The 115343-nt window shown below is 71.0% G+C and carries 98 protein-coding genes (1 of these 98 running past the window's edge); 54 read left to right on the top strand and 44 right to left on the bottom strand.

Features of this window, described 5'->3' with window-relative positions; genetic code table 11:
• The 3 genes from EV279_RS13950 to EV279_RS13960 form a co-directional block, all read left to right on the top strand.
• The coding region (locus EV279_RS13950) for a rhamnan synthesis F family protein (RefSeq protein WP_133545015.1) at window positions 1-1557 on the top strand (1557 nt) is incomplete at its 5' end.
• Window positions 1558-1697: 140 nt separating this feature from the next.
• A complete protein-coding gene (locus tag EV279_RS13955) occupies window positions 1698-3491 on the top strand; it encodes a rhamnan synthesis F family protein (protein ID WP_166644534.1) in 1794 nt (597 codons plus the stop codon).
• A 123-nt stretch (window positions 3492-3614) separates the two neighbouring features.
• The gene (locus tag EV279_RS13960; protein WP_133545019.1) at window positions 3615-5873 is read left to right on the top strand and encodes a hypothetical protein; all 2259 of its coding nucleotides are present in this window, start codon (window positions 3615-3617) and stop codon (window positions 5871-5873) included.
• A 1-nt stretch (window position 5874) separates the two neighbouring features.
• Here the strand turns inward: EV279_RS13960 and EV279_RS13965 are convergent, their stop codons facing one another.
• The 8 genes from EV279_RS13965 to EV279_RS14000 form a co-directional block, all read right to left on the bottom strand.
• Window positions 5875-8034 carry a glycosyltransferase gene (locus EV279_RS13965; protein ID WP_133545021.1) on the bottom strand — a complete coding sequence of 720 codons (2160 nt, stop codon included), beginning with the start codon at window positions 8032-8034 and terminating at the stop codon, window positions 5875-5877.
• Window positions 8031-8963, bottom strand: a complete 933-nt coding sequence (locus tag EV279_RS13970; protein WP_166644535.1) for an NAD-dependent epimerase/dehydratase family protein — start codon at window positions 8961-8963, stop codon at window positions 8031-8033. The genes EV279_RS13965 and EV279_RS13970 overlap by 4 nt, the downstream gene beginning before the upstream one ends.
• Window positions 8960-9970: a GDP-mannose 4,6-dehydratase gene (locus EV279_RS13975; protein WP_133545563.1), complete on the bottom strand. Its 1011-nt coding sequence runs from the start codon at window positions 9968-9970 to the stop codon at window positions 8960-8962. The genes EV279_RS13970 and EV279_RS13975 overlap by 4 nt, the downstream gene beginning before the upstream one ends.
• Window positions 9971-10037: 67 nt before the next feature.
• Entirely contained in the window at window positions 10038-11282 is a 1245-nt protein-coding gene (locus EV279_RS13980) for a hypothetical protein (protein WP_133545025.1), read from the bottom strand.
• Window positions 11279-12403, bottom strand: a complete 1125-nt coding sequence (locus EV279_RS13985) for a glycosyltransferase family 1 protein (protein WP_133545027.1) — start codon at window positions 12401-12403, stop codon at window positions 11279-11281. Before EV279_RS13985 ends, EV279_RS13980 begins: the two co-directional genes overlap by 4 nt.
• Window positions 12404-12407: 4 nt before the next feature.
• Window positions 12408-13607, bottom strand: coding sequence for a glycosyltransferase family 2 protein (locus EV279_RS13990; protein WP_243728628.1), 1200 nt, complete (start codon window positions 13605-13607; stop codon window positions 12408-12410).
• The gene (locus EV279_RS13995) at window positions 13604-14818 is read right to left on the bottom strand and encodes a glycosyltransferase (protein ID WP_133545029.1); all 1215 of its coding nucleotides are present in this window, start codon (window positions 14816-14818) and stop codon (window positions 13604-13606) included. The genes EV279_RS13990 and EV279_RS13995 overlap by 4 nt, the downstream gene beginning before the upstream one ends.
• A 3-nt stretch (window positions 14819-14821) precedes the next feature.
• Window positions 14822-16744, bottom strand: coding sequence for a DUF6541 family protein (locus EV279_RS14000; RefSeq protein ID WP_133545031.1), 1923 nt, complete (start codon window positions 16742-16744; stop codon window positions 14822-14824).
• Between the two features lie 122 nt (window positions 16745-16866).
• On the opposite strand from EV279_RS14000, the gene EV279_RS14005 reads away from it, so the two are divergent.
• The 7 genes from EV279_RS14005 (at window position 16867) to EV279_RS14035 (ending at window position 24342) form a co-directional block, all read left to right on the top strand.
• Entirely contained in the window at window positions 16867-17928 is a 1062-nt protein-coding gene (locus tag EV279_RS14005) for a glycosyltransferase family 1 protein (protein ID WP_133545033.1), read from the top strand.
• Between the two features lie 122 nt (window positions 17929-18050).
• Window positions 18051-18932 (top strand): glycosyltransferase family A protein, encoded by an 882-nt coding sequence (locus tag EV279_RS14010; protein ID WP_166644536.1) that lies wholly within the window; start codon window positions 18051-18053, stop codon window positions 18930-18932.
• Window positions 18933-18996: 64 nt separating this feature from the next.
• Window positions 18997-19938 carry a UDP-glucuronic acid decarboxylase family protein gene (locus tag EV279_RS14015; protein WP_133545037.1) on the top strand — a complete coding sequence of 314 codons (942 nt, stop codon included), beginning with the start codon at window positions 18997-18999 and terminating at the stop codon, window positions 19936-19938.
• A gap of 17 nt (window positions 19939-19955) precedes the next feature.
• A complete protein-coding gene (gene glf, locus EV279_RS14020) occupies window positions 19956-21092 on the top strand; it encodes a UDP-galactopyranose mutase (protein ID WP_133545039.1) in 1137 nt (378 codons plus the stop codon).
• Window positions 21093-21178: 86 nt separating this feature from the next.
• The gene (locus EV279_RS14025; protein WP_243728629.1) at window positions 21179-22093 is read left to right on the top strand and encodes an ABC transporter permease; all 915 of its coding nucleotides are present in this window, start codon (window positions 21179-21181) and stop codon (window positions 22091-22093) included.
• A gap of 1 nt (window position 22094) precedes the next feature.
• Entirely contained in the window at window positions 22095-23330 is a 1236-nt protein-coding gene (locus EV279_RS14030) for an ABC transporter ATP-binding protein (protein ID WP_133545041.1), read from the top strand.
• Window positions 23331-23343: 13 nt separating this feature from the next.
• The gene (locus EV279_RS14035; RefSeq protein WP_133545043.1) at window positions 23344-24342 is read left to right on the top strand and encodes a glycosyltransferase domain-containing protein; all 999 of its coding nucleotides are present in this window, start codon (window positions 23344-23346) and stop codon (window positions 24340-24342) included.
• A gap of 84 nt (window positions 24343-24426) precedes the next feature.
• Here EV279_RS14035 and EV279_RS14040 read toward each other — a convergent pair whose 3' ends face one another.
• Window positions 24427-25398, bottom strand: a complete 972-nt coding sequence (locus EV279_RS14040; protein ID WP_133545045.1) for a hypothetical protein — start codon at window positions 25396-25398, stop codon at window positions 24427-24429.
• Between the two features lie 65 nt (window positions 25399-25463).
• On the opposite strand from EV279_RS14040, the gene EV279_RS14045 reads away from it, so the two are divergent.
• On the top strand, window positions 25464-26939 hold the full coding sequence (locus EV279_RS14045) for a hypothetical protein (RefSeq protein ID WP_133545047.1): 1476 nt from the start codon (window positions 25464-25466) through the stop codon (window positions 26937-26939).
• Window positions 26940-26969: 30 nt separating this feature from the next.
• Here the strand turns inward: EV279_RS14045 and EV279_RS14050 are convergent, their stop codons facing one another.
• From EV279_RS14050 to EV279_RS14065, 4 genes are all read right to left on the bottom strand, one after another.
• On the bottom strand, window positions 26970-27500 hold the full coding sequence (locus EV279_RS14050) for a GtrA family protein (RefSeq protein ID WP_166644538.1): 531 nt from the start codon (window positions 27498-27500) through the stop codon (window positions 26970-26972).
• A 65-nt stretch (window positions 27501-27565) separates the two neighbouring features.
• Window positions 27566-28594 carry an NAD(P)-dependent oxidoreductase gene (locus tag EV279_RS14055; protein ID WP_133545051.1) on the bottom strand — a complete coding sequence of 343 codons (1029 nt, stop codon included), beginning with the start codon at window positions 28592-28594 and terminating at the stop codon, window positions 27566-27568.
• Entirely contained in the window at window positions 28591-29352 is a 762-nt protein-coding gene (locus EV279_RS14060) for a glycosyltransferase family 2 protein (protein ID WP_133545054.1), read from the bottom strand. The genes EV279_RS14055 and EV279_RS14060 overlap by 4 nt, the downstream gene beginning before the upstream one ends.
• Window positions 29349-30548 (bottom strand): nucleotide sugar dehydrogenase, encoded by a 1200-nt coding sequence (locus EV279_RS14065; RefSeq protein ID WP_133545056.1) that lies wholly within the window; start codon window positions 30546-30548, stop codon window positions 29349-29351. Before EV279_RS14065 ends, EV279_RS14060 begins: the two co-directional genes overlap by 4 nt.
• 114 nt (window positions 30549-30662) lie before the next feature.
• Between EV279_RS14065 and EV279_RS14070 the strand changes: the two genes are divergently transcribed.
• The gene (locus EV279_RS14070) at window positions 30663-31469 is read left to right on the top strand and encodes an ABC transporter permease (RefSeq protein WP_133545058.1); all 807 of its coding nucleotides are present in this window, start codon (window positions 30663-30665) and stop codon (window positions 31467-31469) included.
• Window positions 31469-32245 (top strand): ABC transporter ATP-binding protein, encoded by a 777-nt coding sequence (locus EV279_RS14075; RefSeq protein WP_133545060.1) that lies wholly within the window; start codon window positions 31469-31471, stop codon window positions 32243-32245. Before EV279_RS14070 ends, EV279_RS14075 begins: the two co-directional genes overlap by 1 nt.
• Here the strand turns inward: EV279_RS14075 and EV279_RS14080 are convergent.
• The 4 genes from EV279_RS14080 to EV279_RS14095 all read right to left on the bottom strand — a co-directional run bounded on the left by EV279_RS14080 (window position 32230) and on the right by EV279_RS14095 (window position 37936).
• Window positions 32230-33219 (bottom strand): glycosyltransferase, encoded by a 990-nt coding sequence (locus tag EV279_RS14080; protein WP_133545062.1) that lies wholly within the window; start codon window positions 33217-33219, stop codon window positions 32230-32232. The genes EV279_RS14075 and EV279_RS14080 overlap by 16 nt on opposite strands.
• On the bottom strand, window positions 33216-35129 hold the full coding sequence (locus tag EV279_RS14085) for a glycosyltransferase (RefSeq protein WP_133545064.1): 1914 nt from the start codon (window positions 35127-35129) through the stop codon (window positions 33216-33218). Before EV279_RS14085 ends, EV279_RS14080 begins: the two co-directional genes overlap by 4 nt.
• 96 nt (window positions 35130-35225) lie before the next feature.
• Window positions 35226-36536 carry an O-antigen ligase family protein gene (locus EV279_RS14090; RefSeq protein ID WP_133545066.1) on the bottom strand — a complete coding sequence of 437 codons (1311 nt, stop codon included), beginning with the start codon at window positions 36534-36536 and terminating at the stop codon, window positions 35226-35228.
• The gene (locus tag EV279_RS14095) at window positions 36533-37936 is read right to left on the bottom strand and encodes an O-antigen ligase family protein (RefSeq protein WP_133545068.1); all 1404 of its coding nucleotides are present in this window, start codon (window positions 37934-37936) and stop codon (window positions 36533-36535) included. The genes EV279_RS14090 and EV279_RS14095 overlap by 4 nt, the downstream gene beginning before the upstream one ends.
• A gap of 42 nt (window positions 37937-37978) precedes the next feature.
• Between EV279_RS14095 and manA the strand changes: the two genes are divergently transcribed.
• The 4 genes from manA to EV279_RS14115 all read left to right on the top strand — a co-directional run bounded on the left by manA (window position 37979) and on the right by EV279_RS14115 (window position 43986).
• A complete protein-coding gene (gene manA / locus EV279_RS14100; protein ID WP_133545070.1) occupies window positions 37979-39133 on the top strand; it encodes a mannose-6-phosphate isomerase, class I in 1155 nt (384 codons plus the stop codon).
• Window positions 39134-39335: 202 nt separating this feature from the next.
• The gene (locus EV279_RS14105) at window positions 39336-39662 is read left to right on the top strand and encodes a WhiB family transcriptional regulator (RefSeq protein WP_133545079.1); all 327 of its coding nucleotides are present in this window, start codon (window positions 39336-39338) and stop codon (window positions 39660-39662) included.
• Between the two features lie 80 nt (window positions 39663-39742).
• Complete coding sequence (locus tag EV279_RS14110; RefSeq protein ID WP_133545081.1) at window positions 39743-42586, top strand: glycosyltransferase; 2844 nt, start codon at window positions 39743-39745, stop codon at window positions 42584-42586.
• Window positions 42583-43986, top strand: a complete 1404-nt coding sequence (locus tag EV279_RS14115) for a DUF5719 family protein (RefSeq protein WP_133545083.1) — start codon at window positions 42583-42585, stop codon at window positions 43984-43986. The genes EV279_RS14110 and EV279_RS14115 overlap by 4 nt, the downstream gene beginning before the upstream one ends.
• Before the next feature lie 120 nt (window positions 43987-44106).
• On the opposite strand, the gene EV279_RS14120 is transcribed toward EV279_RS14115, so the two are convergent.
• Window positions 44107-44547, bottom strand: a complete 441-nt coding sequence (locus tag EV279_RS14120; protein ID WP_208109570.1) for a metallopeptidase family protein — start codon at window positions 44545-44547, stop codon at window positions 44107-44109.
• Between the two features lie 104 nt (window positions 44548-44651).
• Here EV279_RS14120 and EV279_RS14125 point away from each other — a divergent pair, with 104 nt between their 5' ends.
• Window positions 44652-44858 carry a DUF3499 family protein gene (locus tag EV279_RS14125; RefSeq protein ID WP_133545087.1) on the top strand — a complete coding sequence of 69 codons (207 nt, stop codon included), beginning with the start codon at window positions 44652-44654 and terminating at the stop codon, window positions 44856-44858.
• 41 nt (window positions 44859-44899) lie between these two features.
• Window positions 44900-46417, top strand: coding sequence for an adenosylhomocysteinase (gene ahcY, locus EV279_RS14130; RefSeq protein WP_133545089.1), 1518 nt, complete (start codon window positions 44900-44902; stop codon window positions 46415-46417).
• A 111-nt stretch (window positions 46418-46528) separates the two neighbouring features.
• On the opposite strand, the gene EV279_RS14135 is transcribed toward ahcY, so the two are convergent.
• A complete protein-coding gene (locus EV279_RS14135; RefSeq protein ID WP_133545091.1) occupies window positions 46529-47377 on the bottom strand; it encodes an RDD family protein in 849 nt (282 codons plus the stop codon).
• Between the two features lie 16 nt (window positions 47378-47393).
• On the opposite strand from EV279_RS14135, the gene EV279_RS14140 reads away from it, so the two are divergent.
• Window positions 47394-48389 (top strand): stage II sporulation protein M, encoded by a 996-nt coding sequence (locus EV279_RS14140; protein WP_133545093.1) that lies wholly within the window; start codon window positions 47394-47396, stop codon window positions 48387-48389.
• A gap of 116 nt (window positions 48390-48505) precedes the next feature.
• On the opposite strand, the gene aqpZ is transcribed toward EV279_RS14140, so the two are convergent.
• The 6 genes from aqpZ to EV279_RS14170 all read right to left on the bottom strand — a co-directional run bounded on the left by aqpZ (window position 48506) and on the right by EV279_RS14170 (window position 55108).
• Entirely contained in the window at window positions 48506-49366 is an 861-nt protein-coding gene (gene aqpZ / locus EV279_RS14145; RefSeq protein WP_133545095.1) for an aquaporin Z, read from the bottom strand.
• Window positions 49367-49492: 126 nt separating this feature from the next.
• Window positions 49493-50794, bottom strand: coding sequence for a DUF58 domain-containing protein (locus EV279_RS14150; RefSeq protein WP_133545097.1), 1302 nt, complete (start codon window positions 50792-50794; stop codon window positions 49493-49495).
• Window positions 50795-50806: 12 nt separating this feature from the next.
• Window positions 50807-51796: a MoxR family ATPase gene (locus EV279_RS14155; protein ID WP_243728630.1), complete on the bottom strand. Its 990-nt coding sequence runs from the start codon at window positions 51794-51796 to the stop codon at window positions 50807-50809.
• Window positions 51793-52992 carry a DUF4350 domain-containing protein gene (locus tag EV279_RS14160; RefSeq protein ID WP_133545099.1) on the bottom strand — a complete coding sequence of 400 codons (1200 nt, stop codon included), beginning with the start codon at window positions 52990-52992 and terminating at the stop codon, window positions 51793-51795. The genes EV279_RS14155 and EV279_RS14160 overlap by 4 nt, the downstream gene beginning before the upstream one ends.
• Window positions 52989-53669, bottom strand: coding sequence for a DUF4129 domain-containing protein (locus EV279_RS14165; RefSeq protein WP_133545100.1), 681 nt, complete (start codon window positions 53667-53669; stop codon window positions 52989-52991). Before EV279_RS14165 ends, EV279_RS14160 begins: the two co-directional genes overlap by 4 nt.
• Entirely contained in the window at window positions 53660-55108 is a 1449-nt protein-coding gene (locus tag EV279_RS14170; protein WP_133545102.1) for a glycerophosphoryl diester phosphodiesterase membrane domain-containing protein, read from the bottom strand. The genes EV279_RS14165 and EV279_RS14170 overlap by 10 nt, the downstream gene beginning before the upstream one ends.
• Window positions 55109-55332: 224 nt before the next feature.
• On the opposite strand from EV279_RS14170, the gene mtrA reads away from it, so the two are divergent.
• The 5 genes from mtrA (at window position 55333) to raiA (ending at window position 60968) form a co-directional block, all read left to right on the top strand.
• Window positions 55333-56013, top strand: coding sequence for an MtrAB system response regulator MtrA (gene mtrA, locus EV279_RS14175; RefSeq protein WP_133545104.1), 681 nt, complete (start codon window positions 55333-55335; stop codon window positions 56011-56013).
• Window positions 56014-56104: 91 nt separating this feature from the next.
• Window positions 56105-57772: an MtrAB system histidine kinase MtrB gene (gene mtrB / locus EV279_RS14180; protein ID WP_133545571.1), complete on the top strand. Its 1668-nt coding sequence runs from the start codon at window positions 56105-56107 to the stop codon at window positions 57770-57772.
• Window positions 57769-59445 carry a GerMN domain-containing protein gene (locus tag EV279_RS14185; RefSeq protein WP_133545106.1) on the top strand — a complete coding sequence of 559 codons (1677 nt, stop codon included), beginning with the start codon at window positions 57769-57771 and terminating at the stop codon, window positions 59443-59445. The genes mtrB and EV279_RS14185 overlap by 4 nt, the downstream gene beginning before the upstream one ends.
• Window positions 59446-59545: 100 nt before the next feature.
• Window positions 59546-60199: a phosphoribosyltransferase family protein gene (locus EV279_RS14190; protein WP_133545108.1), complete on the top strand. Its 654-nt coding sequence runs from the start codon at window positions 59546-59548 to the stop codon at window positions 60197-60199.
• Window positions 60200-60308: 109 nt separating this feature from the next.
• Window positions 60309-60968 carry a ribosome-associated translation inhibitor RaiA gene (raiA, locus tag EV279_RS14195; RefSeq protein ID WP_133545110.1) on the top strand — a complete coding sequence of 220 codons (660 nt, stop codon included), beginning with the start codon at window positions 60309-60311 and terminating at the stop codon, window positions 60966-60968.
• Window positions 60969-61041: 73 nt separating this feature from the next.
• On the opposite strand, the gene EV279_RS14200 is transcribed toward raiA, so the two are convergent.
• The 3 genes from EV279_RS14200 to EV279_RS14210 all read right to left on the bottom strand — a co-directional run bounded on the left by EV279_RS14200 (window position 61042) and on the right by EV279_RS14210 (window position 63610).
• A complete protein-coding gene (locus tag EV279_RS14200; protein WP_133545112.1) occupies window positions 61042-62409 on the bottom strand; it encodes a hypothetical protein in 1368 nt (455 codons plus the stop codon).
• A gap of 93 nt (window positions 62410-62502) precedes the next feature.
• Window positions 62503-62931 (bottom strand): hypothetical protein, encoded by a 429-nt coding sequence (locus EV279_RS14205; protein ID WP_133545114.1) that lies wholly within the window; start codon window positions 62929-62931, stop codon window positions 62503-62505.
• Between the two features lie 70 nt (window positions 62932-63001).
• Window positions 63002-63610, bottom strand: coding sequence for a PadR family transcriptional regulator (locus EV279_RS14210; protein ID WP_133545116.1), 609 nt, complete (start codon window positions 63608-63610; stop codon window positions 63002-63004).
• A 234-nt stretch (window positions 63611-63844) separates the two neighbouring features.
• On the opposite strand from EV279_RS14210, the gene secA reads away from it, so the two are divergent.
• The 3 genes from secA (at window position 63845) to EV279_RS14225 (ending at window position 68596) form a co-directional block, all read left to right on the top strand.
• Complete coding sequence (gene secA, locus EV279_RS14215; protein WP_133545117.1) at window positions 63845-66670, top strand: preprotein translocase subunit SecA; 2826 nt, start codon at window positions 63845-63847, stop codon at window positions 66668-66670.
• Window positions 66671-66896: 226 nt separating this feature from the next.
• On the top strand, window positions 66897-68120 hold the full coding sequence (locus EV279_RS14220; RefSeq protein WP_133545573.1) for a pyridoxal phosphate-dependent aminotransferase: 1224 nt from the start codon (window positions 66897-66899) through the stop codon (window positions 68118-68120).
• Between the two features lie 119 nt (window positions 68121-68239).
• Window positions 68240-68596, top strand: a complete 357-nt coding sequence (locus tag EV279_RS14225; protein ID WP_133545119.1) for a hypothetical protein — start codon at window positions 68240-68242, stop codon at window positions 68594-68596.
• Between the two features lie 60 nt (window positions 68597-68656).
• On the opposite strand, the gene EV279_RS14230 is transcribed toward EV279_RS14225, so the two are convergent.
• Window positions 68657-69085, bottom strand: a complete 429-nt coding sequence (locus tag EV279_RS14230) for an Rv3235 family protein (RefSeq protein WP_243728631.1) — start codon at window positions 69083-69085, stop codon at window positions 68657-68659.
• A 213-nt stretch (window positions 69086-69298) separates the two neighbouring features.
• Between EV279_RS14230 and EV279_RS14235 the strand changes: the two genes are divergently transcribed.
• Window positions 69299-69904 (top strand): hypothetical protein, encoded by a 606-nt coding sequence (locus tag EV279_RS14235; protein ID WP_133545123.1) that lies wholly within the window; start codon window positions 69299-69301, stop codon window positions 69902-69904.
• 5 nt (window positions 69905-69909) lie between these two features.
• Here the strand turns inward: EV279_RS14235 and EV279_RS14240 are convergent, their stop codons facing one another.
• Window positions 69910-70191, bottom strand: coding sequence for a helix-turn-helix domain-containing protein (locus EV279_RS14240; protein ID WP_208109571.1), 282 nt, complete (start codon window positions 70189-70191; stop codon window positions 69910-69912).
• A gap of 99 nt (window positions 70192-70290) precedes the next feature.
• Here EV279_RS14240 and EV279_RS14245 point away from each other — a divergent pair, with 99 nt between their 5' ends.
• The 3 genes from EV279_RS14245 (at window position 70291) to EV279_RS14255 (ending at window position 73803) form a co-directional block, all read left to right on the top strand.
• The gene (locus tag EV279_RS14245) at window positions 70291-70920 is read left to right on the top strand and encodes an SAF domain-containing protein (RefSeq protein ID WP_133545125.1); all 630 of its coding nucleotides are present in this window, start codon (window positions 70291-70293) and stop codon (window positions 70918-70920) included.
• Complete coding sequence (locus EV279_RS14250) at window positions 70917-72200, top strand: P-loop NTPase (RefSeq protein WP_133545126.1); 1284 nt, start codon at window positions 70917-70919, stop codon at window positions 72198-72200. Before EV279_RS14245 ends, EV279_RS14250 begins: the two co-directional genes overlap by 4 nt.
• A gap of 112 nt (window positions 72201-72312) precedes the next feature.
• The gene (locus tag EV279_RS14255; protein ID WP_133545128.1) at window positions 72313-73803 is read left to right on the top strand and encodes a PAS domain-containing sensor histidine kinase; all 1491 of its coding nucleotides are present in this window, start codon (window positions 72313-72315) and stop codon (window positions 73801-73803) included.
• A 62-nt stretch (window positions 73804-73865) separates the two neighbouring features.
• Here EV279_RS14255 and EV279_RS14260 read toward each other — a convergent pair whose 3' ends face one another.
• Window positions 73866-74114 (bottom strand): WhiB family transcriptional regulator, encoded by a 249-nt coding sequence (locus EV279_RS14260; RefSeq protein WP_039397845.1) that lies wholly within the window; start codon window positions 74112-74114, stop codon window positions 73866-73868.
• A 252-nt stretch (window positions 74115-74366) separates the two neighbouring features.
• Here EV279_RS14260 and EV279_RS14265 point away from each other — a divergent pair, with 252 nt between their 5' ends.
• Together EV279_RS14265 and EV279_RS14270 are read left to right on the top strand one after the other, a co-directional pair.
• Window positions 74367-74765, top strand: coding sequence for a histidine kinase (locus tag EV279_RS14265; RefSeq protein ID WP_133545130.1), 399 nt, complete (start codon window positions 74367-74369; stop codon window positions 74763-74765).
• Between the two features lie 130 nt (window positions 74766-74895).
• On the top strand, window positions 74896-77433 hold the full coding sequence (locus EV279_RS14270) for an HYR domain-containing protein (RefSeq protein WP_133545132.1): 2538 nt from the start codon (window positions 74896-74898) through the stop codon (window positions 77431-77433).
• On the opposite strand, the gene bcp is transcribed toward EV279_RS14270, so the two are convergent.
• The 3 genes from bcp to aroA form a co-directional block, all read right to left on the bottom strand.
• Window positions 77426-77914: a thioredoxin-dependent thiol peroxidase gene (gene bcp / locus EV279_RS14275; RefSeq protein ID WP_133545134.1), complete on the bottom strand. Its 489-nt coding sequence runs from the start codon at window positions 77912-77914 to the stop codon at window positions 77426-77428. The two genes, EV279_RS14270 and bcp, sit on opposite strands and share 8 nt — an antisense overlap.
• A gap of 119 nt (window positions 77915-78033) precedes the next feature.
• The gene (gene rsgA / locus EV279_RS14280; RefSeq protein WP_133545136.1) at window positions 78034-79089 is read right to left on the bottom strand and encodes a ribosome small subunit-dependent GTPase A; all 1056 of its coding nucleotides are present in this window, start codon (window positions 79087-79089) and stop codon (window positions 78034-78036) included.
• Complete coding sequence (gene aroA, locus EV279_RS14285; RefSeq protein WP_133545138.1) at window positions 79086-80459, bottom strand: 3-phosphoshikimate 1-carboxyvinyltransferase; 1374 nt, start codon at window positions 80457-80459, stop codon at window positions 79086-79088. Before aroA ends, rsgA begins: the two co-directional genes overlap by 4 nt.
• A 44-nt stretch (window positions 80460-80503) precedes the next feature.
• Between aroA and EV279_RS14290 the strand changes: the two genes are divergently transcribed.
• Together EV279_RS14290 and EV279_RS14295 are read left to right on the top strand one after the other, a co-directional pair.
• A complete protein-coding gene (locus EV279_RS14290) occupies window positions 80504-81208 on the top strand; it encodes a sigma-70 family RNA polymerase sigma factor (RefSeq protein WP_133545140.1) in 705 nt (234 codons plus the stop codon).
• Window positions 81205-81447, top strand: a complete 243-nt coding sequence (locus EV279_RS14295) for an alpha-ketoglutarate decarboxylase (protein ID WP_133545142.1) — start codon at window positions 81205-81207, stop codon at window positions 81445-81447. Before EV279_RS14290 ends, EV279_RS14295 begins: the two co-directional genes overlap by 4 nt.
• A 34-nt stretch (window positions 81448-81481) precedes the next feature.
• Here EV279_RS14295 and EV279_RS14300 read toward each other — a convergent pair whose 3' ends face one another.
• Window positions 81482-82387 carry a diacylglycerol kinase gene (locus EV279_RS14300; RefSeq protein ID WP_133545145.1) on the bottom strand — a complete coding sequence of 302 codons (906 nt, stop codon included), beginning with the start codon at window positions 82385-82387 and terminating at the stop codon, window positions 81482-81484.
• Window positions 82384-84012 carry an FAD-binding oxidoreductase gene (locus EV279_RS14305; protein ID WP_133545147.1) on the bottom strand — a complete coding sequence of 543 codons (1629 nt, stop codon included), beginning with the start codon at window positions 84010-84012 and terminating at the stop codon, window positions 82384-82386. The genes EV279_RS14300 and EV279_RS14305 overlap by 4 nt, the downstream gene beginning before the upstream one ends.
• A 35-nt stretch (window positions 84013-84047) precedes the next feature.
• On the opposite strand from EV279_RS14305, the gene EV279_RS14310 reads away from it, so the two are divergent.
• Together EV279_RS14310 and EV279_RS14315 are read left to right on the top strand one after the other, a co-directional pair.
• Window positions 84048-84641 carry a TetR/AcrR family transcriptional regulator gene (locus tag EV279_RS14310; RefSeq protein ID WP_133545149.1) on the top strand — a complete coding sequence of 198 codons (594 nt, stop codon included), beginning with the start codon at window positions 84048-84050 and terminating at the stop codon, window positions 84639-84641.
• Window positions 84638-86194 carry a glycerol-3-phosphate dehydrogenase/oxidase gene (locus EV279_RS14315; protein ID WP_133545151.1) on the top strand — a complete coding sequence of 519 codons (1557 nt, stop codon included), beginning with the start codon at window positions 84638-84640 and terminating at the stop codon, window positions 86192-86194. The genes EV279_RS14310 and EV279_RS14315 overlap by 4 nt, the downstream gene beginning before the upstream one ends.
• 57 nt (window positions 86195-86251) lie before the next feature.
• On the opposite strand, the gene EV279_RS14320 is transcribed toward EV279_RS14315, so the two are convergent.
• Entirely contained in the window at window positions 86252-86836 is a 585-nt protein-coding gene (locus EV279_RS14320; RefSeq protein WP_133545153.1) for a helix-turn-helix domain-containing protein, read from the bottom strand.
• A 93-nt stretch (window positions 86837-86929) separates the two neighbouring features.
• On the opposite strand from EV279_RS14320, the gene speB reads away from it, so the two are divergent.
• Genes speB through EV279_RS14340 form a run of 4 tightly spaced genes read left to right on the top strand, consistent with a single transcriptional unit; the run spans window position 86930 to window position 90411 of the window.
• A complete protein-coding gene (gene speB / locus EV279_RS14325; protein WP_133545155.1) occupies window positions 86930-87880 on the top strand; it encodes an agmatinase in 951 nt (316 codons plus the stop codon).
• 33 nt (window positions 87881-87913) lie between these two features.
• Window positions 87914-88303 (top strand): nuclear transport factor 2 family protein, encoded by a 390-nt coding sequence (locus tag EV279_RS14330; protein ID WP_133545157.1) that lies wholly within the window; start codon window positions 87914-87916, stop codon window positions 88301-88303.
• A 58-nt stretch (window positions 88304-88361) separates the two neighbouring features.
• Window positions 88362-89756, top strand: coding sequence for a cytosine permease (locus EV279_RS14335; protein WP_133545159.1), 1395 nt, complete (start codon window positions 88362-88364; stop codon window positions 89754-89756).
• A gap of 4 nt (window positions 89757-89760) precedes the next feature.
• Window positions 89761-90411 (top strand): cyclase family protein, encoded by a 651-nt coding sequence (locus tag EV279_RS14340; RefSeq protein ID WP_133545161.1) that lies wholly within the window; start codon window positions 89761-89763, stop codon window positions 90409-90411.
• Between the two features lie 51 nt (window positions 90412-90462).
• Here EV279_RS14340 and EV279_RS14345 read toward each other — a convergent pair whose 3' ends face one another.
• Window positions 90463-94188 (bottom strand): multifunctional oxoglutarate decarboxylase/oxoglutarate dehydrogenase thiamine pyrophosphate-binding subunit/dihydrolipoyllysine-residue succinyltransferase subunit, encoded by a 3726-nt coding sequence (locus EV279_RS14345; RefSeq protein WP_133545163.1) that lies wholly within the window; start codon window positions 94186-94188, stop codon window positions 90463-90465.
• Window positions 94189-94363: 175 nt separating this feature from the next.
• Here EV279_RS14345 and EV279_RS14350 point away from each other — a divergent pair, with 175 nt between their 5' ends.
• Window positions 94364-95827: a GuaB1 family IMP dehydrogenase-related protein gene (locus EV279_RS14350; protein ID WP_133545165.1), complete on the top strand. Its 1464-nt coding sequence runs from the start codon at window positions 94364-94366 to the stop codon at window positions 95825-95827.
• Between the two features lie 7 nt (window positions 95828-95834).
• On the opposite strand, the gene EV279_RS14355 is transcribed toward EV279_RS14350, so the two are convergent.
• On the bottom strand, window positions 95835-96926 hold the full coding sequence (locus tag EV279_RS14355) for a YihY/virulence factor BrkB family protein (RefSeq protein WP_133545167.1): 1092 nt from the start codon (window positions 96924-96926) through the stop codon (window positions 95835-95837).
• A gap of 231 nt (window positions 96927-97157) precedes the next feature.
• Here EV279_RS14355 and EV279_RS14360 point away from each other — a divergent pair, with 231 nt between their 5' ends.
• Both EV279_RS14360 and EV279_RS14365 read left to right on the top strand, forming a co-directional pair.
• Entirely contained in the window at window positions 97158-98486 is a 1329-nt protein-coding gene (locus tag EV279_RS14360; RefSeq protein WP_133545169.1) for a hemolysin family protein, read from the top strand.
• On the top strand, window positions 98479-99537 hold the full coding sequence (locus EV279_RS14365; RefSeq protein WP_133545171.1) for a hemolysin family protein: 1059 nt from the start codon (window positions 98479-98481) through the stop codon (window positions 99535-99537). The genes EV279_RS14360 and EV279_RS14365 overlap by 8 nt, the downstream gene beginning before the upstream one ends.
• Before the next feature lie 187 nt (window positions 99538-99724).
• Here EV279_RS14365 and EV279_RS14370 read toward each other — a convergent pair whose 3' ends face one another.
• The gene (locus EV279_RS14370) at window positions 99725-100798 is read right to left on the bottom strand and encodes an NADH:flavin oxidoreductase/NADH oxidase (RefSeq protein WP_133545173.1); all 1074 of its coding nucleotides are present in this window, start codon (window positions 100796-100798) and stop codon (window positions 99725-99727) included.
• Between the two features lie 30 nt (window positions 100799-100828).
• Here EV279_RS14370 and EV279_RS14375 point away from each other — a divergent pair, with 30 nt between their 5' ends.
• The 5 genes from EV279_RS14375 (at window position 100829) to EV279_RS14395 (ending at window position 105438) form a co-directional block, all read left to right on the top strand.
• On the top strand, window positions 100829-101671 hold the full coding sequence (locus EV279_RS14375) for an ADP/ATP-dependent (S)-NAD(P)H-hydrate dehydratase (RefSeq protein ID WP_133545175.1): 843 nt from the start codon (window positions 100829-100831) through the stop codon (window positions 101669-101671).
• A 43-nt stretch (window positions 101672-101714) separates the two neighbouring features.
• Window positions 101715-102980, top strand: a complete 1266-nt coding sequence (locus EV279_RS14380) for a glycosyltransferase 87 family protein (protein WP_133545177.1) — start codon at window positions 101715-101717, stop codon at window positions 102978-102980.
• Window positions 102981-102994: 14 nt separating this feature from the next.
• Entirely contained in the window at window positions 102995-103321 is a 327-nt protein-coding gene (locus EV279_RS14385) for a thiamine-binding protein (protein ID WP_133545179.1), read from the top strand.
• 105 nt (window positions 103322-103426) lie between these two features.
• Window positions 103427-104644, top strand: a complete 1218-nt coding sequence (locus tag EV279_RS14390; RefSeq protein ID WP_279526930.1) for an MFS transporter — start codon at window positions 103427-103429, stop codon at window positions 104642-104644.
• A gap of 29 nt (window positions 104645-104673) precedes the next feature.
• Window positions 104674-105438, top strand: coding sequence for an NUDIX domain-containing protein (locus tag EV279_RS14395; protein WP_133545181.1), 765 nt, complete (start codon window positions 104674-104676; stop codon window positions 105436-105438).
• A gap of 1 nt (window position 105439) precedes the next feature.
• Here EV279_RS14395 and EV279_RS14400 read toward each other — a convergent pair whose 3' ends face one another.
• Complete coding sequence (locus EV279_RS14400) at window positions 105440-106645, bottom strand: homoserine O-acetyltransferase (RefSeq protein ID WP_133545183.1); 1206 nt, start codon at window positions 106643-106645, stop codon at window positions 105440-105442.
• 108 nt (window positions 106646-106753) lie between these two features.
• The gene (locus EV279_RS14405; RefSeq protein WP_133545185.1) at window positions 106754-109030 is read right to left on the bottom strand and encodes a hypothetical protein; all 2277 of its coding nucleotides are present in this window, start codon (window positions 109028-109030) and stop codon (window positions 106754-106756) included.
• A 114-nt stretch (window positions 109031-109144) separates the two neighbouring features.
• On the opposite strand from EV279_RS14405, the gene EV279_RS14410 reads away from it, so the two are divergent.
• Together EV279_RS14410 and EV279_RS14415 are read left to right on the top strand one after the other, a co-directional pair.
• Window positions 109145-110086, top strand: a complete 942-nt coding sequence (locus tag EV279_RS14410) for a hypothetical protein (RefSeq protein ID WP_133545187.1) — start codon at window positions 109145-109147, stop codon at window positions 110084-110086.
• A gap of 52 nt (window positions 110087-110138) precedes the next feature.
• Window positions 110139-110837 carry an SDR family oxidoreductase gene (locus tag EV279_RS14415; protein ID WP_133545189.1) on the top strand — a complete coding sequence of 233 codons (699 nt, stop codon included), beginning with the start codon at window positions 110139-110141 and terminating at the stop codon, window positions 110835-110837.
• A gap of 87 nt (window positions 110838-110924) precedes the next feature.
• On the opposite strand, the gene EV279_RS14420 is transcribed toward EV279_RS14415, so the two are convergent.
• Window positions 110925-112247, bottom strand: coding sequence for a bifunctional o-acetylhomoserine/o-acetylserine sulfhydrylase (locus tag EV279_RS14420; protein ID WP_133545191.1), 1323 nt, complete (start codon window positions 112245-112247; stop codon window positions 110925-110927).
• A 135-nt stretch (window positions 112248-112382) separates the two neighbouring features.
• Between EV279_RS14420 and EV279_RS14425 the strand changes: the two genes are divergently transcribed.
• Window positions 112383-113171 (top strand): SDR family oxidoreductase, encoded by a 789-nt coding sequence (locus tag EV279_RS14425; protein ID WP_208109572.1) that lies wholly within the window; start codon window positions 112383-112385, stop codon window positions 113169-113171.
• Window positions 113168-114034: a metal-dependent hydrolase gene (locus EV279_RS14430; RefSeq protein WP_133545193.1), complete on the top strand. Its 867-nt coding sequence runs from the start codon at window positions 113168-113170 to the stop codon at window positions 114032-114034. Before EV279_RS14425 ends, EV279_RS14430 begins: the two co-directional genes overlap by 4 nt.
• A 262-nt stretch (window positions 114035-114296) precedes the next feature.
• Here the strand turns inward: EV279_RS14430 and EV279_RS14435 are convergent, their stop codons facing one another.
• On the bottom strand, window positions 114297-115343 hold the 3' portion of the coding sequence (locus tag EV279_RS14435) for an MFS transporter (protein ID WP_243728632.1). Its footprint extends 468 nt past the window's final position; 1047 of the gene's 1515 nt are visible here — the last part of the coding sequence; its start codon lies off the right edge, out of view — the gene reads right to left on this strand; its stop codon occupies window positions 114297-114299.

A 115343-nucleotide genomic window follows, 5' to 3' on the forward strand; every position in this document is an offset into this window, starting at 1 on the left:
CTGACCAATGACACGTGGTTCGGCCCGGTGGGGTCGTTCGAGGGTGTGTTCGCGCGGATGGATGCGCGGGAGGTGCATTTCTGGGGGTTGACCGAACATGCCCGGACGGTGCCGAACCCGTTGACGGGGGAGGGTGTGCTGCCGTATCACCTGCAGTCGTATTGGCTGGCGGTGCGGCGGGAGATGTTCTTGTCGGAGGCGTGGGCGGCGTATTGGCGTGATCTGCCGGAGATGCCGGGGTATCGGGATGCGGTGCTGCGTCATGAGGTGGTGTTCACGGAGCATTTCACCGGGTTGGGGTTCGTGGCGGGGGTGGCGTTCCCGGCGGAGGAGTATCCGACGGAGAATCCGTCGCTGCTGAACGCGGATCTGCTGGTGCGGGACGGGTGTCCGGTGGTGAAGAGGCGGGTGTTCTTCCAGTGGCCGCCGTTCCTGCATCGGCATGCGGTGGTGGGGCGGTGGGTGCTGGATGCGATGACGCGTGCGGGGTATCCGGCGGGCCTGGCGCTGACGGATCTGGCGCGCAACGTGCCGCCACGGGTGCTCAACGCCAACCTCGGCCTGCTCGAGGTGCTCCCCGACACCCCCACCGGCTACGACCCCACCCACCCCCTCCGCATCGCCGCCATCCTCCACGCGGGCTCCGACGGGATCGGACCGGTGCTCGACCGGCTCGCCCTCCTGCCGGCGTCTTACGATCTGCGCGTCACGACGGACGACCCCCGTCGCGTCGCCGCGCTGGAGGCCGAGCTCGCAGACCGGAAGGACGACCGGATCGCGCGTCACGCCGTGCGGGTCGTCCCCGGCGCCGACGACACCGTCGCCTTCTTCGATGCGCTGACCGACGTGCTCGAGGGCGACGCGGACATCGTCGTGAAGGCGCACTCCGGCCGCGGCGGTCCCGAGTGGGCCGAGGGTGGGTACCTGCCGCGGCACGAGCTCGGCGACCTCCTCGACAGCGCGGGGTACGCCGCGAACCTGGTCGGCCTGTTCCAGCGCGAGCCGGGACTCGGCATCGTGTTCGCGCCGACCGGCCACTTCGGCACGACGACGATCGGCGCGGGATGGGGCGATCACCGCCCGCGAGCCGAGGCGGTGCGGCGCGAGCGCGGCATCGCCGTCCCCCTCGACGACGTGTCGCCGCTGGCCCCGTTCGGCGGCATGTGGGTGGCCCGCCCGGAGGCGCTGCGCCTCCTCAGCGCCGGAGGCGGTCGCAGTGCGGCGCCCGGGGACGGGCCCGTCCTGGACCGGCTCGTCGCGCCTTCCGCGGGGGAGCGGGGCTTCCATGCGCGAACGGTTGCGACAGCGCGGGACTTCGGCATCAGCCATGCCGGCATGGAGTTCGTCCTGGACCGCATCGCCGCGACGGTCGACGGCTTCTACCCGGACGACAAGATCGCGGACGTCGAGCGGGCAGGTTGGGCCGGCCGCGCCCGTACGACCGACCTCGCACGCATGTACGTGCGACTCCATCACCCCGGCGTCGCGCGGTGGGCTCGTGCCCTCGCGCGTCGCCTGCGTCGCCTGGCCGCCGGGCCCCGACGGAGAGCTGCGTGATGTCGGGGGTGGGGGTGTCGGCTGCTCGGGGTGTGGTGGGTGGTCGGCGGCTTGTGGTGTGTGCGGTGTGGGATCGGCGTGGGGGTGTCGAGGAGTATCTGCTGGAGGCGCTGCGGGGGTTGCGGGTTCATGCGGCGCGGGTGGTTGTGGTGGTGAACGGGTCGCTGGGGGAGGTGGGGCGTGCCCGGCTGGCCGAGGTCGCGGATGACGTGGTGGTGCGGGAGAACCGTGGTTTCGACGTGTGGGCGTTGAAGGCGGGGTTGGATCGTGTGGGTGCGGGGATCGGGGCGTTCGATGAGGTGCTGCTGACCAATGACACGTGGTTCGGCCCGGTGGGGTCGTTCGAGGGTGTGTTCGCGCGGATGGATGCGCGGGAGGTGCATTTCTGGGGGTTGACCGATCATGCCCGGACGGTGCCGAACCCGTTGACGGGGGAGGGTGTGCTGCCGTATCACCTGCAGTCGTATTGGCTGGCGGTGCGGCGGGAGATGTTCTTGTCGGAGGCGTGGGCGGCGTATTGGCGTGATCTGCCGCAGATGCCGGGGTATCGGGATGCGGTGCTGCGTCATGAGGTGGTGTTCACGGAGCATTTCACCGGGTTGGGGTTCGTGGCGGGGGTGGCGTTCCCGGCGGAGGAGTATCCGACGGAGAATCCGTCGCTGCTGAACGCGGATCTGCTGGTGCGGGACGGGTGTCCGGTGGTGAAGAGGCGGGTGTTCTTCCAGTGGCCGCCGTTCCTGCATCGGCATGCGGTGGTGGGGCGGTGGGTGCTGGATGCGATGACGCGTGCGGGGTATCCGGCGGGCCTGGCGCTGACGGATCTGGCGCGCAACGTGCCGCCGCGGGTGCTCAACGCCAACCTCGGTCTGCTCGAGGTGCTCCCCGACACCGCCACCGGCTACGACCCCACCCACCCCCTCCGCATCGCCGCCATCCTCCACGTGTTCTACGTCGAGATGACGGAGGAGATGCTCGACCGCGTCGACCTGCTTCCCGGCGCCGTCGACGTCATGATCACGACGTCCCACCGGGCTCGAGCCGATGCCATCGAGGAGATCGTCGCCGCGCGTCCGCGGAGGGGGCGGCCCGTCTCGGTGCGAGTGGTGGACTCCAACGCCGGTCGGGACCAGAGCGCGTTCTACATCGGATGCCGCGACCTCCTGCTCGGCGGAGGCTACGACCTGGTGGTGAAGCTGCACTCGAAGAAGACCCCGCAGGACGGGTACAACGTGGGCCGGCATTTCAAGGACCAGCAGTTCGCGAACCTTCTGGCGAACGAGGGCTTCGCGGCCAGCCTCGTCGGCCTGTTCCAGCGCGAGCCCGAACTCGGCATCGTCTATCCGCCCATGATCCACGTCGGCTATCCGACCTTCGGCCACGCGTGGTGGGCGAACCGCCCCGGGGTGGAGGCGCTCGCGGCGCGGCTCGGCATCCGCGTCCCCCTCGACGAGGCGTCGCCGCTCGCGCCGTACGGCTCGATGTTCGTCGCCCGCCCGGAGGCGCTGCATCTTCTCACGGCGGCTCCCTGGACGTACGACGACTTCGGTGGGCCCGACTCCTACCGCGACGGCGGGCCGGCCCACGTCCTCGAGCGGATGCCGTCGTACGCCGCCGGGGAGCAGGGTTTCCACACCCGCACCGTCACGACCGCCGAGTACGGCGCGATCAGCCACACCTCCATCGAGTTCCTCCTCGACCGGATCTCGAGCACGACGCCCGGCGATGCGCTGGCGCGGATCGAGCTGCGCGAGCGACTGCGTCCCGACGGGCTCGATGACCTGCGGGCCCTCATCCGAACCGACCTGCGCCTCAACCGTCCGCGAACGGCGCGTCTGGTCCGCCGAGCGGGCGAGCTCGTCTCCCGCATCCGGCGGCTCGCGCGTCGTCTGACACCCGGAACGGACGAGGCGGTCGCTCGGGATCGCCGCGCATAGGTGCGAGGAATCTGAGCGATCGGCGCGTCGCTCGACCGTCGCGCCGATCCTGAGGTATACGCGACATCCCATCGTCTGTACACTCCAGAATCATCTGACTCATCAGTCACAGGAGTAAGTGCGATGCGCAAGCCATGGACGATCCTGCTGATCGGTGTGCTCGCCGTGGCCTCCCTCGCCGCCGCTGCGCCGCTCACTCCCGCAGCCGCTTCCCCGGCGCGCGCGGCGGTCGACGCCGCCGTTCAGCCGGCGGCAGCGGTCGTCGGCTTCGAGGCCGGGAACATCATCGACGACAGCGTCTTCTTCGCCCGTGGCACGATGTCGGCGGCGCAGATCCAGTCGTTCCTCAACGGCAAGGTCCCCACCTGCCAGGCCGGGTACACCTGCCTGAAGGACTTCGCGCAGGCCACGACGTCGCGCTCCGCCGACCCCATGTGCGCGGGCTACACGGGGCAGGGCCGGGAATCGGCGGCGCAGATCATCTACAACGTCGCCCAGTCGTGCGGGATCAATCCGCAAGTGCTTCTGGTCACTCTGCAGAAGGAACAGGGGCTGGTGACCCACACGTGGCCGAGCGACTGGCGGTACACGATCGCCATGGGCCAGGGGTGTCCCGACACCGCGGCGTGCGACACCAGGTACTACGGCTTCTTCAACCAGGTGTATGGCGCGGCGTGGCAGTTCAAGCGCTATGCCAATCCGCCGGGGACCAGCCAGTTCTTCACGTGGTATGCGCCGGGCCGGACGTGGAACATCCAATGGCACCCGAACGCCGGCTGCGGGAGCAGTCCGGTCGGTGTGCGCAATCAGGCGACCGCCAACCTCTACTACTACACGCCGTACCAGCCGAATGCGGCCGCGCTGCGTGCCGGCTTCGGTGAGGGCGACGGATGCTCCAGCTACGGGAACCGCAACTTCTACAACTACTTCACGGCGTGGTTCGGCTCGACCCGCTCACTGGTCGGCTCGGCGATCACCGACAAGTACGCGCAGCTCGGCGGGTCGGCAGGCTATCTCGGAGCTCCGGTCGGCGCCACGACGTGCGGGTTGAAGGACGGGGGATGCTTCCAGAGCTACCGCAACGGCGCGATCCACTGGTCACCGGCGAGCGGCGCCCACGCCACGACCGGCGCCATCAGCGCGTCCTGGGCCTCCACGGGCTGGGAGAACGGACCGCTGGGATACCCGGTGAACGAGCAGAACTGCAGCCTCGCCGGCGGCACGGGCTGCTGGCAGGGCTTCCAGAAGGGCGAGGTGCATTGGTCAGCCGCCTCGGGTGCGTACGGGTCCTGGGGGCCCACGCTGGTCAGATACCAGAGCATGGGCTCGGAGCGGAGCCCGCTCGGCTTCCCCACGGGATCGCCGGCCTGCAATCTGAAGGACGGCGGCTGCTGGCAGTCATACCAGGGCGGCATGATCCACTGGACTCAGGCCACCGGCGCGCACTCGACGTACGGCGCTTTCCTGACCAAGTGGAAGGCGCTGGACTCTGAGCGCGGGCTCGGCTACCCCATGAGCGAGCAGATCTGCGGTCTTAAGGACGGCGGCTGCTGGCAGCGGTTCCAGAGCGGTCTGATCCACTCCACGCCTGCGGGCATGTTCGCGACCCGCGGTGCGATTCTCGCCCGGTGGGCGAACCTGGACTACGAGCGAGGCTTCGGGTACCCCTTGGGCGATCAGGCGTGCGGCCTGAAGGACGGCGGCTGCTGGCAGCGCTTCCAGGGGGGACTGATCCACTGGACCGCGGCCACGGGCGCCTTCTCGACGCGCGGACCGATCCTCGCCAAGTGGGCGTCGCTGGACTACGAGAGGGGTCTGGGCTACCCCACGAGCGAGCAGATGTGCGGTCTGAAGGACGGCGGCTGCTGGCAGCGCTTCCAGGGCGGCCTGATCCACTGGACACAGGGGACGGGGGCGGTCGCGACCCGCGATGCCATCCTCGCGGAGTGGGCGTCCCTGGACTACGAACGAGGGCTGGGCTATCCGACGGCTGACCAGCGGTGCGGGCTGAAGGACGGCGGCTGCATCCAGACGTTCCAGTCCGGTCCGATCGTCTGGTCGCCCACAGGCGGCGCACATGCCGTGACCGGGTCGATCGGAGAGGTCTGGAAGGCGCGGGGCGCCGAGACGGGCGCCCTCGGATATCCACGGACCGATCTCGTCTGCGGTCTCAAGGACGGTGCGTGCTACCAGGGGTTCGCCGGAGGGCTCGTCCACTCGGTCCCGGCTCTCGGGACGTTCATCACGACGGGCCGCATCCTCGAGAAGTGGGCGATCTCCGACTACGAGCGCGGTCCGTACGGGTATCCGACGAGCGACCAGTCGTGCACGGGCGAGACCTGCTCTCAGCAGTTCCAGGGAGGCACGCTGACCGCCCCGTAGCTCAGGCGGACAGAGCGGCGTCGAGCAGCGTACGGGCGCGCGCGTCGAACGAGTGGTCGCGCCGTACGCGAGCGGAGATGTCGGCGAGACGCTCGGCGTCCGGGAAGAGCCGGTCTCGATCCCCGCGGAGCAGACCGAGCAGAGCGGGCACGTCGTCATACGTGCGCACCGCCCCTTCGAAGATCTCGTCGATGCCCGCGACCGCGTCGCTGACCGCGCGACCGCCCGCCGCGACGACATCGAAGAGGCGGTTGGAGACGAAGCCGGCGGCCTTCATGGCCGGCCAGTGATCGTTCAGCACGAGATCCGCTCGCTCATAGACCAGCGGCAGGTCTCGATTCGGGACGCCGCGACCCGCGATCGCCGAAGCGGGGATCCAGCCCCGCCAGTCCGGGCCGTAGACCCGGACTGGGATTCCGGCGCGGATCGGCTCGATGATGGAGGGGCGCGGGATTCCGCGGGCCGTGCCGACGAACACGATGTCGTCGGTGCGGCCGGCCCCCGTCGGACGGAACCGGCGGGCGTCCGTGCACTGCAGCAGCGTCTGGATCGGTCTTCCGAATCTGACGGATGCCTCGGCGGCCCAGGGCCGCGAGCCGGCGAAGACCACGTCGAAGCCGGAGAGCTCCGCCGCGGTGATCTCGTCGGGGTGACTGATGATCCAGATGAGCGATCGGGCGCCGGGCTGGGCATGGATCGGTTCCGGGCCGCGCAGGGCCAGCACGACATCGTCGAGGTAGCCCGACGGACGGAGGCGTGCCGAGTAGGCGTCGATCACCACCTCCTGACCGAGCCGCCGCAGCGCGTCGGCGATCCCGCGAGCGAAATGCGTGTCTCCCCACGCCTCGCCCGGTCTTCCCGGCGGAGCGGCGATCTTGATCGCCCACCGCAGCGAGGGCACCACCGATCCGTCGTCGAGCGTCACGTCGTACCGGCGTCGACGCAGCACCGGCCCTTCGCGGCCCCAGGATGCGACCTCCAGACCGACGGGCCGGAGGAGCGCGTCGAGATCGGTGTCCTCCTCCTGGACCCCAGCGCTTCGCGGAAGGCCGCGTCGCGGCGCGCGGACGGTGAGGTCGAGCGCGGTCCGCGCCGCTGCCTCTGCGTTCGCGCCGAGGGGGCGGGCGAAGGTGTCGCCGGCGATGCCCGCGGTTTCGATCGTCGTGCCGAGGGCACGGGCGTCCTCGGACGGATGTCCTTCCAGCAGCGCGAAGGCGCGGCCCTCGTGGCGGCAGACACCCGCCGCCACGACCGTGCCGTCCGTCGAGAGCCACAGCGGCATGACCGGGCCGGTGACGCCGCGTGCGGCGAGCTCGCGCAGGTCGTCGGCCTCGATGTCGGCATCCGGTCCGCGCACGACCAGGGTCCCGGCTCCGCCGGAGCGCTCGGCCACCGTCTCGAGGAGGCCGGGGGCATCCGCGACGACGCGCGTTCCCGGCAGCCACAGCTCCAGCAGCGCCGCGTTCGTCCACAGATCCGCGGAGGAGCCCGCCACGGCGACCAGGATGTCGGGGGCGCCGAGGTCTGCTGCGACGCTCACCGTGGCATCGATCGCGGCGGCGGCATCCTCCTCACGCGATGAGAGGCGGCAGACCACGACGTCGCCGGCGAAGCGGCTCGGAACGGTGGATCCCCGGGCCACGTGCCCGGCAGCGCGCGCGGCGCGCTCCCGCACGACGTCCCACGCGACCCGGCGCGTGGGACCTGATCCCAGCACGATGGATCCGTCGCGCCGGGCGGCCCGCCACGCGTGACCGAGCGGACCACCGGGCGCGTCGACCGAGTCCGGGTGCAGAGCCGCATACGCGGGCGCATCCCAGTTGGCCCCGGCCCGGATCGTTCGAGCGTCATTGACGAGGTAGGCGTAGAGCGCGGGAACGCGTCCGGCATCCGACAGCTGTGACGAGACGAGACGCTCCATGAAGAGCGGGTTGAGGGTCATGCCCGAGCGAAACCCGCCGCGGACGTAGGCTCGCACGGCCGCGCGGGGTGTGGCCGGTCCGCCCTGGGCGGCGACGATGTCGAGGTCGACGACATCCGCCCGCAGGATGACGCGCGCCCACCAGATGCGATCGACCGCCTCCACCACTGCGCGGAGTCCCGGCAGGGATCGCGCGTACCGCCATGCGGCCCGCGCTCGCGCGACGAGCGGGGCGGTCACGGAACGGCGGAGCCGGACTGCTGCGCGACCAGCTCGCGGATCGACGCGCGCCAGTCGATGCGCGGCGCCCACCCGAACTCGTCGGCCAGACGGCGCGGCGAGCCGATGATGAGCGCGGGATCGTTCGGCCGCAGCCGGCTCGGGTCCGTCTCGAGGGCGGGCACCTCCCGGCCGAGCGCCTCGGCGATCGTCTCGAGCACGTCGCGTCCGGAGTGGGCGGCGCCCGAGGCGACGTTGTAGACACGATGCCGGTGCGACGGCGCGAAGGCGACGGCCAGGTACGCGCGTGCGACATCGCGCACATCGGTGTAATCGCGCGCCGCCTGCAGGTTGCCGACGCGCAGGACGCCGTCGGGCGGTGTCTGCAGCAGGGCTGCGGTCAGGTCCGGCACGAGGAAGCCGGCCCCCTGCCCGGGGCCGATGTGATTGAACGGGCGCACGACGACGGTGTCGAGTCCCCGGCGCGCGTAGTAGTCGGCCTGCGTCTCCACGGCGATCTTGGCGACGGCGTAGGGAGACGTGGGTGCGAGCGGAGAGCTCTCCGAGACGACCTCGTCGTCCGCGGGCGGCGCATAGACCGCGCCGGTGCTCACGACCACGACGCGAGGGCGATCGTCCCGCGCCAGGAGCGCTTCGCTCATGGTCGTCATGATGCCGGTGTTGACGGAGAGATAGCGCTGCGGCTGCGCGAACGACGGGCCGACGGCGGCCAGTCCGGCCAGGTGGATGATCGCGTCGGCGCCCGGCGGCGCTGTCCACTCGTGCTCGAGGTCTGCACGGTAGTAGCGGTCGCAGTGCGGGACGAGTGCGGCCGACGGCTCGTCCTCGCGGCCGATCGCCCACACGCCGATGCCCTCGGCCGCGGCCAGCGCGGCCACGTGGGCTCCGACGAATCCGTTGGCGCCGGTGATGACGAGGTGGCGGGTCACGCGGAGGGCACAGCGAGCTCGCGGGACTGCAGCTTGAGGTCGTGAGCGACCATGATCTTCACCAGCCCCGGGAAATCGACCTCGCGTCGCCATCCCAGCTCGCGCTCCGCCTTCGTCGGGTCGCCGAGGAGGATGTCGACCTCGGCGGGGCGCATGTAGGCGGGGTTCTGGCGGACGTAGGGCTTCCAGTCGTCCACGCCGATCTCGGCGAATGCGAGGGTCAGGAACTCCTCGATGGAATGCGTCTCACCCGTCGCCAGGACGAAGTCGTCGGCCACGTCGTGCTGCAGCATCCGCCACATCCCCTCGACGAAGTCGCCCGCGTAGCCCCAGTCGCGCTTGGGCCACAGGTCGCCGAGCTCGATGTGGTCCTGCAGACCGAGCTTGATGCGTGCGACGGCGTGCGTGATCTTGCGCGTCACGAACTCGACGCCGCGCCGTTCGCCCTCGTGGTTGAAGAGGATGCCGCACGAGACGAACATGCCGTAGCTCTCGCGGTAGTTCTTCGCGATCCAGTGGCCGTACAGCTTCGCGACGCCGTAGGGGCTGCGCGGGTGGAAGAGGGAGTTCTCGTTGTAGCCGGCGCCGGGACGGTTGTAGTCGAGACCCCCGAACATCTCCGACGTCGACGCCTGGTAGACGCGCGTCTGGTTCTCGCGGCCCGTCACGCGGACGGCCTCCAGGACGTTGAGCACGCCCTTGGCGGTCACGTCGGCGGTGAGCGTCGGGTTCTTGAAGGAGTAGCCGACGTGGCTGACCGCGGCGAGGTTGTAGAGCTCGTGCGGGTCGGAGGTCTCGACCGCGCGCACGAGAGACGTCGGGTCGGTCAGGTCGCCTTCGATCAGGTGCACGTAGGGCATGTCGGCTTCGACCTCGACTCGACGCGGATTGTTCTGTCCGCGGATGAGTCCGAAGACCTCGTAACCCTTCTCGTGCAGAAGTTCAGCGAGGTGTCCGCCGTCCTGGCCCGTGATACCGGTGATGAGTGCGCGTCGCGCGTCTGCCATGGTTCCTCCAGTTGACAACTATGAAAGCTTAGTCGGCCTCGTCGATCCGACGTGATCGGGCCGGTCCTCAGCCGGCGACCGGCTCGGCGCGATCCAGCGCATGCAGGGATCGCGCGCATTTACGCCACAGCAGCAGCGTGGCTGCGCCTTCCGTGGCGGCGTAGCCGACCGCCGCCCCGATGGGCCCGATGACCAGGGCGAGGCCGATCATCACGGGCACCCCGATCGCCGTGGCGACGAGCGTCGCCCGCAGCACGGCTGCGGCTTCGCCCGCCGGATAGAGAATGTGGCGGGTCATCGACGTGCGCACCGAGAAGAAGGCGAAGGTGAGCCCCATCGCGACGAGCACCGGGGTGGTCGACGAGGCGGCCTCCCCGAACAGGATCGTGCTGGCCCAGGCGCCCAGGATCCCCAGCGCCGCCCACCCGACGACGCCGATCGTGCCGTGCGCCAGGAGCGCGAGGCGCATCCGCCGCGCACGCGCCTTTCCGTGCGCTTCGGCGATCCAGGTCTGCAGCGCGTTCGCGAGCGTCGCCGGGATGAACTGGCCGAGCTTGAGCATCTTGTCCGCCGAGGCGAATCCGGCCGCCTCGGTCGGGGCGGCGGTGACCGTCACGAGGGGTGTCGGGACGCTCGAGTAGACCGTCAGTCCGACATCGTTCAGCGCGACCGGCGCGCCGGAGCGGAACGCGGCGAGCAGATCGACGCGCCGCGGCCACGACGAGGGGTAGCGGCGCAGCGTGCTCCGGGTGAACAGCGACGTTCCCACGAGGGTGACGGCGATGCCCGCCAGAGGATAGAGCTCGACGGGAGCGCCGCCGACGATCGCGATCGCGCACACGACGGCGATCACCAGCCGTGGCACGGAGTCGTAGAAGATGATGGCGTGCGGTCGTCCGACGCCCGCGGAGAACCACGTGAACGACAGGGCGATCAGCGCCCCCTGCAGGCCCATCAGCACCGCGAGCCACGCGCTCCCCGGATCGGCCACGAGCCAGCAGACCACGGCCATGACCGGAAGCGCGACGATCGCGACCAGCAGGCGGACGACGATCGACTCCCGGTACAGCGCACCGCGCTGGGCGTCGTCGCCGGCGATGGACACGAGGGCGGGGCCCATGGCCATCCATCCGTAGCCGATCGCGATCGATGCCACCGTTCCGATGGACTCGCCGGCGATGGCGCTCGCCCAGCCGGCCGGCCCCGCGGCCCGGGCGACGATGGGCAGCACGAGCAGCGGCGAGACCGCCGCGATCGCGGGAACGAGGAAGAACAGGGCGAGCCGGCGCCAGAGCGGTGTGTTCGGCGTCATCGGCGGCCCCGAGCGCGCGCCGTCGCCTCGATGACGCGGGCGGTGCGGGCGGCGGAGTCCTCCCACGTGAACCCCGCGGCGCGCCGCAGCCCCGCCTCTCGGCGCGCACTCTGATCGTCGTCGAGGGCGGTGCGGATCGCGGCGGCGAGCTTCGGCGGCGAGGCGGCGTCCGCATAGAGGGCGACGTCGCCGCCGACCTCGCGCAGCACCGGCACGTCGTTGGCGAGCACGACGCAGCCGCGGCGCATCGCATCGATGACGGGAAGGCCGAACCCCTCCGTGAGCGACGGGCAGACGTACAGCGCCGCAGAAGCGTAGAGGGCCTCGAGCTGCGCCCCGGTGACCCAGCCCGGAAGCACGACGTCGTCCTGCAGCCCGAGCTGCTCGACGAGGGGAAGCAGCGGATCGCGGCCGTGACTGCCGGGAATGACGACGAGCGGCCGGTTCGCGCTCATCGTCGCGAGCGCGCGGAGGAGCCCCTCGAAGTTCTTGTGGGGGAGACGGTTCCCCGTGCTCAGGACGAGGGCGCGACCGGGGCGGATGCCGAGGCCCTCGAGCTCCCGCGCCGGGTCGTCGGGCACGCGCGGGGCGTTCGTGCCGTGCCCGATCACGGTGATCGCGTCGGGCCTGACGCCCGTCTCGGCGACGACGGCCTTCTCCGCGGCCCGCGAGACGGTGATGACGGCGTCCGATGTGCGCGCCGCGCGGCCCATCAGCCACGCGGTGACGCGCGGCACGAGCCCCCGTACGCCGCGGCTGCCAGCCGAGTGGTAGATCACGTCGTGCGTCGTCGTCACGCGCGGCACCGGCGAGGTCCGCACCGGCCCGAAGTTGGAGGGGCACCACATGACGTCCGCACGCAGCCTGCGCGCGTAGGCGCTCGCCCTGAGCACCTCGCCCGCGGCCCACGTCACGCGATCGGCGCCGACCCATCGCGCAGTCCGCACCTCGCCCGGGAAGAAGCCGCGCACCCGTTCGGCCCCCGCACGGCCGGTCACCGCCACGAACTCGGCGTCGGGGAACGCCTCCGGCATCCGCTTCAGGATCTCGCGGGCGTACGTCTCGGTGCCGCCCCGGTGGCCGGTGTAGAAGAGAAGGTCGACGAAGACTCGGACCGTCATCCGCTCAGCTCTCGATCACGGCATCCGGCCGCACCTGCCGGCGTGGAGTCGTCAGCACCCCGGAGAAGAAGCTCATCATGATCGTCTGGAACCCGAGCATGATCCCCAGCGCGCTGGGGATCGCGATGCGGATGACCTGCGTGGCATCCTGCGGCCCGAAGTCGAGGCTTCCCCAGCGCGCGACCTGGACGATTCCGATCACCACTCCGAGGAGGAACAGGGCGAGCCCGATCAGCAGTCCGCGCTCGGCGCTCCATTTCGCGACGATCGCCCGATAGCGGGGACTGGCCGGCAGGAAGCCCTCCTGGGTGGCGAAGAGCTTCGTGAGCCAGAAGAACAGCAGCGACTGGTAGCCGATGACGCACAGGGCGCTGGCATAGACCATCGTCGTGACGTCGAACCCGACGCCCGCGATGGTCACACCGCCGAACGAGAGGATGCCGACCGCGAGCGCCCCCAGGAAGAAGGCCACCAAGCCCGGGTAGACGAACAGCCATCGGGGCGCGAACAGGAGCAGGAAGCGAAGGTGGCGCCAGCCGTCGTGCCAGCTCCGCAGGTGCGGCGGGCGCGACCGACCGTCCTTCTTGAGGGTGGTCGGCACCTCCTCGATCCGGTAGCGCGCGAGGGAGGACTTGACCACCATCTCGGAGGCGAACTCCATCCCCGTCGTCTGGAGGTCGAGGTCGCGGATGCGGTCCTTGTTGAACCCGCGGAGGCCGCAGTGGAAGTCGCCGATGTTGGGGCGGAAGAACAGCTGCCCGATCCCGGACAGCACGGGATTCCCGAGGTACTTGTGGAGGGGCGGCATCGCGCCCGGAGCGATCCCGCCCTTGAAGCGGTTGCCCATCACCAGGTCGGCGCCGCCGCGAAGCCGTTCGACGAATCCGTCGAGATTGACGAAGTCGTAGCTGTCGTCGGCGTCGCCCATGATGATGTACCGGCCGCGCGCGTTCTCGATGCCGTTGATGAGGGCGGCTCCGTAGCCGCGGCGCGGGGCCTCGGAGACCCGCGCGCCGAGGTCCGTCGCGATCTGCTGCGACCCGTCGGTCGAGCCGTTGTCGGAGATGAGCACCTCTCCCGCGATGCCCGAGCGGGCGAGGAACCCCTGCGCCTTCTCGATGCACACGGCGAGGGTCTCGGCCTCGTTGAGGCACGGCATCAGGATCGTGAGCTCGATCGGGCCGCCGGGAGTGGAGGGGTTCACTTCGGTCCTTCGTGGATGGGGGCGCGGCGGTCGTCCGCCTCACCGGAGTCTGAGGGGGCCGCATCGAGCGCGGCGAGGATGCCGTCGACGGTTCGCTCCACGGTACGGGTGCGCACCGCTTCTTCGTACCAGGCTCGGGTGCTCCGGCGCAGGGCCGTCCCGGCCGACACGGCCGCGACGATCGCCGCTGCGAGATCTTCGGGGGAGTCGGATGCGGCGACGAAGCCGTTCACGCCTTCTTCGACGAGTTCGGTCGCGGCGTTGCCGGAGTCGTCCACGAGGACGACGGGGGTGCCGTGGGCGGATGCCTCGACGACCACGAGCCCGTAGCCTTCGCGCCGCGACGGATTGACGAGGGCGGATGCGCCGGCCATCAGCTCGAGGAGTCGCTCGTCCGTGACGAACCCCGGCCGGTCGATCCAGCCGGCGCCGTCGACGTCGCCGATCGCCGCGTCTACGGCGCTGGAGCTCGGACCGCTGCCCAGGACGACCAGCCGCAGACCCGGCAGCGTCGCCCGCGCACGCGCGACGGCAGCGGGGAGCGTCTCCACCCGTTTGTCGGGGATGTGTCGGCCCGCATAGAGCACGTAGGCAGGCTCGGCCGCGCCGGCGCTGGCGGCAACACCCGAGTCGCCGTCGAGGAGCCCCGGGCTGACGAGCAGGCGGCCGCGCAGACCCTCCGCCGACAGCTGGCGCGCCGTGAGCTGCGAGTGGCACGTGGCGATGGGCGTGAGCGCGACCGCGGCGCGCTGGAGGAGCCACGCGACGGTTCCGGTGATGCGCCCGGCGTATTCGCGCCACTGCGCGCGTCCCCACACCTCGAGGTAGTCCACGACGACCTCGGTGCCCGTTCCGACCAGAGCGGCGCGCGCCGCGAAGACGTTCAGCACGGGAAGACCGCTCACCAGGACCGCGTCGTAGGCGCGGCGACGTGCCCGGAGACCGCGGAAGAGCCCCCAGGCGAACGCGAGCGCCGCCGCGGATCGTCGCACCCCGTGCGCGTCGTAGAGCCGGAGGCGCCCGGTGACCGGCACGATCCGGAAGTCGTCCTCGTGCGGAACGCCCGGCTGATCCCACTGCACGGACGTCAAATAATCGACGGAGCACCCGCGCTCGGCCATCCAGGCGGCGTAGGAGCGGTAGAGACGCTCGCCTCCACCCGTGGTGTAGGGGAAGAGGCAGTCGTAGGCGATGGCGAGGTGCCGGGGCATCCGTCAGCACCCCTCGATCCGGAACAGCCGCGCGCGCTCGCCCTCGGAGTCGACGAGCACGAGCGAGCCCGACGGGGAGAGGTCGTTGAGGCCGGCGCGATCGGTCCCCGAGCCGGGGTTGTTGAACACGTTCTGCGATCCGAAGTCGAGGACGTAGTCAGCGCCGACCGAGCGCACCGCGTCGCAGACGGCGGGGTCGTCGCCGATGTCGCGCAGGTGCTCGTCGAGGTAGAGCTCGTCCGGGGTGCGGGCGCTGAAGATGTGGCGTTCGACGACGTCGCGGCCCGCGATGGCGAGCGCGAGCGAGGTCCCCGTCCACGGGTTGCCGAGGATGAGGGCGTCGTCCGGGGTGGACTGGTCCAGCCGCTCCAGGAGGCGCATCTCGTCCGCCGTGAGGAGAGCGGATCCGCCGTCGAGGACGTATGACGAGCGGGCCCACGCGACGGTCGTCATGGCGTTGGGTCCGAACCCGACCGAGAAGAGGGCGACGGTCGCGACGGCGGCCAGCCCTCCGACGACCGCGCGCGGCACGCGGTACCGCACGGTCACGGCGCGCGCTGCGTCGACGACCGCGATCGCCCCGAGCGTGGCGACCGGGATGCCCGCGATCGGAAGCAGCGCAGCAAGGCGGAAGGAGTCGTTGTACCAGGGGTTCGTAACGGCGTCCCGGATGAAGCTGTACCCCGTTCCCGACACGAGGACGAACATGAACAGCGCGACGGCGAAGGGCACGACGAAGACGAGGCGCTTCGGACGCATCGCGGCGGCGACGAGACCGGCGAGGACGAGGACGGAGGCGACGATCGTCGGGGTGAACGAGCGGGGCGAGACGAGGAGCCCTTCGCCGATCGCCTGCCAGGTTCCGGTCCACGGCCCCCACTGCGCCATGAGCGGGTCGGTGCGCGCGAATTTCCAGAGGGCCGCACCCACGGCGAGCAGGACGAGCGCGATGGAGCCGTTGACGATCCAGACGCGGCGCGATCTCTCCGTGAGCGCCACGACGATCAGCTGAGCGAGCGTCATGCAGGTGCCGAGGGCGAAGAGCGCCAGGAACGCGTTCGGGTGTCCGAGGCCGATGGCGGCGCACACCACGAGCAGGAGGACGGCCGCGCGCGTCCGCTGAGCCGCTCCTCGAGCGGCCAGCAGCAGCCAGATCGCGGCGAGACCGGCGGGGACGACCGCATACCCTGTCGCGTTCGGGTACAGGACGCCGAACGACATCAGCAGCACGGGGAAGGCGCCGAACGCCGTCGAGAGGGCGGCGGAGGCGAGCAGGGCGGTCCTGCGAGGACCGAAGAAGGCCACGGCGAGGGCCATGCACGAGGCGGGCCACAGGATGCCGCCGATCGCCAGGTTCGCGGCGTTGACGGCGACGGGGACGGCGGCGCCGGACAGCTGCGCGGTCAGCGTCACCACGCTGTGCCAGGCGTTCGGGTAGAAGCCGATGTCGGACGTCGCGCCGATCTGGAAGGCGGACGAGTTCGCGGTGTCGAGCGCGAGGCGGATCGAATTGAGGTGGACGATGTTGTCGAACGTCTGCGACACGTTGCCCGGAGCGACGAAGGCCGTGGTCAGCTGCCAGCACAGGATGACCGCCGCGAGCAGGAGCCCGCCGGCTGCGGCGACCACGGTCGTCACTCCGGGACGCGGCACCGTCTCGGCTCCCACCCATCGCCGCAGCGCCCACGCCCCGACGACCGCCAGGAGCGTGACCAGACCGACCGGGAGCAGCGACCACGGCATCCGCAGCACGGGGGCGAGGTTCGACGCTACCGCGACGATCGCGACGGACACGGCCGGCACGAAGAGATACGGACCGACCGCCCGCACGTTCCATCCGACGAGGCGCACGGCCAGCCCGGGGACGATCAGCAGGCCGGCGGCGAGGAGGAACGGCGGCACGGCAGGCAGCCATTCCGCGCTCATTCAGACCCTGTTTCTTCCAAACAACAGTCAGCAATCGTATCGGAGGGGCGCCTGGGCAACCCCTCGACGCCGCCCGGGGGCCGCCGGAAGGGCTCCTCGCCCGGTCGAACTACGATTGCCGGGTGACTGTCGCCATCAACGGGAGGTACCTGGTCAGCTCCTTCGGAGGCGCCCGGCGCTTCGCGATCGAGCTCACCGAGCGACTCGCCCGGCTGCGGGACGACGTCGTCCTCCTCGTACCGCACCTGCCCGGCGACGTCGAGCTGCCGGACGTCCGCGTGCAGCGGGTCGGCCGATCCGGGGGTCCGGTCTGGGAGCAGATCGAGCTGCCGCTGTGGCTTCGCAGGCACGGCAGCCCGCTGTTGCTGAACCCCGCCACGATCGCGCCGTTCTCGTACCGGCACCAGATCTCGGTCGTGCACGACATCGCGCCCGCGATGCGCCCTCAGGACTTCACGCGGCTCTTCCGCCTCCAGTGGCGGCTGGCCGTGCGGCTCGGGATGCTGCGCCGCGGCCAGCGGCTCGTCACGATCAGCGACGCCTCCCGGCGCGAGATCGCCGAGTGCTTCGGCGTCGACCCCGGCCGCATCGACCTCGTCTACGCCGGCGCCGACAGCTTCGTCGCGTCCGGATCGGCCGTGGACACCGCCTCTTCCACGGCCTCGTTCCTCGTGTTCGGCCGGCAGGGCGCCGCGAAGAACATCACGGCCGTCATCGACGCCGCGCGCTCGCTGCCGCCGTCCTCGGCGATCGAGGTGCACTTCGTCGGGAAGCTCGACCCTGCGCTGCAGCCGTACGCTCGGGAGACGGGATGCCCCCCCGAGCGTCTCGCCTGGCTCGGCCCCGTGAGCGACGACGAGCTCGCGCGTGAGTACCGCACCGCGATGGGCTTCCTCTGGCCGTCTCTCCACGAGGGCTTCGGCCTGCCGCCCGTCGAGGCGCAGAGCCTCGGCGTGCCCGTCATCGCCTCCGACATCCCGATCAACCGGGAGGTGCTCGGGGACTCGGCGCTCTACTTCCCGGCAACGGATCCGGGCGCGCTGGCTGCCCGGATGACCGAGCTCGAGGAGGATGCCGCGCTCCGCGCGTCGCTCAGCGCCCGCGGACGAGAGAACGCCGCGCGCTTCACGTGGGACGCCACGGCGGCCGGCTGGAACGAACTGATCCGCCGCGACGGCGCGTGATCGGCCGGAACGGCGTCTCGCGGCCGATCGGCACGACGGCGCCCGACCGCCGACCGGCGTGATCGAGGCCGACCGGGGCGATCGGTCCGGGCGTCTCTACGGGAGAGGGCAGAATCGACAGCGTGAACGTGGGATTCGTCGTGACGACGCTGGGCCGGCTGGAGGCGCTTGAAGCACTGCTGGCATCGCTGGACGGCCAGCTGCGGGAAGGCGACCACGTGGTGCTCGTCGCCCAGGGCCGTCCGGACGAGGTCGCGGCGCTCGCCGCGGATTTCCGCGACCGCGGCCTCCCGGTCACCGCGACCAGGTCGGAGCGCGGCGCTTCCAAGGGGCGGAACACCGGGGTCGCGGCACTCCCGCCCGGTGACTTCGTCGTCAACTTCCCCAACGACAACACCGTCTTCCCGGCCGGGGTGGTCTCCAAGCTGCACGACGCGGTTGATCACGCCGACTTCCTCGCGGGCGGCTTCACGTCGTGGGACGAGCGCGGCCCCAAGACGGAGCTGCCCCCCGCCGGGACGGAGCTCGACATCTGGAACGTGTGGGCCGTCATCGAGATGGGCATCCTTCTGCGGCGCTCGCTCTTCGACGAGATCGGCGGCTTCGACGAGGCCATCGGTCCGGGCGCGCCGAGCCCGTGGCAGGTCGCGGAGGGCACCGACCTCCTGCTGAGAGCCCTGGAGAAGCGTCCCGAGCTCGCGCGACGCTTCGCGTGGCTCCCGCACGACGTCTACGTGGAGGGGATCTCGACCGCGTTCGGGCTCACGCGCCAGGAGCGCCGACGCAAGATGCGCGCGTACGGCCGCGGCACCGGGCACGCGATGTCGGTGCACCGCTATCCCTGGTGGTGGCGCGCCGCCTTCACGCTGGCGGGCCTCCTCTACGGTGTCCGCAACCCCCGGCCCATCACGCTCGGCGACGGCTGGCCGATGTTCGTCGGGCGGCTCGAAGGGGCGCTCGGACGCACGTTCGGGCAGCGGTCCATGGTCTCGGCGACCCGCTGAGAACCGGTTCGCCGCCCGCCGGCGTCCCCGGGCGGCGTGAGCAGGCTCCGGTAGGCTTACGCGAGTGTCAAAACGCATCCTCATCACCGGCGGAGCCGGGTTCATCGGCTCGCATCTGTCGGAGAGGCTCCTCGCCGAGGGCAACGAGGTCATCTGCGTCGACAACTTCTTCACGGGCGCGAAGGCGAACATCGAGCACCTCTTCTCGCATCCGCGGTTCGAGGTGCTCCGCCACGACGTGACGTTCCCGCTCTACGTCGAGGTGGATGAGATCTACAACCTCGCCTGCCCGGCATCGCCGGTCCACTACCAGCACGACCCCGTCCAGACCACGAAGACGAGCGTCGTCGGTGCGATCAACATGCTCGGGCTCGCCAAGCGCCTGCGCATCCCGATCCTGCAGGCGTCGACATCCGAGGTGTACGGCGACCCGGCGATCCACCCGCAGACCGAGGACTACTGGGGCAACGTCAACCCGATCGGCCCGCGATCCTGCTACGACGAGGGCAAACGGGCCGCCGAGACGCTGTTCTTCGACTACCGGCGCCAGCACGACCTCGCCATCAAGGTCATCCGCATCTTCAACACCTACGGCCCGCGCATGCACCCGAACGACGGGCGCGTGGTCTCGAACTTCATCGTGCAGGCCCTTCGCGGCGAGCCGATCACGATCTACGGCGACGGCTCCCAGACCCGCTCCTTCTGCTACGTCGACGACCTCGTGGACGGCATGGTTCGCCTGATGGCGACGGAGCACGATGTGACCGGGCCGATCAATGTGGGCAATCCGGGCGAGTTCACCATGCTCGAGCTGGCTCAGGCGGTCCTGGAGATCACCGGGAGCTCGTCGACGGTCGAGCACCGGCCGCTCCCGCAGGACGACCCGAAGCAGCGTCAGCCCAACATCGACCGCGCCCGCAGCGAGCTCGGCTGGGAGCCCACCGTGGCACTGGCGGCCGGGCTCGAGCGGACCGTCGACTACTTCCGCCACGTGCTGGCCGCGTGAGAGTGCAGGAGCAGAACATGGACCTCCTCGTCGTCGGTTCCGGCTTCTTCGGCCTCACCATCGCGGAGCGCGCGGCAGCATCCGGTCGCCGCGTCACCGTCATCGACCGCCGCCCGCACATCGGCGGCAACGCCTACAGCGAGGACGAGCCCGAGACGGGCATCGAGGTCCACAAGTACGGAGCGCACCTCTTCCACACGTCGAACCCGACGGTCTGGGAGTACGTCAACCGCTTCACGACCTTCACGAACTACGTCCACCGGGTCTTCACGAATCACAAGGGAGTGGTGTTCCCGCTCCCGATCAACCTCGGGACGATCAACCAGTTCTTCGCAGCCGCCTACTCGCCGGACGAGGCCCGCGCGCTCGTGCACGAGCAGGCCGGCGAGTTCGATGCGAAGGATGCCGCGAATCTCGAGGAGAAGGGGATCGCCCTCATCGGCCGTCCCCTCTACGAGGCGTTCATCCGCGACTACACCGGCAAGCAGTGGCAGACAGACCCGAAGGAGCTGCCGGCCGAGGTGATCAGCCGCCTGCCCGTCCGCTACAACTACGACAACCGCTACTTCAACGACACGTGGGAGGGCCTGCCGACGGACGGCTACACCGCGTGGCTCGAGCGGATGGCCGATCACCCGAACATCGAGGTGCGGCTGGACACCGACTTCTTCGACGAGTCGCAGCCCCTGAACAAGAAGGCGACCGTCGGCCGGCTCCCGATCGTCTACACCGGGCCCGTCGACCGCTACTTCGACTACACCGAGGGCGCACTGTCGTGGCGCACGATCGATCTCGAGCAGGAGGTGCTCCCGGTGGGCGACTTCCAGGGGACCTCCGTCATGAACTATGCGGACGCCGATGTGCCCTACACGCGCATCCACGAGTTCCGCCACTTCCACCCCGAGCGCGCCGACCGCTATCCGACGGACAAGACCGTGATCATGCGGGAGTTCTCCCGCTTCGCCGAGCGCGGCGACGAGCCGTACTACCCGGTCAACACGCCGCAGGATCGCGAGGGGCTCCTCGCGTACCGCGAGCTGGCCAAGGGCGAGAAGGACGTGTTCTTCGGCGGACGGCTCGGCACCTACCAGTACCTCGACATGCACATGGCGATCGGGTCGGCGCTGTCGATGTGGAACAACCAGCTCGCCTGATCAGCCCGCGCCGGGACCGGACGATTCCCAGGAGGCCCGCGATATAGTGGGCGCCGTTTTGACGACAGAAGGATGCCGAGGCCACTGTGAGTGATAGCGCACAGGCGCGATTCGAGCGTCTCTCGCTCGAGCCGTTGACAGCCACGAACGGCGAGAAGGGGCTGCGCGGAACGTGGGGATCGCTGCGCGCGGTCTTCTCCCATCGCGAGCTGCTCGACCTGCTCATCCGGCGCGACATCAAGGCGCGCTACAAGGACAGCGCCCTCGGGCTCCTGTGGACCCTCATCAACCCGATCGTCCAGCTGTGCGTCTACTACCTCGTGATGGGCCAGATCCTCGGGGCGGCCCGGGGAATCGACGACTTCGCGATCTACGTCTTCTCGGGACTGACCATCTTCGGCCTCTTCTCGGACACCCTCTCCTCGTCCACGGCGTCGATCGTCGCCAACTCCGGCCTCGTGAAGAAGGTCTACGTGCCGCGCGAGGTGTTCCCGCTCTCGAGCGTCGGCTCGGCGCTGTTCACATCGAGCGTGCAGATCGTCGTCCTGATCGTCGCGTGCTTCATCATCGGGGCGCCTCCGCTCCACCTCGACATCCTGTACGCGATCCCCTCGATCCTCCTCGTCCTGCTCTACGCCGGAGCGTTCGGGATCCTGCTCTCCGCGCTCAACGTGTACCTGCGCGACGTGCAGTACCTCACGCAGATCGTGATCATGCTCTCACTGTGGGCAGCGCCGATCGTCTACGGCTGGACGATGGTCAGCGACGTCATCGCCCAGTTCAACCTGCCGTCCTGGCTCCTCGAGCTGTACACCAACAATCCGCTCACGCTCGCCGTTCTCGGGTTCCACCGCGCGTTCTGGACCGCCGGCACGCCGGCGGACTATCCGCCGATGCTGGGAGTGCGGATGCTCATCATGTTCGCGATCGGACTGGTCGTGGCCTGGATCTGCCAGCGCATCTTCTCGCGCCTGCAGGGCAACTTCGCGCAGGAGCTGTGACATGAGCCTTCTCGACGACGACAGGACCAAGCAGGACACCCCCGAGGTGATCGCGGTCAACGGGGTCTCCAAGTACTTCATCATCCGCAAGGACAACTCCCTCAAGGAGCGCGTCGTCACCCTGGGGCGTCGCGGCCGCGCGCACCAGGAGGAGTTCCAGGCACTGCACGACGTCACGCTGTCGATCAAGGCGGGAACGACCATCGGCCTGCTCGGCACGAACGGCTCGGGCAAGAGCACCCTCCTGAAGATCATCGGCGGCATCATCGACCCGACGGCGGGGTCCGTGCAGCGTCGGGGCCGCCTCGCGGCGCTGCTCGAGCTCGGCGCGGGTTTCCACCCGGACCTCTCCGGCCGCGACAACGTCTATCTGAACGCCGCGATCCTCGGGCTGTCGAAGGAGGAGACGGACGCGCAGTTCGACAGCATCGTCGCCTTCGCCGAGATCGGCGACTTCATCGACACGCAGGTGAAGTTCTACTCCTCCGGCATGTACGTGCGACTCGCCTTCGCCGTCGCCGTGCACACCGACCCCGATGTGCTCCTCGTGGATGAGGTCCTGGCGGTCGGAGACGAGGCGTTCCAGCGCAAGTGCATGGACAAGATCCGTCAGTTCCAGAGCGAAGGCAGGACGATCGTCCTCGTCTCCCACTCCGCCGCGCAGGTGATGGAGGTGTGCGACGAGGGCGTCGTGCTCCGCAACGGCGAAGTCGCCTTCATCGGATCGGCCGCCGAGGCGACGCGGGTGCACCGCGAGATCCTGGAAGGCAAGCGCAAGCAGGCCGTGGCGGTCCAGGAGGAGCTGGAGAATCAGAAGGAGGAGGTCCGCCGACCCTCCTCCGAGATCGTCGCCGTCACCCTCGAGGATCTGCGCGGTCACATCCTCGAGGAGGCGCTGCCCGGACAGGACGTCCGGATCTGCGTCCGTGTGCGCCACGATCGCGCGCTCCCGGACTGGAACACCGGCATAAGCATCGACACCCCCACGGGGCAGCAGGTGCTCGGCACGGGCACGCGCCGCCTGGGCACCTCGCACGGGCCGGTCGGTGCCGGTGAGACCGAGATCTCCTACGTGCTGCGCGACCTGCACTTCGCGGGCGGTCAGTACTTCGTGAACGCTCGGATCGAGGACGAGGAGGGGCAGATGGTCGACGTCGAGTGGCAGGCTCTGTCGTTCTTCGTGCCGATGGAGCACCGCCAGACGGGGACCGTCTACGCGGACATCTCGGTGAACTGAGGCAGGAGGCAGCGTGACGACCTGTGTGTACACGGCCGTGTTCGGTGGCTACGACGGTCTGCTCGATCAGCCGGTCGCGTCCGAGAGCGCGTCCGACTTCGTCTGCTTCACCGACGACCCCGGGTTGACGAGCGACTCCTGGGAAGTGCGGATCGTGGATGCCGCGTTCCCGGCGGACTCCGTCCGCAGCGCGAGACTGGTCAAGATCCTCGGGCACGACTCGCTCGCCGGCTGCGACACGACGCTGTGGATCGACGCCTCGGTGGTGCTGCGGCAGACCCCCGAAGCGATCGTGTCGGACTGGCTCACGGGCGGAGCCGAGATGGCACTCGCCGCGCACAGCTATCGCGCTCAGCTCGTGGACGAGTTCGACGAGGTCATCCGGCTCAACTACGACGATCGGGCGCGGGTCTACGAGCAGCTCACCGATTACGCCCTCAGCCACCCCGATGTGCTCTCCGAGAAGCCGCTGTGGACGGGCATGCTCGCGCGCCGGAACACTCCCGCGGTACGAGCCGCGATGCGCGACTGGGCCAACCACGTGCTGCGCTACTCCCGGCGCGATCAGCTCTCCGTGCTGACAGCGCTCACATCCGGCGAACTCGCGTACCGAGTGCTCGACCTCGACAACTTCGACGCCCCTACGCACCGCTGGCCCGTGATCCCGGAGCGACGGGTCGCGATGGGGAAGGCGGCGCCGCTGCCGGCCGGTCCGTTCGTCGCCGATCTCCGACGGTCGCACGTGCGGATCGCGGAGCTGGAGCGGGAACTCGCCGAGACGTCATCACGCGCAGGGCGGATCGACGAGCTCCTCGCGGAGCGCGATCGTCTCGTCGGCGAAGTGGAGGATGCCATCCGCCAGCGCGACGCCGCCATCGGGGAGCGGGACGCCGCCATCGGCGAGCGGGACGCCGTCGACGCGACTCTCCGGGCGCAGAGCGGCGTGAGAGGCGCCGCACGTCACCTCGGAGGAAGCGTCCGCGCCGCGCTCCTGCGGGGGGTGAAGCGCTGACGGGGAGGGCAGGATCGCACCCGGCGGCCGGCGTGCCGTGACATGCGCCCGGCGCGGTGCGATGCTGCTCGGCGCCTGATCAGCTCATGACCGGGCATCTTCTTCCGGTGCCTCCTCGATGCTCCGCCAGATGCGACCCCTGGTCAGCTCGTCGTGTGCGGCCGCCATCTGCCGGTCGTTCGCGCCACCGAAGACGTTGACGGCGTTCAATCCCTGCGTCTGCGAAAGGGGGATGAAGTACCAGTGCTGCTGATGCTCGGTGACCTGGACGACGGGGATTCCGGCTCTCACAGCGCACGCGTGAAGCCAGAGGTCGTCGTTCGTGGGCGAGGTGCTCAGGAACGCCGTCCCGGCTTCGTACACGAAGCGCAGCAGCGCGGGAGGAAGGAGCAGGCCCGAGACCGCGGTGGGGAAGTGGCGGTAACTCGGTGCGGAAGAGGAACAGGGCGGCCACTGCATGTACGGCGCGAACGCCGCCGGTGAGATCATGGCGATCTCGTGAGCCCGATACGCCACGAGGTAGCGGTGCCCGGTGTCGGCGTCTCGCGTGTGAAGAAGCTCGAGCCACGTCGGGGGGTACACGATGTCGTCATCGGCGAGGACGAGGGGGACGTCGAGCGGCTGGGTCGTCACGTAAGGCCAGTACTTCGTGTGGACGCCGAGCCCGGACTCGGCTCGCAGGATTTCGAGCCCCCGCCTCTGCAGTCGTCGAAGACGCCACGGGAGGCGCCTCTGCGGGCCGTCGAGCCACAGGATGAGCCGTCGGGGACGGGCGGTCCCCCGTGCGATGGATTCGATGGCGAGCCACACGTCCGCGACGCGACGGCCGTGCGTGGTCATGCTCACGTCCACCGTGCCGGCCACGTCCACGACAGACGCTCGGGACCGCATGTTCCGCAGCCACAGGCCGGTGATGTCGTGCGCGACTTCGGGCGGCGGGCTGTCGACGGTCCCCTCGCTGTGCGGAAGGCCGCCGAACCGCACGGCGCCGGAGCGAAGGACCCGTCGCGTCCGCACCACGGCGTTCCGGACCGTCGCTCGCATACGATGCTGCATCCTTCCAGGCTAGGCGAGCGGTGGCAGGATGATTGGATGCGTATCGGCGCGATGGAGCAGACTTCATGACGAGCAATCGGCCCGTACAGGCTCCTGGGCAGGCGGCGGCCGATGCCGAGCCGCCCGCGTCGCGCGCCGCGGGTCCTCGCCCGCACGGCGACGACCTCGGCGAACGGCACCGAGCATCCGCGAGGGTGGCCGATGTCCTCTTCGGGACGACTCAGCCGCGCACCGGGTCGGGCTGGAAGCGGGCCGCGCTGATCGCGGCGCTGATCGTCGCAGGCACCCTCATCTCCCTCTACCGCACTCCGATGCACTCTTGGAACGTCCTGTGGGCCGAGGACGCCGCGATCTTCCTGGACGGTGCGCTCAACGGCGGGCCGGCTGCGGTCTTCGAGCCGTGGGCAGGGTACTGGCACGTCGTGCCGCGGCTGGCGATCCTCGTCGCAGCTGCCGTTCCGTTCGGCGTCATCCCCCTCGCGGTGACGATCACGGCCGCCTTCCTCACGTCGCTCATCGCGTGCGCGTGCTTCGTCCTGCTCGAGACCCGTCTGCGCTCGGTGCCCCTTCGCTTCGCCGCCTGGCTGGTCGTGATCGCCTTGCCGATCGCCGGTGGCGAGGTCATCAACAACCTCGCGAACCTCCATTGGTTCCTGATCGTCGCGGCGTTCTGCGCTGTACTGGTGCGCTCGCGGTCTGTCGCGTTCGCGGTCCTGCAGGCGGTGGTGCTGTTCTGCGCGGTCGGAAGCGACCCCCTCGCCCTGGTGCTGCTTCCGGTCGTCCTCCTGCGGTGGTGGCTTCTGCCCGCGTGGCGCGACCGCTCGATCATCATCGCCTTCCTCGCCGCAGCGATCGTGCAGGTCGCAGTCACCTATACGGGAACCCTCGTCACGTCCGGCCGCACATTCTCGAGTGACTTCCCGACCCCGCCCGAGTTCCTCGAGTTCTACGCCTATCGTGTCGTGCTGACCAGTCTGTTCGGCACCGAGGGCAGTATGTGGATCGCCGCTCGCGCCGGTGCGACGTTCTCGGGCCTGATGCTCGCCGGCGCACTGGTGCTCCTGGTAGTGGGCGCGGTGCGCAACGCGGACCGCCGGTGGGCCATCATCGGCTTCGGTCTCGGGTCGGTCCTGTTCGCCGCGGTCGTCTACTCGCTGCAGTGGTATCAGCTGGCCGCGGCCGGAGCGATGACGATCGCCGATGGATCCCGCTATGCGGTGGTCCCGAGCGCGCTGCTGCTCATCGCGGTCCTGCTGAGCGTGGACGCGCTGGTGTCGGAGCTGCGCACACCCTGGATCCGGATCGTCTCAGGTGCTGTGGTCCTCTGCCTCATCGCCCTTCCCGCCCTCTTCGGGCTCCGCTGGTACAACGGGCGGGATGGAGCGGTCGTCTGGCCCGACGCGCTGCGGACTGCGTCGGAGGAATGCTCCACCGCCACCGGGGAACGGCACGTCGAGGTGAAGGGGGCTCCCTTCGGATTCCCGGGCGTCAACGTGTCGTGCGACCTGCTGGCGCCGTTCGGGAGGAATGGGCGGGGCTGATCCCTTCAGGGGGTCGGTCGGGGGAGCGGCTCACCCGCGCGTCGCGTCCGGATGGGGCGCGGCGCCGGGCTCGCGATGCTCCTCGATGTAGGTGATCGGGTCCTCTCCCGGGGAGTGCGGGAAGACCCAGAGCGTGTAGAGCACGTACCGCAGGCCGGTCGCGAGCGCCTGACCCAGGAAGGTGCCCGCGATGTTGTCCGCGACGACCGAATCCAGCCCGAGCACGTAGCGCGAGAAGCCGAGGCACGCGAGCTGCACGAGGATCGCCGCGACGTTCACGACGGCGTACCGCGCGACCTGCCCCCAGCTGACCGGGGCCTTCCTGTCGCGGTAGGTGAGGAGCTTGTTGCCCGCGTATGTGACGACGAGCCCGGCGATCACTGCGATGGTCTTGGCGATGAGCGGCACGGAATGCAGGGGTCCGACGCCGCCGCCGAAGACGAGAGCGTTGTAGACGATGGCGTCGACGACGAAACCGAGGCCGCCGATCGCCAGGAAGATGCCCCCGCGGCGAAGGTTCCGGATGAGGAACTCGCGGATGTGCTCAGCCGATCTCGCCATGTGCGCTGCTTCCCTCCGAGCCGGCACCGGCGCCTCGTCACGGAGTCGCCGGTGCATCGGTCTCGTCAGATGGTGCCCTCGGCGACGGCGTTCTCGATCCACGGGATGACCTCGTCGAGCATGTCTTCGAGGGTCGTGGTCGCCTCGAAGCCGAGGATCTCCTTCGCCTTCCGGGTGTCGGGCACGCGCTTCTGCACGTCGTACTCGAAGGCGGGGTCGTTCACGAGGCGCAGCGGCACGTCGGGGCCCTTGATCTTCCGCCAGATCACGTCGGCGAGCTCAGTGACGCTGTGCCCGACGGGCGTCGACAGGTTGAAGTCGGTGTTCAGCGCACCGGGGTGATCGAGGGTCATCACTATGCCGCGGGCCAGGTCGCCGCCGTAGGTGTAATGACGCACCTGGCTGCCTTCGCCCAGGATGTGCAGCGGGTCCTGGCCCTTGAGGACCTTCTGGACGAGATCCGGCACGACGTGGCTCATGGCGAGCTTCACGTTGCCGGAGTCGATCTCGACGTCGCCGAGCGCCCGGGACTCCCCGATACCGACGCAGTTGAACGGGCGCAGGATCGTGTAGTCGACGTCGTACTGTCCCTTCGCCGCGCGGGCGAAGTACTCCACGGCGAGCTTCTGGAAGCCGTACGAGGACAGCGGCGGCGGCACGAGCAGCTCGTCCCCCTCCTTCGACGGCCACCGGTCGGTCGACTCGAAGACCATCGAGGACGACATGTACGTGACCTTCTCGAGCTTGCCGCCGGCCTTCTTGACAGCGATGGCCGCATCGCACGACGAGGCGATGATGCGCTCGTTCTGGGCGATGAGGTCGTACTGGTAGGTGTGGAAGTAGGAGATGCCGCCGATGAGCGCCGCGCCGGCGATGAAGTGGTCGCAGTCCATGAGGAGCTCGGTCATGCGCTCGGTGTCGGTCACGTCCGCCACCACGAGCTCGTAATCCGGGTGATCGTCGTAGGACTTCTTGACGGGGCCGTACTTCGAGTAGTTGTCGACGCCGACCACGGAGTATCCCTGGCGCAGCAGCTCCTCGACGACGTAGCCGCCGATGAATCCTGCGGATCCGGTGACCAGGACCTTCTTCATTGCTTGCTTCCCTTCACGCCCGCCGCGGCGGGTTCGATCTCGTCGATTGCCAGAGGTCGCCCGAAGGCGAAGAGGTACCAGCGCAGGTACTTGGGTATCCACTTGCGCAGCTGGAAGTTCGACACACCCTCCGTGCGGTCGAGCCAGATGGTGGGGAGCTCGGCGACGGGCTGGCGGGCGCGGCGCGCCTTCGCGGTGAGCTCGAGTCCGATCTCGAAGCCGTCCCGGGACTGGATCGTGACCTGCCGGACGAAATCCGCGTTGTAGGCCTTGAACGAGTTCGTGGCGTCGCGGGTCCCGATGTTCGCGAAGAGATGGAGCGAGCGGCCGGCGACACGGGACAGGAGGCGCTTGAACCGCGGGCCGCCGATCTGCTGCCCGCCGGCCATGTAGCGGCTTCCGGCCGCCACGACGACGCCTCGTTCGACCAGTTCGGTGAGGGCGTCGATCTGGCGCGGGTCGTCGCTGCCGTCGGCCATCGTCACGACCACCGTCGGCGCCGCGGCGACATCGAACCCGAAGCGGATCGCGTGAGCGGGACCTCGCCCGTAGGTGTTGACGACGCAGCGGATCCGGGCGTCGTCCGCGCTGACCGCCGCCACCACCGGGATCGTCGTGTCCTCGGGGGTGTCGACCACGACGAGGAGTTCGAACGGGAGCGTCACCGTCTCGCCGACGCGCTGAAGGAACGGGCGGATCGCCTCGCCCTCGTTGTACGCCGGGACGACGATCGAGACGCGAGGTGTCTCCGTGCTCAAATCAGCACTCCGTTGCCGAGGAGGTTCCACACGTCGGCGACCGGCTTGTCGGTGACGAGGTCGCGGTACTCCTTGTGCGGTGTGGCGACGATGAGGATGTCCGCGCGCTCGAGGACTTCATCGAGCGGCAGCAGCGAGGAGTCGGTGCGAACCGAGACGTACGGATCCGTGCCGAGCACCTCCTTCGCCTTGAACCGCAGGACGCGCTGGAGCTTGTAGGACAGGCTCGACCGGATGTCATCCGATCCCGCTTTGAAGGCCATGCCGAGAATCCCGACGGTCTTGTCGGACAGGTCGTGGGCATCGTCGAGCTGGCTCGCGATGTACAGCGGAAGGCCCTCGTTGACCAGCATCGCCGCGTGGCCGAGCTGGAAGGTGTTGTCGCTGAACGCGGCGAGCTGCATCGTGTCCTTGAACAGGCACGGACCCGCCGCGAAGCCGGGGCCGGGCATGTCCTGCGCGCGCGGGTAATCCTGCGTGAGCCCCGCCCGCACACGTTCGAAGTCGACGCCCTTCGAGTTGGCCATCATGTAGAACTGGTTGACCGCCGCGAACTTGATGTAGCGCCATGTGTTCGTGAAGAGCTTCGCGAGCTCCGCCTCCTCGGGAGACAGCTCGACGATGCTCTCGGTGAGCGCGCCGAAGAGGGCGCCGGCACGGGCGATCGCGTCCGGCGTGTAGCCCGAGACGATCTGCGGCAGCTCGAACAGCTCGGTCATCGCCTTGTGCTCCGCGATGCGCTCGGGGCAGAACGCGAGGTCGATCGACAGCCCGGTCTGATCGAGCATCTCGCGCACGAGCGCGGTGACACCGGGGTAGATCGTGCTGCGCAGCACCATCAGCTGGCCGTCGCGGAAGTACGGCGCGCAGGTCTCGAGGGCGCGAGGGATGGCGTTGGGGTCGGGGTTCAGATGCTCGTCGACAGGTGTGCCGATGACCACGACGACGTTCTCGCAGGTCGCCACGACTGCCGGGTCCGTCGAGGCCGACAGCATCCCGTCGGCGACGACCCGTGCGAGGACCTCGTCGGCGCCGGGCTCGACGAAGGGCATCTGCGCGCGCCGCACGTGCTCCACCGCCCGTTCCGACACGTCGTACACGACGGTGCGCTTGCCCCTGCTGGCGAGGGCGATCGCCAGGGGCAGACCGACGTGGCCGCCACCGCCGACGACGACGACATCGTTCTCGAAAGCCATAGACCTCTCCGGTGTTCGGGGCAACCGCGCAAGTCTACCCCGAAGGTCCTCGCATGCCCGGGTCCACGCGGGAGCCGCGAAGGGGAGGCGTCCGATCGACCCTAGAATCTCAAGGTGACCACAGCCGCCGTCGGCGCGCCCGGATCGCCCCGGCGCTATCTGCATTCGCTGTGGCTGCTGTCGGCGCGCGATCTCCGAGTCCGCTACGCCACGAGTGCGCTCGGCTACCTCTGGTCCGTCCTCGATCCGCTCGTCATGAGCGCGATCTACTGGTTCGTCTTCACGCAGGTCTTCCAGCGGACGGTCGGGCACGAGCCGTACATCGTGTTCCTCATCACCGCGCTCCTGCCCTGGGTCTGGTTCAACTCCGCCGTCTCGGACTTCACCCGGGCCTTCAGCAAGGACGCGCGGCTGGTCCGTTCGACGGCGATCCCGCGATCGATCTGGGTCAACCGCATCGTGCTGTCCAAGGGCGTCGAGTTCGTCTGCTCCATGCCCGTGCTCGCGCTGTTCGTCATCCTCTCGCAGTGGACGAGCACGCCGGCCGAGCTGAACTGGGGGATCCTGTGGTTCCCCGTCGCGATGGTGCTGCAGGTGGTGCTGCTCGTGGGACTCGGTCTGCTGGTCGCGCCCCTGTGCGTCATCTGGAGCGACCTCGAACGCACGACCAAGCTGATCCTCCGCGCCCTGTTCTACGCCTCGCCGGTCATCTACGGCGTGGAGGACCTGCCCGGTGTCTTCGAGACGCTCGCCGCCTTCAACCCCCTGGCGGGCATCTTCGCCCTCTACCGCGTCGGATTCTTCCCGGAGGAGTGGGACCCGTGGGTGATCGGCATGGGCGCCGTCATGTCCTTCCTCTTCCTCGCGCTGGGCGTCATGGCGTTCCGGCGGCTCGAGCGACCGGTGCTGAAGGAGCTGTGATGGTCCAGGCATCCACCCCGTCCGACACCTCGACCGGCGCTCGCCATGCGATCGAGGTGAAGGATCTGGGGGTGCGCTTCCGCCGCAACCGCCGCGGCAGGCGGAGCCTCAAGGATCTGTTCGCGGGGTCGAACCGCCGCTCCCGGCCCGGGGAGTTCTGGGCGCTGCGGAACGTCTCGTTCACCGTGGCCCCCGGCGAGTCGATCGGCGTCGTCGGCCGCAACGGACAGGGGAAGTCCACGCTCCTCAAGCTCGTGGCCGGCGTCCTGCTCGCGGACGAGGGGACGGTGAGCGTCAACGGCGGAGTCGCCCCGCTCATCGAGATCACGGGCGGATTCGTCGGCGACCTCACCGTCCGCGAGAACGTCCGCCTGACGGCGGGCCTGCACGGGATGTCGCGCGGCGAGGTCAATCGGCGCTTCGAGGAGATCATCGACTTCGCGGAGATCGCCGACTTCGTCGACACCCCGTACAAGCACCTCTCCAACGGCATGAAGGTGCGCCTGGCGTTCTCGGTCGTCTCGCAGCTGGACGAGCCGGTGCTCCTCGTGGACGAGGTCCTCGCGGTGGGCGACAAGGCGTTCCGGGAGAAGTGCTACAGACGCATCGACGAACTGCTCGCCGACGGCCGCACGCTGTTCTTCGTCAGTCACAACGAACGCGATCTGCGGCGATTCTGCACGCGCGGCCTCTACCTCGACAAGGGTCGGCTGGCGATGGATGCCTCGCTCCAGGAAGTGCTCGACCGGTACAACGCCGACTATCCCGTCGGCTGATCGGCCCTTCCCGCGACCAGCGGGGGCATCGGCTGCCAGGATCTGTCCCGCGAGATCCTCCCGCCGTCGCGGAGCCCGCGGAAGAGGTTCGAGGTGCCGCGCACCGTGCGCTCGACGAAGACGAGCCGGATGAGCTCCTTGCCGAAGGTCAGCGCCGTGCCGAGAGCGAACAGCACCGGGTGGTAGACCCCTTGCCAGCGGTAGTACTGCTTGATGATGGCGCGGTTGCGCATGATGTAGTAGCGATACCGGTCGCTGGACGCGTTCATGTGCCGGATGCCCATGTCCCACTGCTTGATCTCACGTGTGCGGCGCAGCACGAACTCGTCGACGATGACCGACGTCGTCCGCCGCGACGCGAGCCAGCCGTACAGCTGATCGTCCCAGTAGATGAAGAACCGCGGGTCGGGCAGGCCGATCTGGGCGACGATGTCGCGGTGGATGAACATGCCCTCGAAGCATCCCGAGTTCATCTCCTTGTAGCCGGACGCGTCGAAGCGGGAGGGAGCGAAGGGGATCGGGATGGCGAGGGGCTCGGCCACGCGATACTGCCAGTAGAACTCGCTGCCGTCGTAGTCGTAGCGACGCCCCTGGATGCTCTTGAACCGCGGCGCCCACGCCCCCATGCGGGCCAGCCCGTCCGGGAGCACTTCGACGTCGTCGTCCATGAGCCAGATCCACGTCGAGCCCAGGTCGTAGGCGGTGCGCATGCCCTCGCTGAAGCCGCCCGATCCGCCGGTGTTCGTCTCGAGGCGGCGATACACGAGCTCGCTCGGGGCGAGCCGGCTCCGGAACGACTCGACCACGTCGCCCGTGTCGTCCGATGAGGCGTTGTCGATGATCACGACGTGGCCGGGCTTCGGGTCCATCTCGGCGATCGAGGTGAGCAGCCGCGTGAGCAGGCCGGAGCGATTGAACGTGACGATCGCGATCGTCGCGGTCGCGGGGTCGAAAGCCGTCGAGACGTCGCTCATCGGTCGCCCCCTTCGAAAGTGCGCCGCCACGCCTCGAGCGACGTCAGCTCGGGCATCGCCATGCGATAGTCCCGCGCCAGGGTCGGCCATTGACGGCGGAGCCTGCGGTGCAGCCGCACGCTCTCCACGAGCATCCGGCGGTAGCGGCCTCGATCGCGCATGTAGATGTTCTTGCCCGAGCCGTCGGCAGCGTTCACGAGGGCGCTGTCGTACAGCGGCAGACGCCACCAGTGCGCGTCGTCCTTCCCGAACTCGACCTCGGGCTGGGCGAGGTTCTCGGGGCGCGCCGCGTGGACCCAGTGGGAGACGAGCGCGACCGCGGTGAACCACCGGAGCCGGAGTCCGCTCGGGCTGTCGTAGTCGTGGCGGCGGCGGCGCGTGAACACCTGACGGCCCCGCCGCGACCGCAGCGGCACGCCCGTGTCCTTGTGGACGACGGTCTCGGGATACTCCTGGGCCAGGGCGCGGGCCTGCGGCATCGCCGTCGCCAGGTTCGCGCGCATGTGCTCGGGACCGCTCAGGATGTCGCGCAGCGCGCGGTGCCGGAGGGCCACGGGGTAGTACTGCATCATCATCAGGTGCTTGAGGTCCATCCGGCGGCTGTGCCGCAGGAGGGTGCCGCCCTGCGGCGCCCGGGAGTGCAGGAGCGCCGCCACGATGCGGTTGCGCGCGTGGAAGTACGCCTGCCAGTCGATCGAGTCGTCCTTGCCGACCCACGAGACGTGCCACAGTGCGATGCCGGGCATCGAGACGGTGGGGGTGCCGGCCTCGCGCGCGCGCAGGCAGTACTCCGCGTCATCCCACTTGATGAAGGCGGGAAGCGCGAGGCCCACCTCGCGGATCGTCGAGACGGGGATCAGGCACATCCACCACCCGTTGTAGTCCGCGTCCAGACGCGTGTGCAGCATCGACGTCTGGCGGAGGTTCGACGCGCTGAAGTCGTGCGGCATCCTGTCCTGGTAGAGCGTCCGCCACATGAACGGCTGCTCGTCGACGACCTCGGCCCAGGCATGGAGCCTGGGGCGATCGAGCAGGTCGAACATGTGCGCGCCGACGATGGTCGGCACCGATGCGTACCGGCCGAACACGACCGACCGGCGCACGGACTCGGTCTCGAGTCGCACGTCGTCGTCGAGGAGCTGCACGAACTCGCTCGTGCCGGCCTGGAGCGTCTCCGCCATGGCGCGGGCGAATCCCCCCGACCCGCCGAGGTTCGGCTGCGCGATGACTTCGAGCTTCTCGCCGAGCGAGGCCGCGATCTCGGCGAACTCCGGCTGTCCGTCCACGCGCCGGTCGCCCTGGTCGACGATGTAGATGCGATCGAGCACCTCGAGCACGTCGGGCTCGGACGCGAGGTTCATGAGCGTCCAGATGCAGTAGTCCGGCTTGTTGTAGGTCGTGATGCCGATGGACGCATTCCCCGATCGGGAGGGCTCGGTCTCGGTGGTCCACTCCGCGCCCTCGAACACGGCGTTCTGCTCATCCGCGACGATGTCGAACCAGATCCACCCGCCGTCGCTGTACTGGTTCAGGACGAGGTCGAAGTCGGACGTCGTCTCGCCGTCGACCTCGCGGGTCTCGATGCGCTGGTGCACCCCCGACCCGGTGGAGCGGTAGACGAGGACGGTCGCGGGCCCGGAGGTGCGGACGGTGAGGCGCACGTCGCGGACCGGCGTCCAGTGCTGCCAGTACGAGGCCGGGAACGCGTTGAAATAGGTGCCGAACGACACGCGGCGACCGGCCACGATGCGCGCGCGGCGCCGGTCGAGGATGTTGCCCAGGTGAGCACGGTTCGACACGCGCACCGGCTCCTCGTCGATGACCGACCAGATCTCGGGGTCGACGTAGAGCGGCAGAAGATCGGGGTCCCGGTCGGTGGGGAAGACGACGTTCTGGAGCACGTGGGGCACGGTGGTTCTCCGAGATGGGGGCTGCGGGCGCCGAGGCGTCGGGGCCGAGAGAGGATCCTACCGTGCGCGCCTCAGACGACCCTGGCAGCGGGGTGCTCACCCGCCCGGGACGTGGGGGAGGGCGGAACCGCCGTTCTCGGCGTCGTCGAACCGGTCCCGCCACGACCTGGACTGCGCGGCGCGGACCGCGCACACCACCAGCAGCAGCCAGCCGAACCCCCACAGGGTGAAGCTCTCGAACATCGAGTCGACCAGCAGGGCGACGAGGATGAGCGGCGTCCAGGCGTAGACGATCGACCGGCGCTCGCTGGCCACGAGCCACGCGCGCAGGAACGCGAATCCCGCGAACGCGAGGAAGAGCACCAGCCCCACCCAGCCGAGCTGCAGCAGCACGTCGAAGTAGGCGTTGAGGCCTGACGCGTGGGACTGCCCGGCCGAGAAGTTGACCGCCCAGAACGGCAGCTCGCTCTGGGCCCACGGACCGAACCACCCCCAGCCCTGGACGGGTTTCATGCGCTGGTAGATCAGGATGCTGGCCCAGAGGTTCGCCCGGGTCGAGAAGTCGCTGCCCGCTCCGAGCCACGCGATGATGGGATGCCGCGCGATATAGCCGGCGACGAGCCCGATGGCCACGATCGCCCCGAAGATCCACTGGAGGGTCGTGCGGCGATGCGGAGTCGCGTGCCGGACCACCGCGAGGACGCCCGCGGCGACGCCGACGGCGGCGGCGAGCACGACGACGGTGGGGGAGTCCGAGAGCACGGCGATGACGCCGCCGAGCACGACCGAGAAGAGGGAGACGCCCGGTCGCACCGACTGCGTGCGGTACTCCACGAGGAAGGTGATCAGCGCGAGGACCGCTGCGAAGCCGAGCAGATTCCTCGTTCCGAACACGCCCTGGATCGGGCCGAACGCCGCGATGTCGCCCTGGATGCCGAGGAAGGTGAGCGGCGTGTCGAGGAGGATGCCCGAGAGGATCTCCAGGCCCAGCGAGACCCCGAGCATGACGCGCATGACGTCGCCGAGCGCGCGCACCGTCTGCAGGGTGTCGCGCACGTGTCCGATCGTGACGGCCAGGAGCGCGACGCCGACCAGCGACACCCAGCCCCAGAAGCTGCGTGTGGCGTCCGAGCTCCAGAAGATGCTCGCGAAGGCCCAGCCGACGAACAGGACGAGCGTCGTCGGCACGAGGCGGACGAACGAGATCTCGCGACGACGCGCCGCCAGCATCCCGGCGGCGATGACGCACAGGCCTGTGACGATCGTGACGTAGGTGACCCGCCCCGCCATGCGTTCGATCGCGACCGAGCCGAACACCGTGCCGAACACCGTGAGGGTGAAGGCTCGGGCCAGCGCCGCGGACGCGAGGAGACCGCCGAGGCCGCGTCCGGCGCCGGGCTCGCTCACGAAGCCTGCTTCGTCAGCTCGCCCCGCTCGATGGCCAGCGTCTGCTCCGCGGGACCGACCCCGATGTGCGGCGACTGCTTGATCTTGAAGCTGAACATGACGACGAACATCCAGCCCCACAGCAGCAGCGGACTGGACTCGGAGATCCCCTGCACGAGGAGGATGGCACCGACCAGCGTGGGCAGGAGCGACAGCGCCGAGTAGGGCCGGTCGTCGCGGAGGTCCCAGCGCGGCCGGTCGACCGCGAAGAACCAGGCGCGCCACACGAAGGCGAGATAGGTGAGGCCGACGATGACGACGCCGATGACGCCGAGCTGCAGGAACACGTCGACCCACATGTTGTGCGCCTGCATGACGCTCTGGCCGTGGTCGATGATCCAGCCGTCGAAGGCCGGATCGGCCGGGTTCCACGGGGTGGCGAAGCCCCACCCGACCCACGGGTTCTCCCACGCCTTGGCCAGCACGACGTCCCAGATGCCCTCGCGTCCGGTGAGGTCCGACTCTCGTCCGACGAAGGTGAGCAGCTGACCGCGCAGGAACCACAGCGCCACCAGGCCGCCGACGCCGACGACCGCGTACGCGACGTAGTACGGCGTGCGCTCGCCGGGCCTGCGGGCGCGGCGCATCAGCAGGACCGTGACCAGAGCCACGGCGACGGCCGCGGCCGCGACGTATGCCGTGGCGGAGCCGGCGCGGAACATGAGGAACCCCGACAGTGCGATCCAGAGCCACAGCAGCACCCTGCGCGGGGCGCCCGCGGCGAGACGGATGGCGAACACGATGATCGCGAGGAGGCACAGCGGTCCGAGCAGGTTGGCATTGCCGACGATCCCCTGGATGCGACCGCCGTCGAGCAGGTTGTCGCGCGACCAGTAGACGATCGGGTCCACCTCGCCCTCGGGTCGAGGCTGGAATCCCGGCATGACCGCATGCCCGATGACGACAGACACGAAGAGCTCGAACAGGAAGGACAGCGCGACGACCCACTTGAGGGCCGAGGCGATGGCGCGCACGAGTTCGCGCCACGTCAGGACGCTCCCGACGAAGAGCGCCTGCAGGGTCGTGATGAGAAGGAGCAGCCACGTCAGGGCGCTCGTCTGGGCCCACGCGGACCACGCGATCGACAGGGCCGCCCAGAGCACGTAGGCGAGCGCGAACATCGGGAGCCGCCGCCACTGCACGGGCGGCCGGATGACGAGCCACAGCAGCAGGGACAGCACGCCGCTGCCGATCGCGACCACGGCGGCCGTCGGCTGCCCGAAGGCGTGCACCCATGCGGTGCCCGACAGCGCCGTGAAGAGCACGAAGATGCACCAGGCGCGCAGCATGAGGTGCCCCGTCTTCTCGCGGACCGGGGCCTCCGGCGGCGCCGACGCCGGGTGCTTCGTGTGGACCGCCATCGTTCACAAAGGGTACCGCGGCGGCGTGGCTAGGCTGAGGACATGCTGGTCTCCCTCGTGAATGAGCCGCGCGACTACGCCTGGGGGTCCACGACCCGCATCGCGGAGCTGGAGGGGCGTGCACCGAGCGGGCGCCCCGAGGCGGAGGTCTGGTACGGGGACCACCCGGCCGACCCGGCCGTCGTCCCCGACGGCCGCAGCCTCGGGGACTGGCTCGCCGCCGAGGGTGCCGGTACGGGCGCGCCGCTGAAGCTGCCCTACCTCCTGAAGGTGCTGGCCGCGGCATCCCCTCTCTCCATCCAGGCGCACCCGTCGAAGGAGCAGGCGGCGGCCGGCTTCGCGCGGGAGGAGGCGGCGGGCGTGGATCGCGCGTCCGCCGAGCGCACCTACCGCGACGACAACCACAAGCCCGAGCTCCTCGTCGCCGTGAGCGAGACCTTCACGGCGCTGGCGGGGCTGCGCGACCTCGTTGCCACCCGCCGGCTGCTGGGTGCCCTCGGAGACGCCGGGCGGCCGCTCGCTGAGCGATTGGCGGGACCGGATGCCGCGGCATCCCTCCGCGAGACGATCGCCTGGCTGCTCTCGGGCGCCGCGCAGGCGGAGGTGAACGCGATCGTGGCTGCGGCCGCCCAGGCCGACGACGAGGAGTTCGCCGCCGAGCTCGCGCTCGCGCGGCACCTGGACGACGCCTACCCCGGCGATCCGGGCGTCGTCGTCGCGCTGCTGCTGAACCTCGTCGTGCTGCGGCGGGGCGAGGCCGTCTTCGTGCCCGCCGGCGTGCTTCACGCGTACGTCGAGGGTCTCGGCGTCGAGCTGATGGCTGCAAGCGACAACGTGCTGCGCGGCGGGCTCACGCCGAAGCACATCGACGTGCCGGAGCTCGTCGACATCCTCGACCCGACGCCCGCGCCGCCGCCCGTCCTGAAGCCGGAGGTGCACGACGGCATCGAGCGATTCAGCGTGCCGGGGATCGCCGACTTCGCTCTGCAGCACGTGGCCGTGCACCCCGGCGGACCGGCCGCCGTGAACGTCGACGGCGTCGGCATCGCGCTCGTGACAGCCGGCGAAGTCGAGGTCGAGGGGACGCGGGAGCGCGTGACGCTGATCCCGGGGTGCGCCGTCCTGATCACCCCGGATGAGGGAGCCGTGCGCGTGAAGGGCTCGGGCGACCTCTTCGTCGCCACCCCGGGGCGCTGAGCCCGGAGGCGGCGATCGGGCGGAGGCGGCGATCGGGCGGAGCGCGAGGCGTTATCCGCGCGTGACACGCCGACGGCGCGTCGTGAACCCTCAAGCGCGGGGTGAGGCTTTATGGTTCGCGACTTGACCATGGCGAATTACACGGGTGTAATTGCTCTCACACGCGGACCAGCGTGGGGGGTTCAGCAGGTGGGAGAACGAGATGACGGTTTCGCATTACCGTTCCGGCGTTCCCGACAATTGGTTCGTCGATCCGGTCAGCCTGGGAGTCCCAGGGGTTCGTCGGCCCGTCGAGGGCGAAGACGACAATCCACTCGCGTGGCAGACCGATGCGCTGTGCGCGCAGACCGACCCCGAGGCCTTCTTCCCGGAGAAGGGCGGCTCGACGCGTGACGCCAAGCGCATCTGCACTTCGTGCGATGTCCGTGGCGAGTGCCTCGAGTACGCGCTCCAGAACGACGAGCGCTTCGGGATCTGGGGCGGGCTGAGCGAGCGGGAACGCCGCAGGCTCAAGCGCCGCGCCGGCTGATCCGGCCGTCGTCCGCGATCCGGGGCGCGCCGAGAGTGCGCCCGGGAACGCGGTTGACGCCCGCCTAGGCTGACGGAGTCATGCCCGGCCGAGTCCACGCGATCCTCGTCGTGCGCCCCGATGGGCGCACGCCCGCAGCGTTCCATCTTCGTCGCACGCTCGCGGCTCTCGCCGCTCAGTCCCGCCCCGTCGACGTCCTGACGATCGTGGTCTGCGGCGATGAGCCTCTGGTAGCGGAGGCCGCAGCATCCGCCCCGGCCGAATCCGTCATCACGGCGCCGGCGCGCACGGGATTCGCGGAGGCGACGGCGATCGCATCGCGGCGCATCGCCGATGCCGACGCCGTCTGGCTGCTGGCACAGGACACGACCCCCGAGCCGGAGGCGCTGAGCCGCCTGGCGGGCGCTCTCGAGCTCGCGCCGTCGGTCGCCTTCGTCGCTCCCAAGCTGGTCCGGGCCGACGACCGGTCGATCATCGTCTCACTCGGGTCGAGCACGACCCGGCTCGGACGCGCCGTCACTCTCGCCGAGGGCGAGCTCGACCAGGGCCAGCACGACGTCCGCGAGGATGTCCTCGGAGCGGATGTGCGCGGCATCCTCGTCCGCGCCGAGCTGTGGAACGCCCTCGAGGGCCTCGACCGGGCGCTCGCCGGCGCGGAGGAGGGGCTCGATCTCGGCATCCGCGCCCGCCTCGCGGGCTCTCGGGTCACGCTCGTGCCCGGCGCGCTCGTCGCCGTCTCCGGCGACGGGGTCGCGGGACCGCCCGCTCCCACCTCTCGCGGACGCCGGTGGCAGGCGGCGATGGCCGCCCGCATCTCGCAGCTGCACCGGCGACTCGCGTACGCGCGCCCGGTCGCCGTCCCGTTCCTCTGGATCTCCATCCTGCCTCTGGCGCTCTGGCGCACGGCGGTCCTGCTCGTCGCGAAGCAGCCCGGGCTGATCGCCCCCGAGTGGGCGGCCTCGGCCGTCGTGCTCGTGCGCATCCCATCGATCGCGCGGTCGCGGTCCCGCATCCGCCACGCGCGGAGCACGCCCTGGGCGCAGCTGGCGTCCTTGAGGGTGAGTCGTTCGCAGCTGCGTGAGCGACTCGACGACGGCGGCGACGTGCTCGGAGAGGTGCAGCGCGGAGAGCTGCACTTCTTCTCGGGCGGAGGCGCCTGGCTGGTGCTGGCGGCCCTTGTCGTGTCGGTCGCGGCGTTCACCGCGCTGCTGGCGTGGCCCGTGCTGGGTGGTGGCGGTCTCCAGCCCCTCCGGTCGGTCGTCGCACAGCTGTGGACGGATGCCGCGTACGGCGTTCGGGCGCTGGGGCTGGACACCGTCGGCCCGGCGGACCCCTTCGCGGCGGTCATCGCGGTGCTCGGCTCGCTCTGGCCGCTCGAACCCTCGCGCACCGTCGTCCTCCTCTGGGTGCTCGCCCTTCCGCTCGCTGCCCTCGGCGGATGGTTCGCCGCGACGAGGGTCACCGACCGGTCGGTGCTGCGCATCACGGGCGGAGCGGTATGGGCTCTCGCCCCGACCTTCCTCGCGGCGCTCGTGGAAGGCCGTCCGACGGCGGTCCTCGTGCATCTGCTGCTTCCGTGGCTCTTCTACGCGGGCTCCGTCGCACATCGCTCGTGGGTCGCGGCGGGCGCGGCATCCATCCTCTTCGCGGGGGTCGTCGCGTGCGCGCCGTCCCTCGCACCCGCCCTGGTCGTCGTCTGGGTCGTCGCGCTCGGGCTGACGATCGCGCGCCGGGCCGGACGCGGCGTCGGTCAGCTCGTCTGGGTCGTCATCCCGGCCGCAGCCCTCTCGGCCCCGCTCGTGTGGTACCAGCTGCGCACCGGCGATGCATGGGGGCTTCTCGCCGATCCCGGCGTCCCGTGGCCAGGACCGCAGGTGCCCCCCGACCCTTCGGGGCGGGCGCTCCTCGCAGCCGGCTTCCCCACGTCCGACCCCGGCGGCTGGGGCGCGTTCCTGGGGGGCGGTCCGACGTGGTGGGTGCCGCTGCTGGCCGCTCCGGTAGCCGTGCTGGCACTGATCGCGCCCGTGACCCAGCGCTGGCTGTCGGGTGTCGTGCTGCTCGTCGTGGCGGTCTTCGGGATCGGCACGGCGTTCGCGGCGGCGGCGATCGCCGTCGCTTTCGCCGAGTCGCTTCCCGTGCCGATCTGGCCCGGCGCGGGGGTCAGCCTCGCATGGCTCGGAGCAGTGGGAGGTGCCCTCGTCTCGCTCGACTCGGGGCTCGCGCCGCGCGCGGCGGCCGCGAGGAACCTCGTCGCCGTCCTCGTCGTGGTCGCCATCGCCGTGCTGTCGATTCCCGCTCTCACCGCCTCGGTGCGTGGGGCCACGTTCCTCACCAACGGGCCCGACAGCACACTGCCGGCCTACGTCGCGGCCGAGGGGCGCGACGACCCGGACGTCGGGACGCTCGTCCTCACGCCTCAGAACGCCGGGGGCCTGGCCGCCGAGCTCGTGTGGGGAGGCAGCGAGACGCTCGGAGGCCAGGCCACGATCGTCTCGACGCGCACCGAGCCCACCGCAGGCGACCGGACGCTCGCCGAGCTGTCGGCCGACCTCATCGCCGCCTCCGCCGCGGATGCCGTGGCCGGCGTCGCCGCCGAAGGGATCGGGTTCGTGCTCCTCGCGCCGGCCGCCCAGCCGGAGTCCGACGCGGCGCGCTCACTCCGGCTGTCTTCCCGCACCGCGCTCGACCAGCGCGACGGACTGGACGCGGTGGGCGACACGCCCAAAGGCTCGCTCTGGCGGGTCACCGTGCCCCTCGGCGACCGAGGCGGGGCATCCAGCGGCGATCTCGCCGGCTGGATCGCGTTCGGCCAGCTCGTCGTCTTCGGCGTCGCGCTGCTCCTGGCGATCCCTACGACGGGCGCGCGTCGAGCGGCACAGCGCACGCCGCGCGTCGTCGGACACTACTGGCGGGAGGGACGATGAGCGATCGGCGGGTCTTCCGCTGGGCGACGACGGGCGCCCGTGTGCTGGCGGGCACGCTCGTGGCCGCCGCCTTCGTCGTCGCCGTCACGACCGCGGTCGCCGTGCCGTGGCCGACCCTCACGCGCGATCCTGTCGCCGTCACCACCCGGCCGGCGCCCGAGGCGAGCGTGCTGGCGTGCGCGGGCTCGCTGCTGGCCCTCGGCCGAGACGCGGGGACGGCCGGTGCGATCTCGGCCGCGGCGCCGCAGAACCTCATCGCGGGGGTCCGGGAGGGGGCGGCGCCACCGGTCGAGACCCCGCTCGCGACGTCCGTCGCGGGCTCGGCGGCGTCGGTCTTCACCGCCGAGCCTGAGAACCGCACGCGCACCGACCTCGCGGCCACCGGCTCCTCGACCGTCGCGGACGACGACCTGGCGGGGTACGCCGCGTCGGCCTGCCGCCCGCCGCTGACCGAGTCGTGGCTGGTGGGCGGCGCGACGACGACGGGCTCGGGAGACATCGTCGTCCTCTCCAACCCGGGCCAGGTGGCCGCCACGGTGCAGCTCACGGTGTTCGGCACGTCGGGCCCCGTCGTCCCACCGGGGGGCGACCTCGTGGTCGCGGCCGGGACGCAGCAGGCGCTGTCGCTCGCGGGGCTCGCGCTCGGCCAGGACAGCCCCGTCATCCGCGTGTCGGCCATCGGCGCGCCTGTCACCGCCGTCCTGCAGACGAGCCTCACCCGCACGCTGCTCCCGGGGGGCGTGGATCAGGTCGGCGCGATCGAGACGCCGGAGCAGATCCTCGTCATCCCGGGCGTCTCGGTCGCACCGACCGACGGGCCCACCGTCGACACGCAGACGATCCTGCGCGTCCTCTCGCCGTCGGCGGACGCGACCGCTCGCGTCACCGTCATCCCGACGGGCGTCGCCCAGCCGGTCTCGGAGCCGATCTCGATCTCGCTCACCGGCGGCCTGCCGCTCGATCTCGATCTCGGCGGACTGGAGGCGCGCGAGTACACGGTCAGCGTCGAGGCGGACGCCGCCGTCGTGGGCGCCGTGTGGCAGACGACGGGCTTCGGGGAGGGTTCGGACTTCGCGTGGTACACCCCGGCGCCGGAGCTGGCGGTGCCGAGTCTGTTCGCCACGCCGACCGGTCCGTCGCCCGCCCTGACCGTCGCCAACCCGACCGGCGAGCAGGCGCAGGTCACGGTCGACGCCGTCGACGGCTCGAGCTCGACGACGGTCGTCGTCCAGCCCGGGCAGTCCGCGCGCTTCAGCCTGCGGGGCCGCACGGTGTACTCGATCGACCCGGGAGGGGTGCGCGTGCGAGCGGGTGTCTCGCTCACCGCCGACAACGCCCTCGCGGGATACCCCGTGTGGTCGGGCGACACGGCGGCCGAGCCCATCGTCGTCTACCCGTAGCGCGGGGTCGGCGCCACCGAGCGCCTGCCGGCATCTCGGCTCGTCTGGGCGATGTCGGGCATCCTCGGCGGCCGAGATCGTCCGGATGAGCCGACGAACGGCGGCGGCCGGGGATCGGGATCAGAAGAAGCGGAAGCGCTCCGGGCCGAGGTCCCAGGGATCACGGTCGAGGTACTCGGCGGCGGCCCGGAAGACGCAGCTCTCGATCATCATGCGGCGGTGGAGCTCGTCGTTGCGGTGCAGATGGCTGAGCCGTTCGATGGGGAGGCGGTACAGGATGATCCGCTTCGCATCCGTCAGCACCTGCCAGCGGGGGATCCCGTCGTCGTCGGTCGCCGGCGGCATGTCGGCGATCTCGAAGCTGACCTCGCGCAGCTCCTCCCACGCCGAGCGCAGGAACTCGGCGGCCGTGCCGACGGCGAGGTCGAAGCGCTCCACGCGGGTGTCGAGCGGCGGAAGCGGCGGCCGCACGACGGGGCTCCTGCCCTCGCGTCCATGACGGCCGTGTCGCGCGGGGCGCCGCGCGCGCCGAGCGGCGTCCCGAGTCCTCCGCCACGCCATGCCCCCATCCTAGGGTGGCCGGTCGCGCCGGGCGCCAAGCCCTCGGAGGGCGTCGCGGCGCGGCATCCGTCGCCCGCCGGCGGCCCTGGATAGGGTCGACAGCGATGCGCGAGAGACTCTGCTCCAAGGTGGGATGCGCCCGCGAGGCGGTCTCGACCCTCACGTACGACTACGGCGACCAGATGGCCGCCCTCGGGCCGCTCGGGCGGGGCGGGGATCCGCATGCCCACGACCTCTGCGCGATCCACACCGACCGACTCTCGGTGCCCAAGGGGTGGGTCGTCGTGCGGCACCAGACGCTGCGCGTCTGACACCCGGCTTGCGCCCCGATTCGTCGTGGGACAATGGATGGATGCCCACCACCACCGCCGCTCCCACGGTCCCCGAGCCCGTTGAAGGACCCTCGACCCCTGAGCTGGTCGAAGGGCACGCTCTCGACTTCGATGTCGCCGACCTCTCGCTCGCCGAGGCGGGGCGGCACCAGATCCGCCTCGCCGAGAACGAGATGCCGGGTCTCATGGCGCTGCGCGAGGAGTTCGGACCGACGCAGCCGCTGAAGGGCGCGCGGATCGCCGGCTCGCTCCACATGACCGTCCAGACGGCCGTGCTCATCGAGACGCTCGTCGCCCTGGGCGCGCAGGTGCGCTGGGCGAGCTGCAATATCTTCTCGACGCAGGACGAGGCTGCCGCGGCGATCGCCGTCGGTCCGACCGGCACGGTCGAGGCACCCGCGGGCGTCCCCGTCTTCGCGTGGAAGGGCGAGACGCTCGAGGAGTACTGGCGCTGCACCGATCGCATCTTCGACTGGTCGGCCGAGGGCTTCGACGGTCCCAACCTGATCCTCGACGACGGCGGCGACGCGACGCTGCTCGTCCACAAGGGCGTCGAGTTCGAGAAGACCGGCGCTGTTCCGGATGCCGAGGCCGGCGCCTCGGAGGAGTACCGCATCATCCTCGACACGCTGCGCGCGAGCCTCGCCCGCGATCCCCAGCGCTTCACGCGCATGGCCCGAGAGCTGATCGGCGTGACGGAGGAGACGACGACCGGCGTCCACCGCCTGTACGACCTCGCGGCATCCGGAGATCTGCTCTTCCCCGCCATCAACGTCAACGACTCCGTGACGAAGTCGAAGTTCGACAACACCTACGGCATCCGCCATTCGCTGCCCGACGGCATCAACCGCGCCACCGACGTGCTCATCGGCGGCAAGGTCGCCTTCGTCGCGGGGTACGGCGATGTGGGGAAGGGCTCGGCCGAGGCGCTGCGCGGCCAGGGCGCGCGCGTGATCGTCGGCGAGGTCGACCCCATCTGCGCGCTGCAGGCCGCGATGGACGGCTTCCAGGTCGCCCGGCTCGAGTCGGTTCTCGACCAGGTCGACATCGTCATCACAGGTACGGGCAACACGCGGGTGGTCACGGCGGAGCACCTCCTCGGGCTCAAGCACCTGGCGATCGTCGGCAACGTCGGCCACTTCGACGACGAGATCGACATGGCCGGACTCGCAGCGATCCCGGGGGTCGAGAAGGTCGAGATCAAGCCACAGGTGCACGAGTGGCGCCTGCCGAACGGCCGGAGCGTGCTCGTGCTGAGCGAGGGACGCCTGATGAACCTCGGCAACGCGACGGGGCATCCGTCGTTCGTCATGAGCGCCTCGTTCTCGAACCAGGTGCTCGCCCAGCTCGAGCTCTACACCCGGCGCGAGGACTACCCGCTCGGCGTCTACACGCTGCCGAAGACGCTCGATGAGAAGGTCGCGCGCCTGCACCTCGCGGCGCTCGGGGTCGAGCTCACCGAGCTCTCGGCAGAGCAGTCGGCCTACCTCGGCGTGCCGGTGGACGGCCCCTACAAGCTCGACCACTACCGGTACTGACGGGCGCTTCCCTCCGCTGAGCCTCCGGCGGGTCGAGGTCTCGTCGCCGGATCGAGCCCCGCCGGCACTCGACTCGCACCCGGGGCGCGACCCATCGGCGCGCGACCGTGGTCAGCGCACGGGGAAGCCGCGGATCGCGCCGCTCCGACCCTGCGTGAGGGCGGCGACCCGCTGAGCCTCCAGGCCGAGTGCGCGCAGCTCCCGGTCGCGGCGGACCGCCACGACGCCCCGCACGAACAGCTCGGGATCGACCGGCGGCACGGGTGACACGTGCTGCGCGGCCTCCTGGGCGAGGGATGCCGCGACCCGCGCGCGAGCGGCGGGCTCCATGGCGTCCGCGTGCGAGACGAACTGCGCCGTGCGCCGCGCGAGCCGGTCGGGAAGGCGCGCGACGTCCGCCACCTGCGCCCAGCCGACGAGCGGGTACGGGATGCCGGGGGCCGGCGCCGGAAGGGGAGGCGTCCGGGTCCGCTCGGAGTAGGTCCCGGCCAGAAGGTCGCCGAGGCGCTCTGCCCGGGGCGTGAAGGCGCCGACGATCGCGGCGACGGCGCCGGCTGTCAGCCAGATCTCGAAGACGCCGACCAGCGCGCGGATGAACGCCTGGCGGAACCCCGAGGCCCCCCCGTCGGCCCGGACGATGCGTCCTCCGGCGGCCAGCTTGCCGAGGCTGCGCCCCCGCGTCGCCGTCTCGACGACGGTCGGCAGGACGACCGTGACGAGGACGACGGCGACCACCGCGAGGATGGGCGACACGCTCGCGTCGAGGAGGCTCTGCCCGAGGAGCCAGGTGCTGACGAGCGAGAAGAGGAGGAGGACCGCAAGCGCCAGCAGCACGTCGATCACGAGCCCGAGCGCCCGCAGGAAGTAGCCGATCGGCTGGACATCGAGGGCGACCGCCTCGCCCGTGAGGATCTCGTCCTGTCGGATGTCGACCACGGTGGGGGGCGGCAGGGCGCTCATGCGTAAAGTAAACCAAATGGACCTCGATGCGCTCACGGCCGCGCGGCGCGCGGAGTGGTCGAGGCTCGACGAGCTGAGCCGATCCCGGTCGCTCACGGGCGCCGAGGTCGACGAGCTCGTCGCCCGGTATCGCGCCGCCTCGGCGGACCTGGCCGAGATCAAGACGTCCGCCGGACGCACGTCGCAGGGCGATCATGTCTCGACGATGCTCGCCCGGGCGCGGCTGCGGCTGACCGGCGGGCCGGAGAACGTGCTCCGGCAGATCCCGCGCTTCTTCGCCCTGCAGCTGCCGGCGGCGCTCTATCGCGTGCGCTGGACGACGCTCGTCGTCGCGATCGCCTTCCTCGTCGTGGGCGTCGTCGTGGCGTTGTGGATCTCCGGCGACGCGGCGCTCGTCGCGACGCTCGGCAGCGACGCGCAGCTGTCGTACTACGCGGAGGAAGCGTTCACCGGGTACTACAGCGAGAATCCGGCCGCGGTCTTCGCGGGCACCGTCTGGACGAACAACGCCTGGATCGCGGCGCAGTGCGTCCTGTTCGGCATCACCGGGATCTGGCCGGTGTACATGCTGATGCAGAACGCGATCGGCGTCGGGACGGCCGCGGCCGTCATGATCGCCTACGGACGCGGCGACGTCTTCCTGCTGTTCATCCTCCCTCACGGCCTGCTGGAGCTGACGAGCATCTTCGTCGCGGGGGCGGCGGGCCTGCACATCTTCTGGGCGTGGGTCGCACCGGGCCGCCGCACGCGCCGCGAGGCGCTCGCCTCGGCGGGCCGATCGCTCGCCACGATCGCGATCGGCCTGATCCTCGCGCTCGCCGTCTCGGGCGCGATCGAAGGCTTCGTCACGGCCCAGCCGTGGCCGTGGCCGGTGAAGATCGGCATCGGCGCCGCGGCTCTCGGGGCCTTCCTCTTCTACATGATCTTCGTCGGGGGCCGAGCGCACCGGCTCGGCGAGACGGGCGACCTCACGGAGTACGAGACGGGCACGCCGACCCTCGTGGCCGGCTGAGGCCGAGCCGGCTGAGGCCGAGGCGGCCGAGGGAAGAGGCGGCCGAGGGAAGAAGCGGCCGGCGGATGAGAAGGGCCCGGCCGCCGCAGCGACCGAGCCCCTTCCAGGCCGCGCCGTCAGGTTCGCTTGGTGCCGTCGAACAGCGCGCGGTAAGCGAACCCGGCGATGAGCCCGCCGAGGATCGGGAACACGATGAACACCCACAGCTGCGCAAGCGCAGTCGGGCCGCCGTACACCGCGGTCGCGATCGAGCGCGCGGGGTTCACCGACGTGTTGTCGATCGGGATGGTCGCGAGGTGGATGAGCGTCAGCGTGAGGCCGATCACGAGGCCCGCGAAGACGGGGTTGCCGCGCGTGGAGTGCGTCACGCCGAGGATCACGATGACGAAGAGGGCCGTGAACAGGACCTCCACCACGATCGCGCCGAGGATCCCGAAGCCTCCGGGCGAGGCATCCCCGAAGCCGTTGCTGGCGAAGCCGCTGTCCTGGGCGTTCGTCAGCCAGTTGTCGGGGTTGGACAGGCCGATCAGCACGATGACGGTCGTCGCGACGAGACCGCCGATGACCTGGGCGATGATGTAGCCGAGCACGTCGCGCCACGGGAAGCGGCCCGCGGCGGCGAGGCCGAGCGTCACGGCGGGGTTGAAGTGGCCGCCCGAGATGGGGCCGAAGGCATAGGCGCCGGCCACGACGGTGAGCCCGACGGCGAGCGAGACGCCGAGGAATCCCACGCCGAGCGAGGTGCCGTTGTCGCTCGCGCCGAAGTTCGCGGCGAACAGGGCCGTGCCGATGACGCCGAGCACGAGGAGGAAGGTGCCGAACCCCTCGGCCGTGAGGGTCGCGGCGGTCGACGGCGCGACCGGCGTGTGCGTCAGCGGTGTCGGCGGGACGGGCTCGTCCGGCCGCGGGTCGGCGGCACCGGGAGTGTGGTCGATGGGGGTCGGATCGACCGGCTTTTCCGGGCGCGGATCGCTCATGAGGTCTCCTTAGCATTGCGGCGGCGGAACGGCCGCCCGCTGGGAGCATAGGGCATGTTCAGCGGACTCCCAGGGAAGCGGTGCGGGGTGCCGTCACACGGCGGAACGCACGGCCCGCCGCGGTTCTCAGAGCCGGCCCGCCGCCTTCAGCGCGAGGTACCGGTCGGCGATCCGGGGCGGCAGGCCGTCGGGGTCGTCGGCGATCGCCTCCGCACCCGCGCGGGCGATCGCGCCGGCGACGGATGCCGCGTCCCGCTCGGTGCGCGCCGCTGCCGCCTCCCGGTAGACGTCTGCGGCGTCCGGCCGCGGTTCGCCGGGAAGCGGCTCGGTCGTGACCGTCCCGACGAGCACGTGCGTGCGCTGGGCGAGGGCGGGAAGGGAGCCCAGGAAGCCGCGGGCGGCATCGGGCGCGTCCTGCGCCGTGAGGAGCACGACGAGAGCGGGGCGCGAGGTGAGCGCGCGAATCTGAGCGAAGGCGGCGTCCCAGTCCGTGTCGATGAGCTGCGGCTCGACGCCCGCCATGGCGTCGACGAGCGCGGGCAGCAGCGCGGGGCCGTCCACGCGTGTCACGCGCGCTCGGATCACGCGGTCGAACATGAGGAGGTGGACGTGATCGCCCGCGCGCGCCGCGAGTGCGGCGAGGAGCAGTGCGGCCTCCATCGCGGCGTCCAGGCGCGCGCCGTCCCCCACCCGGGCCGCCGCCGTCCTTCCCGTGTCGATGACGATCACGACGTGACGGTCGCGCTCCGGCCGCCATGTGCGGAGCATCGTGGTGCTCGAGCGCGCCGTCGCGCGCCAGTCGATCGAGCGGACGTCGTCGCCGCGGACGTACTCGCGCAGGCTGTCGAACTCCGTGCCCTGGCCGCGCACCTGCACGCTCGTCGACCCGTCGAGTTCACGCAGGCGCGCGAGCCGCGACGGCAGATGCCGACGCGCGGTGAAGGGCGGGAGCACCCGCAGGGCGCCCCGATCGTCGATGCGGCGCTGCCGACCCGCGAGGCCGAGCGGGCCGACGGAGCGGACCACGACGAACTCGCTGCGCAGCTCGCCGCGACGGCGGGGGAGAAGCGGGACGACGAGCCGACGCCGCTCGCCCGCGGGGACGTCGAGCGGCAGACGTGCGAGCGGGGCGCCCGCCGTCGGCTGCCACGCGTCCCGGACGAGCCCGCGGACCCGCCGCTCGCCGGCGTTCGCGATCACGAGCTCCGTCTCGACGCGCTGCCCGAGGAGGGCCCGAGCCGGGACCCGCCGCTCGAGGCGGAGGGCCCGCGGCGAGGGTGCGGCCGCGGCATCCGCCACCGCCGCGACGAGGCACAGCAGCACCCATCCCGCCGCCGTCGCCCACGCGTCGAATCCGGCGGCCGCGAGCAGCACGACGGGCACCGCGCCGAGGGCGACGAGGAGAGGGGAGCGGCCGGTCAGGTACATCGCCGGAGCGCGTCAGATCGGGACGCGGGTCTGCTGGACCACGGAGGCCAGGACCGCATCCACCGACACGCCCTCGAGCTCGGCATCGGGCCGCAGCCTGATGCGGTGCCGCCACGTCGGCACGATCATCGTCTGCACGTGGTCCGGCGTGATGGCGGGGTAGCCGCCCAGCCACGCCCACGCCTTGGACGCGGCGAGCAGCGCCGTCGCTGCGCGGGGACTCACTCCGAGCTGCACCGACGGGCTTCGGCGCGTGGCCTGCGCGAGGTCGACGACATAGCCGAGCACGTCGTCGGCGACGGTGACGGATGCCGCGGCCCGCTGCGCCGCGCGGATCTCCGAGGGCGACACGACCTGTCCGAGACCGGCGGCGCCGAGGTCGCGGGGGTCGAAGCCGCTCGCGTGGCGCCGCAGCACCGCGAGCTCGGCGTCGCGCGCCGGCACCTCGACGAGGAGCTTGAGGAGGAACCGGTCGAGCTGAGCCTCGGGCAGCGTGTACGTGCCCTCGTGCTCGATGGGGTTCTGCGTCGCGGCGACGAGGAACGGGTCGGGAAGCGGCCGCGTGACGCCGTCGGTCGAGACCTGCCGCTCCTCCATCGCCTCCAGGAGCGCGGCCTGCGTCTTCGGCGGTGTCCGGTTGATCTCGTCGGCGAGCAGGATGTTCGTGAAGACCGGGCCCTCGCGGAAGTCGAACTCGCCGGTCTTCGCGTCGTAGACGAGCGAGCCCGAGACGTCGCCGGGCATGAGGTCGGGCGTGAACTGGATCCGCTTCGTGTCCAGGCCCAGCGCCGTCGCGAATGCGCGGACGAGGAGCGTCTTCGCCACGCCCGGCACGCCCTCCAGCAGCACGTGGCCGCGGGAGAGGAGCGCGATGAGCAGGCCCGTGATCGTGCCGTCCTGTCCGACGACGGCCTTGCCGACTTCGAGCCGCAGCCGGTTCATCGCGTCGCGGAGCTGATCGGGCGCGAGCGTGTGCTCCTGCATCCGGGTGGCGTCGGTCATGGAGCGTTCCTTTCCGGGCGGACGGTCTGCGCGACCGCCTCCTCGAGATGGCGGAGCCGGTCGCGGAGCGCGACGAGCTGTGCGTCGTTCCGGGGCAGATCATCGATCAGGATGCCTCGCACCGCGCCGCGGTCCCAGCCGAGGCGGCCGGCCGCGGCATCCGCGATCTCGTCCGCGCCGGCCGCGGGGCCGAGTCCCAGGATCCGGGCGAGCCGCACGAGAGCCGACAGCCGCAGCTGATCGGCCGCGTGGACGGCGTCGCGGGAGCGCGCGTACAGGCGCGCCCGGCCCTCGGTCGTCTCGGAGACCCGCACCGTCACGGGCAGGCGCTCGGGCACGAGCGGCCCGAACCGGCGGCCGCGCCAGACCCCCGCGGCGACGGCGGAGACGAGCAGGAGGACGATCATGGGGCTCACCCACGGCGGTGTGAGCTCGCCGAGCGAGGGGTCGCCGCTGGTGAGGTCGGTGTCTCCGGGGGCGGGCGCGTACCAGACGACGATCGGGTGACGCCCGAGAAGGTTGATCCCGAGCGCCGCGTTGCCGTTCTCGGCGAGGGACTCGTTCACGAAGAGCGTCCGCCCGTCGACCGCGCTGACGCGGCGCGTGCCGTCATCGGAGACGACGAGGCCCCAGCCGTCGCCGGACGGGTAGCAGGTGACGTCGTCGGAGGTCGTGGCGAACACCGCTCCCGGGAGCACGGCGCCGGCGCGCTCGGCGTCGCCGAGGTCGCAGCGCGGCTGGACGCGCTCGCCGGCGCCGAAGCCCGCGGCTCGGGCGCCGGGCAGGAGGAGCCGCAGCGTCCGCGACCGCGGATCGATGAGGACGACGTCGGCGGCGGCGGCGGCGAGGTCTCGGACAGCGCCGTCCGACAGGGCGGGGGTGTCGGGAAGGACGAGGGTCGCGTCCCGCGCGAGGGCCGCGTCTCGAGCGGAGGAGCGGTCCCGGGCGACGACGACCTCGACGCCGTGCTCCCGCAGGACCTCGACGAGGGCGCGCGCGCCGTCCGGCCCCGCCGACTCCGGGTCGAGGACCCCGCGCGCCGCCCACTGCGACAGGCCCGCGAGGGCCGCGCCCACCCCGCCGACGAGGAGGATCACGACGGCGATGACGATCCAGCCGAGGGCCCCGCGCCGGCGGCTCCGAGTCTCGGGCGCCGGCCCGTCGGCTGTGCCGACGGACGCTGCGGCCACGGTCATCGCCCGGCTCCCAGCTGCTCGAGGTCCCGCGGCCGGCTGCGCGCGACGACCTCGTCGACAGCCGCGACGCGGCGGTAGAGCTCCTCGTTCCCCGGCCGGCGGAGGTACCGGACGTCGTCGAAGCCGGCGGCGGCATCCTCGAGCGCTTCGGCCGATGCGGGGAAGACGCGCCCCGCGCTGCGCGCGAACGCGTGGACCGTGGCGCCGGGCGGATTCTCGACGGCTCCGCGCTCGACGAGTCCGCGCGCGAGGGCCCGGAAGCGCAGGACGACAGCGGCGTCCCACTCCTTCCGGGCGGCGCGGCTCTCCGCATCGGCTCGCAGCTCGGCCGCGGAACGGCTCTCCGGCTCGCCGAAGAGCTCGGCGACGGCGGCGCGCGAGCGCGACGTTGCGCGCGGACGTCCCCACACGAGGAAGGCCGCGACGAGGAGGACGACTACGACGAGGACGGCGATGATCGCGGCCGCCGATCCCCACGGGCCGTCCAGCTGCGTGGCGAAGAGGCGCTCGACGAAGTCGGCGATCGCGCGCGCGATGCGGTCGAAGAGGGTCGGCTGCGCCTCCGCGTACACCGGCTTCGAGAGCTCCTCCTCCGCCCAGCGCCGAGCCTCGTCTCCGTCCGGGGTCAGTGGCGGGACGGAGTCCGCCAGGCGGACGATCGAACCGGTCAGGCCCACGGCGACTCGCGGTCGGTGCCGTCGGTCGGCTGCGCGGGCGCGCTCGGCGGCGCGGACCGCGCCTCGTCGGGCGCCGTAGCCGCGCGCTGCTGCGGGTCCGGCTGCGGGTGACGCGCGGGGGGCGGAGGGGGGAACGCGCCGGCGGGCGGCGGCGGATACGCGGCAGAGACGGGCGGCGGCGGGTACGGGGCGGAGGCGGGCGGCGGCGGATAGGCGGCGTAGGCGGGCGGCGGGGCCGGGTACGCGGGGTAGGCGGGCGCCGGGGCCGGGTGCCGGGCACCGCTCCGGTACGGGTCGGGGTCCGCCGTCCCCGGGGCGGGAGCCGCCGCGAACGGCATGGTGCCGGGACCGGCCGGGAAGGGCGCGTATGCCGGCGCGTATCCGGCGGGGCGGGGCGCCAGGACGCGCCCGATGTGTTCGAGATAGGGGTCGGGGAGGCCCACGGCCCCGGCATCCCGGCGCTCGACATACGCGAGCAGATCGAGGTCGAGACCCTCGTGACGCATACGGCAGTCGATGTAGATGAGGCCGGTCGCGGTGGCCTGCACGACGGTCGCGACGGCCTGGATCAGGACGACGACGGCCTGGGACAGCAGGCCGCCCGCGATGAGCGCGATGATCTCGCCCACCCGCGGATCACCGGTCGGCGTGATGACGGTCGACATCGCGACGGACAGGAAGGAGAACGGGATGCTGACGACCTGGGCTATGCCGCCGAAGATGAGGCTCAGCAGCAGCAGGATCCCGAGCGTCGACCAGAAGCGCCCGCGGGTGAGCCGCCACGACCGGCCGACGGCGTCGCCGATCGTCGCCCGCTCGAGGATGATCGCCGACGGAACGAGCACGAGCTTGACCATGAGCCACCACACCAGCGGGATGGCGGCCAGCACGAGAAGGATGCCGAGTCCCGCCGCGGCGGGCGGAGCGACGGAGCCGAGGCCGAAGATCGCGAACCCCGCGACGGCGACGGCCGCCACGATGACGAGCAGCACGAGGAACGCGTATGCCAGAAGCCGCCAGGCGACGGGCTTGACCCTGAGCCACAGCCGGCCCAGCGGCAGCTTCTCGGCCACCGCGGCGTGGGCGACCTCGGTGACGACGACGCCCTGCACGAGGACGCCGAGGGCTCCCGCCGCGAGTCCGAGCACGATGCCGACCACGACCGTGACGGCGACCGAGCCCGCGAGCACCGCCTCGTAGTCGTCCGTGCCGGGCTGGAGCGTGTCGAGGCGGGAGAACGACGCGACGGCGACCGCGCCGACGGCGAGGATCACGACGATGTACGCGACAGCCTGCACGCACAGTGCGAAGCCCAGCAGCACTCTGGGGTTCTGACGCAGCGCGGCGAACGAGCGACCGAGGATCGTGCCGAACGTCAGCGGGTGCAGCGGGATGATCCCCGGGCGCGACGCAGGCGTCCATGCCGGGTACGCGGTCACAGCTCCTCCTCGTGCCCTCGCCGCGGGGGCCGCGGGGTCGCCGGGCAGATCCCTATCGTGTCACATCGACTGCTCCGCGCCCCGCGCCTCTCGGCCGTTGTGCGGCGGGTGCCGACGCTCCGCTCAGGCGGGGTCGACTACTCTTTCTCCCAGTGCGCCATGGGGAGGAGCGGGCATCCACCGCAGCGCCCCCCGGCGCCGGACAGAAGGACGAAACGCGCGCGATGACTTCACGCATCCTGGTGGTCGACGACGACACCGCTCTCGCCGAGATGATCGGCATCGTGCTGCGCACGGAGGGCTTCGACACGGTCTTCTGCGCGGACGGCGCGAAGGCGGTCGACGCGTGGCGGTCGGAGCGCCCCGACCTCGTGCTGCTGGACCTCATGCTGCCGGGGATCGACGGCATCGAGGTGTGCACGCGGATCCGGCAGGAGAGCGGCATCCCGATCATCATGCTCACCGCGCGAACCGACACCGCCGACGTGGTGAAGGGTCTCGAGTCCGGGGCCGACGACTACATCGTCAAGCCCTTCAACCCGAAGGAGCTCGTCGCGCGCATCCGCACGCGACTGCGCCCCACGTCCCAGCCGTCGAACGACACGCTGCGGATCGGCGACCTGACCGTGGACGTCGCGGCCCACGAAGTGCGCCGCGGCGAGTCGCCGATCGCCCTGACCCCGCTGGAGTTCGAGCTGCTCGTCGCCCTCGCCTCGAAGCCGCAGCAGGTCTTCTCGAGGGAGATGCTGCTGGAGCAGGTGTGGGGCTATCACTACAAGGCCGACACGCGGCTGGTGAACGTCCACGTGCAGCGCCTGCGCGCGAAGGTCGAGCTCGACCCCGACAACCCGAAGATCGTCACGACGGTCCGCGGCGTGGGTTACCGGGCCGGCGCGGTGGTGTGAGGCGACGGTGACGGCGGCGCCGACCGGCCCGGTTCCGACGCCGCGCCGCGCCTCGGCGGGGTGGCGCGACTGGCGATCCTGGCCGGACACGATGGCCGCGCTGTGGCGTCGGTCGCTGCGGTTCCGGATCGTCGTCGTCACCCTGGGCCTCACGGCCGTCGCCGTGCTCATCGCGTGCGTGCTGATGGCCCTGTTCATCCAGAACGACCTCTTCGTGACACGGCGGGACCAGGCGCTGAGCGACGCCCGCCGGGCGACGACGGCCGCACAGGAGACGCTCGACACGGCGAATGTCCAGGGCGCCGACAGCGCGCAGCTGCAGAGCCTCATGAACAGCGTCTACACGACGCTCGTCCAGCAGTCCTCGACCGACATGATCTCGGCGTCCCGGATCGACCGCACGGCTCCGCAGGCGCCGCAGGACTTCACGGTCGGCGGCTTCGACGAGTCCCTCGTCACCGAGGGGATGAGGGCCGCGGTGCGCACCAACGCCGCACCCCAGTGGTGGCAGTCCGTCGCCCTGGCCTCGACCGACGGCGGGACGATGCCCGGGATCGTGGTGGGGCAGCAGCTGCTCGTCCCCGAGGTGGGGGCGTACGAGCTCTACTTCGCCTACGACCTCGGCAGCGCCGACCAGACGCTCGCCTTCGTGCAGGGCGTCCTCTGGGTCGTCGGCGTGGCCCTCATCGTCATCATCGGCGGCATCGCGTGGTTCGTCCTGCGCTCGGTCACGACCCCCATCGGCGAGGCGGCCGATACGAGCGCCCGTCTCGCGGCGGGCGAGCTCACCGTGCGGCTTCCCGTGAAGGGCGAGGACGAGCTGGCCACGCTCGGACGCTCGTTCAACGCGATGGCCGACAGCATCGAGTCGCAGATCAAGGAGCTCGCCGACCTCTCGCTCGTGCAGCAGCGCTTCGTCTCGGACGTCTCCCACGAGCTGCGCACGCCGCTCACGACGATCCGCCTGGCTGCCGACATGATCAACGACCAGCGCGACGAGTTCGACCCGGCGACGGCCCGCGCGGCCGAGCTGCTCAACGCCCAGGTGCAGCGCTTCGAGACGCTCTTGACCGATCTCCTCGAGATCAGCCGCTACGACGCGGGGTCGGTCCAGCTCGAGCTCGAGCCGACGAGCCTCGCCCACCTCGCCGAGGACGTCATCGCGTCGATGCACCAGCTCGCCGAGCAGCACGGCACGGACGTGCGCCTCGTCGCCCCGGGCGGGTACTCCCCGGTCGACATGGACCCCCGCCGCGTGCGCCGCATCGTGCGGAACCTGCTCGGCAACGCCATCGAGCACGGCGAGGGGCGACCCATCGTGGTGACGGTGGACAGCAACCAGCAGGCGGTGGCCCTCGGCGTCCGGGACTTCGGCCTCGGCATGCGTTCCGAAGAGGTCGAGCACGTCTTCGACCGGTTCTGGCGCGCCGATCCCTCCCGGACCCGCACGATCGGGGGAACCGGCCTGGGGCTGTCCATCGCGCTGGGCGATGCGCGCCTCCACGGGGGCGAGCTCGCGGTGTGGTCCGAGCTCGGCCGCGGCTCGCACTTCGTCCTCACTCTGCCGCGCACGTCGGCGCCCTTCACCGGCACGTCTCCCATCCGCCTGGAGCCGATCGACGAGACGGTCGAGGAGTTCGGTCGCACCGAGCCGATCGTCGTCCCCGCCGCTCCCGCGCCGCCCGACTCGCGCGCGGTGGCGCCCGAGGCGCCTCCCGGGGTCGTCGGCCCCGCTCCGACCCGTGGAGGGGTGTCGTGAGTCCCCGGCGCGGCCTCGCCGCGGCTCTGGGAGCGCTTCTGCTGGCGCTCGCGGGGTGCGCGGGCCTGCCCACCGCCGGCCCCGTCACGCCCGGTCTCGAGGCGGGTGCCGAGGCGGGCGAGCCGGACTTCGCCTTCCGCCCCGACAGCCCGCAGCCGGGTGCCACCCCCGAGGAGATCGTCGACGGGTTCATCCGGGCCGGGACGGGGCCGGGCAAGGACGGGCAGTGGTCGGTCGCGAAGGAGTACCTCGCGCCGGGCACGGACTGGGACCCGACGGCACGGGTCACGATCGATGAGCCGGGCGACCGCATCTACTCGTCCACCGCTGAGGACCAGGTATCTCTCACCCTCAGCCATGTCGCGGATGTCGACGAGCTCGGTGCCTACGAGCCGAGCGCGGGCGAGCCGACGAAGCTCGACTTCCGCCTCGCCGTGCAGTCGGACGGAGAATGGCGCATCACCGAGGCGCCCGACGGACTCGTCCTCGACATGTCGCAGTTCTCGAGCGTCTTCCAGCGGTACTCCCTCATGTACTTCGACCCGACGTGGAAGTACCTCGTGCCGGATGTGCGCTGGTTCCCGCGCACCAACGCGGCCACCTACGTCACCGACGCCCTCATCGACGGGCCGCCCGCGACGTGGCTCGCGGCATCCGTCGCCACCGCCTTCCCGGAGTCGGTGTCGGTGCGTCCCTCCGTGCCGGTCGACAGCGACGGCGTGGCCCAGGTGGAGCTGGACGCCGCCGCGGCGGACCTCAGTCCCGACATCCAGTCCCGCATGCAGGCGCAGCTCGAGGCGAGTCTCGGATCGGTGGCGGGCGTCTCCTCGGTGGCCATGACGGCCGGGGCCACGCCGCTGGACGTCCAGCCCGTCGCCACCCGGTCCACGCGGGTGAGCTCCCTCGCGGCGGTGCAGACGGAGAACGGGTTCGGGTTCCTCAACGGCGACGAGATCGACCCCATCGACGGCCTCACCAACGCGATGACGCAGGTCGACTCGGTCGCCATCCAGGTCGCGCCCGATCGCGATTTCGCGGCGGTGCAGGTGACGACCGGCTCGAACGTGCGGGTGCAGGCCAACGGCGATGTGCTCGAGTTCGACACCCGACCCGGCCTCGTCGAACCCACCGCCGATCCCTCCGGCTACAGCTGGAGCGTTCGGCGCGATGATCCGAGCAGCCTCGTCGCCTTCTCAGCGGGAAGCGAGCAGTCGCCGATCGCCAATGCGTGGCCCGAGGCGACCCGCGTGAGCTCGATGGCGATCTCCCGCGACGGCACCCGGCTGGCCGCGGTCGTGACCTCCGGCGGACGATCCGCCGTATGGATCTCGGGCGTCATCCGCAGTGCCGACGGCACCCCCTCCGGGCTCGGCGAGCCGGTCGCCCTCGGGTCGCTGTCCAGCGAGTCCGCGTCGGTGGCCTGGCTGGACGACATCACGGTCGGCGTGCTCTCGGGAGTCGGGGCCGAGCCCGAGGTCGTCGAGCTGACGGTCGGCGGCCCCGCCTCCGTCACCGCAGCGCCCTCGGGTGCCGCGCAGCTCGCCGGCGGCAACCAGGGCACCCTGCGGGTGCGAGCCGCCGACGGCGCGCTGTACTCCAAGCGCGGATCGACGTGGCCGCAGACGGGCGCCGGCATCCTGGTGCTCGCGACGCAGCAGGGCACGCCGCAGTAACCGGCGAATCGTCTCCTCCCCGGCCGCGGAGTGGCCGCCGTTCTCCACTTCCCTTCGTCCGGACGGGGGATGCCGGAACCCTGGTGGGATCCTCGGCGGCATGCCTCCTCTCCTTCTCACCGTCGCAAGAGCCCTCTCCGACGCGCTCGCACTCGTGCTCCCGGTCGACTGCTCGGGCTGCGACGCGCCCGAAACGCTCCTCTGCGAAGAGTGCCGCATCTCCCTGGCCCCGCGCGTGCGGCGTCGGCTCATCGACGGCGTGGCCGTGTGGAGCGGCGTCGGATTCGAGGGACCGCCGGCTCGTGTCATCCGTGCCCTCAAGCAGGACGGACGCATGGGCCTGGCCCGCGCCCTCGCGCCCGCCCTCGCCGCTGCGGTGCGGGCTGCCGCGGGCGCCGGTGATCCCGTCGTCGTCGTCCCCGTGCCGACGTCGCGCGCGGCGTTCCGTCGCCGGGGCTATCGCGTCCCCGACCTTGTCGCGAGGCGGGCGGGGCTGCGGGTGGAGCGGCTCCTGGTGTCCGCTCGCCGCACGGCGGATCAGCGCGGCCTCGGGCGGAGCGAGCGGGCACGCAACGTCGCCGGATCCTTCGCCGCGCGCTCGCGCGCGAGGGGCGCCAGGGTCGTCGTCGTCGACGACGTCGTGACGACGGGCGCGACCCTTCTCGAGGGCGTGCGGGTCCTCCGGGAGGCGGGCGCCGACGTGGTGGGATGTGCGACCGCGGCCAGCACGCCCCGCCTCGTCACTTCCAGGTGACGCACGGGAAATGACAGGTGACAGGCCGGGAGCGCGCGGCTACCGTGGGGGTGACAAGGCGACTGAAGGTCCGCCCTTGGCCGGGTGGACCGGAACAAGGAGGTCAAGGATGGAAACCAGCATCGTCGGCGTGGGAGTGGGGATCACGGATCGCTTCCGCTCGGTCGTCGAAGAGAAGGCCACCCGGATCGAGCACCTTGCTCCGCGCGCTCAGCGTGTCGAGGTCAAGGTCACACACCGCGCGTATCACAACGGTCGGATAGAGGACTCGACCGTTGAGCTGACTCTGACGGGCAAGGGCCCGATCGTCCGCGCTGAAGCCGTCGACGGCGACAAGTTCGCCGCTCTCGACCTCGCCGTCGACAAGCTGTGCGAACAGCTCCGGCGGGCCAAGGACAAGCGGGTCGACTCCCGCAACCACCCGCGTGGCGCAAAGTTCGAGAAGGAGAGCGGCGCCCTCCAGGGGATCGATCTGCAGCCGGCATCCGTCGACGTCATCCGAGCCGTCGCGACCGGCGAGATCCCCATCGTCACCGGGAACGAGGAGGAGGAGGGCTACACGCCCGTCGTCATCCGCACGAAGCACTTCGAGGCCGAGTGGATGACCGTCGAGGAGGCCGTCGACCGGATGGAGCTCGTCGGCCACGACTTCTTCCTCTTCATCGACGCCCGCAGCGACAACCCGAGCGTCGTCTACCGCCGCAAGGGCTGGGACTACGGCGTGATCTCGCTCAGCACGCAGGCCGCTCCCGCGGAGCTCGCGTCGTAGCGCACACGACGGAAGGAGAGGGGATGCCGCGGGTCGCGGCATCCCCTCTCCTTTCATCCGGTCGGATCCGGCGTCAGTCGAAGATGCCGTCGAGGATGCTGCCGATCACGAGCCCGCCCATGATGCCGCCCATGAGGTCGCCCGCGCCGCCGCCTCGGCGTCCGCCCCAGCCCTGCGGCTGACCTCCCCACGCGCCGTAGCCGGGTTCGCCCCACCCCTGCGGGCGGTACGCCTCGATGTCGCGCTGGGCGAGCTGGAGGCCCTCGCTCGCGAGGAACGCCGATCGCCGGGCGACGGCGAGCGCCTGCTCGCGCTGGTCCTCGGGGATGGCCGTGATGGTCGCAGCCGAGGCGCCGAGATATCGGTCGAGGTCCAGCCGCAGGCGCTCGGCCTCCGCGAGACGGGTGCGCGCATCGGCGCCGATCCATCCGCGATGCCCGGCGATGACGTCTCGCGCGACGGCGAGCTGCCGGTCGGCGTCGTCGATCGCGTTCCGGACGTGGGTGAAGTCGGGGACGGGGTGCGCCTCGCGCTCGCGGGCGGCGGCGATCGCGGCATCCAGTCCCGAGTTCGCCTCGCGAAGCCGCGTGAGCTGCGAGAACGGGTCGGTGTTCACCCCGGCGGCCGGGAGCGCGGCGAGCGCCGCTTCGAGCTCGCGGACCGCCTGGTGCACGGCCGGCACCTGCGGAGCGTCCCGCGCCGCGACGAGGTCGCCGCGCGAGTCCTCTACGACGGCGGCGAGGATCGACTCGGCGCGGAGTGCTTCGACCTCGAACGTCTCCACGGCCTCCAGAAGCGTCCCCGCGCGGCGCACGGCCTCGGTCGAGGCCTCGAGCGCCAGATTGGCCTGCTCGCGCTGGCCGGCTTCGCGGCGCCGCTCCGAGACCCCGGCGCTGTGCTCGGCGAAGCCGAGGAGCTGCTCGGCCTCGGCGGGGTTCGCCTCGATCCGGCGCAGGGCGTCGGCGGAGTAGCGGGCGGTCAGCCGGCCGAGGGTCTCGCGGGCCGGCGCAAGCTGCTGGCGGAGGGCCGCGGCATCCCGACGGACCCCCGCGATGATCTCGGGCGCGCGCCGCACACGCGCGATGCGCTCCGCGAGCGCTTCCGTGCGGTCGTCGAGGAGCTCTTCTGCCCAGTCGCAGAGCTGCACGATGCGCGCGTTGCGCGTGCGCAGCTCTTCGGGGGTGTCGGGGATCTCGTCGTGATTGAGCTGGTTGAGGTGGAACGCCTCGCCGAGATGCCGGCGGACGGCGTCGAGGGCGTCGCGCAGGTCCTTCGTGGCGTCGGGCCCCAGCTCCGCCTCCGCGAAGACGAGCTCGTCGGTGGTGAGCCGGATGCGCTCGTCCGCCTCGACGATCGCCGTTCGCGCGCGCCGTGCGAGGTCGGCGTCCTGCGCCTCGAGCTCCTCACGATCGCGCTTGCGCCTTCCCCAGAATCCGGACATGCATCGATCCTACGGTCGCGGCGCGGCGGCCCCGCCGGGAGGGGCTGAGCGTCCGCCGCAAGTACCCTCCGTGGTGCACGGGTGCCGCTCCGCTCAGACCGCGGAGCCACGACGGTGGAGGCAGGAGCGGATGAAGCTCAGCACCTCCGCATCTCCGGGCGCGGCGCCCGTCTCGGCATAGTGCGCCAGCAGCCCGATCTCCCCCTCTCCGAGCGCCGGGACCTCCATGCGGATCTCGGTGAGCGTCCGATCCAGCTCGCTGGAGAACAGAGTCGCCGTCTCGGCGATGAGCGGGGGGACGGCCCGCCACGGACGAAGCCGTCCCATGAGCCGCTTCGGTCCTCCCGCGCCGTCGATCCGCTCCCACCCGCTCCACAGGCCACTGGGGAGCGAGATCATGAGCCAGTCGCGGGTCTCGTCCCAGACGACCGGCAGAGACCGACGGCAGACGGAGACGTCGTCCGCTCCGGCGCCGAGCGCCTCGGCGAGAGCCGCGACGCGTGCGGTGGAATGTGCGTCCATGCCGCCGAGCGTAGGACCATCCCGGCGCAGAGCACAGGACGCCGGGCGTGGGAGCGGACGGGCGCGGTCATCAGTGCAGGGCGGCGGCGGATGCCTCGGCGCGCGCGGGCCGGCCGCGCCTGGGTCGCTCGGTGGACAGCGCCAGCGCCGTCGTCCGGGTCGGGTGCTTCGCCAGGCGCTCCTCGGCGCGATCGAGCCAGCGCAGCTCCGCCTCCGCCGCGGAGATCATCGCGTCGACCACGAGTGCGCCGGCGAGGGCCTCGGCATCCTCTCCCGTCGCACCCGCCTGCTTGTCGGCGAGCCGGCGCAGCTGCGCGACGGACGCGCGCCGTTGGGCGCGGATCACCTCGGCGACCTCGATCCCCGGGAGGGTCGCGGCGACGGCGAGCTTGATCGCGAGCTCGTCCCGGGTGGCGGCGGGGCGCTGGACAGGGGAGTCGAGCCAGCGCTTCACCTCGGCGCGGCCGGCATCGGTGATGCGCCAGTAGACATGTCCGTGCTCGTCGGCGCCGGCGTTCTCGGCGAGGCCGTCGCGCTCGAGGCGGTCGAGGGTGTTGTAGATCTGCCCGGCGTTGAGCGGCCAGGTCGAACCTGTGCGGCGGTCGAACTCGGCGCGCAGCTGGTAGCCGTAGCAGGGGCCCTGATCGAGGATCGCGAGCAGACTCTGACGCACCGACATGGCAACTCCTTCTGCATACCGGGTATGCAGTTGCCGAGCATAGGCAGACGACGCGGTCCGGTGACGGATGCCTCGCCGTGCGGTCCACGATGGGGATGCCGGCGGCCGGGCCGCGGCATCCACAGCACCCTTCAAGGTCACAGACGGATAACATGGGCAGATATGCCTGGGCGCTGGGGCGCCCGGCGGCACCGGTGCCGAACGGCACCGGACCCGACAGATGGAGACACTGAAGTGGCCAATCCTCTCGAGAAACTGCTTCGCGCCGGCGAGGGCCGCATCCTCCGGCGGCTTCAGCAGGTCGTGAAGGCTGTCAACGCCCTCGAGGAGGACTACGCCCAGCTGACCGACGAGGAGCTGCGCAACGAGACCGTCGAGCTGCGCGCCCGCTTCGAGGCGGGCGCCACGCTCGACCAGCTCATGCCCGAGGCCTTCGCGGCCGTCCGGGAGGCGGCCAAGCGCACGCTCGGCCAGCGTCCGTACGACGTGCAGATCATGGGCGGTGCGGCGCTGCACCTCGGCAACATCGCCGAGATGAAGACCGGTGAGGGCAAGACCCTCACGGGCGCCTTCCCGGTGTACCTGAACGCGATCGCGGGCAAGGGCGTCCACGTCGTCACAGTGAACGACTTCCTCGCGGGCTACCAGTCCGAGCTCATGGGCCGCATCTATCGCGCGCTCGGCATGACGACCGGCACGATCCTCGCCGGACAGACCCCCGCGGTCCGCCGCGAGCAGTACAGCGCCGACATCACGTACGGCACGAACAACGAGTTCGGCTTCGACTACCTGCGCGACAACATGGCGTGGCGCAAGGAGGACCTCGTGCAGCGCGGTCACTTCTACGCGATCGTCGACGAGGTCGACTCGATCCTCATCGACGAGGCGCGGACGCCCCTCATCATCTCAGGCCCGTCGTCGGGCGAGGCGAACCGCTGGTTCATGGAGTTCGCGAAGATCGCCAAGACGCTCGAGGTCGGCGTCGACTACGAGGTCGACGAGAAGAAGCGCACGATCGGCGTCCTCGAGCCCGGCATCGAGAAGGTCGAGGACTACCTCGGCATCGAGAACCTCTACGAGTCGGCGAACACCCCGCTCATCTCCTTCCTCAACAACTCGATCAAGGCGCTCGCGCTGTTCAAGCGCGACACCGACTACGTCGTGATGAACGACGAGGTGATGATCGTGGACGAGCACACCGGCCGCATCCTCGTGGGCCGCCGCTACAACGAGGGCATCCACCAGGCCATCGAGGCCAAGGAGAACGTTCCGGTCAAGGCCGAGAACCAGACCCTCGCGACGGTGACGCTGCAGAACTACTTCCGTCTCTACGACAAGCTCGCCGGTATGACCGGAACGGCCGAGACCGAGGCCGCCGAGTTCATGTCGACGTATCAGCTCGGCGTCGTGACCATCCCGACGAACCGGCCGATGATCCGCAAGGATCAGCCCGACCTGGTCTACAAGAACGAGCAGGCGAAGTTCGCGCAGGTCGTCGAGGACATCGCCCGTCGTCACGAGACGGGACAGCCCGTGCTCGTCGGCACCGTCAGCGTCGAGAAGAGCGAGTACCTCTCCCGCCTGCTGGCGAAGAAGGGGATCAAGCACGAGGTCCTCAATGCGAAGAACCACGCGCGCGAGGCCGAGATCGTGGCCCGCGCCGGCCGCCTCGGCGCGGTCACGGTCGCCACGAACATGGCCGGTCGCGGAACCGACATCATGCTCGGCGGGAACGCCGAGTTCCTCGCCGTGCAGGAGATGAAGGCGAAGGGGCTCGACCCCGTCGAGACGCCTGACGAGTACGAGGCCGAATGGGATGCCGTCTACGAGGGGACGCGCGACCGGGTCGCCGAAGAGGGCTCGAAGGTCGTCGAGGCCGGCGGTCTCTACGTGCTCGGGACGGAGCGCCACGAGTCGCGCCGCATCGACAACCAGCTGCGCGGACGCTCGGGACGACAGGGAGACCCGGGCGAGAGCCGCTTCTACCTCTCGCTGACCGACGACCTCATGCGCCTCTTCCAGTCCGGCGCCGCCGAAGCGATCCTCGCTCGCACGAACTTCCCCGACGACGTCGCGATCGAGTCGTCGATGGTGTCCCGCGCCATCAAGAGCGCGCAGTCGCAGGTCGAGTCGCGCAACGCCGAGATCCGCAAGAACGTGCTCAAGTACGACGACGTCCTGAACCGCCAGCGCGAGGCGATCTACAGCGACCGCCGTCATATCCTGCAGGGCGATGACATCGCCGACCGCGTGCAGCACTTCATCGAAGACGCCATCGAGGCCGTCATCGACGACCACACCTCGACCGGCCACACCGAGAGCTGGGACTTCGACGCCCTCTGGACCGAGCTCAAGACGCTCTACCCCGTGAGCGTCACCATCGACGAGGTCGTGGCCGAGGCAGGCACGAAGGGACGGATCACGCCCGACGGCCTCAAGCGCGAGCTGCTCTCGGACGCGCGGATCGCGTATCAGAACCGCGAGGAGAGCCTCGGCGAGGCCGCCATGCGCGAACTCGAGCGCCGGGTCGTGCTCCAGGTGCTCGACCGTCGCTGGCGCGACCACCTCTACGAGATGGACTACCTCAAGGACGGCATCGGCCTGCGCGCCATGGCCCAGCGCGACCCGCTCATCGAGTATCAGCGCGAGGGCTACCAGATGTTCCAGGCGATGATGGGGCAGATCAAGGAGGAGTCGGTCGGCTACCTCTACAACCTCGAGGTCGAGGTGCGCCGCGCCGAGGGCGAGACCGAGGTCGACGCGAAGGGCCTGGGCGCGACCCCGATCGAGGGGCAGCGGCTGGAGTACTCCGCAGCGAACGACGCCGGCGAGGTCGAGGTGCGCAACGATCGCGGGCAGGTGCAGCAGTCGGCGACCAACCGCCTGCGGCAGGCCGCTGCGGCCGCCGCGGCATCCGGATCCGGCCCGTCCGCCGCGGCCGCCCAGACGCAGACTGCGACGCGCGAGGCGCCGCGGGGTGCGTTCGGGCAGCGGACGGATGCCCCGTCCCCCGCGCCGCAGAACCGCTCGCAGCGCCGCGCCGCCGAGAAGAAGAAGTAGCTCGCACGACAGCGGCCCCGCGTGAACGCCCCGGCTCTCCTCGGAGGGCCGGGGCGTTTCGTCGCGCCGGACGTTCGGTTGGCGCGGTCTGTCGTCTGCCGTGCCGCCGAGCGACGGTATGGGCCATATGAAGGACGGATGCCGCGGCCTCGCGCTCGGCGCGGAGGCCAGCCGTGGTCCGTTGGCCCGGAGGAGCCCCGGATATCCTGAACCGATGAGCAAGACCCTGCCGCTGCGTACGCTCGACCAGTCGAGCAAGCTGAAGAACGTCCTGTACGAGATCCGCGGACAGGCGCTCGTGGAGGCGGACAGGCTGGAGTCGGAGGGTCACACGATCCTCAAGCTCAACACCGGCAATCCCGCGGCATTCGGATTCGAGGCGCCGTTCCAGATCGTGCGCGACATGATCGAGGCGATGCCGCACGCGCACGGCTACTCCGACAGCCGCGGTATCGCCTCGGCCCGCCGGGCCGTCGTGTACCGCTACGAGGAGGAGCCGGACTTTCCGCGTGTCGACCCCGACCACGTCTACCTCGGCAACGGCGTCTCCGAGCTCATCACCATGACGATGCAGGCGCTCCTCGACGAGGGCGACGAAGTCCTCATCCCCGCTCCGGACTATCCGCTGTGGACGGCCATGACGAGCCTCGGCGACGGTACGCCGGTGCACTACGTCTGCGACGAGGGGAACGGCTGGCAGCCGGATCTGGAGGACATCCGCTCGAAGGTGACGCCTCGGACGAAGGCGATCGTCGTCATCAATCCGAACAACCCCACCGGCGCCGTGTACACGCGGGAGGTGCTCGAGGGCATCGCGGAGATCGCTCGTGAGCACTCGCTCCTCGTGCTGGCGGACGAGATCTACGACCGCATCCTGTTCGACGACGCGCGGCACATCCCGATGGCTTCGGTGGCCCCCGACCTGCTCTGCCTCACCTTCAACGGGCTCTCGAAGACGTACCGAGTGGCGGGATACCGCTCCGGCTGGCTCGTCATCACGGGGCCGCGCGAGCACGCCTCCGGCTTCCTCGAGGGCATCACGCTCCTCGCCTCGACGCGTCTGTGTCCCAACGTGCCGGCCCAGCACGCCGTCCAGGCTGCGCTCTCGGGCGTCCAGTCGATCGATGCGCTCATCGCGCCCAGCGGACGCCTGCACGAGCAGCGCGACGCCGCATGGGAGGGGCTCGAAGCGATCCCCGGTGTGTCGTGCGTCAGGCCCCAGGGCGCCCTGTACGCCTTTCCGCGCCTGGATCCGGAGATCCACGACATCCACGACGACCAGAAGCTCGTGCTCGACTTCCTCCTCTCCGAGCACGTCCTCCTCGTTCCCGGCACGGGGTTCAACTGGGCGACGCCCGATCACCTCCGCATCGTCACGCTTCCCGAGGCGCGCGTCCTCTCCGAGGCCGTCGAGCGCCTCGGCAATTTCCTCGCGTCGTACAAGCAGTGACGTCGCACTGACGCGGGGGAGTGGCCCGGCCCGGACCGCCGAAGACTCCGCCGGCACGGGGAGGGGGCGGAGATCGTCAAGCCCTCGCGGGCCACGGGCACCGGTCCTACCGTGGCGGTATGTCCATCGAGCTGAACAGACCGGCACTGAAGCACGCACGCGCCCTGATCCGCGACGGCAAGGTCGTGCGCGACCAGCGCGACGACTGGTCGGAAGCCGCACCGACCGCGGACGAGGAGAACGGATTCATCGAGCGCGAGGGCTGGACCCGGTACTCGCACTGGCATCTCGGCATCGACAAGAGCGAGAACGCGGAGACCAAGGGTGCGTACTCCTTCCCCTTCGGCGACTTCCGCAAGGTGCACCGAGGAGGCGTCATCGCGGGCGAGAGCCGTGCGGGCCAGTACGACCACACCGAGATCCGCGACGCGCTCAAGAAGCTGCTCGAGCTGATCGACGAGGACGCTGGCGAATAGGACGAACGGACGAGCGGGCCGCCACGACGCTGGGGTCGGCCCGCCGCCGGCTCGTCCGGCCTACAGAAGGGCGAGCGACGTCGCGCGCCAGCGCCCGTCCATGCCCTCCAGCCGGACGGCGACGGCGCGGGTCCGTGCGGGCCCGGCGACGATCACGACCGCCTCGACGACGCCGTCGGCCGGAGCGGAGTGATGCACCGACAGGATCGAGTGCACGGGGCGCTTGGCGGGAACGCCTCGCGCGCTGCGCGCGCGAGCCGAGAGATTGGACCGCACGACCAGCTTCCGGAACGCGTCCTCGGTCACCCAGCGGGCCAGCTGCTCCACCTCGCGCGTGCCGGAGAAGACCTCCAGGACGCCCCGTGTGAGGTTGTGCAGAAACGGCTCCGGGTCGGGAAGCTCCGCGGCGGACGTGCGCTGCGGAGCGAAGAAGTCGGACAGCTCGTATGCGGCGTCGGCGGCGCTGCGCGGACGGACTGCAGGCATCATCGCCATCAGTGGCCTATCTCGGGAAACGAAATCTCGTCGGGGGGACGATCTGGCGGAAATTACAGCACATTCCGCTCTCTCATCAAAGTCTCATCGGAGTGCCTGTGGATAACCCTCGCGTCGCCGGTCGGTGCAGCGCGTCCAGGCTGCCGTCGCGCCCGCCGCTGTGGATGGCCGGGCGGCGGCGACGCGGCGATGCCCTAGTCTCACGAGGTGCGCTGGGACCGCTTCTTCGACGACCTCGAGGATCAGCTCGCGTCGGAGTGGGAGGCGGAGCGCGCCGCACTGGACAGCGAGGCCGAGCGCCTGCGGCTGTCGCGGGTGCCGCTGCGCGACCGGCTTGCGGCGCTGATCGACCGCGAGCGCGGCGCGGCCCCCGTCTCGGTCGAGCTGCGCGACGGCACGATCCTCGTCGCCGAGGTCACGGGCCTCGGCGCGGACTGGGCGGCACTCGAGCCCGCCTCGTCGCGCTCGGGGGCGGTGATCGCGCCCCTCGCCGGCATCATGTCGATCGGGATGCCGCATCCCGACCTCCTGCGCACCGCACGACCGCTTCCCTCGCGTTCGACCCTGTCGGAGCGCATGACGCTCGGCTTCGCCCTGCGCGACCTCGTCCGGCGCCGGGTCGCGGTGTCTCTGCATCTGGTGCACGGCCGGACGCTCACGGGGACGATCGACCGCGCCGGCGTCGACCATCTGGACCTCGCGCTGCACGAGCCCGGAACGCCGCGCCGTGCGGACGACGTGAGCGGACACCGCATCGTCCCCTTCGAGGCGATCGCGTGGGTGCGGCTGGGAGCGGGCGCGTCCTCCCGCTGAAGACGTCAGTCCGAATCGCGGATGACGCCCGTCCCCCACAGCTCGGGGAAGCTGGCCTCGTTGGACTGGCGCCACAGCGCCATGCGGCGGGCCTCCTCGACCCGGTCGTCGAGATAACGCTCGACGCTCCCGGCCTCGATGCGCCACCGCGCCGGCGAGCCGACTCGCACGCCCCGCAGCTGCGCGGCGTGCACGAGCTCGAGGACCTCCGCAACGGACACGCCGAGCAGCTCGGCCGCTTCGGCGGGAGCGAGCATCCGGCTGCGCGAGGTCGGGTTCTCGGGCATGCCCCCATTATGGCCGCGCCCCGAGGGGGCGGCTCCGGGCCGGTGCGCCTTGTGGATAACGACGGCGTGCCTCGGCCCGGCTGAGCGACCATGGTTCGCATGACCGCTATCGAGTCCCCGCGCCCACGCCCGCGCGCCTTCTGGGGCGATGCCCGGTTCTTCCTCGGCATCCTGCTCATCGCCGCGTCGGTCGCCGGGGTCTGGTTCGTCGTCTCCGCGGCCCGCCAGACGGTGCCGGTGTTCGCGGCGACGCGCACGATCGTCCCGGGGGAGGCGGTCGCGGAGGGCGACGTACGGGTCGTCGAGGTGGCACTCGGACAGCTGCGGGACTTTTACCTCACGCCCGGCGCGCTCGATGAGGGACTCGTCGCGACGCGCACCGTCGAAGCGGGGGAACTGGTCCCGGACAGCGCGGTGGGGGCGGCGACCGCCGCCGCGACGACGACCGTCGTGCTGCGAAGCGCCGTGGACGTCCCCGCCTCCGTGGGCGCCGGGTCGGTGGTCGAGGTCTGGGAGGCGCCGCTCGTGGACCGGGGAAGTTACGACGTCCCGCGCATCCTGGTGCCGGACGCCACCGTCGTGTCGGTGACGCGCGACGACTCGGTCATGGGCGGCGCGGCCGCCTCGCTGGAGGTCGTGATCCCGCGCGCCGACGTCGCCGCCGTCCTCGCCGCGATGGCCGCGGAATCGGCCCTGTCGATCGTGCCCGGCGGGGGAGCGGGGCGGTGACCGTCCTCGTCGCCGTCGACGAGCCGCGGGGGAGCGCGCTGGCGGCCGACCTCGAGCGGGAGGGCGTCGCGGTGGTCGACGTCATCCCGGCCTCGGCGCTCGCCGCGGTCGCCGCCGACGGCCTGCACGGTCTCGATGCCGACCGCGTCGCCGACGCCGTGCACGCCGCCGACACGGTGGTGCTGCAGGCCGACCGGTCCACGCTCACCGCCTCGGCGGTCGCCCTGTGCGACCGCTGCGGTGTGCGCATCCTTCCCCTGGCGAAGGATGCCGCCGACAGCCGCCTCGTCGAGACCTTCGGGCTGGCCGGACCGTGGCCCCTCGAGATCGAGCCGTGGCGGCTCGTCGACGCGATCGCCGGCGCCGCCGCCCCCGCCGAGGCTCTCGAAGAGCGGCGAGACGGCAGCCGGCCCGGGCCGCGGCATCCCCGCCTCATCGCCGTCTGGGGGCCGGCGGGAGGACCGGGCCGCACGACGATCGCGATCGAGCTCGCCGTCGAGCTCGCTCGCGGCGGGCGGCACGTCGGTCTCGTCGACGCCGACACGCACGCGCCCTCGATGGCTCTGCAGCTCGGGCTGGCGGACGAGGGGCCGGGCTTCGCCGCCGCCTGCCGCCAGGCCGAGCTCGGCGGGCTCGACTCTCGCGAGCTCACCCGCATCTCGAGCCCGCTCGGCCGGACGGGGGTCGACGTCCTGACGGGGATCAACCGGCCCTCGCGCTGGCCCGAGCTCAGCGACGGCCGGGTGGCGGCGGCGCTCGCGGTCTGCCGGGAGTGGGCCGACTACACAGTGGTCGACGTGGCGGCGCCGCTCGAGCGCGACGAGGAGATCGTCAGCGACCTGGACGGCCCCCGGCGCAATGCCGCGACCCTGGCCGCCCTGCGCTCGGCCGACCTCGTCGTGGCCGTCGCCGCGGCCGACCCGGTCGGGATCGCGCGATTCCTCCGTGCGCACGCGGAACTGCGCGCGACGATCGGGTCGACGCCCGTGGCGGTGCTCGCGAACCGCCTGCGGCCCGGCACCCTCGGCCTGGACGCCCGGGGGCAGGTGCGGCGGACTCTCGACCGCTTCGCCGGCATCCGCGACCTCTGGTTCGTGCCGACCGACGCGCGATCGACGGATGCCGCGATCCTCGCTGCGCGTCCGGTCGCCGAGATCGCACCGAAGTCACCGCTCACGCTGGCCGTGCGGCGGTTCGCGGGCGAGGCGGTGGCGCCCCCGCCGGACGTCGCGGAGGCGCCGAGGCGCGGCATCCGTAGCTCCGCTTCTCGCGCTGCGTGATGACGCCCCGGAGATGAGGCGGCGTGAAGGGCTCCTCGCGCGGGAGATCCCCGGACGCCGGGGGGCCGGACCCGGTCAGGCCGGCGCGGTGCGAACATTTAGGCTGAAGGACGTGTCGACCCTCAGCGATCTCGTGTACGCCCAAGGCCGCTCGAGCGAGGCCGACGTCGAGTGGCTGCACCGCCTGGCAGGCGACGGCCAGCTGCTCGCCGACCTCGCCTTCGCCGACATCGTGATCTGGGTGCCGACCTCCGACGACTCGTTCATCGCCGTCGCGCATACCCGCCCGAGCGGGGCGGCGACCCTGTTCTACCGGGACATCGTCGCGGACCGGGTTCGTCCGCAGTGGCGGACGCAGGTGCGCGACGCGTTCCACACCCGGCGCATCATCGACTCGGCCTCGCCCGACTGGTTCGAGGAGACGCCGACCCGCGTGCGCGCCGTCCCGATCGTCCGCGTGGCCCGGCCCGGCGGGGAGCCGCAGGCGATCGGCGTGCTGACGCGGCACACCAACCTGGGTGAGACGCGCACTCCGTCGCGCCAGCAGATCACCTTCAACGACTGCGCCGACGAGCTGTTCGGGATGATCGCCTCCGGTGACTTCCCCGACCTCACGGCACCGACCTCTCCCCGGCGGGGCGCCCCGCGTGCATCGGACGGACTCGTCCGCCTCGACGTCGACGGCATCACCACCTTCGCGAGCCCGAACGCCCTGTCGGCCTTCAACCGGCTCGGCTTCGACGACGAGCTCGAGGGGGAGTCCCTCGTCGAGGTCGTGACGCGCATCCTTCCGACCAAGCGCCAGTTCGACGAGTCCCTCCCCGTCGTGGTGACCGGACGCGCCCCGTGGCGCGCCGACATCGAGTCGCGGGGGGTCACGGTGAGCCTGCGGACCATTCCGCTGCGCGATCACGGCACGCGGATCGGCGCCATCGTGCTCTGCCGCGATGTCACGGAGATCCGCCACCAGGAGCAGGAGCTCATCACCAAGGACGCGACGATCCGGGAGATCCACCACCGCGTCAAGAACAATCTGCAGACCGTCGCCTCGCTGCTGCGGATCCAGGCGCGGCGATCGCATACCGACGAAGCCCGGGAGGCGCTCACGCAGGCGATGCGTCGCGTCTCGGCGATCGCCGTCGTCCACGACACGCTGTCGGAGGGTCTCGCCCAGAACGTGGACTTCGACGACGTCTTCGCGCGCGTGCTCAAGCTCGTCGCCGAGGTCGCCGCGGCGCCGAACACCCGCGCGAAGACGCGCACGACGGGCAGGTTCGGCACGCTCCCGAGCGAGTATGCGACGCCGCTCGCCCTCGCCCTCACCGAGCTGGTGACGAACGCCGTCGAGCACGGGCTCGCGGGGCAGGAGGGCGATGTCGAGATCGCCGCCGAGCGCAGCGACGACAGCCTCGAGGTGCGCGTGCGCGACACCGGATCGGGCCTGCCCGAGGGGCAGGTCGGCCGGGGCCTGGGCACTCAGATCGTGCGGACGCTCATCCAGGGCGAGCTGGGCGGCACGATCGACTGGCACACCATCATGGGCAGCGGGACGGAGGTCACTATCGAGATCCCGCTGCGCTACATCGACCGGCGGGACGGCTGAGCGTCAGGATTCGACGGATGCCGCGGCATCCTGTCCCCGCGCCGCGACGAGCGGCGGCTTCGTCAGGACGCGCGACGGGCGCGGGCGGCGCGGCGCTTGAGAGCGCGGCGCTCGTCTTCGGAGAGGCCGCCCCACACGCCCGAGTCCTGGCCGGTCTCGAGCGCGTACTGCAGGCAGATCTCGGTGACGGTGCAGCGCGCGCAGACGGCCTTGGCCTTCTCGATCTGGTCGACCGCGGGGCCGGTGTTGCCGACGGGGAAGAACAGCTCGGGGTCGACTGTCAGGCAGGCGGCTTTGTCGCGCCAATCCATGGTGGTGCTCCTTGAGACGGAAGAGGTCGGGTGTTCCAGAGCCCGGATTCGGGTCCGATACCCTGTGGGAGATGCGAGCGATTGCTCGCCCCACGTCGCTGTGGGAGCACACGGCTCCGTCTATGATCCCATGACGAAGCGGGCGGGATCAAGGCTTCCCGCACTTCATTTGGGTGAACAGCCTGTGCATTCCCTCAAGGGCATGGAGGGAGTGCACAACCCGGGAGCGCCGGAACAAGGGAAGAGTGAGGCATGCGGACAAGCGTGGCGACACGGGTCGCGGCCGTTCTGCTGGGGCTGGAGGCAGCGGGTCTCCTTGCCGTCGTCGCGTGGCAGATCGCGGCGCTGAGCGGTGGAGACACCGATTCCGTGTCGAGCGCGCTCGCGCTCCTCGTCCTCACGGCACTCGGCGCCGTCCTCCTCGGAGCCTTCTCGGCCGCAGTCTGGCGAGGACGTTCGTGGGGGCGGTCGGGCGGCATCGTCGCGCAGCTCCTGATCCTCGCGGTCGCCCTCGGCGCGGCGACCGGCGCCTACGCCGAGCCCATGACCGCGCTCGCGATCGCGGCCCCCGCAGTCCTCACGCTCATCCTGCTCGTGCTCGCAGCGCGAAGGCAGCATCCGTCCGGCGACGGTCGACAGCCGGATTCCTGAGGTCTTCCGAAGGTTTCCCACAATTCTCTTCTCGAGACGCGATCGCCCGACGTAGGGTGACGGGTAGCCGGATCGGTGGACTGGGGAGTCCGCGCGGCTTATTCGCACTGGGGAACTGGGGAGTCACAAAATGGGGAGAACACTACGTCCGTCGCGCCTGCTCGCAGGCCTGGCGGCCGCGTTGATCGTCGTGGCCGGCGGCGCCGCCGCCGCTCACGCCGATGATCTGGCGATCGATGGAGACGGCTTGACGCCCGTGTCTCAGAAGGCGCTCAGCGTGTCGATGTGCGCCGGGCAGCCGGCGACCGCGCAGGTGCTCATCGCCGCGCACCGCGTGGGCAACGGGTCCGTCAACATCTTCGCGAACGGCTCGAAGGTGACCGTCGGCGTCCCGTCGATCAGTCCCGGCATCTCCGTCGGGCTGAGCAAGACGACGATCGACGTGCCCAGCGGATGGAGCTCGCTGAGCCCGAACCTGCCCGAAAGCCAGCGCGTGAGCACCGACACGATCACGGCGACCGTGCAGATCTCGCCCAAGCAGTCGTCGGGGTCGGGCTCGATCGGCTTCAGCTATGCCGGTGTCAACGCCGCCGGCACCGCGGTCAGCGGGCCCGGCAGCCTCTCCGTGGGCTGGACCATCGTGAACTGCGACACCACCCCGCCGACGCTCGCCCTGCCCGCGAACATGACGGTCGAAGCCACGAGCGCAGCGGGAGCCCCGGTGCCGTTCGTCACCTCGGCGACCGACGTCGCTCCGCTGAGCCCCGCCGTCTCGTGTACTCCCTCGTCCGGATCCGTCTTCGGGTTCGGCACGACGACGGTGAACTGCCAGTCGACGGATGCCGCGGGCAACACCGCGAAGGGCAGCTTCACGGTCACCGTGGAAGACACGATCGCGCCCGCGATCGGACAGGTCTCCGACATCGCGCTCGAGGCGACGGGTCCCGTGACCACGGCCGCCTGGACCGCGCCGTCCGCGTGGGATGCCGTCGACGGCTCTCTCGCGACCACCTGCACGCCGCCGTCGGGCAGCGCTTTCAGCGTCGGGAGCACGCAGATCGTCTGCGTCGTCGCCGACGCGCACGGCAACACCGGGTCGGCGTCCTTCTCCGTGACGATCGACGACAGCATCGCGCCCGCGCTGCTCGTGCCGACGGAGGTCATCGCGGAGGCGACCTCGGGTGCAGGTGCGGCCGTCTCCTACACCGCGTCGGCATCCGACCTGGTCGACGGGTCGGTCACGCCCTCGTGCACCCCGGCCTCCGGCTCGACGTTCCCTCTCGGCACCACGACGGTCTCGTGCGAGGCGAAGGACGGCGCCGGCAACGCGTCGGCGAAGTCGTTCCCGATCCACGTGCGCGACACGACTGCTCCTGAGCTCACGGTGCCCGCGTCGCTGAGCGCCGAGGCGACAGGTCCCCTGGGCGCAGCGGTCGCCTTCCCCGCGACGGCGGACGACGCCGTGGACGCCGACGTGGACGTCGTGTGCTCTCCGGCATCCGGCTCCACCTTCGTCATCGGCGAGACCTCGGTCACGTGCGACGCGACCGACGACGCCGGCAACCGCACGAGCCGGGGCTTCGTCGTCACGGTCCAGGACACCACCGGGCCGAGCATCACGGTGCCCGCCGCACCCGTCATGCAGGAGGCGACCGGCCCCGAGGGGGCCGTCGTGGCGTACACCGCGACAGCATCCGACCTCGTCGACGGACCCGTCGAGGTCACGTGCGTGCCGGCATCCGGATCGACCTTCGCTCTCGGCACGCACGCCGTCGTGTGCGACGCGCAGGATTCCCGTGGCAACAAGGCGGAGCAGGCGGTCTTCTCGGTGACGGTGGAGGACACCACGGCGCCGGAGCTGTCCGTTGCGGTCGATCCGATCGTGGCCGAGGCCACCGGCCCGGACGGCGCAGTCGTCGCGGACTTCGGGGTCGGTGCGACCGACGTCGTGGACGGCCCGGTAGGCGTGTCGTGCGACCGGGCCCCGGGCTCCACGTTCGCCCTCGGCTCGACCACCGTGAACTGCATGGCGACCGACAAGGTGGGCAATCTCGGCCGGACCTCCCTCGATGTCACGGTCCAGGACACCACGGCCCCCGGCATCACGTGGAGCGGAGGACCGGCGGATGGAGCGAGCTACCCGTTCGACCACGTGCCCGCGGCGCCCTCCTGCGCGGCGACCGACGCCGTCGATCCCGCCGCGACGTGCGCCGTGACCGGCTACGGCACGGGCCTCGGGTCGCACACGCTCACGGCGACGGCGAAGGACAAGAGCGGCAACACGGCGACGGCGACGCGGAGCTTCCGCGTCGAGGCATGGAAGACCGGCGGGTTCTACGCCCCTGTCGACGGCAACGGCGTGTGGAACACCGTGAAGGGCGGCTCGACCGTCCCGCTCAAGTTCGAGCTCTTCGCCGGCAGCAGCGAGCTCACCTCCACGAGCGCGATCTCGAGCTTCAAGACGGGTGTCGTCAGCTGCGCGAGCTCCGGCGCCCTCGCGGACGAGATCGAGGTGACGACGACGGGCGGCACGACCCTCCGCTACGACGCGACGGCCGGCCAGTTCATCCAGAACTGGCAGACGCCGAAGTCGCCCGGCACCTGCTACAAGGTCACCATGACCGCGAAGGACGGCACGGCGGTGAGCGCGCTCTTCAAGCTCAAGTGAGCTGAGGAGCCGGACCGATCTCCAACAGTGCGCGCAGCCGGGCCACGTGCCCGGTTGCGCGCACGTTGTAGAGCGCGTGCTCGACGCGGCCCTGCTCGTCGATCACGAAGGTCGACCGGATGACGCCCTCCACGACCTTCCCGTAGTTCATCTTCTCGCCCCATGCGCCGTACGCCGAGTGCACGGCGTGATCGGGATCGCTGAGCAGGTCGTAGGGGAGGCCGTCGCGCTCGCGGAAGCGGCGGAGCTTCTCCGGCTCATCGCGCGAGACGCCGAGGACGGTGTACCCCGCCTCCTGAAGGGGAGCGAGGCTGTCGCGGAAGTCGCAGGCCTCTGTCGTGCATCCGGGGGTCATGGCCTCGGGATAGAAGAAGAGGATGACGCGCCGCCCGCGCAGCTCCCCGAGGGTCACGGGCGTGTCGTCCTGGTCGGTCAGCGCGAAGTCGGGAGCGGGGGATCCGGGTTCGAGGCGAGCGGTCATCCCCTCAGCCTAGACAGGCGACGACGCCGTGCGGTCCGCACGATCGCGCGTCGCCACGCCGAGGTCGCCCGTCGCCGGGCACGGCGAGTCGTCGCCGGATCGTGCAGAGCGCCGTCCGCCTACGGCGTCGTCCGAGCGCGCTCGGCGAAGGTCTCGAGGAGGCGCTGGAGGGAGTCCAGCCGGGCCGCGCCGCGCGGGCCCAGGCGGCCCTCGTGTACGGCCTCGACGATGGCGCAGTCCGGGGCATCCGGGAGGTGCGTGCACCCTCGCGGGCACTCCTCGGCGACCTCGGCGAGGTCGGTGAATGCCTTGAGGATGTTCGCCGGGTCGACGTGGCCGAGTCCGAACGAGCGGACGCCCGGTGTGTCGATCACCCACCCGCTCCCGCCCTCGCCCCGGTAGCGGAGGGAGACCGTCGAGCTCGACGTATGCCGTCCCCGGCCCGTCACGACATTGACGTGGCCCGTCGCGCGCTGCGCGGACGGAACGAGCGCGTTGACGAGGGTCGATTTGCCGACACCGGAGTGCCCGACGAACACGGTGGAGTGACCGACGAGGGCGGCGCCGATTCGCTCCACGGGCATCTCGCTGCGCGCGCTCGTGAAGACCTCGAGGTCGAGCCCGTCGAAGTGGGCGAGGAAGGCCGCAGGGTCGGCCAGATCGGTCTTGGTGACGACGAGGAGGGGACGGATGCCGGCATCCAGCGCCGCAACGAGGTAGCGGTCGACGAGGCGCGGCCGTGGCTCGGGGTCGGCGGCCGCGACGACGACGAGCATCTGGTCGGCGTTGGCGACGACGACCCGCTCGACCTGATCGGTGTCGTCGGCGCTGCGGCGGAGGAGGGAGGTGCGGTCTTCGATGCCGACGATGCGCCCGAGGGTCCCCTCGTCGCCGCTCGTGTCGCCCACGACGCGAGCGCGGTCGCCCGTGACGATGGGCTGCTTGCGCAGCTCGCGCGCCCGCATCGCGATCGACTCGTGCTCATCGTCGGTGTCCTCGCCGACCAGGACGGCGTAGCGCCCGCGATCGACTCCCAGCACGCGCGCGATCTGCGCGTCGGTGTGCGCGGGACGGCGCTTCGTGCGCGGGCGGTTGCCCTTCGGATTCGGCCGGACCCGGACGTCGGCTTCGTCGAACTCGTCGTCGTCGTCCTCGGTGTCGTCCAGCCAGCTCACGATGCCTGCAGCGCCTCCGGGCGTGGGGCGGGGTCGTCGGATCCGTCGCCGAGCATCCGCTGCCAGAGCTCGGGGAACTCCGGCATGGTCTTGGCCGTCGTGCCGATGTCGTCGATCTCGACGTCCGGGACGGCGAGACCGACGAGGGCCCCGGTGGTCGCGAGACGATGATCGTGGTGGGCGCGCCAGCGACCCCCGTGGAGCGGCCGCGGCACGATGCGGATGCCGTCCGACAGCTCCTCCGCCTCGCCGCCGAGGGCGCGCAGCTCGCCGACGAGCGCGGCGATGCGGTCGGTCTCGTGCCCGCGGATGTGCCCGATGCCGTAGAGGGTCGTGGGGCTGTCGGCGAAGGCGGCGAGGCCCACGATCGTAGGCGTCAGCTCGCCGGCGGCGGACAGGTCCAGGTCGATCCCCTGGATGCCGTGCGCGCTCGTCACCGTCAGGGATCCGCCGCGCCGTACGACCTTCGCACCCATGAGCGACAGGATCTCGGAGAGCATCGCCCCGGGCTGCGTCGAGTGCGCGGGCCATCCGGTGACCGACACGGAACCGCCGGCGATCATCGCGGCGGCCAGGAACGGGGCCGCGTTGGAGAGGTCGGGCTCGATGGCGATGTCCTTGCCGCGCACCGGGCCGGCGGGGACGACCCACTCGCCGACCGCGGGGCGCTCGACGTGCACGCCGCGGTGGGCGAGGGACTCCACCGTCATGTCGATGTGCGGCATGCTCGGCAGGCGCTCGCCGTGATGGATGAGGTGCAGCCCGACGTCGAAGCGGGGCGCGGCCAGCAGCAGGCCCGAGACGAACTGGCTCGAGGCGCTCGCGTCGATGACGATCTCACCGCCCCGGACGTGCCCGTGACCGCGCACGGTGAACGGCAGCGCCCAGTGGCCCCCGTCGTCGATGTCGACACCGACGTCGCGGAGGGCCTTGATCATGGCGCCCATCGGCCGGTGCAGCGCCGTCTCGTGCGCCGTCAGGGTCACCTCCCCCCGCGCGAAGCCCGCGAGCGCGGCGACGAAGCGCATGACGGTGCCGGCCTGGCCGGCGTCGATGACACCGCCCTCCTTGAGGGGCCATCGCGGGGTGACGAGGAGGTCGGGGCCGAAGGGGCCCGCACCCGGCTCCTCGACGATCGAGACGCCGAGCGACTGGAGCGCCTCGATCATCCGCCGGGAGTCGTCGGAGTGGAGGGGAGCGGACAGCCGGCTCGGCACATCGGCCAGCGACGCGAGGATGAGCTCCCGGTTGGTGAGGGACTTCGATCCCGGGACCGTCACGGTGGCGGACAGAGGACCGTGAGCGGCCGGCGCACGCCAAGCGCCTCGCGGGGTCCGCGGGGGGTGGGGGGAATACCCGTCGGCAGTCATCGGTTTCTACACTACTGAACCGCCCGATCGAACCCGAGGAGCTCATGATCGCCACGCTCGATCGCCCGCTGGTCGGCGCCCCCCGGGACGGGGAGGCCGCCGACGTAGACTGGCGCGTGATGAACGATCAGGCTCAGGCCGAGACCGATGTCCGCGCGCAGTTCGAGGAGCAGGCGCTGCCCTTCATGGACCAGCTCTATGCGGCGGCGATGCGCATGACGCGCAACCCCGCGGACGCCGCCGACCTGGTGCAGGAGACGTTCGTCAAGGCGTTCGCGTCGTGGCGGACGTTCACCCAGGGCACCAACCTCAAGGCGTGGCTGTACCGGATCCTCACCAACGCTTACATCAACACCTACCGCAAGAAGCAGCGCGAGCCGTATCAGGGCACGATCGACGACCTCGAGGACTGGCAGCTGGGCGGCGCCGAGTCCACGACGGCGACGAGCACCCGGTCGGCCGAAGCGGAGGCGATCGACAGGATGCCGGCATCCGTCGTGAAAGACGCGCTGCAGTCGATCCCGGAAGACTTCCGGCTCGCGGTGTACCTCGCGGACGTCGAGGGCTTCGCGTACCAGGAGATCGCCGACATCATGAAGACCCCCATCGGCACGGTCATGAGCCGTCTGCACCGTGGCAGACGGATGCTTCGTGAGCTGCTGGCCGATTACGCGAGCGAGCGCGGCATCGACACCGCGCCTGCGAAGGAGCGCGGCAGGACGACTGCCGCTTCAAGGAGCACGAAATGACCGACTGCGGCTGTGAGAAGGCGCGGCGCGATCTCGAGGAGTACCTGCGCCACGAGGTCTGCAAGACCCGGCACTCCGACATCGCCGAGCACCTCGAGAACTGCGTCGAGTGCCGCGATGAGGCCCTCGTCGCCCGAACGCTGACCGAGGTGGTCGCGCGGGCGTGCAAGGAGACCGCCCCCGAAGAGCTTCGCGACCAGGTGATCGCCCGTCTGCTCGAGGTGCAGGCGACCCACTGACCTGCGCCGACGGATGCCGTCGCATCCGGCGCGGTCACCTCGGCGGTGCGAACACCCGAAGGGCGCCGGGCACCACGTCGACCGTGAGCGGAAGCGCCCCGACCGGATCGCCGTCCGCGTACGCCGTCACGCCGCCCGCTGCGAGCGACACGGCGGTCACCCGCCGTGTCACGACCTCGGGAAGCGTCGTATGCGTCCCGTCGTACACACGGGGGATCAGCCGCGCGAGGCGCATCCTTCCCGCGGGCCGCACGAGGGTCACGTCGAGCAGGCCGTCGCACGGATCGGCATCGGGACAGACCGGGATGCCGCCGCCGTACATGCTCGTGTTGCCCACCGTCGCCATCGCGAGGTCGCCGTCGAGGCGCTCGACCGCACCGTCGGCGAGCCGCAGCTCGAGCTGGAACGGCATGCCCCGAAGCCGCAGGAACTCCAGCGCGATCGCGATCGTGTAGCGCGATCGGCCGCGCGGCCACGTCATGGCGTTCGCACGGTCGTTGACCTTCGAGTCGAAGCCGCTCGCGAGCACCGACGCGAAGTGCTGCGTCGACCCGTCCGCTCGCGTGATGCGGGCGAGGTCGAGGGAGCGGGTCGTCCCCTCGGCGATGAGCTCGGCCGCCGCGTCCGCGTCGAGCTCGTGCAGGCCGAGCGCTCCCGCGAAGTCGTTCCCCGTCCCGGAGGGGATGATGCCGAGCGGCACGCCGGTGCCGGCGAGCTCCTGCGCCGCGAGATTGACCGTCCCGTCCCCGCCCGCCACGACGACGGCGTCGGCGCCCAGCTCGATCGCCGTGCGCAGCAGCGCGCTCGATTCGGCTGCGCTCCCGCCGCTCACGATCGTCGTCCGCACCCCGAGCTCCCGCAGGCGAGCGGCCGCGGTCCTCGCGGCGCCCGTGGGCGCGCCCGAGCGCGCGGCGGGGTTCAGGAGCAGTGCGACGGTCACGAGCCTCCCGCCCGCGGCGCGACGAGGACCCCCGGGTTCATGATGCCGGTCGGATCGAACACGTCCTTCACTGCGCGAAGGGCGGCGGCGCCCAGCGGACCGATCTCGTCCTCCAGGTAGGGGCGGTGATCACGTCCGACGGCGTGGTGGTGCGTGATCGTGCCGCCGGCGCGTCCGATCGCGCGGGACGCGGCATCCTTCGCCTCCTGCCACTGGCCCGCCGGATCGTCGGTCAGCGCAGCGACGACGGTGAAGTAGAGCGATGCGCCGGCGGGATACACGTGCGAGATGTGGCACATCACCAGAGGCGTCGTGCCCGCTGCGCTGAGCGCCGTCACAAGGGCGTCGGTGACCGCACCCTTGAGCTCCGCGATCTGGGCCCACGTGGTCGCCGTCTCGAGGGTCTCGGCGAGGACGCCGATGTCGAGGAGCGTGTCGCGCAGCGCGGGGGAGGCGAAGCGCGAGCGCTCCCACGAGCGGGCGGGATCCTCGCCGCGGGACCTGCCGCCGTGCACGGCGAACACCGCGTCGACCGCGTCGCACGTCGCCCCCGCCTCGGCGTCCGTCGCGCCTTCGAAGGTCGCGACGGCCAGACACCCGCGCATGCGCGTGAGGTGACCGCCGAGCGTCGCAGTGACGCGCGTCTCGGATGCGTCGCTCAGCCGCAGGACGGTGGGACGGATGCCGCGCTGCGTCGCCTCGCGCAGAGCCGCCGCGCCGGAGGCGAAATCGGGGAAGGTCCACGATCCGTAGGCCGTCGCGTGCGGCGCCGGCCTGATGCGCACGGTGATCTCGGTGAGGACGCCGAACGCGCCTTCGGACCCCAGGAACAGCTGGCGCAGGTCCGGCCCGGCGGCGCTCGCGGGCGCGCGCCCGAGCTGAAGTTCGCCGGCCGGCGTCGCGACGCGCAGCGCATGGACGAGGTCGTCGAACCGGCCGTAGCCGCGCGAGGCCTGTCCGCTCGAGCGGGTCGCGGCGAAGCCGCCGATCGAGGCGTAGCGGAAGCTCTGCGGGAAGTGCCCGAGGGTGTATCCGCGCGCGGCGAGCAGCTCCTCGGCCTGCGGGCCGGTCGTGCCGGCACCGAAGGTCGCCAGCAGCGATGTCTCATCGAGCCGGAGCAGCGCCGCCGTCCGCGCGAGCTCGAGGGCGATGACGAGGCGGTGACCACCGGCGTCGGGGTCGACGCCGCCCACGACGCTGGTCCCGCCGCCGAAGGGCACGACCGCGATCGCGCGTTCGGCGCAGACCGCGAGGACGGCGAGGACCTCCTCGTGCGACGCAGGCGACACCACGGCGTCCGGGGCGTCCTGCGGGTCGGCCAGACGCCGGGCCAGCAGATCGGGCGTGCTCTTCCCCCCGAGGTGCATCATGCGCACGTCGTCGTCCCGCGTCGCGTGCTCGGCGCCGACGACGGCTGTGAGCGCGGCCAGGTCGGGGTCGCCCATGCGTGACGCGAGCAGCACCGGTCGCGAGCGCCGGGGGATGGGATGCGCCTTGCCGGGCAGCACGGTCTTGACGATGGCGCGTGCGGCGACGGGCAGCTTCGCCGGCTCGTCGCCCCACGCGTCCCACTCCGAGCGGCTGGCGGGGGGCGGCACAGCGAGCGGTGTCGTCGGCGATGACATGGGCGACAGTATGACACATTCTGTATTGTTGTCACATGGCACCGCCGCCGACCCGCACCGCGCTGACGAGAGGCGCCTCCGCCGCGACCGAGGGCGCGCTCCTGGACGCGGCGCTCGCGGAGGTGATCGCGCACGGGATCCGGCGCACGACCGCGTCCGACGTCGCCCGCCGCGCGGGCGTGTCGCGCCAGACGCTCTACCGCTATTGGCCCGACGTGCAGGCGCTGTTCGCGTCGCTCGTCACGCGCGAGCTCCTCGCCGTGCTCCCGGGCGAGACGGAGCCGGAGGACCTCGACGATCTCGTCGGGCTGCTGGTCGGGACGGCGTCGGCCGTGCGGCGGATGCCCCTTCTCGGCCGGCTGCGCGACACCGATCCGGAACTCCTCGGCCGCTACCTGCTCACGCGCCTCGGCACGAGTCAGCGCGCGATCCACACGGACCTCTCGCGCCGCCTGCGCGCCGCCCAGGATCGGGGCCTCGTGCGCGGCGGAGACGCCGACGCCCTCGCCGCGACGGTGATGCTCCTCGTGCAGTCCGCGGTGCTGTCTGGGCCGCTCGTCGAGGAGTGGCTGCCTGCGACGGCGTGGACCGATGAGCTGTCGCGCGCGTTGAAGGGGTATCTGGGATGAGGATCGTCGGCCGCACGCCCTTCTCCACCGCTCTGCACGCGGGGCGGCGTTCGCGCGAGCTCGCGCGGCTCGGCGACGAGCCGCGGGTGGATGTCGTCGTGATCGGCGGCGGCATCACGGGCGTCGGGGCGGCGCTGGACGCCGCGAGCCGCGGGCTCCGGACGGTGCTCGTCGAGCGCCACGACTTCGCGCACGGCACGAGCCGGTGGAGCTCCAAGCTCGTGCACGGCGGCCTGCGATACCTCGCCTCGGGGCAGATCGGCATCGCACACGAGAGCGCGACCGAGCGGCACCTGCTGCTCACGCGGATCGCGCCCCACCTGACGCGCCCCCTTGCGCAGGTCCTGCCGCTGTACGCGCCTGGCCACGTCTCGCAGGGCGCCTTCATCGGCATGGGCTACGGGCTCGGCGATGGCCTGCGGCGCTTCGTCGGAACGCCCGACGCCGTGCTCCGCTCGCCCGGACCCATCGGGGTGGCCGAGACGGCGCGTCTGGCTCCCGGCGTGCGCCGCGAGAACCTGCGCGGCGCGATGCGGGGCTGGGACGGGCAGCTGATCGATGACGCGCGTCTCGTGATCGGCGTCGCGCGCACGGCGGCCGGGTTCGGGGCATCCGTCCTCTCCCGCGTCGAGGCCGTCCACGCGACCGGCGACCGCGTCCGCCTCCGCGACGGCCTCACGGGGGAGGAGCTCGACCTCGCGGCGCGAGCGGTCGTCAACGCCACCGGCGTGTGGGCAGGCGGGCTCGACCCCGATGTCCGCCTACGCCCGAGCCGGGGCACCCACCTCGTGATCGACTCGGCGCGGCTCGGCGGCTCGGACGTGTCGCTCACCGTCCCCGTCTCGGGCTCACGCAGCCGATTCGTGTTCACGCTCCCCGCGCAGCACGGCCGCACCTACATCGGGATCACCGATGTGCCGGCTGACGGGCCGATCCCCGACGTGCCCGAGGCGACCGAGGCCGAGATCGACCTCCTGCTGGGAACGGTGAACGCCGTGCTCGCCGAGCCCCTGACCCGCGCTGATGTCGTGGCGACCTTCGCGGGCCTCCGGCCGCTTCTGACGTCGCCGCACGACGTCGACGAGACGAGCGACCTGTCTCGTCGGCACGCGATCCGCGAGTCGTCGACAGGCGTGCTCACGGTGGTGGGCGGCAAGCTCACCACCTACAGGCGCATGGCGGAGGACGCCCTCGACGAGGCGATCCGCCGCCGGCAGCTCCCCGCCCGGGCCTCGGCGACACGCGCGCTGCCGCTGGTCGGTGCGTGGCCGCGCGACCGGCTCGGCGAGGTCGCCGCCCCGCCCCGGTTCGTTCGCCGCTACGGCGCGGAGGCGCCCTACGCGGCGGCGCTTCCGGACGGGCCCTCCGCGGCGTGCGGCGTCACGGCGCAGGAGCTGCAGTGGGGTGTCGCCGTCGAAGGGGCGCTCTCGATCGACGACCTGCTCGATCGCCGCACGCGGCTGGGACTGGTCGCGGACGATCGGAGGGCGTCGACGGATGCCGCGGCCGCCGCCTTCGAGCGGGCGGGGGTGGATCCGCCGGCCGTCGCGTAGGCCGGTCGGCACGGCCTCCCGTCCCTTCGCCGCCGATGCACGGCGCAGCGGGACTCTTCAGGCGGAGCCGCTCCACGGGGCGGGCACGATGACCCAGACGACCGTCGCGGGCCTTCCCCCGTCGACGTGCCATGTGTGCGGTTCGCGGCCCGGAAAGGTGAGCGCGTCCCCCGCGCTGAGAGGCACCGACCGATCGGCGAACCGGACGGTCACACGCCCCTCGATGACGTGCAGCACCTCGACATCGCAGTTGATCGTGTACAGATCCGCTCCGCCATGCGCGTCGGGCTGGAGCTCGGAGTGCAGGAGCTGGACCCGGTGCTCGCCGCGGGGCGACATGAGCCGCTCCTGGGCGTGGACGCCGCCGAGGTTGATGCGCGGCGCGTCGACGAATGAGACCTTCTGCACCTCCGGCTCGGTGAAGAGCGCTCCGACGGGCAGTGAAAGCACCTGACACAGCTGTACGAGCGTCGCGACGCTGGGGGAGGTCTCATCCCGCTCGAGACGACTGAGGAAGCCCTTCGACAGACCCGTCGTCTCGGCGAGCTGTCCGAGGGACATGCCCTGCCCGGTCCGAGCGGCTCGGAGCTTCGCGCCGATCGGCGTGACAGTGGCGTCGGCGTCCGGATGGATGGCGCGCATGGCGGCTCCTCGAGAAAGCGGCACTTGACCCGCCGTCACGGCGGGCGTACCTTGTCCTGAGAGTTTCCTGAAGAGTATCAAAGGTTGTCTAATATGCAACAGGAGCGCGAGCAGCCCCGGGAACCCGTGGACGCCAGCCGCGTGCCGCGTTTCGCCGGGATCGCGACCTTCGCGCGCCTGCCGCGCCTGGATGAGGTGTCGAGAGCCGATGTGGCCGTGGCCGGCGTTCCGTTCGACAGCGGGGTCAGCTACCGCCCGGGGGCTCGCTTCGGTCCGGCGCACGTACGTGAGGCCTCTCGGCTCCTGCGGCCGTACAACCCGGCGCAGGACGTCTTCCCGTTCGCCTCGCAGCAGGTCGCCGACGCGGGTGACCTCATCGCGAATCCGTTCGACATCGCCACCGCCGTCGCGGAGATCGAGGCGGGTGCGCGCGATCTGCGTGCTCGGGCCGATCGGCTCGTCGTCATCGGGGGCGACCACACCATCGCACTGCCCCTTCTCCGAGAGGTGAATGGTCAGCACGGGCCCGTCGCCGTCCTGCACTTCGACGCGCATCTGGACACCTGGGACACCTACTTCGGTGCACCGACCACCCACGGCACCCCTTTCCGCCGGGCCTCCGAGGAAGGGCTCATCGACCTCACGGCGAGCATGCACGTCGGGATACGCGGCCCCCTCTACGCCAAGCGCGACCTCGAGGACGACGAGAGGCTGGGTTTCGCGATCGTGAGCAGCGAGTTCATCGAGGAGAGCGGCGTCCCCGCGGCCATCGATCGGATCCGTGCGCGCGTCGCCGACAAGCCGCTGTACATCTCCATCGACATCGACGTTCTCGACCCCTCGCACGCTCCCGGCACCGGGACGCCGGAGGCCGGAGGTCTCACCAGCCGGGAACTGCTCCGGATGCTGCGGGGCCTCGCCGACCTGCGGATCGTCGGCGCCGATGTGGTCGAGGTGGCGCCCGCATACGACCATGCGCAGCTGACCGCGGTGGCCGCCAGCCATGTGGTGTATGAGCTGCTGAGCGCGATGGCGCCGCGGTAGGCGGCATCCGTCTCGACTTCGAAGGAGAAGCCCATGACAGTTCCCCGTCCCGCAGACGTCGAGTCCGCCGCGGCCGCCATCGTCGACGCGTTCGCCGCGAACGACGCCGATCGGTACTTCGCCGGCTTCGCTCCCGACGCCACCTTCGTCTTCCATCCCGAGCCCCGCCGGCTCGACGATCGCGCGGAGTACGAGAGGCTCTGGGCGGAGTGGGTCGCGAGCGGCTGGCGTGTGACCTCCTGCGTCTCGAGCGACCCCCGCGTGCAGGTCTTCGACGGCGGCGCCGTGTTCTCGCATACGGTCGACACCTCGGTCGACACCGCCGACGGCCCCGAGTCGTACCGCGAGCGCGAATCCATCGTCTTCGCTCTGGACGGCGAGCGTCTCGTCGCCGTGCACGAGCACCTCTCCCCGTTCGCGTGACGCCCGGCAGCGTCATCCCCGCAGCACCGACACACCCGAAACCCGAAGGAGCCCGAAGATGTCGCTCTACTCCCGTCTGGAACGGCGGCTGCAGACGCAGTCCGACGACGCCGGACCCGTTCGCGGCACGTACTCGACCCGCCGCCTGTTCATGATCTGGCTGGCGGCCAACCTCGTCGTCACCACACTGCTGACGGGAACGCTGTTCGTTCCCGATGTCCCGTATGGACTGGTCCTGCTGCTGATCGTCGCCGGCACCGTGGCGGGCGCCGCCGTGCTCGTCGCCGTCGGCACGATCGGTCAGCGCACCGGACTGCCGACGATGGCCCTGACCCGCGGGCCGTTCGGCACCCGCGGAAGCCTCCTGCCCGTCGCGGCGAACGTCGTCATCCTGATGGGGTGGAGCTGGGTGCAGGCGATGCTCGCGGGCATCGCGCTGGACTACATCGTCGCGACGTTCACGGGATTCTCGAGTCCGGTGATCTTCGCTGTGCTGTGCCAGACGATCGTGGTCATCCTCGCGATCTTCGGGCATGCCGGGGTCGCCCGCGTCGAGCCGTGGTTCGCGGCCGTCATCCTCGCGATCGCGGCGTACATCTTCGTCGTCTCCTTCATCTCGTACAGCCCCCCCGAGTTCGGCTCGATAACGGCCGGCGCGGAGCCCTTCTACTCGCCGGGGCTGGTCTTCGACGTCGTGCTGGCCACGGCCATCTCGTGGACGGTGCTGTCCGCCGACTTCAACCGATTCGCGCGGAGCACGCGCGTCAGCGTCGTAGGGTCGGGGGCGGGGTACACGCTCTCGACGGTCATCTCGATGTCGCTCGGTGCCACGGCGATGGGGTATGTCATCTTGAGCGGCGGCGAGGCCGTTCCGTTCGACCCCGTGACGATCATCGAGCCGTTCGGCTGGCTGTTCGGCGTCGCGATCTTCCTCTCCGTCATGGCGACCAACACGATGGTCGTCTACGGGATGGTGACCACCGTCGTGAACGCGCTGCCGGGAAGGCGGATCAGATTCCTGCCCACCGCCATCGTGCTCGGGATCATCTCGATCATCGGATCGACGTTCTTCGGGCTCCTGAACCAGTTCACGACGTTCCTCGTCACGATCGGCGCGCTCTTCGCACCGATCTTCGCCATCATGATCGTCGACTACTACGTCATCAAGCGCAGCTCGTACGCGCGCGACATCCTCCAGCCGACAGGTGGGCGCTACTGGTACGCCGGCGGCGTCAACTGGCTCGCGATCGCCTCGTGGGCCGTCGGCGCCGTGCTCGCCTACGTGTGGGCGTACGTGTGGCCTCTTCCCTTCGGTTCGACGGCTCCGGCGTTCGTCGTGACGTTCCTGCTCTATCTGCTGGTGTCGCTGCCGTCGCGCTCCAAGGGCACGTTCACCCCGACCGGGAATCTGGCGGACGAGGTGGATGCCACGCCCGCCGCGAAGGCGCGATGAGGCGATGCTGCTCGACCTCAGCCACCCCCTCCACGACGGGATGATGGTCTACCCCGGAGACCCGGGCGTGTCCATCGGCCCGGCGCTCTCGCTCGACGCCGACGGCGTCGCCGTCGGACGCATCGCCATGGGGTCGCACACGGGCACGCACGTCGATGCGCCGGCGCACACCGTTCCCGGCGGGCGTTCGATGGCGGAGGTCGGGCTGGAGGAACTGGTGGGCGAGGCGATCGTCCTCCGCGTGACGGGGCTCGCAGACGAGCAGGTCCTCGGATGGGACGACCTCAGTGCGGACGGCGAGCTCCCGGAGTCGCTCCCGCCCATCGTCATCCTCGACACGGACTGGGCCCGCTGGTTCGGCGATGACCGTGCGCTGCGGCATCCGTCCCTCGATCCGTCCGCCGCGAGGGAGCTCATGCGCAGAGGCATGCGGGTGCTCGCCGTCGACACGCTGAGCCCGGATCCGACGGCCGCGTCCGACGGCGCGTTCCCGGTGCACGAGGCGGTGCTCGGCGGCGACGGCCTGATCGTCGAGAACGTCTGCGGTCTTGCTCGGCTGCCGTCACGCGTGCGCGTCGGCTTCTTCCCCCTGCGGCTGGTGGGCGATGGCGCACCCGTGCGAGGAGTGGCTTTCATCGACGAACCGCAGCCCTGAGCGCGCCCGCTCGGTCATCCGGCAGCGGCCCTCGCACCGGTCGGCTCGGCGTCAGCTCTTCGCCGTGGTGAGCGCCTTCCTCATCAGTTCGCCGTGCTCGACGGCGTGCACCTTGGGCGAGCCGGTCGCCGGCGATGCCGCGGCGCTGCGCGACACCCGGCGGATCGTGCGGCCGTGCAGGTGCTTGACCACCTCGAGCGCGATGAACGGCCAGGCGCCCTGGTTCTCCGGCTCATCCTGCACCCAGTAGAGCTGCGCGTTCGGGTAGCTGTCGATCACGGCATTGAGCTCGTCGATCGGCGCCGGATAGAACTGCTCGAGGCGGACCAGGGCGACCTCGGGGTTGGGGCTCTTCTCCAGCTCCGCCCGCAGATCCCAGTGGATCTTGCCGGCGTGCAGAAGCACGCGCGTCACGGCGCTCTTGTCGATGCCGCGGTCGTCGTCGAGCACCGGCTGGAAGGTGCCGCTCGTGAAGTCCTCGACCTTGCTGGTCGCGCCGCGCAGTCGAAGCATCGCCTTCGGCGTGAAGACGACGAGCGGCCGGCGCGGGCGGGCGTAGGCCTGGCGCCGCAGCAGATGGAAGTACGACGCGGGGGTCGAGGGGCGCGCGACGATCATGTTGTTCTGGGCGCACATCGACAGATACCGCTCGATGCGGGCCGACGAGTGATCGGGTCCCTGGCCTTCGTAGCCGTGGGGGAGCAGCAGCACGACGCTCGACTGCTGGCCCCACTTCTGCTCGGCGGCGGAGATGTACTCGTCGATGACGGACTGGGCGCCGTTGGCGAAGTCGCCGAACTGGGCCTCCCACAGCACCAGCGAGTCGGCGCGCTCGACCGAGTAGCCGTACTCGAACGCCATCGCGGCGTACTCGCTCAGGAGCGAGTCGTAGACCCAGAAGCGGCCCTGGCTGTCGGCCAGGTTGCTGAGCGGGATCCACTCCTGTCCGTTGGCCCGGTCGTGGAGGACGGCGTGGCGCTGCACGAACGTGCCGCGGCGCGCGTCCTGGCCCGCCAGGCGCACGTTCGTCCCCTCGATGAGGAGCGATCCGAACGCCAGGAGCTCTCCGAAGCCCCAGTCGATGCCGCCGTTGCGGCTCATATCGAGGCGCTTGTCGAGCAGCTGCTGCAGCTTCGGGTGCACGGTGAAGCCGTCGGGCTTGTTGACGAAGGCGTCGCCGATCAGGTGGAGGATCTCGGTGGGCACGCCGGTCGTCTCGGGACTGCCCGACACGGGCGCGGCGGCGTCGGCCGCGGTCACGACCGGGGTGGTTCCCGTCTGCGCCGCGTGCGTATCGGCGAACGCCACTTCGAGGCCGTTCTGGAAGTCGAGCTTGGCCTTCTCGTACTCCTCTTCCGTGATGTCGCCGCGACCGACGAGCGACTCGGTGTAGAGGCGGCGGACGGAGCGCTTGGCCTCGATGAGGTTCGTCATGAGCGGCTGCGTCATCGACGGGTCGTCGCCCTCGTTGTGTCCGCGTCGGCGGTAGCAGACGAGGTCGATCACGACGTCGCGGTGGAACTGCTCGCGGTAGGCGAAGGCGATCTGCGCGACGCGGACGACGGCCTCCGGGTCGTCTCCGTTCACGTGGAAGATCGGCGCCTGGATCGTCTTGGCGACGTCCGTGGCGTAGATGGAGCTGCGGCCGTCGGACGGGATGGTGGTGAAGCCGACCTGGTTGTTGACGACGACGTGGATCGTGCCGCCCGTGCGGTAGCCGCGCAGCTGCGACATCTGCAGGGTCTCGACGACGACGCCCTGCCCGGCGAAGGCCGCGTCGCCGTGGACGAGGATCGGCAACCACGAGAAGGTGCCGACGGGCTTGCGGTCCTGCTTCGCGCGGGCGATCCCCTCGAGCACCCCGTCGACGGTCTCGAGGTGCGACGGGTTGGCGGCCAGCAGCACCGGGAGCTCTTCGCCGCCATCCGCGACGAACGTGCCCTCGGTGCCGAGGTGGTACTTGACGTCGCCCGACCCGCTCTTGCTCCCGACCGCGACCGAGCCCTCGAACTCGCGGAAGACCTGACCGTACGTCTTGCCGGCGATGTTGGTGAGGACGTTCAGGCGACCGCGGTGCGCCATCCCGATGGCGGCGCCGTCGAGGCCGGACTGGGCGGCACCCTGGAGGATCTCGTCGAGCAGGGGGATGAGGGACTCGCCGCCCTCGAGGCTGAAGCGTTTCTGGCCGACGTACTTCGTCTGCAGGAACGTCTCGAAGGCTTCGGCCTCGTTGAGCTTGGACAGGATCCGCAGCTGCTCGTCGTGGCCGGGCTTCTGGTACTTCACCTCGACGTGCTCCTGGAACCAGGCGCGCTGGCCGGGGTCCTGGATGTGCATGTACTCGATGCCGATCGTGCGGCAGTACGAGTCGCGGAGGACGCCGAGGATGTCGCGGAGCTTCATGACGCGCTTGCCGCCGAAGCCCCCCGTGACGAACTCGCGGTCGAGGTCCCAGAAGGTCAGGCCGTGGTTCTCGATCTCGAGGTCGGGGTGGGTGCGCTGGATGTAGGCGAGCGGATCGATGTCGGCCATGAGGTGGCCGCGGACGCGGAAGGAGTTGATGAGCTCCTGGACGCGCGCGGTCTTGTCGACGCGCTCGGCCACGTCGACGTTGATGTCGTGGGCCCAGTGGATCGGAGCGTAGGGGATGCGCAGGGCGGCGAAGATGTCCTCGTAGAAGTTGCGCTGGCCGATGAGCAGCTCGTGCACCTTCTTGAGGAACTCGCCCGAGCCGGCGCCCTGGATGACGCGGTGGTCGTACGTGCTCGTGAGGGTGATCGTCTTGCCGATGCCGAGCTCGACCAGGGTCTTCTCGCTCGAGCCCTGGAACTCGGCCGGGTACTCCAGCGCGCCGGCGCCGACGATGCATCCCTGTCCCCTCATGAGGCGAGGGACCGAGTGGACGGTGCCGATGCCGCCGGGGTTGGTCAGCGAGATCGTCGTTCCCTGGAAGTCGGCCGCCGTCAGCTTGTTGCTGCGCGCGCGTGTGATGAGGTCCTCGTACGACGCAAGGAACTCGCCGAAGCTGAGGGTCTCGGCGCGCTTGATGCTGGGGACCAGGAGCGAGCGCGTGCCGTCGGGCTTGGGCAGGTCGATCGCGATGCCGAGGTTGACGTGCGCCGGCGCGACGACGGAGGGCTTGCCGTCGATCTCGGCGTAGAAGACGTTCTGGCTCGGGAACTCCTGCAGCGTCCGGATGATCGCCCAGCCGATGAGGTGCGTGAAGCTCACCTTGCCGCCGCGCGTGCGCGCCATGTGATTGTTGATCACGATGCGGTTGTCGATCATCAGCTTCGCCGGGACCGTGCGCACGCTCGTGGCGGTCGGAACCGTGAGCGAGTCGTCCATGTTGGCGGCGAGGGTCTTGGTCATCCCGCGGAGGACGGTGATCTGGTCCTCCTCGGTCGACGCCTCGCCCGTCGAGGGGACCACCGCAGGCGCCTGAGCGGGGATCGGCTGATTCGCGGCGGGCTTCGCCGTCGTGCGGGCGACGGGCTGCGCGCCGACGACCGGTACCGGCGCCGTCACGGGCCGCGACTCGGATGCAGGGGCGGCGGCCTGCTCGGGCGCCTGCGCCGCGGCTGAGGGAGGCGGCGCGTCCGGAGCCTGCGCGGCGGCCTCACCGGCGGGGCGGTAGGTCTCGAGGATCGGCCACCACGCCTTGTCCACCGAGTTCCTGTCGACCTTGAACTGCTCGTACAGCTCCTCGACGAGCCATTCGTTCGCTCCGAACTCTCCTTCGCTCGAAACTCCGACGCCCGTCACCTGGCTAGACACGCTCGATCGCCTGCTTTCATCGGTGAAGATCTCCTGAACATGCGGGCTGACAGCGCCCGCACGCGCGACTGTCAAGCCTAACCCAGTCTCCCGCGCCGGCGCCTGGGGGGAAGGGCCGCCAGGCGCAAGAATCCGCATCATTATTCCCACAGGCAGGAATCACTACCCTTGATGCGTGGAGTTCTACGGTGAGCGGCCCGACGTCGACCTGACCTACTCGGACGTCTTCCTGGTGCCGCGCAGGTCGTCGGTCACGAGCCGACTGGATGTCGATCTCGCTCCCGGCGACGGCACTCCGGCGACGATCCCGCTCGTCTCGGCGAATATGAACTCCGTGACCGGGGCGCGCCTGGCGGCGACGCTGGCGCGCCGCGGCGGACTCGGCGTCCTGCCGCAGGACATGCCGCTGCAGGAGCTGGATGCCGCGATCCGCTGGGTGAAGTCCCAGCCCGTCCTGTGGGACACCCCTCTCGTGCTCCCTCCCGAGGCCACCGTCGCCGATGCTGGCCGGCTCCTGCCCGCGACCGAAGGGCACGGCATCGTCGTGGCGCCGCCGGCGGTCCACGCCGAAGGGATCCGGATCGAGGAGATCCTGGGTGTCATCCCGGCAACGCGACTGGGCACCGCCCTGCCCGACGCCCGTCTCGGCGACCTGGCCCGCGGACACGCCGCCTCCATCGACGCCGACGACGTCGAGACGCCGCGGCACGCATTCGACCTCATCGTCGGTGCCGGTGCCGAGACGGTGTGCGTCCTGCACCACGGCTTCCTCGTGGGAACCCTCTCCCGCCGCACGGCGCTGCGCTCCAACCTCTACCGCCCGGCCGTCGACACCGGCGGGCGCCTCGGCGTCGCGGCAGCCGTCGGCATCAACGGCGACGTCGCCGCCAAGGCGAGGGCGCTCGCCGCAGCCGGGGTCGACGTGCTCGTCGTCGACACGGCCCATGGCCACCAGGAGGGCATGCTCGGGGCACTCCGGGCGGTGTCGGAACTGGATCTCGGCATCCCGATCGCGGCCGGCAACGTCGTGACGGCTGAAGGCGTGCACGATCTCGTCACGGCGGGCGCCGACATCCTCAAGGTCGGTGTCGGCCCCGGTGCGATGTGCACGACCCGCATGATGACGGCCGTCGGCCGGCCCCAGTTCTCCGCGGTGCTCGAGACCGCCGAGGCGGCACGGGTCATGGGCGCCCACGTGTGGGCGGACGGCGGTGTGCGATACCCGCGCGACGTCGCCCTCGCACTGGCGGCGGGCGCGGCATCCGTCATGATCGGGTCGTGGTTCGCGGGAACGATCGAGGCCCCCGGGGAACTGCAGATCGACGGCGCAGGCCGTGCCTACAAGGAGTCGTGGGGAATGGCCTCGACCAAGGCGGTGCACGAGCGATTCGGCCGGCTGGACCCGTACGAGCTCGCGCGGAAGGAGCTGTTCGCCGAGGGGATCTCCTCGTCGAAGATCTACCTCGATCCGCTCCGCCCGAGCCTGGAGGACCTGCTCGACATGATCACGTCAGGCGTCCGCTCGTCCTTCACCTATGCCGGCGCGACGACGGTCGCGGAGTTCCACGACCGCGCGCGCGTCGGTCTGCAGTCCGCAGCCGGCTACGAGGAGGGCAAGGCGCTCCCCGTCAGCTGGTAGCGCCCCGTCAGCCGGTGGCGCCGCCCCGGCGGCGCGGCGCCACATCGTCATCGTCGTCGTGCTCCTCGCGGATGGCGCGGCCCTCTTGGATCGACTCCTCCTCCTTCTTCTCCTTCTTCTTGATGTTGCGGTCGTCGCGCGGCGGCAGCTGGATGTCCTCCTCCGCGGCGATGCCGCCCTGCACCTGACGCCCGCGCTCGAGCTCCGCGTCGAACTCCGCGCCGAACAGCAGTGCGAGGTTCGCGATCCAGAGCCACAGGAGGAAGATCACGACGCCGGCGAGCGATCCGTAGGTCCTGTCGTAGTTCGAGAAATTGGTGACGTAGAAGCCGAACGCCACCGTCGCGAGGACGAGGACGAGGATGGCGAGGAGCGACCCGACGCTGATCCAGCGGAACTTCGGCTGCTTCGCATTGGGAGCCGCGTAGTAGAGGATCGCGACCATCAGGACGATGATGACCGCCAGGACCGGCCACTTCGCGATGGACCACACCGTCGTCGCGACCTCGCCGAGGCCGAGCGCGTCGCCGACGGCTTCCGCCACGGGGCCTGACACGACGAGGATGACGGCCGCGATCGCGATGAGGATGATGCCGATCACCGTGATCAGAAGCTGTGCGGGCTTCAGCTTCCAGAAGGGTCGGCCCTCGCGGATCTCGTAGATCCGGTTCATCGCGCGGCTGAAGGCGCCGACGTACCCGGAGGCCGCCCAGATCGCGAGGACGATGCCGGAGACCAGGGCGAAGCCCGCGCCCGGGGAGGTCGCCATGTCGGTGAGCGGACCCTCGAGCGCGTCCGCCGCGTCCGGCGCGAAGTTCGAGATGATGCCGGTGATGGCGCCGGCCGCCTGCTCGCCCTGACCGATCACGCCGAGGATCGAGAACACCGCGATCAGGGCGGGGAAGAGCGAGAGCATCGCGTAGTAGGTCAGGGCTGCGGCGATGTCGGTGCACTCGTCGTCCGAGAACTCCCGGATTGTGTTGCGGAAGACGTACTTCCAGGAGCGCTTGTCGATGTCGCGCAGGCGATCCGGCTTCTCCGGGTGCTCGGGGTCGGGCGTGCGCTCAGTGTTCTCCTGGCGCTGGTCGGTCGTGCTCATCGCACCTCCACGTAGCTCGATTCCGGCATGTGACGAGGGTGGCGAGATCACCATTGTGCTCAGGGCGAGCACTGTGCACTCAGGGCTTGACAGACGGATGCCCGGGCACCGGCGCTCGCCCATGTTGCGGCGGGAAGCCTGCCGTAGACTTGAGGGCACGATGGACGACCCTCCCTCTTGTAGACCCTGGCCCCACCGACCCGCCTCCCCCTCTGATGGAGGTGATGCGTGATGGAATACGTCATGTTGGGCGTGGGGCTCCTGCTCACCATCGGGACCGGACTGTTCGTCGCGAGCGAGTTCGCCCTCGTCAATCTGGACCGCGCCGACCTCGAGGCTCGGCGCGAGCGCGGGGAATCCCGCCTGTCGCTGACCATCAGCGCGCTCAAGATCACGTCGACGCACCTGTCGAGCGCGCAGCTGGGAATCACGCTGACGACGCTCCTCACCGGCTACACGATGGAGCCCGCGATCTCGAGCCTGCTCGCGCCGGTGTTCACCGCGTGGGGGCTGCCCGCCGGGATCGTCGCACCCGTCTCGGTCTTCATCGGCGTCTCGGTCGCGACCATCCTCTCGATGATCCTGGGCGAGCTGGTCCCGAAGAACTTCGCGCTCGCACTGCCGCGGCAGACGGCCAAGGTGGTGATGCCCTTCCAGGTCGCGTTCACGACCGTCTTCCGTCCCGCGATCGTCGTGCTCAACGGGAGCGCGAACGGCGTGCTCCGCGCGATCGGCGTCGAACCGAAGGAGGAGCTCTCGGGCGCGCGGACGGCCGAGGAGCTGTCGAGCCTCGTCCGGCGCTCGGCGAGCGCCGGCGTGCTCGAAGAGGACACGGCATCGCTCCTGGACCGCAGCTTGACCTTCGCCCGGCTGACGGCGTCCGACGTCATGACGCCGCGCCCCAGCATCCACGCCCTCCAGGCGGGCGACTCCGCAGAGGAGGCGATCCAGCTCGCACGGCGGACGGGGCACAGCCGCTTCCCCGTGTACGACGACTCGATGGACGACATCGTCGGCATCGTGCACCTCAAGGCGGCGGTCGCGGTGCCGCGCGACCGGCGCGCCGACGTGCCCGTCGCAGCCCTGTCGACCGAGCCCCTTCGCGTGCCGGAGGCCGTGCACCTCGACGCCCTGGTGTCGGAGCTGCGCGCCCGCGGCTACCAGATGGCCGTCGTCGTCGACGAGTACGGCGGAACGGCCGGTGTCGTGACGCTCGAGGACCTCGTCGAGGAGATCGTCGGCGAAGTGCTCGACGAGCACGATCGCCGTCGGGCGGGCATCGTCCGCCTCGACGGCGACGTCCTGTTCCCCGGAGAGCTCCGGCCCGACGAGCTGCTCGACCGCACGGGCATCCGCGTCCCCGAGGGCGAGGTGTACGACACGGTCGGCGGCTACGTCATGAGCGTCCTGGAGCGCATCCCCGCCGTGGGCGACGAGGTCGAGGTCGACGACGGAACCCTCGCGGTGCAGCGGATGGACGGCCGGCGCGTCGACCGGGTGAGGTTCACGCCCAAGCCGGTCCCCGTCCTGGACGCGAGGAAGGGGGCGACCGATGAATGACTGGGCGGGAATCGCCTGGCTGTTCGTGCTCCTCGTCGCGAACGCCTTCTTCGTCGGCGCCGAGTTCGCCGTCATCTCCGCACGCCGGTCGCAGATCGAGCCGCTCGCCGAGAAGGGGTCGCGCTCGGCCAAGACCGCGCTGTACGCGATGGAGCACGCGACGCTCATGCTCGCGACGTCGCAGCTCGGAATCACGATCTGCTCGCTGCTGATCCTCAACGTGTCCGAGCCGGCGATCCACCACCTGCTGGCGGAGCCCCTCGGCCTGACGGGCCTCAGCGAGACGACGGTGGACGTCATCGCCTTCGTGATCGCCCTCGTGCTCGTCTCGTACCTGCACGTCGTGTTCGGCGAGATGGTGCCGAAGAACCTCGCGTTCTCGGTCCCCGACCGGGCTGTGCTGATGCTGGCGACGCCGCTGGTGTGGGTCTCGAAAGTGTTCCACCCCGTCATCGTGTCGCTCAACTGGGTGGCCAACAGCGTGCTGCGCCTGTTCCGGGTCGAGCCGAAGGACGAGGCCGCTTCGACCTTCACGCTCGACGAGGTGGCGACGATCGTCAACCAGTCGCGGATCGAGGGCGTGCTCGACGATGCCGCCGGCACGGTCGCCGCCGCGGTGGAGTTCACCGACAAGAAGGCGATGGATGTCGCGGTGCCCCTCGGCGACCTCGTGACGCTTCCCGAGCTGACGACGGCCGACGAGATCGAGCGGGCCGTGGCGAAGCACGGCTTCTCGCGATACGTCATCGTGGGCACCGACGGCGCGCCGGTCGGGTACGTGCACCTGAAGGACGTCCTGCGGGCAGCCGAGGGACCGGATGCCGCGGCCGACGTCGCGCGTCCGCTCCCGGCCAAGCGCATCCACCACATGGTGCCGGTGCTCGAGACCACCGACCTCGAGGACGCGCTGGCCCTCATGCGCCGCGCCGGCCGGCACCTGGCGCAGGTGCGAAACGCGGCCGGGGAGACGACGGCCGTGCTGTTCCTCGAGGACATCATCGAGGAGCTGATCGGCGAGGTGCAGGACGCGACGCGTCGCGGGCTGCGCTGATGCGCCCGGGGGCCGGCGTCGCGCGCCGGCCCTCCCCGGTCGTTGAGCGAGCGGAGCGAGACGAAACGCCCCGGACCTGCGGTCAGGAGCGGCCCGGGTCAGCGGTGGGGACGTGCCGGCCGTCCCGGTCGTTGAGCGAGCGGAGCGAGACGAAACGCCCCGGACCTGCGGTCAGGAGCGGCCCGGGTCAGCGGTGGGGACGTGCCCGGACGTACTGCTTCGGCCAGTAGTCGATGTCGGCGCCGAGTTCGCCGGCAGCGCGGAGGCCGAAGTGGGGGTCGCGCAGCCACTCCCGCGCCGACATGATCGCGTCGGCGTCGCCGCGGCGGAGGATCTCCTCGGCCTGCCTGCCGGAGTCGATGAGGCCGACCGCGCTCACCGGAACACCCGCCGCCTCGCGGACGTGACGCGCGAGGTGCACCTGGTAGCCCGGGCCCGGAACGATCCGCTGGTGCGCGACGAGCCCGCCGCTGGAGATGTCGAAGAAGTCGACGCCTCGCCCTGCCGCCCAGCCCGCGACGGTCGCGGTGTCCTCGACGGTCCAGCCGCCCTCGGCCCAGTCGGTTGCCGAGAACCGCACGAGGAGCGGGACAGCGGGCGCGGCATCCCGGACCGCGTCGATCACCCGCAGGAGCAGGCGCGCGCGGTTCTCGAGCGACCCGCCGTACTCGTCGTCGCGGCGGTTCGACAGCGGCGAGAGGAACTGGTGAAGCAGGTAGCCGTGCGCGGCGTGGATCTCGAGCAGCTCGAAGCCGGCCTCGACCGCGCGGCCGGTGGCCGCCGCGAAGTCGTCGACGACCTCGTCGATCCCCGCCACGTTGAGCGCGATCGGCTCGTCGAAGCCCTCGAAGGCGACCGCCGACGGCGCGACGGTCTGCCAGCCGCCCTCCGCGGCGGGCACCGTGCCGCGGCGGTGCGTGAAGGGCGACCACGTCGAGGCCTTGCGGCCGGCGTGCGCGAGCTGCAGGGCGGGGACGGCTCCCCGGGCTGCGACGGCCGCGACGATCGGCCTCCAGGCATCCACCTGTTCGTCGTTCCAGATGCCGGTGTCCTCGGGGGAGATGCGGCCCTCGGGCGACACCGCCGTGGCCTCGGCCATGACGATGCCCGCGCCTCCCGACGCGAACTGCGCCAGGTGCGTGTGGTGCCACTCCTGCGGGACCCCCTCGACGGCGCTGTACTGGCACATCGGAGCCACCCACAGCCGGTTGCGGACCTCGAGTCCGCGGATCGTGACGGGCGAGAACAGGATGGAGGTCATCGGGCGCTCCTGCGCGGTTAGGGTGTCGAAATGGGCGGATCGTGGACGATCTCGGACGTCGCCGGGACCCTTCGGAGGCCAACGGCCGCGGATGACAAGTATTCCCGCGGGGTGCTCGGCATCCGGACCGGCTCCGAGCTCTACCCCGGCGCGGCGGTGCTCGGCGTCGAGGCGGCGTGGCGCACAGGCGTCGGCATGGTGCGATACATCGGCGCCGCGCGAGACCTCGTGCTGCAGCGCCGTCCCGAGACCGTGTCGCAGGACGGCCGCGTGCAGGCATGGCTCATCGGGTCGGGGACGGATGCCTCGGCCCGCCGCGGGGACGAGACCCACGCGCTGCGGGCGCTGCTCACCGGTGAGGTGCCTGTCGTCGTGGACGCGGGTGCCCTCGACCTCGTCGTCGCGGCGACGGCGCCGATCGTCGTGACGCCGCATGCGCGTGAGCATGCGAGGCTGCGCGGGGCGCTGGGGCTCGACGACGAGGTGCCCGAGGATGCCTCAGCCCGGGCACGGGCGGCCGCCGAGACGGCGGCGGCCCTGGGCGGAGCGGTGCTGCTCAAGGGAAGTGCGACGGTCGTCGCCTCGCCGTCGGGATGGAGCACGACCGTCGATGCGGGAACCCCGTGGCTCGCGACGGCGGGTACCGGCGACGTGCTGGGCGGGGTGATCGGGGCGCTCGTCGCCGGTGCCGCCGCAGGCGGCGAGCTCGACGCGGAGCGCCTGGCCGCGCTGGCGGCCTCGGGCGCGTGGCTGCACGGCCGCGCGGCGCGGCTCGCCTCGTCGGCTGCCGGGGAGGGAGGCGGCCCCATCACCGCACTCGATGTCGCAGAGGCCCTTCCGCGCGTGGTCGCCGAGGCGCTCGCCGCGGCCTGACGCGGCGGCAGGACCGGGCGGCGGGCTCGCCTAGGATGGGGGCGTGTCGAGGCGGGCGGTGCTCTGGGTCGCGTTCGTCATCGTCCACGTCGGGGTGGCGGCGCTCGGTTTCCTCCTTCCCAACGAGCCGATGGGCGACGTCTACCGGGTGTACGAGCCGTGGTCCCGGGCGTGGCTGGCCGGCCTCGACATCCAGCCCGTCCTGAGTGCCGGGTTCCCCGCCGGCGCGGCCCTGGTGGGCATCACCGAGTCGTGGGTGTATCCGCAGCTGGCGATCGTCCCGATGCTCATCGCGTGGCTGTTCTCCTGGCTGGCCGGCTACGAGGTCGGCTGGGCGATCCTCGTGACGCTCTGCGACGCCCTCGCCTTCGCGCTCCTGGTGGGGCGGGGGCGCTCGACGGGGCGGTGGGTGGCCGCGTGGTTCTGGCTGGCGTTCATCGCCGTGCTGGGGCCCGTCGGCATGTATCGCCTCGACGGCGTCACCGTGCCCCTCGCGATCGCGGGCAGCCTGTGGCTCGTGGGGCGCCCGTGGGTCGGGTCGGCTCTGCTGGCGGTGGCCATGTGGATCAAGGTGTGGCCCGCCGCGCTGATCGCCGCGGCGCTCGTCGCCGTTCGCCGCCGCCTCGCGGTTCTCGGCGCCGCGGTCGCCGTCTCGGCGGCGGTCGTCGTGTGGGTGCTCGCGATGGGCGGTGCCTCGCACCTGTTCGGGTTCGTCCTCGACCAGACCGACCGCGGCCTCCAGCTCGAGGCGCCCGTGAGCACGGTGTACGTCTGGCAGGCGGTCGCCCGCATCCCGGGTTCGCAGATCTACTACGAGCAGGACCTCTTGACGTTCCAGGTCACGGGACCGCTCGTCGACACCGTCATCGCGATCATGACGCCTCTCCTCGTCCTCGCTGTCGCCGCGGTCGCGGGCGTGGGCGTCTACAAGGCGCGGGGCGGCGCGTCGTTCGCCGGCCTCTACCCGAACCTCGCACTCGCGCTCGTGCTCGCACTCATCGTCTTCAACAAGGTCGGCTCGCCTCAGTACATGACATGGATCGCCGCGCCGATCGTCGTCGGACTCGCGATCGACCGTCGTCGCTGGTGGCCGCCCGCGATCCTCGCACTGGTCATCGCGGGCTTCACCCTCGGGGTGTACCCGCTCGCGTACTTCTCGCTCCTGCTGGCGTGGCCGTTCCCCGCGACGCTCCTGACGATCCGCAACGTCCTCGTCGTGGTGCTGTTCGTCTGGGTCGTCGTCCGGCTCTGCCGCGTGCCGACCCATCCTCGTGTGCGCGCCCCGCGCCACGCCGACGCCCTCGCCTGACCCCTGGAGGATCCATGCTCGTCGCCTTCTCCGTCGCCCCGAGCGGCACCGGCCGTGCCGACGGCTCCGTGCACGACGCCGTCGCCGCGGCGGTGCGGATCGTCCGCGACAGCGGGCTGCCGTCGCGGACGACATCGATGTTCACCGAGATCGAGGGGGAGTGGGACGAGGTGTTCGCGGTCGTCAAGCAGGCCACCGACGCCGTGCTGCCCTTCGGCTCGCGCGTCTCGCTGGTCCTGAAGGCCGACATCCGCCCGGGCTACACCGGTGAGCTCGACGCGAAGGTCGACCGTCTCGAGGAGGCGCTCTCGGAGGAGGGGTCGTCGCTCGAGGGACCCTGACGCCGTCTCGTTCCGCTGGCACGATCGGGGTCCGTGTGTCTCTGGCGGGTCCGAGCGTGTCGAATCGATTCGACAACGTGTCTCCCCGCCCGCTAGCATGACGGCGTGACCTCCTCGAATCTCTCGAGGGGTGCGGCGACGTGGGCGCTCCTCTCTCTCGCCGTGGGCAGCTTCGGCATCGGCATGACCGAGTTCGTCGTGATGGGCCTGCTCCCCGACATCGCACAGGACCTCCTGCCGTCGCTGTGGGCCTCCGACTCCGAGGCGGCCATCGCTCAGGCCGGGTGGCTCATCACGCTGTACGCGCTCGGCGTCGTCGTCGGCGCTCCGACCATCGCCGCCGTGGTCGCCAAGTACCCGCGGCACCGCGTCATGCTGGGCCTGGCCATCGCGCTCACGGTTTTCAACGCCCTGACGTTCCTGCTTCCGAGCTTCGAGCTGGTCGCAGCATCCCGGTTCCTGGCAGGTCTCCCGCACGGCGCGTACTTCGGCATCGGCGCACTCGTGGCGGCCGAGGTGCTGGGTCCCGGCAAGCGGGCCAAGGGCGTCGCCTTCGTGCTGACCGGACTGACCGTGGCGAACGTCGTCGGGGTCCCTCTCGGCACGTACCTCGGCCAGCAGGCGGGCTGGCGGTCCGCCTTCATGGTCGTCGCCGGGATCTTCGCGCTCGCCGCGGTCTGCATCGCCTTCTTCGTGCCCGCACACGACGGCGACCGCGCCCGCACGTTCCGCGCCGAGCTGCGCGTCTTCCGCATCGGGCAGGTCTGGCTCACGCTCGCCGTCGGCGCCATCGGCTTCGGCGGCTTCTTCGCCGTCTACAGCTACGTGGCGCCCATGATCACCGAAGTGGCCGGCTCGCCGGCGTGGGTCGTCCCGCTCGTCCTCATCGTCATGGGACTGGGCATGACGGTCGGCAACCTCGTCGGCGGCGTGGTCGCCGACATCGACCTGACGCGCACGATGCTGGGCGGTTTCATCGCGCTCGCTCTCGTCCAGAGCCTGCTGGCGGTGTCGGCGCAGACGCTCTGGGCGCTCGCCGTCTTCGTCTTCGCGACGGGCTTCATCTCGGCGTGCCTGAGCCCGGCGATCCAGACGCGCCTCATGGACGTCGCGGAGGACAACCAGTCCATCGCGGCGGCGCTTAACCACTCCGCCCTGAACATGGGGAACAGCCTCGGCGCCTTCCTCGGCGGCGCCGTCATCGCGCTCGGATGGGGGTTCGTGGCTCCCGCGTGGGTCGGGGTCGCCCTTGCGCTCGCCGGCTTCGTGCTCGCGGTCGTCAGCCTCTCGGTCGCGCGCCGCCGCGAGCCCGTCGCGGTCTGAGGCCCGCGACCCGGACGTAGGCTGAGCGGGTGTCAGAGCCGACCTCGCCCGCGACCGCGACCGACCGCGCCGTGCGGGCGCTCGCCGATGCCGTGGGGGAGTCGCGGCCCCGCGTGCCGGGCGACGGCGCCGACCCCGACATCCCCGTCGCGGCGACCGTGGTCGTGCTGCGCGACGGGGACCGGGGCCCCGAGGTGCTCATGATCGAGCGACCCGACCGCGGCTCGTTCGCCGGCGCCTGGGTGTTCCCCGGCGGAAAGGTGGAACCGCAGGACCGGCTGAGCGACAGCGAGCCGGAGGAGGCCGTCGCCCGCCGGGCGGGCGTGCGGGAGACCCGGGAGGAGTCGGGTCTCGTGCTCGCCGCGGAAGACCTCTGGACCGTGTCGTGCTGGGATCCGCCGCCGGGGCTGCCGCTGCGCATCCGCACGTGGTTCTTCGCGGCGCGCGCGACGACCGGGGACGTCGTGCTGTCGCCGGACGAGGCCGTCGGAGCCGAGTGGATCGACCCGGCGGTCGTCCTCGAGCGCCACGCGCGCGGAGAGGTCACGCTGTACCCGCCGACGTGGGTGACCCTTCACACGCTCGCGGGACAGCGCGATGTACGGGCGCTGCTCGGGATGCTGCGCCTCGCCGGCTTCCGACGCTTCGAGACCGTCGCGCGCCGAGGCGAGACAGGCCCCCTGCTGCTCTGGCAGGAGGACGCCGAGTACGAGGGGGATGCCGCGGCCGGGTCCTCCGCGCGCCATCGCCTGGACCTCGGCGCGCTCCCCTGGACCTACACCCGCACGGACTGAGTCAGGCGGCGAGCAGGCGGCGCAGGTGCGCGCCCACGGCGTGCGTCTCGATGAGGAAGCCGTCGTGGCCGAAGTCGCTCGGTAGCACCACGGCTCGGTCTCCGTCGAGTGCGTTCGGGATGCCGCGGGCGATCCGATGCTGGCCCTCGATGGGGAAGAGGCGGTCGCTGTCGATCCCGAGGACGAGCGCCGTGGCCGTGACGCCCGCGAGCGCATCCTCGACGCCTCCGCGATCGCGGCCGATGTCGTGCGAGTTCATCGCCTCGACGAGGGTGATGTAGCTGTTCGCGTCGAACCGGCGCGTGAAGCGGTTGCCGTGGAAGTCGAGGTACGACTCGACGGCGAAACGCCCGCCGTGCCCGAGCGGGCTCACACCGGACTGCCACGATCGCTGGAAGCGCTGGTTGAGCTCGGTGGGGCTCCGGTAGTTCAGCAGCGCCATGCGGCGGGCGAGGGCGAGCCCGCGATGCGGCCCATCACCCGCGTCGGCGTCGTAGTATTTGCCGTTCTGGAAGCGCGGGTCGATCGAGATCGCCTCGAGCTGCACGGAGTTGAGCGCGATCTGGTCGGCCGTGTTGACCGGGGGTGCCGACAGCACGCCGACCCGTGCGACCCGCTCCGGCAGGGCGATCGCCCACTCGAGGGCGTGCATGCCTCCCATCGATCCGCCCAGCACCGCCGCCCACCGGTCGATGCCCAGCGCGTCGGCGAGTCGCACCTGGGCCCGGACCTGATCGCGGATCGTGAGGTACGGGAAGCGCGAGGCCCACTCGTAGCCGTCGGGCGCGATGCTTGCGGGACCGGTCGACCCCTGGCATCCGCCCAGCATGTTGGGCGCCACGACGAACCACTCGTCGGTGTCGATGGGGGCACCGGGTCCGACGATGTCGCCCCACCATCCGGCGGTGGGATGCCCCGGCCCGGCCGGTCCGCGCACGTGGCTGTCGCCGGTCAGGGCGTGGAGGACGAGCACCGCGTTGTCGCGGGCGGCGTTCAGCTCACCCCACGTCTCGTAGGCGAGCCGGTAGGCGGGAAGTTCGCGCCCGCCCTCGGTGCGGAACGCGCCGAAGGCCGCGAAGTGGCGATCGCCCGCGGGATCGCCGTCTCGCCAGGCTCCCGTCGCGGGAGGACGGCCGAGGAGGAGCCGGGCGTCGGCCTCCGTCACCGGTGCCGACGGCACGGTGTCTTCGGAGGTCTGCCAGTCCATCGCCCCATTCTTCCGGCTCGGCCGAGGTCGGGGCCGAGTGTTACACCGGCCGCCGAGGACAAGGGGAGTACGCCGCCCGGAGCGGGTCCGGGCGGCGCCCCCCAGCTGTCAGGCCTCGAGGGAGAACCCGAAGAGGACGCGATCACGCCACGGGCCGCCGGGAGTGATCGTGCGGTCGTGCGCCCACAGGGTGAGCACGTATCCGCAGGCCGCCATGATGCTCGTGTCGAGCTCCCACGTGCCGCCGGCCGTCGTGGTGACGGCGGGGAACGCGGTCGGCCCCGAGAACGTCGGCAGTGCGCCGAGCGCCGACGAGTCCGGCTGCAGCTCGAACCAGATCTGCGACAGGTGCTCGTCCGTCACGGCGTACGTGCCCCGAAGCTTGTCGCCGATCGTGAACCGCTTGCAGGGCCCCGTGGCGTGCACCGACCCGTCGGGGTGTTCGACCTCGGTGATCTCGAGCACGACCTTCGGCGGCTTCTCGTCCAGGCGGATCGTCACGGTCGTGCGGACCGTGCCGTCGGAGCATTGCAGGATCTGCGCCGGATACACGGTGCCGAACGCGTCCTTCGCGACGACCTCGATCTCCCACAGCCCGGCCGTCAGAGCCGTCGTGTCCCAGGGATACAGCACGTCGCCGTACACGGTGCGATAGCCCGCACCGGCGATGTTGCGGTCGACGAGGTACGGGAAGAACCCGTCCGCGTCCGGCGTCTGGAGCTGGCTGTAGGACTGCGGGAAGGTCGTCCCGATCCACCGCGTGCCGCCCACCGTGAAGGGAGTCGTGAGCGTGGTCCACAGCGCCGAGCCGGAGGGGCGGACCCGCACGCGGTACCGCATCTGCGGGGCGGCGACATCGGGGGCATCCGGGATGAATCCCGAGATCGTCACGACACCCCCGAAGGGGTTGTCTCCGCCGGCCGTGCGGCCGTCGGACTGGTCGACGTCGCAGACGCTCACTCCGCTCACGAAGTCGAACACCGGACGGAGGGGCGAGAGCGCGCCCACCGGCAGCTGGATCGTCGCCTCTTCGCGGTTGCCCCACGTGGGCACCCACTCCGGGTCGGCGGGTGGCGGCGGCGTCGCCCACGACAGGATCGCACGCACCCGCGGCTCGACAGGCCCCTCGGCGCAGTCGCGCCGATGCGCCGTCGAGGCCAGCGGAAGGTACACGGCGAACCGCAGGCCGCCGTCGGGCACGTCCTCGTCGTGCACCACCACTCCCGCGGTTCCGACGTAGGACCACCCGCCGCCCCAGTCGATCCAGAAGGCCACGTGCTCGACGCTGCCGGCGGTGCAGGGGCCGCCGCTGTAGCCGTTGGGCTTCTTGACCGTCAGGATGCCGATGAGGGCGTCTTCTGCGGGGTCGTAGCCGATGCAGCCGAGCTCCTCGTACGACGTGTCGCCGTCGGTCTTGAGGAGGGTGGCGATGATGGTGCCGAGATCGATGTCCTTCAGCTGCGGGATCTGGAAGATCGGTGAGCTCGCGGGCAGAGGCAGCGGAGTGGGCGGAGGGATGGGGATCGACGGCGTCGCCGCCGCGACGCCGGCGGCGATGCCCGGTGCCGTCGGTGCGGCAGGAGGCACGAGTCCGATGCTGGCCCGAGTCGTCTCGACGCCGATCTCGTCGAAGATCGCGGGCGCGAGGAAGCGGTGGGGCTCGACATCCGTCCCCGCGTACGTCTGCGCCAGCTCGGCGACCGAGAGCGTCTCGGCGGCCTTGAGCGTCACCGTCGCGTCGGGATCGATCTGCGCCAGGACCGCCGGAGGGAGCGTGATGTCGGTGTGCTGGAGGAACTCCGACCACGGCGGGAGCTTGGTCGTCCGCGGCGCGACCGACACCGTGACGACGTTGCCCCAGACGGGCGAGAAGTCGGGGTCGCCCGCCGTCGGCGCCGCGTTCCACGAGAGGATCGCCCGCACCAGGACGGGCCTCGCGAACAGACACCAGAAGTGCTTGAGCGGCGCCACGACGTCGACGGCGAATTCGAGGGGGCGGGCACCTGCCGAGTCGTGCACGGCGAACGAGTCCATCCCCGCATCCGTCCAGGTCGCTCCCGCGTCGTAGCTGACGAAGAAGCGCACGTACTCGCGAGAGCCCGCGCCGCAAAGTGCCCCGCCGTAGCCGGCGGTCTGACTCACCCGCACGACGGCTTCGAGCTGATCGATCGTCGGGTTCAGGCCCACGCACGTGAGCTGCTCGAAGGTCGTCGAGAACGAGATCTTCTCGACGGCTTCGAACGAGGTGCCGGGTCTCGTGCCGAAGTAGTTGGGATTGCCCAGCATCAGCGCCTTCGCCCGGGTTCGCAGCCCGAGCTCTCTGGCGCTCACTTTCGTGACGCGTCCCCGGCCCGGTCGCGGCGTGGTCTCATCGACAGGTGGCATCGCCCGCCTCCTTGCTCGTGGGTGCCGCGGAATGCGTCACCCTCGTCGATGAAGGAGCGCCGCACGCGCGCGCTGATACACGCGGTGTCGGGCGTCGGCGGTAGCGTGCCCCGCATGGACGTGACGGAGTACCTGAAGCAGGGCGACCCGGCCATCCGCTGGCAGGTGATGCAGGATCTGGAGGCGGCTCCGGCCGCCGACGTTGCCGCCGAGCGGGCGAGGGTGGCGGCCGAGGGTTGGGGAGCGACGCTCCTCGGGCTGCAGGCCGACGACGGGTACTGGGACGGCGGGGCCTACCGCCCGCCGTGGACCGAGTCGTATGCGAACTTCTTCGACACGTGGTCGGCGACCCACTTCAGCCTGCAGACCCTCATGGATCTGGGTGCCGACCCGGCCGATCCGCGCGTGCGCGAGGCGCTCGACCGCGTCGAGCGGAACGTCCGGTGGGACTACAACGACGAGCTCTACTTCCAGGGCGAGGTCGAGCCGTGCATCAACGGAGTCGCCCTGTCGATCGGGGCGTACTTCGGAAGGGATGCCTCGCGCATCTGCCAGACCCTCGTCGACACGCAGCTCGGCGACGGCGGGTGGAACTGCTGGGTCGACGACGGGCAGGGCGTGGGGTCGTTCCACTCGACGATCTGCGCGCTCGAGGGCCTGCGGGACTGGGAGTCCGCCACGGGAGGCACGGAGTCGAGCCGCGAGGCGCGGCGCCGCGGCGAGGAGTACCTCCTCGATCGGCGCCTCATGCGGCGCGCGACGACGGGCGAGATCGCGGATCCGCGCTTCACGCTGCTGAGCTTCCCCACCCGCTGGTACTACGACATCCTTCGCGGCGCCGACTACTTCCGCATCGCCCGCCCGCAGCGCGACGAGCGCTGCGCCGAAGCTGTCGACCTCATCCGCTCCAAAGCCCTGCCCATGGGGATGTGGAAGATCGAGAACGAGCACCAGGGCGCCTCGCACCTCGCCTTCGAGGACGAGGCTGAGGGCTTCCCGAGCCGCTGGGTCACCCTGCGCGCGCTGCGTGTCCTGCGCTGGTGGGACGCCGGCTGACCGGGCCCGGGGGAGCGGGCCGAGGCGGATCGAACCCGGGTCACAATGGAGCATGGCCCGCTTCCTTCTCATCGCCGCGTCGAGCGGCATCGGACAGGCGACGGCCGACCTCCTGCGGCAGGACGGCCACGACGTCATCACGACCGCCCGGGGCGAGGGTCGCATCGAGCCCGACATCGTCCTCGACGCCTCCGACTTCGAGGCCGTCGACCGCGCCGTCGCCGACGCGGCGCCGCTGGACGGCGTCGCCTGCTTCGCGGGATCGATGCTGCTCAAGCCTGCACACCTCACTTCGCGCGAGCAGTTCGACGAAACCGTGGCGGCATCGCTGACGACCGCCTTCGCCACGGTGCGCGCGGCCGGCCGGCATCTGCGCAGCGGCGGCTCGGTCGTGCTCGTGTCGTCCGCGGCCGCGCTCGCCGGCCTGGCTAACCACGATGCCATCGCCGCAGCCAAGGCCGGCGTCATCGGGCTGATGCTCTCCGCGGCGTCCAGCTACGCGTCGCAGAACCTCCGGATCAACGCCGTCGCGCCCGGACTCACCCGGACCTCGCTCACGGCCGGGCTCACAGCGAGCGAGCAGTCCCGCCGGGTCTCGGAGGCGATGCACGCGCTGGGGCGGCTGGGCGAGCCCGAGGATGTCGCGCGAGCGGTGGCCTTCCTCCTCGATCCGGCGAACTCCTGGATCACGGGCCAGGTGCTCGGCGTCGACGGCGGGCTCGGTCATGTCCGCCCGAAGACGCGGATCTGACGACCCCGCCCCTCTCCGCCGGGCGGCAGACACGGGGATGCCCCGGCCGCGCGGGCCGGGGCATCCGATTCCGTGCTGTGCGCGGGATCAGGCGCGGGCGGCCTCCGACACCCGTCGAGCGGCCGCGAGGGCCTGCTCCAGGTCCGCCTTGAGGTCCTCGATGTTCTCCAGCCCGACCGACAGACGGACGAGGCCCGGGGTCACGCCGGTCGTGAGCTGCTGCTCCGGCGTCAGCTGCGAGTGCGTCGTCGATGCGGGGTGGATCACGAGCGAGCGGACGTCGCCGATGTTCGCGAGGTGGCTGAACAGCTGAAGGCTGTTCACGAACTCGCGCCCCGCCTCCACGCCCCCCTTCAGCTCGAAGGAGAGGACCGCCCCCACGCCCTTGGGGGCGTAGGCGTTCGCGGCGGCGTACCAGGGCGACGTGGGCAGGCCGGAGTAGTTGACGGATGCCACGTCCTGGTGGTTCTCGAGCCACTCGGCGATCTCCTGCGCGTTCTGCACGTGCCGCTCGATGCGCAGCGACAGGGTCTCGAGGCCCTGGATGAGCAGCCAGGCGCTCTGCGGCGAGATCGCCGAGCCGAGGTCGCGCAGCAGCTGCACACGCGCCTTGATGATGTAGGCGAGCCCGTCGCCGACGGCGGCCGTGTAGGACGCTCCGTGGTACGAGGGGTCCGGAACGGTGAGACCCGGGAACTTCTCGACGTTCTCCGACCAGGCGAAGGTGCCGCCGTCGACGATGACGCCGCCGATGACAGTGCCGTGACCCCCGAGGAACTTCGTCGCGGAGTGGATGACGATGTCGGCGCCGTGCTCGAAGGGCTTGATCAGGTACGGCGTCGCGATCGTGTTGTCGACGATGAGGGGCACGCCTGCCTCGTGGGCGATGTCGGCGACGGTGCGGATGTCGAGCACGTTGATCTTGGGGTTGCCGATCGTCTCGGCGAAGAAGAGCTTCGTGTTCGGGCGGACCGCGCGGCGCCACTCCTCGGGATCGTCCTGGTTCTCGACGAACGTCGTCTGGATGCCAAGCTTGGCCAGCGTGTACTTGAAGAGGTTGTACGTTCCGCCGTAGATCGAGCTCGACGAGACGATGTGATCGCCGGCCTCGGCGATGTTGAGCACGGCGAACGTCTCGGCGGCCTGACCCGAGGCGACGAGGAGGGCGCCGGTGCCCCCCTCGAGGGCCGCCAGACGCTGCTCGACGACCTCCTGGGTGGGGTTCATGATCCGCGTGTAGATGTTGCCGAACTCGGCGAGCGCGAAGAGGTTCGCCGCGTGATCGGTGTTGTCGAAGACGTACGACGTCGTCTGGTAGATCGGGGTGGCGCGTGCCTTGGTGACGGGGTCGGGCTGCGCGCCCGAGTGGATCTGCTTGGTCTCGAAACGCCAGTTCTCGGGTGCCGACATGACTGCTCCTGCGGGTATCGGGGGCGCGCGGCGGGCGTCGCGGCCTCGTCCGACATTAGGGAGGGTGCGCAGCGGCGACAACGGGCGGGAAATGTTACGTAATCGACGGTGGGCGGCCCGGGCTAGCGTGGAGGCATGACACGACGTGCGGTGGTGACGGGTGCGAGCTCGGGGATCGGGGAGGCGACGGCGCGCGCGCTCCGCTCGTCGGGATGGGACGTCGTCGCCGTCGCGCGCCGGGCCGAGCGCCTCCAGGCGCTGGAGACGGAGACCGGCGCGGTCGCGTTCGCGGCGGATCTCACCAGCCCGGCGGACGTCGACGCACTCGCCGCGTGGCTCGAGGGCAGCGGACCCGTGCATGCCCTGGTGCAGGTGGCGGGCGGCGCGCGCGGAACGGATCGCGTGGAGGACGGCAGTCCCGAGGACTGGCAGTGGATGTACGACGTCAACGTCCTCAGCGCCCAGCGGCTGATCTCGGCGCTCCTGCCGCAGCTGCGTCGCGCCGCCGGCGGCGGTGGACACGCCGACACCGTCTTCGTCACGTCCACCGCGGCGCAGACGGCCTACCCGGGCGGCGGCGGGTACAACGCGGCGAAGGCCGCCGAGTCGATGCTCGTGCACGCCCTGCGCCTCGAGCTGAACGGCGAGCCGATCCGGGTCGTGGAGATCGCCCCGGGCATGGTCTACACCGAGGAGTTCACGCTCAACCGCCTCGGCGGAGATCGCAACGCCGCCGAGCGGGTGTACGCGGACGTCGAGGCGCCGCTCACGGCGGCCGATGTCGCCGACGTCATCGGATACGCGCTGAACGCGCCCGGTCATGTGAATCTCGACCTCGTCACGATGCGCCCGGTCGCGCAGTCCGCGCAGCACCTTCTCGCACGCGGGCCGCTGCGCCCTCGCGACGAGTCGGCCCGCCCGTGAGCGCCCTCCCGGGCACGGTTGTCACGTATCCGTCGGGGGCGACCACCTCGACGGGCAGGGTGCTGCACGTCGCCGACGCCGGCGAGGGGCGCCTCGCGGTCGTCCTGGACACGACGGCCTTCCACCCCGTCGACACCGCCTGGCCCGACCAGCCGGCGGACCGCGGCACCATCCGCGTCGGCGAGACGATCCTTCCGATCGCCGACGCGGTCGTCGGTGCCACGCAGGGCGACGAACTGCTCCTCGGCCCCGCCGTCCCCGTGCGGACCGGGACGGACGGGTGGACGTTCGTCGTCGCCCACCTCGTGCCCGCGCACGCTGTACGCGAGGGCGATGTCGTCCAGGTCGAGGTCGATCGCGGCCACCGCCTCGCGCTCTCGGCCGGCCACACCGCCTGCCACCTGGCCTCGCTCGCGCTCGACCGGGCACTCGTCGATGCATGGACGAAGGAGGCGCCGGTCGACGCGCTCGGCGCGCCCGCCTTCGACGCACTCGCCATCCAGGAGTCGCGCATCCACCCCGACGGCTCGACCGACACGTACCGCATCGGCAGGTCGCTGCGGCGCAAGGGGTTCGAGCCCGGGGCGCTGGAGGACCTCGAGGCGCTCTCGTCCCGCATCGACGCCCAGCTCGCCGAATGGATCTCCTCCGGCGGCTCCGTCCGCGTCGAGACGTCGGGCGACCGCCTCGCCGATCGGCGCACCTGGGTCTGCGACCTGCCGGGAGGGCAGGCGCGCATCCCCTGCGGCGGCACGCACCTCCCGTCGCTCGCGGAGCTCGCCTCGGCCACGGTCGCGCTCCGCTCGCGCCCGGTCGAGGGCGGCATCGAGCTCGTCATGACGACGACGGCCATCCGCGCCTGACGCTTCGCGCCGGTCCGGGGCGTTTCGTCTCGCTTCGCTCGCTCGACGACCGGGAACAGCGACTCCCGCACCCCGCTTCGTCTCGCTTCGCTCGCTCGACGACCGCGAACAGCGACTCCCGCACCCCGTTTCGTCTCGCTTCGCTCGCTCGACGACCGCGAACAGCGACTCCCGTCACCTCCGGTCGTTGAGCGGAGGCGCGAAGCGCCGGAGACGAAACGCTCCGGACCGACGGGAGCCGGATGCCGCGGCATCCGTGCCCTCAGAGGATCTGGGCCTCACCGGCCGCCGCGTCGGCCGCCTCCTCCGCGGAGCCGTCGGCATCGGCGAAGGCGACCTTCGGCACGAAGAAGAGCAGGATCGCGGCGAGGAACCCGCCCGCGGCGCACACCGCCCACACCGTCATGTACCCGCCGAGCGACGCCGCCGTCTGGCTGGCGACGGCGCCGGCGCCCGCCGCGAGCACGACGCCGAACACGGCGGACGCGAAGGTTCCGCCGATCGTCTTGGTCGTGTTGGTGAGCGCCGAGGCGATGCCCGTCTGGCCGCGGGGCGCGGCGGCCGCGGCGGCCGCGGGAAGGGCTGCGACCAGTGCGCCCGAGCCGATGCCCGCGATCGAGAGGTTGAGGAGCACCTGCCACAGCTCGAGGTGGAAGGGGAGGAAGAGCGCGTACCCCACGCCCACCAGGGCGCTCGCACCGATGAGGATGACGCGCGGGTTCCCGCGACGGGAGGTGAGCGCGAAGAGCACGGCGCCGACGATGAGGGACACGAGGTAGATCCCGATGACGTTGGAGCGATCCGTGGCATCCAGTCCGAGTCCGTATCCGAGCGAAGAATCGGTTCCCGCGTACGTCGAAAGCGGACCCTGCGCACCGAGCAGGCTGATCCCCACCAGGAACGCCGTCGCCTGCACCGGCCACATCTCGGGCTTGCGGAGCACGCGGATGTCGATGGCGGGGTCGTCCTGCCGGAGCTCGTACCGGACGAACCACACGAACACGCCGACGCCCGCGAGGAGAAGTCCGACGACCCACCACCACGCGGCCGGACCGAGGTCGAGCTCGCCGATCATCCGCATGTAGACGAGCGCGCCCGTGACGAGCAGGAGGCCCCACGCCAGGATGACGAATCCGCCGGTGTCGAGCGATCGCCCGGGGATCGGCTCGGACTCGGGGACCGCCAGCCAGATGACGACGGCGATGAGCGTGACGGCGATCGCGGGGACCATCAGGGTGACGCGGAGGTCGCCGCCCGTCGCGGCGAAGATGCGTCCGGCCGCGAGTGCGCCCACGATGGCGCCGGCCTC

Source organism: Microbacterium sp. BK668, assembly GCF_004362195.1.
GTDB lineage: Bacteria > Actinomycetota > Actinomycetes > Actinomycetales > Microbacteriaceae > Microbacterium.

Excerpts from the sequence above, each read along its gene's own strand:
- EV279_RS14160 (WP_133545099.1), bottom strand. The coding sequence starts at position 52,992 with ATGACCGTGGCCGCAGCGTCCGTCGGCACAGCCGACGGGCCGGCGCCC.
- EV279_RS14295 (WP_133545142.1), top strand. The coding sequence starts at position 81,205 with ATGACCGACTGCGGCTGTGAGAAGGCGCGGCGCGATCTCGAGGAGTAC.
- EV279_RS14240 (WP_208109571.1), bottom strand. The coding sequence starts at position 70,191 with ATGCCCGAGAACCCGACCTCGCGCAGCCGGATGCTCGCTCCCGCCGAA.
- EV279_RS14115 (WP_133545083.1), top strand. The coding sequence starts at position 42,583 with ATGAGCGATCGGCGGGTCTTCCGCTGGGCGACGACGGGCGCCCGTGTG.
- EV279_RS14375 (WP_133545175.1), top strand. The coding sequence starts at position 100,829 with ATGGGCGGATCGTGGACGATCTCGGACGTCGCCGGGACCCTTCGGAGG.
- EV279_RS14315 (WP_133545151.1), top strand. The coding sequence starts at position 84,638 with ATGAGGATCGTCGGCCGCACGCCCTTCTCCACCGCTCTGCACGCGGGG.
- EV279_RS14055 (WP_133545051.1), bottom strand. The coding sequence starts at position 28,594 with ATGAAGAAGGTCCTGGTCACCGGATCCGCAGGATTCATCGGCGGCTAC.
- EV279_RS14320 (WP_133545153.1), bottom strand. The coding sequence starts at position 86,836 with ATGCGCGCCATCCATCCGGACGCCGACGCCACTGTCACGCCGATCGGC.
- mtrB (WP_133545571.1), top strand. The coding sequence starts at position 56,105 with ATGGCCGCGCTGTGGCGTCGGTCGCTGCGGTTCCGGATCGTCGTCGTC.
- EV279_RS14135 (WP_133545091.1), bottom strand. The coding sequence starts at position 47,377 with ATGAGCGCCCTGCCGCCCCCCACCGTGGTCGACATCCGACAGGACGAG.
- EV279_RS13995 (WP_133545029.1), bottom strand. The coding sequence starts at position 14,818 with ATGCCCCGGCACCTCGCCATCGCCTACGACTGCCTCTTCCCCTACACC.
- EV279_RS14385 (WP_133545179.1), top strand. The coding sequence starts at position 102,995 with ATGCTCGTCGCCTTCTCCGTCGCCCCGAGCGGCACCGGCCGTGCCGAC.
- EV279_RS14360 (WP_133545169.1), top strand. The coding sequence starts at position 97,158 with ATGGAATACGTCATGTTGGGCGTGGGGCTCCTGCTCACCATCGGGACC.
- EV279_RS14400 (WP_133545183.1), bottom strand. The coding sequence starts at position 106,645 with ATGGACTGGCAGACCTCCGAAGACACCGTGCCGTCGGCACCGGTGACG.
- EV279_RS14110 (WP_133545081.1), top strand. The coding sequence starts at position 39,743 with ATGCCCGGCCGAGTCCACGCGATCCTCGTCGTGCGCCCCGATGGGCGC.
- EV279_RS14000 (WP_133545031.1), bottom strand. The coding sequence starts at position 16,744 with ATGAGCGCGGAATGGCTGCCTGCCGTGCCGCCGTTCCTCCTCGCCGCC.
- EV279_RS14030 (WP_133545041.1), top strand. The coding sequence starts at position 22,095 with ATGAGCCTTCTCGACGACGACAGGACCAAGCAGGACACCCCCGAGGTG.
- EV279_RS14190 (WP_133545108.1), top strand. The coding sequence starts at position 59,546 with ATGCCTCCTCTCCTTCTCACCGTCGCAAGAGCCCTCTCCGACGCGCTC.
- aqpZ (WP_133545095.1), bottom strand. The coding sequence starts at position 49,366 with ATGAGCGATCCGCGCCCGGAAAAGCCGGTCGATCCGACCCCCATCGAC.
- EV279_RS14150 (WP_133545097.1), bottom strand. The coding sequence starts at position 50,794 with ATGTACCTGACCGGCCGCTCCCCTCTCCTCGTCGCCCTCGGCGCGGTG.
- EV279_RS14210 (WP_133545116.1), bottom strand. The coding sequence starts at position 63,610 with ATGTCGGTGCGTCAGAGTCTGCTCGCGATCCTCGATCAGGGCCCCTGC.
- EV279_RS14065 (WP_133545056.1), bottom strand. The coding sequence starts at position 30,548 with ATGGCTTTCGAGAACGATGTCGTCGTCGTCGGCGGTGGCGGCCACGTC.
- EV279_RS14045 (WP_133545047.1), top strand. The coding sequence starts at position 25,464 with ATGACGAGCAATCGGCCCGTACAGGCTCCTGGGCAGGCGGCGGCCGAT.
- EV279_RS14105 (WP_133545079.1), top strand. The coding sequence starts at position 39,336 with ATGACGGTTTCGCATTACCGTTCCGGCGTTCCCGACAATTGGTTCGTC.
- EV279_RS14230 (WP_243728631.1), bottom strand. The coding sequence starts at position 69,085 with ATGATGCCTGCAGTCCGTCCGCGCAGCGCCGCCGACGCCGCATACGAG.
- EV279_RS14335 (WP_133545159.1), top strand. The coding sequence starts at position 88,362 with ATGTCGCTCTACTCCCGTCTGGAACGGCGGCTGCAGACGCAGTCCGAC.
- EV279_RS14420 (WP_133545191.1), bottom strand. The coding sequence starts at position 112,247 with ATGTCGGCACCCGAGAACTGGCGTTTCGAGACCAAGCAGATCCACTCG.
- EV279_RS14425 (WP_208109572.1), top strand. The coding sequence starts at position 112,383 with ATGACACGACGTGCGGTGGTGACGGGTGCGAGCTCGGGGATCGGGGAG.
- EV279_RS14095 (WP_133545068.1), bottom strand. The coding sequence starts at position 37,936 with ATGGCGGTCCACACGAAGCACCCGGCGTCGGCGCCGCCGGAGGCCCCG.
- EV279_RS14125 (WP_133545087.1), top strand. The coding sequence starts at position 44,652 with ATGCGCGAGAGACTCTGCTCCAAGGTGGGATGCGCCCGCGAGGCGGTC.
- EV279_RS13960 (WP_133545019.1), top strand. The coding sequence starts at position 3,615 with ATGCGCAAGCCATGGACGATCCTGCTGATCGGTGTGCTCGCCGTGGCC.
- EV279_RS14310 (WP_133545149.1), top strand. The coding sequence starts at position 84,048 with ATGGCACCGCCGCCGACCCGCACCGCGCTGACGAGAGGCGCCTCCGCC.
- EV279_RS14305 (WP_133545147.1), bottom strand. The coding sequence starts at position 84,012 with ATGTCATCGCCGACGACACCGCTCGCTGTGCCGCCCCCCGCCAGCCGC.
- EV279_RS14330 (WP_133545157.1), top strand. The coding sequence starts at position 87,914 with ATGACAGTTCCCCGTCCCGCAGACGTCGAGTCCGCCGCGGCCGCCATC.
- EV279_RS14370 (WP_133545173.1), bottom strand. The coding sequence starts at position 100,798 with ATGACCTCCATCCTGTTCTCGCCCGTCACGATCCGCGGACTCGAGGTC.
- EV279_RS14245 (WP_133545125.1), top strand. The coding sequence starts at position 70,291 with ATGACCGCTATCGAGTCCCCGCGCCCACGCCCGCGCGCCTTCTGGGGC.
- EV279_RS14290 (WP_133545140.1), top strand. The coding sequence starts at position 80,504 with ATGATCGCCACGCTCGATCGCCCGCTGGTCGGCGCCCCCCGGGACGGG.
- EV279_RS14155 (WP_243728630.1), bottom strand. The coding sequence starts at position 51,796 with ATGACCGACGCCACCCGGATGCAGGAGCACACGCTCGCGCCCGATCAG.
- EV279_RS14340 (WP_133545161.1), top strand. The coding sequence starts at position 89,761 with ATGCTGCTCGACCTCAGCCACCCCCTCCACGACGGGATGATGGTCTAC.
- EV279_RS14270 (WP_133545132.1), top strand. The coding sequence starts at position 74,896 with ATGGGGAGAACACTACGTCCGTCGCGCCTGCTCGCAGGCCTGGCGGCC.
- EV279_RS14050 (WP_166644538.1), bottom strand. The coding sequence starts at position 27,500 with ATGGCGAGATCGGCTGAGCACATCCGCGAGTTCCTCATCCGGAACCTT.
- EV279_RS14365 (WP_133545171.1), top strand. The coding sequence starts at position 98,479 with ATGAATGACTGGGCGGGAATCGCCTGGCTGTTCGTGCTCCTCGTCGCG.
- EV279_RS14410 (WP_133545187.1), top strand. The coding sequence starts at position 109,145 with ATGGACGTGACGGAGTACCTGAAGCAGGGCGACCCGGCCATCCGCTGG.
- bcp (WP_133545134.1), bottom strand. The coding sequence starts at position 77,914 with ATGACCGCTCGCCTCGAACCCGGATCCCCCGCTCCCGACTTCGCGCTG.
- EV279_RS14260 (WP_039397845.1), bottom strand. The coding sequence starts at position 74,114 with ATGGATTGGCGCGACAAAGCCGCCTGCCTGACAGTCGACCCCGAGCTG.
- EV279_RS14225 (WP_133545119.1), top strand. The coding sequence starts at position 68,240 with ATGTCCATCGAGCTGAACAGACCGGCACTGAAGCACGCACGCGCCCTG.
- ahcY (WP_133545089.1), top strand. The coding sequence starts at position 44,900 with ATGCCCACCACCACCGCCGCTCCCACGGTCCCCGAGCCCGTTGAAGGA.
- EV279_RS14080 (WP_133545062.1), bottom strand. The coding sequence starts at position 33,219 with ATGAGCGACGTCTCGACGGCTTTCGACCCCGCGACCGCGACGATCGCG.
- EV279_RS14205 (WP_133545114.1), bottom strand. The coding sequence starts at position 62,931 with ATGGACGCACATTCCACCGCACGCGTCGCGGCTCTCGCCGAGGCGCTC.
- EV279_RS13985 (WP_133545027.1), bottom strand. The coding sequence starts at position 12,403 with ATGACGGTCCGAGTCTTCGTCGACCTTCTCTTCTACACCGGCCACCGG.
- raiA (WP_133545110.1), top strand. The coding sequence starts at position 60,309 with ATGGAAACCAGCATCGTCGGCGTGGGAGTGGGGATCACGGATCGCTTC.
- aroA (WP_133545138.1), bottom strand. The coding sequence starts at position 80,459 with ATGACTGCCGACGGGTATTCCCCCCACCCCCCGCGGACCCCGCGAGGC.
- EV279_RS14355 (WP_133545167.1), bottom strand. The coding sequence starts at position 96,926 with ATGAGCACGACCGACCAGCGCCAGGAGAACACTGAGCGCACGCCCGAC.
- EV279_RS14075 (WP_133545060.1), top strand. The coding sequence starts at position 31,469 with ATGGTCCAGGCATCCACCCCGTCCGACACCTCGACCGGCGCTCGCCAT.
- glf (WP_133545039.1), top strand. The coding sequence starts at position 19,956 with ATGGACCTCCTCGTCGTCGGTTCCGGCTTCTTCGGCCTCACCATCGCG.
- EV279_RS14405 (WP_133545185.1), bottom strand. The coding sequence starts at position 109,030 with ATGCCACCTGTCGATGAGACCACGCCGCGACCGGGCCGGGGACGCGTC.
- EV279_RS14200 (WP_133545112.1), bottom strand. The coding sequence starts at position 62,409 with ATGTCCGGATTCTGGGGAAGGCGCAAGCGCGATCGTGAGGAGCTCGAG.
- EV279_RS14040 (WP_133545045.1), bottom strand. The coding sequence starts at position 25,398 with ATGCAGCATCGTATGCGAGCGACGGTCCGGAACGCCGTGGTGCGGACG.
- EV279_RS14140 (WP_133545093.1), top strand. The coding sequence starts at position 47,394 with ATGGACCTCGATGCGCTCACGGCCGCGCGGCGCGCGGAGTGGTCGAGG.
- EV279_RS13975 (WP_133545563.1), bottom strand. The coding sequence starts at position 9,970 with ATGGCAGACGCGCGACGCGCACTCATCACCGGTATCACGGGCCAGGAC.
- EV279_RS14120 (WP_208109570.1), bottom strand. The coding sequence starts at position 44,547 with ATGGCGTGGCGGAGGACTCGGGACGCCGCTCGGCGCGCGCGGCGCCCC.
- mtrA (WP_133545104.1), top strand. The coding sequence starts at position 55,333 with ATGACTTCACGCATCCTGGTGGTCGACGACGACACCGCTCTCGCCGAG.
- EV279_RS13980 (WP_133545025.1), bottom strand. The coding sequence starts at position 11,282 with ATGACGCCGAACACACCGCTCTGGCGCCGGCTCGCCCTGTTCTTCCTC.
- EV279_RS14265 (WP_133545130.1), top strand. The coding sequence starts at position 74,367 with ATGCGGACAAGCGTGGCGACACGGGTCGCGGCCGTTCTGCTGGGGCTG.
- EV279_RS14415 (WP_133545189.1), top strand. The coding sequence starts at position 110,139 with ATGGCCCGCTTCCTTCTCATCGCCGCGTCGAGCGGCATCGGACAGGCG.
- speB (WP_133545155.1), top strand. The coding sequence starts at position 86,930 with ATGCAACAGGAGCGCGAGCAGCCCCGGGAACCCGTGGACGCCAGCCGC.
- manA (WP_133545070.1), top strand. The coding sequence starts at position 37,979 with ATGCTGGTCTCCCTCGTGAATGAGCCGCGCGACTACGCCTGGGGGTCC.